Below are 112,589 nucleotides of genomic sequence, written 5' to 3' on the forward strand. Positions count from 1 at the left end.
TTTTCCAGCGAGGCATAGATCGGCAGGATCATGAAGGGCAGGAAGCTGTAGACCAGCCCGATCAGAACGGCTCCGTCCGTGTATAGCATCTCGATCGGCTCACTGATCACGCCCAGCTTCATCAGGGCCAGGTTCACAAAGCCCTCGTCGCGCACGATCAGGAGCATGGAATAGGTGCGGATCAGAAGGTTGGTCCAGAACGGAAGGGTGATGGCGAAAAGCCAGAAGTTGCGCTGCTCCGGCGGTCTGGCGGCGATGAAATAGGCCACCGGAAACCCGAGGAGGAGCGTGCCGCACATGGTGAACAGCGCCAGACCGAAGGATCGCGCAAAGATCTGCAGATAGGCACTGTTGAACACCAGACTGTCATCGAAAATGTCCCTCTCGAACAGGAACTGCACATAGGCATCGGTCGAGAACACCCATTCGACACCGCCATAGGTGCCGGGTTCAAGGAAGGAATAGATCAGCGCAATCGACAGGGGTGCGAGGCCAAAGATCCCGATGATCGTGATCGCCGGAAGCAGAAGAAACAGCCGCCTGCGCCGCTGGGCACTGCTGCGTGCGGCCGCGGCCTGCCTAAGGCTCTCTGCCGCCGATTGGTTATGTCCAACGCCCTGCCCCATCAGTCCACCAACACCTGCAGCATTGAGGTATCCGGGATCAGTCCCACGTCGCGCCCCGCAGGGCTGGGCTGGGCCACCTGGGCCTGCACCTCGGTCCCGTCGCGCAGACGGATCCGCATCTGCGAACCTGCGCCGAAATAGCTGCTGTCCAGAACGGTGCCAAGGAGCAGCGCCGCTTCATCTGCGGCATCGCAGATCGTGATCGTCTCGGGGCGGATCGCCACATGAACCGCCCCGGGGGCCAGCGTGGCGCTGGCCGCATTTGCCAGCACGGCCTGACCGCCCGCAAACCGAATGCGCGCCTTTTCCCCCTCATATCCCAGAAGGTGCGCAGGCACGATGTTGGTGTCCCCGATGAAATCCGCCACAAAGCGGCTTTGCGGGGTGGTGTAGATCTCCTCGGGCGTGCCAATCTGCTGAACGGCGCCCGCGGACATCACCGCAATCTGGTCCGACATCGCAAGGGCTTCGCCCTGATCGTGGGTCACGAAGACAAAAGTGATGCCCGTTTCAGCCTGAAGCCGTTTCAGCTCGCTCTGCATGCCCTTGCGCAACTTCAGATCCAGCGCCGACAGCGGCTCATCCAGCAGCAGCACCTTGGGCCGGGGCGCCAGAGCACGCGCAAGAGCGACCCGCTGCTGCTGACCGCCCGAAAGCTGATCCACCCGGCGCGCGGCAAAGGCGCCAAGCTGCACGAGGTCGAGCATCTCAGCGACCGTCGCCGTGATCTCGGCCTTGGGCCGGTTCAGCATCTCAAGCCCAAAGCCGATATTGCGCGCAACGCTCATGTGCGGAAACAGGGCGTAGTTTTGAAAGACAGTGTTGACCGGGCGCTTGTGCGGCGGCAGGTGGCCAATCAGCTCCCCATCAAGGGCAATCTCGCCCTCGCTTGGCAGTTCGAACCCTGCAATCAGCCGCAGAAGCGTGGTCTTGCCACAACCCGACGGCCCCAGCAGCGTGAAGAAACTGCCTTCGGGCACGTGCAACGAGACCTTCTCCAGCGCCGTCACAGCCGACGCTCCCTCGCCAAACCTTTTTGTCACCTCTTTTGCGTCGATCATTCTGAATTCCGGTCGGCCCCTGTTTGGCAGTAGTCCGGGCAGGTTAGCCCCCCGTGGATGACAGGAAAATACCACCAGGGAAGCAGGCCGCCTCTACCCCCAAGGGGGTATGCAGCTCAGATCGCCACTTTCAGATCACCGATTGCAGAAAGAGCGAAAACAGGTCCGACTGAGAGGAAATCCCCAGTTTTCGGTAAATGTTCTTGCGGTGCACCTTGACGGTCGCGGGGGACAGATCCAGCACCAGGGCAATCGACTGGCTGGAATGCCCGCGCAGCAGATATTGCACGATCTCGATCTCACGGTTTGTGAGGCCGCCGCACAGATCCCGGATCAGCACCTCCAGACTTGCGCTCCCCATAGTCGGCTCTGTGTGGCGCGGGGCTTTGCCATGAAAATGCTGCTCGCACAAAGAGGCGAAGACGGGCTGCGCTTCCAGGAGCCGAGCACGGTCTTTGCGGGAAAATCGCGTCTCGCCGATCAGGCGCCCGAGGGAAAAGAACAAGGTGCTTTCCGGCAGTGTCACAAAGACCGCCAGTTCGTCTTTCAGACGTACAGAGCGATAGTAGATATTGTAGTAATCGGTCTGGGAAAACCGGTCCGGCGCGACTTCTTCCAGAACCATGACCGGATCGAACCGGCCACTGAGATAGCTCACCACAAAGGGATCCAGCAGCCACGCCCGGTCCAGCCAGCGGTCCACCACCACCGAGCGCCGTTCCTGTCGCACATTGTCATAAAGGTGCTCCGGCAGCCGGCTTGGTCTGAGACGACTTACAAAGGCACCGCGAAAAGGGGCCACCGTCCGCATCAGATCCAACAGCGCCGACATGAACCCAGGCGTTCCGATGGCCCGGATCGCCTGGGCAAGGTCCGGAGTGGAGAGTGCAAGCTGGGTCATGGGCTGAGATCTGCGGTCTTGAGAGTTGCGTTCACGCTAGTTTGCACAGTCGCGGCCATTTGACATTCAAATTCTACAATACCTTGCCACAATCCGCGCAGGGAGGCCTGAATGAGACAAGGAGGGTACAGCGTCTCAAAAACCGGGCAGACACGTGCCATCCCCTTGTGTCCGGCCCGAAATCTTTCTACGAACCTAGGTGTTGCAAAGTCGGCTGGGTGCATCTTGCGCGCGTCTTGTGTGCAAGGGATACGGCAACCGCGCAACATGCGGGCGTGATGGAATGGTAGACATATCAGACTTAAAATCTGAAGGGCGTATGCCCGTGTGGGTTCGAGTCCCACCGCCCGCACCACGCGACTGACTTTCGCCGCCAGCACACAGTATGCTCTCGGTCGCAAAAGGTGCAAACCGTCTCCCGATCGGATGAGCGTATCGGTCGTCAGATTTCTTGTCCGACTGTCCGCATGACCTGCGCCAGCAATTGAGCGCCGGTGTCATGGACATGCTTCTCTGCAGTGACCAGATGCTCCTGAAGCGGCGGGACATCAACGGGTGGATCCACAAAAGCCAGTTCGGAAAACCCCGCAAAATGCGGCACAAGCCTTTCGTGAATCGTAGCGATATTCGCAGTCCCGGCCACATAGTGCGGCAACACCAGGAAACTGGGCAATGAGGCCGCCACCCGGATGTCCTGAGCCTGTTCCTCCAACCAGCGTTCGAAATGGCTTTTGCCATTCTCGAGAAAAAAATCGGTGACAACCATGGGGGATCGGAAAAAGTCATCCGCCGTAAAACCATTGAGCAGGACGGGGTTATCCTTCCACAACACACATTTGAACCGGTCCCGGAACAGCGGCTCGGCGGTGTACTGAGGGGTCAGTGCAAAGTCCGGACCGATGAGAAAATCCAGAACCCCCCGCTGAAACTGCCGGACCGCCTCCTGGGTGAAGGGCATGATCGAAAGGGAGACATTAGGAGCAATTGTCGCCAATCGTTTGGTCAGCGCCGAGATATAGACCGCGGCCACATAATCGGACGCGATGATCGTGAAATGGCGATTGAGCGTGGCCAGGTCGTTTGACGGACGCATCCGCGACACCGACCGCAGGAGGGCTACCATGTCCGGTATGCGCCTCTCAAGCTCTGCCCCAAAAGACGTCGGAACCATGCGCTGACCATCATAGTAGAACAGTTCATCCTCAAAATGCAGACGGGCCCGTTTGAGCGCGCTGCTCATGGCCGATTGCGTGATGTGCAGCTCTGCGGCGGCTGCCGTGACGCTGCGCCTGCGCAGCAGAGCGTCGATTGCGACGAGCAGGTTCAGGTCCAGATTTTCCAGATGCATACCCATTAATGGCATCAATGATGCCCACATGAAATATCAATTTTGCTGATCGCCTGTTGCACCATAGGCTTCGGGCAAGCGGACAAGGGAGAAGCGTGTCCGCAATGGGAGGATAAAATGAATAGATTTGCTGTCGGCGCCGCCGCACTCTTGGCCTGCGCCCCTGCCGCATATGCGGAGAATTTCAACGTCACGATTGCTGCCGGACATCCGCCGGTGTTTCGCTGGGTCAAACAGTTTCCCGAAGCCTTTATTCCAAGCGCGCAGGCCGCGCTTGCGGGGCTTGGCCACAGCCTGACGGCCCTTGAACAATACGGCGGATCCATTGCCGGCGTCGGTGAGGAACTCGAGGCAGTCGAGGCCGGACTTGCAGAACTCGGCGTCTGTTCCTCACTCTTTGATCCGGCCAAGCTCGCGGTTCAGAATGTCACCTACTACACTCCCTTTGTCAGCGATGACGTCAGGCTGGTTACGGACGTCGTGCACAAGCTGCACCAGACCGATCCCCGCATGACGCAGGCCTATACCGACAACAACGTGGTCTATGTCGGTTCTCCCACGGCGATTGACGACTACCTCTTGATGACCAATTTCCCGGTCAGCTCTCTGGCGGATCTTGAGGGGCGCAAGATCGCGGCCCCCGGTCCGGCCATCAACTGGCTCTCGGGGACCGGCGCTGTGGGTGTGCAGGGCAACCTGACCACATACTACAATGAACTGCAAACCGGCGTTTACGACGGGGTGATCGTCTTTGCCTCGGCCGCCTTCCCCGGCAAGCTTTACGAGGTTGCGCCGCATATCACGCAATTCGGCCTCGGCGCCCAGTTTGCCGGCGCCATTTGCGCCAACAAGGACTGGTGGGATGGTCTGGACGCGGATGTGCAGGCCGCCTTTACCGGGGCTGCGGACGATGCGATGGAGTGGTATCTTTCGGATCTTGAGGGCTTTGTCGATCTCGCCTACTCCAAGATGCAGGAGGCCGGAGCCACCGTGACCGCCGCATCAGATGAGATGCGCGCCTCCTGGGCCGCAGGTATGGACAATGCCGCTGCCGAATGGGCCGCAGGTCTTGACGCGCAAGGCAAGGGCGGCACCGACATGATGTCTCTTTACATGGATACCATGCGCGCCGCCGGGGCCACCCCCTTGCGCAATTGGGACAAAGAGTAACCCCCGATGACGGCATTCTCCCGCACCCTGCGTCTGCTCGATCGGGCAACGCAGGGTGCCAATATCCTCGGCACGATGCTGATTGTCGGCCTCGTGTTGATTATCTGCGTCGACGTGGTTGGCCGTGAAACAGCTGGAGCGCCCCTCCCGGGCGTACCCGAGATCATCTCTCTGTCCATCGTGGCGATCGTTTTCCTGCAGGTTCCCCAGGCCTTCAAGGCGGGCCGACTGACCCGGTCGGATGGCCTGATCAATGTGCTGCATGCGCGAAAACCCCGGCTGGCCAAGGCAATAGAAACCCTGTTCGAGCTTCTCGGCGCGCTGGTGGTGGGCACGATCCTCTATGCCCATTGGCCAATCCTGACACGGTCGATCGAAAGGGGAGATTTTGTTGGCTCGGTCGGGAATTTCACCTTCCCGACCTGGCCGGTCAAACTGGCGATCTTTGCGGGCGCGCTTCTTTTGCTGTTGCAGTTCCTGGCACGCATTCTGCGCCGATTTTCAGGGGACGACATATGACTCCCTTTGAAATTGGCCTTTTCAGCCTTGCCGCAATGGGCGGGCTGGCAATTGCCGGGCTTTACATTCCCATCGCCCTGATCCTGTGCTCTTTCTTGGGTGTCTGGGCGATCAAGGGCAATGCCATCCTGGCTGCCACGATGCTTGGCCTGGCCGCCAATGATGCCATTTCAAGCTACTTCTTCGGCGTTGTTCCGGTCTTTGTCCTGATGGGCTTTATCGTTTCCGAAAGCGGCATGGGGCGCGATGCCTTTGATGTTGCGAATGCCATGTTCAAACGGATCAAGGGCGGGCTGGGCCTTGGCACCATCGCGGCCAATACCATCTTTGCCGCCATCACCGGGATCTCCATCGCATCTGCTGCCGTCTTTACCAAGATCGCGGTGCCCGAGCTGCGCCGCCACGGCTATGGGACACGGTTCTCCGTCGGAGTGGTGGCGGGCAGCTCTGTTCTCGGCATGCTGATCCCACCCAGCCTTTTGCTGATCCTCTACGGTCTTTTGACCGAGCAATCGATTGGCGATCTCTTTCTGGCCGGCCTTGGTCCGGGACTGATTCTCGCGGTCTTTTTTGGCCTTGGCACCGTGCTGCTTGCGATCTTCTCGCCCGGATTTGTCGGCCACAACCTCAGCGCGGATGGCGATGATCTGAGCGCGGGGGATCTGCTGGCCAAGGGCATGCCCATCGCACTGCTGATCACCCTCGTGCTGGGCGGCATCTACGCAGGCTTCTTTACCCCGGTCGAGGCAGGCGCCATCGGCACCGCCGGGGCCTTTGTGATCGGCGTCGCCAAGGGGCGCCTCTCCCTTGCGGCGCTGTGGCGGGTTCTGGTTGAAACCGGCATGATCACCGCTGCGATCTGTTTCCTGCTGATCGCCGCGCAGATGTATTCGCGCATGCTGGCCTTCTCTGGCCTTCCCGCTGGCTTTGGCCAGTTCGTTGCCACCGCTGATCTGTCACTGCTCGGCATCCTTCTGCTTTATTGCCTGGTGGTGATCCTCATGGGCATGATCCTTGATAGCGGATCGATCATGCTGATCCTGGTGCCGCTGATGCTGCCCGTGGTGACGGCGCTCAACGTAGACCTTGTCTGGTTCGGGATCATCACCGTGATCGCAGTCGAGATCGGGCTTTTGACACCGCCCTTTGGCATCTCGGTCTATGTGATCAAGGCCACGCTGGATGATCCCGCGATCAGCCTCAAGGACATCTTCATCGGAGCCGCGCCCTTTGCGCTGATGATGGTGCTCTGCCTCGCCCTTGTCATTTTCTACCCTCCAATTGCCACAGGCCTTTTGGGCCGTTGAAGGAACATCCCATGAAACTCATCGACCTCGCCCGTCCCCTCGAAAACACAGAATACGCTGACCCGCCGGGTTTGGGGCCCAAGATCGATTATATGAACCACCAGGAAACGGCGCAGCAGCTCCTGAGTTTTTTCCCCGGTGTGACTGCCGATGATCTGCCAGGGCGCGAAGGGTGGGCCGTCGAAAGCGTTTCCCTGTCGACCCACAATGGAACACACCTTGATGCGCCGTATCACTATCACTCGACGATGGATGGCGGCGCCCGCGCGATCACCATTGACGAGGTGCCGCTGGAATGGTGCTGGGGGCGCGGCGTGAAGCTCGATTTCCGTGCCTTTGAAGATGGCTATGTGGCCACCCCTGAGGATGTCGAGGCGGAGCTTTCGCGCATTGATCATGAGCTGAACGAAGGCGATATCGTTCTGGTCAACACCGCAGCAGGAGCCGTCTATGGCAAGCCTGAATATGTCGCCACGGGCTGCGGTATCGGGCGCGCCGCGACCAACTATTTGACCGAACGCGGCGTGCGCATCACCGGCACCGATGCCTGGAGCTGGGATGCCCCCTTCATCCACACCGCCAAACGGGTGGCAGAAACGGGGGACGCCTCTCTGATCTGGGAAGGCCACCGCGCCGGCATGGATCGCGCCTATTGCCATATCGAAAAGCTGGGCAACCTCGAGACGCTGCCAAGCACCGGCTTCGAGGTGATCTGCTTTCCTGTCAGCATCAAGGGCGCAAGCGCCGGCTGGTGCCGTCCCGTGGCCGTCATCCGGGATGCATCATGAAGAAAACGACTGACAGAAAGCAGCAGGGACAGGACTTGTCCTAATCGACGGTCCGAAACCAACGGACAAACCGGGACGACCGATCACCGTCTGCCGCGACGCCTGCATGGCTATTGCGACAGGTGCCTGCGCCGTTCCGACAACTGCGCGTGTCTTTGTGAATGGCACCGAGAATGGAGGAGACGCCTAGATGAAACTTGTAACACTTGCCGATGGCACCCGTGATGGCCGCCTGCATGTGGTCAGCCGTGACGGCACAAGGGTGCTTCCCGTCGCCGGGGCCAAATGCCTGCAGGACGCGATGGAGACCTGGGATGCGCTGCAACCGGAATTGAACCGCCTGGCCCAACAGGTCCAAGACGACGGTGAACCCCTTGAAGCGCAAGCCACCTTGGCCCCCTTTCCCCGGGCGGTTCAGTGGCTTGATGGTTCCGCATTTGAAACCCATATGCTGTTGATGCAACGGGCCTGGGGATTGCCTGTCACTGGCCTTCCGGAGCGACCGCTCATGTATCAGGGCATGTCGGATCGCTTTCTGGCCCCGAGGGAAATGGCCGTTTTCCCCTCTGCCGAGGATGGAATTGATTTCGAGGGCGAATTCGGCGTGATCCTGGGAGATGTCCCCATGGGCACCCCTGCCGAAGACGCTCTGCAATATGTCCGCCTGATTGTTCTGATCAACGACTGGAGCCTGCGTGCCCTTGGCCCCATCGAAATGGCCACCGGCTTTGGCTGGCTGCAATGCAAACCGGCCTGCGGCGTGGCGCCCTTTGCCGTCAGTCCAGATGAACTGGGAGAGGTCTGGCGCGATGGGCGGGTGTGCCTGCCCCTGACAATCCACCGCAATGATACGCTCTTTGGTCGGGCCAATGGCCAGGAGATGAAATTCGGCTTTGGTGAACTGATTGCCCATGCTGCCTATTCCCGTGATCTGCCCGCAGGCACCATTCTGGGCTCGGGCACGGTGGCCAATGAAGACTACGGGAACGTCGGCTCAAGCTGCATTGCTGAACGCCGCGCCATAGAACAGATCGAAAGCGGGGACGCCGCAACGCCCTTTCTGACCGACGGAGATGTCGTGACCATGGAGGCGCATCTTCCGACTGGCGGCAGCGTATTCGGTCAGATCGCCCAGAGGGTCTCGATCCGGACCTGAACGTGACGAATCCGCAGGGGGCTGCTACACTTGCAGCCTCCATGCCGTCTTGCCGGCTGCCCTAGCGCGCCGTCCGGCGGGCGATGTTGAAACGGCTCCGGTATTCGCCCGGACTGGTGCCCGTTATCGACTTGAACAATCGGCAAAAGGCCGGGACATCCTGATAGCCGACCTGCCAGCACACCGAAGCGACCGGGTCTGCGGTCAGTTCCAGCAGGCCTTTGGCCTTTTCGACGCGGAGCTCTTGAACGTATCGGTTAACCGACAACCCTGTAAGGGCCGGGAACTTGCGATGCAGCGAGCGCTCGGAAACTCCGGCCTGCCGCGCCAGCGCTGCCACCGTCAAGTCAGCTCCCAGATTGCCCTCGATCCACATCTGAAGAGAGCGGATCGTCTGGTCCTTGTGGGTGAACTCAGGGCGAAACGAGCGAAAGTTGCGCTGGTCACGGCCCGTCGGATCGATCAGCATCTGACGACACAGACGCGACACCGCAGAAGGCCCCAGCCAGCGCCCAACCAGATGCACACCCAGATCGACCCACGCCATAACTCCGCCTGCGGTCACAATGTCATTGTCATCCAGCAGGGTGCGTTCAGGGTTCAGTTGCACCTTGGGAAAGCGGGATGCGAATTCGGCTTCGAGCGCCCAATGGGTTGTCGCCGGACGGCCATCAAGAACACCCGCCTCTGCCAGCCAGAAACTGCCAGCGCAGGCCGAGCACAGCAGCGCACCGCCCTCATGCTGGCTGATGATCCATTCATGAAGGGCAAGGTCCCCCGCTCCGCGCACGCCGGTCAGATTGGGCGGGAAGATAACCGCATCGAACCGGGACGACCGGTCGATCTTTCCCGGCAGCACAACACAATGGGATATTCCAGCACCCGAGTCCGCTGCCGCGTATCGGCTGGCCACATCGAAGATCTCACCGAGGCCATGCACGGCGGATTGCTGAACCCCGTCATAGGCAACAATTGCAACGCTTGGCGTATTTCGCACAATGTATGTCATACATGCCAATCGTAGTGGCGCGGTGTGCTGGCGTAAAGATCAAACACAGTAGATGACCATGTCCCAAGAGAGGCTCACATGCCAAAGACCGCGCTCCTGTTGATCGATATCCAGAACGACTATTTCCCCAGTTTCAAGGGCAGCCGCATGGCGCTGCCGAACATGGACGCCGCCGCACAAAGGGCAGCCGAGCTGCTGGCGGCGGCGCGCGAGACCGAAACGCCGGTGATCCACGTCCGGCATGTCATGGCCTCGGACGCTGCCCCGTTTTTCAAACCGGGCACCGCTGGGGCCGCACTGCACGAAAGCGTCACGCCACAGCCAGACGAGCCGATCATCGACAAACCCCGGCCCAACAGCTTTGTCGCCACTGGCCTTGAAAAGCACCTGCGCGAGGCGGGCATCGACTATCTGGTGATCTGCGGCGCGATGAGCCAGATGTGCATTGACGCAACCGTTCGGGCAGCTGCCGATCTTAGCTTTACAGTCACCGTGGCAAGCGATGCCTGCGCCGCAGCGAATGTAAGCCACGGGGGCGTGGACGTGCCTGCCGATCTGGTCCATGCCGCGATCATGGCACCCTTGGCATCAAGCTATGGCCAGGTGCGGGCAGCATCGGACTGCATCGAGGTCCTGCGCCAGGGGGGCTAGACGCAAGAAATCGGGAGCGCATCCTCCCCATGCGCTCCCGTTCCGTGAGTCCCCATTCCTGTCGGCCGGATCACGGCCTACCAGGCGTTGTACGCCAGGTATTTACCAGACATCTCGAGCTTGACCCGATCGCCCTTTTCGTGAGGCACGCGGGTGATCTGCATGTCGAAATCGATGGCGGACATGATGCCGGTTCCGAATTTCTCTTCGATCAGCGCCTTGATGGTCGGGCCATAAACCCCGACGATTTCATAAAGGCGGTAGATGCAGGGGTCCGTTGGCACGGATTGCTCCCAGACCTTGGTCGGCGGCTCTTCCAGCACCGATGCGGCCTCTTGTGGCAGGGACAGCGCGGTCACCAGCGCTTCGGCCTTGTCCTTTGGGAAGGCGTTCATGCCCATGCAGGCCGAATGGGTCCAGACCGGTGACATGTCGATCTTGTCGGCGATGCCTTCCCAGGTCAGCCCGGCCTGTTTCTTGGCCGAGAGGATCATCATCGTCACGTCTTCTTTGGTCATCATGGTGGGAACCTCAAACGTATCTTTCATTTGTTTTTCTCCTTCTTGTTCTTGTTTTTTTTCGCGCCAAACTAATCGTTCACGGCATGCAGGCGTGGGGCCGGTTCGGGCTCTGGCTCTGCCGCAGCAGTCTTGTCGATGCGCACGGTGGTCGGGCGCTGATCGGGATCGTCGCTTTTCTGTCCTGCCAGTTCTTTCGAGCGTTGGCCGAGGAACTGCACCAGGTGGTTGCGGATCGCGTAGTAATTGGGATGCTCGACGATCTCGGTGCGGCTGCGTGGGCGCGGTATGGTGATCTCGACTGACTCCGCGACGCGCGCAAAGGGACCATTGGTCATGAGCAGGATCCGGTCGGCCAGAAGGATCGCCTCGTCGATGTCGTGGGTGATCATGAAGACCGTCTGCTCGGTCCCACCCCAGATCTTCAAAAGCTCGTCCTGAATGGTACCCCGCGTCAGCGCATCGAGCGCCCCGAAGGGTTCGTCCAGCAGCAAAAGCTTGGGGTGGTTGGCAAAGGCCCGCGCGATGGACACCCGCTGGCGCATGCCCCCCGACAGCTGACTGGGCTTGCGATGCACCACGTCACCTTCAAGGCCCACCATGGCCAGGTAGTCGCGGGCGTGCTGCTCGACCTTGGCCTTGGACCATTTCGGATATCGCGCCTTCACGCCGAAGGTCACGTTCTTCAGGGTCGAGAGCCAGGGCAGCAGCGAATAGTTCTGAAACACCACCCCGCGATCCAGCGAGGGGCCGGAAACCTCGGTGCCATCCATCTTGACCCCGCCCGAGGTCGGCTCGGCCAGCCCCGCCAGGATGTTCATGATCGTCGACTTGCCGCAGCCGGAGTGGCCGAGGATGCAGACGAACTCTCCCTTGTCGATGCCGAAGGTGGCGTTTTCGAACACGGTCAGGGTGCCCCCCTGACCATCTGGGAATTGCTGCGTCAGACGCTCAATGCTGAGAAAGGGTTTAGGCATGGGTATGCTCCTATTCCGCGTAGGCGACGGCGCGCTGCAGGACACCAAAGGCGGCATCCAGCAACATGCCCACGACGCCGATCATGAGGATCGAGAAGATGACGGAGGTGAGGTCGAGATTGTTCCACTCGTTCCAGACGTAGTAGCCAATGCCGGTCCCCCCAACGAGCATCTCTGCCGCCACGATCACCAGCCAAGCGATTCCGATGGAAATCCGCATGCCGGTGATGATGGTCGGCGCAGCGGCCGGCAGAATCACCGTAAAGGCGGTGCGCAGGGGGCCGAGTTCATGGGTCCGGGCCACATTCACCCAGTCCTCGCGCACGCCGGCCACGCCAAAGGCGGTATTCAGCAACATCGGCCAGATCGAACAGATGAAGATCACGAAGATCGCCGAGGCCTCGCTGTCCTGGATGATGAACAGCGCCAGCGGCATCCAGGCCAGCGGCGAGATCGGGCGCAGCACCTGAATGAAGGGATTGAAGGCCTTGTAGGCCACCTGGCTCATCCCGATGAGGAAGCCCAGCGGGATCGCGATCAGCGCCGCCATCAGATAGCCGGTCAGCACCCGGTAGATGGAATAGCCGATCTGGATGCCGATCCCCTTGTCGTTGGGGCCAGCATCATAGAACGGGTTCGACAGCTGCTCCCAGGCCTTTGCCAGAACCTGGCTTGGCGGCGGCACGCCTGCCTTGGGGGCACCGCCCCCGGTCAGGCGTTCGTATTCGGTCAGCTCTGCGGCCGCCTTCTGGGCTGGTATGGCGGCCTCCCAGATCAGGAGGCCCACCACCAGCATCACCACCGACAGGATCAGCGCGCGCTGGTTTGTTGAAAGGTTGTCCAGCATGGATCAGCCCTTTCCGATCGCAAAGCTGGAGACGTACTCTTCTGGCTTGGCCGGATCGAAGGTCTTGCCCATGATGGTGTGGGATTTGTAGGTGACGTCCGGCGCCTCGTAGCCGAGATCGTTCATCACCTTCTTGGCATCGGCCGCGAGGTAAACCTGCTCGGCCACCGATTTGTAGTCCACATCGCCTTCGATATAGCCCCAGCGCTTCATCTGCGTAAGGATCCAGACCCCCATCGAATGCCAGGGGAAGGGGTCGAAATCGATGCGGTCGGGCACGCGCTGCACTTCGCCCAGACCATCGGCATAGGTGCCTGTCAGCACCTGCTCGATCACCGGAACCGGCTGGTTCAGATAGTTCGTCGGTGCGATGGCTTCGGAGATCTCCTTTCGATTCTCGGGGTTGGAGGCGTATTGCGTGGCATCGATGATGGATTTCAGCAGGGCGCCATAGGTGTTCGGCAGTTCGGTCGCAAAGGACAGCGGCGCAGCAAAGGCGCAGCAGGGGTGGCCCTCCCAGATGTCCTTGGTCAGCATATGGATGAAGCCGATACCTTCCCAGACGGCACGCTGGTTGAAGGGGTCGGGCGACAGATACCCGTCAAGGTTCCCGGCGCGCAGGTTGGCAACCATCTCTGGCGGCGGCACAACGCGGATCTGGATGTCCACATCGGGGTCGAGGCCATGCTCGGCCACGTAGTAGCGCAGCAGGAAGTTGTGCATCGAATATTCGAAGGGCACGCCGAAGGTGAAACCCTTCCACTGTTTCGGATCGCGCTTGTCCAGATGCTCGTTCGACAGGACGATGGCCTGGCCGTTGATGTTCTCGACCGCGGGCATGATGTAGGGTTCCGCGATGGACCCGGCGCCCAGCGTCATCGCCAGCGGCATCGGCGTCAGCATGTGGCTGGCGTCATATTCGCCCGACAGGGACTTGTCCCGCGCCACCGCCCAGCCGGCCGTCTTGATGACCTGTGCGTTAAGGCCATAGCGTTCGTAGAACCCCATGGGCTGGGCCATGATGATGGGCGTTGCGCAGGTGATAGGCACAAAGCCGATGTTGAGATCCGATTTCTCCGGCGGGCCTAGTTCATCAAGGATCGCCGCCTTGGCCTTTTCGATCGGGAAGACAGAGGCAAGGGCCGCTGCAACGGTGCCCCCGCCCAGCATGCCCATGAAAGACCGGCGCCCGATGTCATTCTGACCAAAGACCGAGCGCACGACGGCGCTCTCAACTGCGCGCTCCAGCATCTGTTCCGAGGACATTTGCGCAGGCTCGGCGTGGGTCTTGTCGTGTCCGTGGCTCGACAGGCACCCCTCGCAACCGCAGTCGGCACCGTGCCGCAGGTCTGTCTTTTCGGAGAACGGATTTCCAAGGCTCTTGATCGTCATGGGGGTCCCTTTCGCAGTCAGTGTTTTGTTAACCCTGACAGGCAAAACGACGGGAAAAAAGCTACCGCCCAACATTTGTGCAGCAAACAAAATACATTTAAATCAGATACTTGACTTTATCCTTCAGTATGGCTTATTACGACATTTCGTAATTTACGAGATTTCGTTTTCGACACCCCCAACAGTCCCTTAAGCTGTCACCATGTCTCTTGATCTTCTCGATGCCGATTCCCTGTTGCAGTCCATTCCGGAAGCGACCCTGATCCTCGACACGAGCGCGGACCGCATTGTGGACTGGAACCGTCCAGCAGCGCTTCTGCTGGAAGGGCGAGAGGCCGCAAACCCTGCCCCCTTCTCCCATTATCTTGGCGCGGCCATGCCTCGCTTTGTGGTCTTCATCGAAGAGGTCGACTATCGCGGCGCAGGCTGGACGCGGGATGTGCCGCTGCGCAGCGCGGATGGCAATGTGCTGAAATGCGAAATACGCGCGCAACCGGTGCCGGGACAGGAGGGCTGGCTGATACTTGCCATCACGGACCTGCGCGCACTCGATCAACGCGCCGAATCTGCCGCCCTGGCCGAGACCTTTCGCGCCGGTCTGGCGAACTGGAAGCGGACGGAAGGCTTCTTTGCAGAGCTGGAACGCCAGAACCAGCTGATCCTCAATGCGGCCGGCGAAGGCATCTATGGCGTCAACGCCGAGGGCAAGACCACCTTCGTCAACCGCGCCGCCCGCGAGATGCTGGGGTGGACCGCCGAAGACCTTCTGGGAAAAGACATCCATTCGATGATCCACCACCATCACCTGAGCGGAGAGATCTATCACTCCCATGAGTGCCCGATCTACCGCTCCTTCCGCTTTGAGCAGGTCCACCGGATCGAGGACGAAGTGTTCTGGCGCAAGGATGGCAAGCCGATCCGCGTCGAATATGTCTCCACGCCCATCTACGATCAGCAGGTTCTCGCAGGGGCCGTGGTCATCTTTCGCGATATCACCGAGCGCAAGGAAAGCGAGCGCAAGCTGCGCGACGCCATGGAGGAAGTCGCCGCACTGCGGGACAGGCTGGAACAGGAGAACGCCTACCTTCAGGAGGCGATCACCTCCGAGCGCGCGCACCATGACATCATCGGAACGTCACCCGCAATCCGGCAGATCGTGGCCCGGATCGACCTCGTGGCCCAGACTGCGGCCACCGTGCTGATCACCGGCGAGACCGGCACCGGCAAATCCCTGGTCGCAACCGAGATTCACAAGACCAGCCCGCGCGCAAAACGCCCCCTCATTCACTTCAAGTGCAGCTCGGTCGCCCCGGAAGAGGTCGAGGCAGAACTGTTCGGCCAGATGCGCGGAGCCCCCAATGGCGCGACGCGTGACAAGCCCGGCAAACTGGAACTGGCCCATGGCGGCACGCTCTTCGTGGATGATGTGGAGGAAATGCCGCTGGAGATCCAGGGCAAGCTCTTGCACGCGTTGCAAAAGGGCGCGGTGATCCGGCTAGGCGATACGCGGGAAAAGCCCCTGGACATTCGGGTGATCGCAGCGACGTCCCTATCCGAGGATGCCGTGCGCCGCAGCGGGCGCATTCGCGAAGACCTACATCTTTTTCTCAATGTCTTTCCGATCTCCTGCCCACCCCTGCGCGAAAGGCCAGAGGATATCCCCCTGCTGGCAGCTCATCTCCTGAAGATCGCCTGCCGCAGGTTCAACCGGCAGGCGCCCGTCATTACCGAGCGCGCCGTAGCGCAGATGCAGGCCTATGACTGGCCCGGCAACGTGCGTGAATTGCACAACGTGATGGAGCGCGCCGCAATTGTCTCGCGCGAGAACAAGCTGGTGCTGGAGCTGTACGCAGGCGCGCCCGAAGCGCCTCAGGGGCGCGCCCCCTTTGTAACCGAAGCGCGGATGCAGGACATGATGCGAAGCAATATCGTGGCGGCCCTGCGCGAGACCGAAGGACGGGTATCCGGCGACAACGGGGCAGCTGCGCTGTTGCAGATCAAGCCAACGACGCTTTATTCGCGGATCAAATCCTTCGGGATCACGCAGATGGACTGGGCCTAACCCGCGTCCACCGGCGCGTCACCGGCCAGCTTGCCCAGCACCACTGCCGCCAGCAGCCCATTGCCCGACAGGTAACCGCTATCGGCCTTGCCGGACACACCGCAGGCCGCCCCGCCCCCTGCATATAGATTTTCAAACGGAGTTCCCTCCCGGTGCAGGACCCGCGCCGATGCATCGGTGCGCAGCCCGCCTTGGGTGTGAAACAGCGCGCCGGTGACCCGCACCCCGCAATAGGGCGGTTTCAGGGGCTCGCCGGAAAAGCTGCGCCCAAAGGCATCGGTTCCTCCATTCGGCAATTCAGCCAGGGTTTGCGCCAATTGCCCGGGCGGCAGGCCGAGATCCTGCGCAAGCCCTTCGACGGTATCGCTCTGGCGGATCGCGCCAGCCGCCTCGGCCTGTTTAAAATCCTCGAACTGGCGGGCAATCCCGGCGATGCGGGCATCGAAGATGGTAAAGGCCTCGCCGCCCGGCTGGGACAGCACCGCCTGTGACGCCTCTGAGTAGCCCTGCGCCTCGTTCCAGAAGCGCCGCCCGTCCCGGTTCACCTGGATGCCGCCTTCGGTGATGGTCGCCCAGGTGATCAGGATCCCATGCGGGTGCGCGACGTTGCCATGGCCCTGATAGGCGCCAAGATGCACCAGATCCGCGCCGAGCTCTTTCCCCCAAAGCACCGCTTCGCCCCGGTTGCCGTCATGGCCGAACCACAGCCCGTCCTTGATGCCCGGCAGCAGCTCGGTCACCAGATCGCGATTGCCGCCAAACCCGTTGCAGGCAAGGATCAGCTTTTGACAGCCGATCTCCTCGACCCCGCCATCGGGGCGGGCGACGGCAATGCCCGAGATCCGCTTGCCCTGATGAAAGAGGCGCGTCGCGCGGCGTTCGAAGATGATGTCGATGCCTTCGGCTTCGCAGGCGGCCCGCAGGGCGTTGATCAGCTCGGCGCCCGACCGGCTGGGCAGCCCGTGCATCCGGTGACGGCTGTGTCCGGGGTAGGTGAAATTGTCGATCACGGAAAAAGGCAGCCCGTAGCGGTCGCTCAGCCAATCGATCACCCCGGCAGAAACGGAGGCCAAAAGGCCCACAAGCACCGGGTCATTCTCACCCTTGGCCTTGGCCTGAATGTCGGCGGCAAACAGCGCTGGGTCGTCTTGGATCCCGGCCTCCGCTTGCGCCCGTGTCCCCGCTGCCGGGATCAACCCCGCCGACAGGGCGGTCGATCCGCTGGCCACCGCCTCTGCCTCGACCACCAGCACCGACTGGCCAGTCTCATGCGCGGCCAGGGCCGCGACCAGCCCGCAGGCCCCGGCACCGATGATCAGCGTTTCGCAGTCAAAATCGAATTCGGGCGGCGGCGCGCAGACCTCAATCGTCTTTTCGGTCATAGCTTGCGCCCTTGGCCAGCATGTCTGCAGTACCGATGACCTCGTTGAGACCGGCAAAGTCATACATCCGGTCGGCAAAGGGGCGGTTGCTGCCATTGGCATGCAGGCTTTGGTAGTAGTCGCCCGCCGTCTTGGCCAGGGCACGCACGATGCCACCGGGGAAGATCACGATGGAAAAGCCCTGCTGCTCCAGATCGTCTGCGCCGGTGATCGGGGTGGCACCGCCTTCGACCATATTGGCCAGAAGCGGCACGCGATCCGAAAAGTGCCTTGCGATGCCGGTCAGCTGTTCGCGAGACTGAGGCGCCTCGATGAACAGCACATCCGCGCCTGCCTCCACATAGGTTTCGGCGCGCTCTATGGCTGCATCGAAGCCTTCGACAGCGATGGCATCAGTGCGCGCGATGATCAGCGTCTCCTCCGTGGCACGCGCATCTGCCATCGCGGCGATCTTGCCCGCCATTTCACCTGCCGAGATCAGCGATTTGTCGGTCAGGTGACCGCAGCGTTTCGGGTAGGTCTGGTCCTCCACCTGCAGGGCCGAGGCCCCTGCCCGTTCATAAAGACGCATGGTGCGCTGCGCGTTCAGTGCATTACCGAACCCCGTGTCCGCATCAATGATCACCGGAAGCGGTGTGCGGTCGGCGATCAGGGTCATGGTGTCCGCCATTTCCGACACCGAGGTGAGGCCAATGTCAGGCCGCCCCAACCGCGTGTAGGCCACGGCGGCACCGCTGAGATAGAGCGCCTCGAACCCCGCTGCGGTTGCCAGCGAAGCGGTCAGCCCGTCGTAAACGCCGGGCGCGATCAGGATGTCTTTTTGCGTCAGCCGTGTCTTGAGACTCATGCCGTTCCCTCCAACCAGGTCAGCGCCTCGGCGCAGGTCATCTGATGCGTCACCGTGCCCAGCGACATCAGCGTGGCATCGTGGACTTCGGGTTTGAAGGCTGCGCAGCCGTCGGTCAGCATCACGGTGTCGATATCGCGCAGATGCGCATCGCGCAGGGTCGAGGCAACACCGCCATTGGTGACGATGCCCCCCACGATCAGGCGGTCGACGCCGACCGCGCGCATGATATATTCCAGCCGCGTCTGGTAAAGCGCCGAATAGGCAACCTTCTCGATCACGAAATCCGCGGGAAAAAGCGCATCGACCAGCCGGTTTCCCTGGCTGCCCGGTGCAAAATCCCCCCGCCCCAGGAAGGGGCGCAGCGTCTTCAGATGTGGCGAAATCAGCGGCTCGCCCTTGCCATCGGGGACCAGGGTGAACTGGGCCGAGATATAGTGCCCGCCCCGTGCCCGGAGCGCCGCAACCAGAGGAGCGATCCGGTCAGGCAGGGCGGCAATGGCCTCGCTCGTTTGGCCCGCGCGCCCATAGGCGCCCTCAGGGTGGATGAAATCATTCTGCAGATCGATCGTCAGCAGCGCGGTGCGCGTCAGATCCCAGGTGTTCGGGTCGCTCATGACGGGTCCTTTGCCGGTTCGATGATGGTGTTGCCAAAGTCGTCGACCCGCGCCTGAAGGTTCGGCTCCACCAGCACGGTTGTGTCGGGTTGCTCCAGAATGGCAGGGCCGTTGATAACCGTCCCCACGGGTAGCGCAAGACGATCATAAATCGCAGTGTCAAACCAGTCGGTGCCGAAATGCACCCGGCGCGTCGACTTTGGCGCGACCGTGCCCTGCCCGCGCGGGGCGAGTGTTTTCAGGTCGAACTTGGGCCGTTTGCCGGTCACGGCGCTGCGCAGATTGAGGATCCGCCGCACGCCATTCTTCAAAAGCCGCCCAAAGGTGGCGCCATAGGCGGTATCAAAGGCCGCTTCGATCTCGGCCCTGCTGGGGGCGATGACCTTGCCATCCGTCACCTCAACGCTGAGGGGAACCGAAACCGTGTGGGTCTGTCCTACATAGGCCATGTCGAGTTCGAAGGTGACTTCGCGCGCCTCGAATGTGGTGCGCGCCGCATCAAGCAGGGCCATCCCCTGATCCGCATGATCCTGCATGAAGGCGCCCAACGCGGGTTCGTCCAGAGTGTTCACCAGAGAGTTGATGGTCTGCACGAAATCCTGCCGCATGTCCGCGATCACGCAGCCCATGGCCGAAGTCACGCCGGGATAACGGGGTACGATGGCACGGGCGATGCCCACCTCGCCCAGCATGGCGCCGGTATGCAGCGCGCCGCCGCCGCCAAAGGGCATGAAGGCAAAACGCTTGGGATCAAAGCCGCGCTCGATACTGACCAGACGGATCGCGCCAGCCATGCGGGAGTTCGCGACCCGCAGGATCGCCTCGGCGGCCTCTACCGTGGACAGGCCCAGCGGCTCCCCCACATGAGTATCGATGGCCTTGCTGGCCGCCTCTACATCCAGACGCTCGAGTTTACCGCCGATGGGGTTGTCCGGGTCGATCCGGCCCAGAACAACATTTGCGTCCGTGACCGTCGGGCGCGTGTTGCCCAGGCCATAGGCCACCGGGCCAGGGTTGGATCCCGCGCTTTCGGGGCCAATGTTCAAAAGCCCGCCCTTGTCGACCCAGGCGATAGAACCGCCGCCCGCGCCGATGGTGGTGATCTCGATCATCGGGGTGCGCACCACCATGCCAAAGTCGATCGAGGTCTGCGGCGACAGCATCGACTGCCCCTCGGCGATCAGCGACACATCGAAACTGGTGCCACCCATATCGCCGGTGATGATGTTGTCGAACCCTGCCGAGGACGCGATGTAGCCCGCCGCGATCACACCCGCTGCCGGGCCGGACAGGGCCGTGCGCACCGGCAGGCGGCAGGCGGTATCCACCGCCATCACCCCGCCATTGGACTGTACGATCATGAACTCCCCATCAAAGCCGCCCGACTTCAGCGCATTCTCAAGTCGGCCCAGATAGCCCGAGACCTCGGGCTGCAGATAGGCGTTGAGCGCGGTGGTCGAGAAGCGTTCGAATTCGCGGATTTCCGGCAGGATCTCGGAGGAGGCCGAGACATGCGGATTGGGCCAGACCGCGCGCACGGCGGCAACCGCGGCGGCCTCGTTCTTGGGGTTGGCATAGGCATTGGCAAACAGGATCGCCACTGCCTCGCAGCCGTTCTCGCGCAGCTGGGCGGCGGCGGCGCGCACCGCGTCCAGATCGACGGCGGTGCGGATGGTGCCATCGGCCAGCGTACGCTCGGGCACCTCCAGACGGTTGCGGCGGTCCACCACCGGTTCGAAATCACCGCGCAGGCCCCAGGTCCGGGGGCGATCCCGGCGGCGCATCTCAAGCACATCGCGCAGACCTTCGGTGCAGATGACACCAGTCGTGGCGCCCTTGCGTTCGAGCAGAGCATTGGTGCCCGCGGTGGTGCCATGCACCACCACCGAAATTTCCGACAGATCCTTAACCTGCTGGCCAATCCCGTCAAGGAAGCCGCCCGACTGGTCAGGGCGCGTTGTCGGCACCTTGGCAACGGCGGCGCTGCCGTCCTTTTCGTTCAGAACAAAGACGTCGGTGAAAGTTCCGCCCACGTCCACGCCAATCATGCGGCCGCTCATGCCGTGACCTCCCGCCAGTTGGTTCCATAGAGCGCATCTGCGCGCGCTTCGCTTACAAGGCCGCGCGCCACATCGCGCGCCACCTCTTCGGGCGCTCGGTCGCGGACGTTGCCGTAGCCACCGCCGCCCGGCGTTTCCAGCCGCACAGCCTGGCCCTGACGCAGCTTGATCCCGCGCATCTTCGAGGCCAACGGCGGGGTCTTCCAGCCGTCATCCTGCTCGTAGGTAAAGACGTTGAGTGCCGCGTCCTGCCCTTCGGCAATGCCCTTGGGCGCAAAGCGGCCACGCTCTCCGAACAGGAAGGCCTCGGCGCCGTTTTCCTCAAGAACTTCAATCTCGTAGAGCGCGCCCATGCCGCCGCGATGGGCGCCTGCGCCAGCACTGTCAGGGCGCAAGGCCCATTTGCGGAACATCACGGGGTATGCCGCCTCGAGGATCTCCATCGGCGGGATCGTCGCGGTCGAAATGGGCGCATTGCCGTGGTTCAGACCGTCGCTTTCGGCAGATCCGCCATGGCCACCACCATAGAAACTGAACATGACCCAAGGCTGACCGTTCTTGCGCTTGCCCGCGATCGAGAGCGCGTTGATCGTGCCATAAGCGTTGGCAACCACCCGCTCCGGCGCAGCCCCAGCAAAGGCAGAGAAGATCACGTCAATCATCCGCAGGATCGTCTCGGTATAGCCCCCAGTGGGCGCCGGGAACTCTGCCGACAATAGCGATCCTTCGGGCACCTTCACGTCGATGGGTCGCATCACACCGGCATTGGCGGGCAGGCTGGGGAAGATATGTTTGATCGCCACATAGGCTGTGGCAACGGTTGTTGGCAGGGCAATGTTCACGGGGCCTGCGCATTGCGGGGCGGAGCCTGCAAAATCAAGGGTCATCCGGTCGCCCTTTATCTCCAACGCAACGCGGATCGGCAGCGGTTCATCGGTGATCCCGTCATTGTCGAGGAAATCCTCGGCCTCCCAGCGCCCATCGGGCAGCGCCTCCAGCTCCGAACGCATCAGCGCCTCGGCCCGGTGGCCCAGCGCATCAAGGCCTGCATGCACCGTGCCCGCGCCATATTCATCCAGTAGCTCGTCCATACGTTTGACGCCCAGATCCAGCGCGCCCAGCTGACCATTCAGGTCCCCCATGGCCGACTGCGGCAGGCGCGTGTTGCGCAACAGGATGTCGATGATGTCCTGATTGATGACCCCGGCGCGCGCCAGGCGGACCGGTGGCAGAACGAAAGCCTCCTGGAAAACCTCGGTCGCGGCCGGGTTGTAGTTGCCCGGCACCGCACCGCCGACGTCATGCCAGTGACCGACCGAGGCGAGGTAACAGAACAGTTCGCCATCGCGGAAATAGGGGCGCACAAGACGCATGTCGCTGAGGTGCGTGCCGCCGATATGGGCATCGTTGAAAATAAAGATGTCACCATCCTGAAGGTCGCCATCGGCTGCGGCCTTTTCGATGACAGCCTTCACCGCAAAGGACATCACCCCGACAAAGATAGGCAGGCCCGACTTGCCCTGCACCAACGTGTCGCCGCTCGTCGCGTGATACAGACCGTGGCTGGCGTCATGTGCTTCGGCGATGATCGGGTTGAAGGCTGCACGGAACAGCGTCGCATCCATTTCATCGGCGATCTGCTCCATGCGCCCGGCCAGCACCGAAAGTGTAATGGGGTCGATGTCGCTCATGCTTTTGCCTTTTCCTCTGCCATGTCGTTCCAGACATCCTGTCGTGTGATCTTGCCGCCTTCGAGTTCGAACCGGTCGATGAAACGAATCCCCGAGAACGCGGTCCCGTCCAGCCATTCACCGGACAGCGCACCGAAGCAGTAGACGATGGCCGCCGCCCCTTTGGACTGCATTGCATCGAACCGCTCGTAGGTCTTGGTCACGAACTTGTAGCGTGGCTTTGACCAGACGATCAGCTCGTCCAGAGTTGTCATTTCAGGGGCGCCCGGGAACTGCATGGTAAAGCCGGGCGCCAGCAACTCCTGCGCGGTGGTCAGATCGCGCTGCTCCATCGCCCCAAGGTAGTTTCGCACGATTTCACGCGGGTCCGGAAGGGCAGTGGCGCCGCTGCGCGACCTGCGCCCGCGCATGTACTGATCCGGCGCCATCTCGCGAATCATTACCGTAACCACATCGGGATCGGCAGGCACCACAAGGCGCACGGCATCCGTCAAAGCCTCGCCCAGACGCCGCTTTTCCTCGGCGCCGTAACCTTGCAACAGGTGCAGTTCAACAATAGGCACGCGTCTCTCCCCTGCAAAATCTGTACTATCTGTAATACAGATTGTTATCGATTGTTAATACAGAAATTGAATTACAGAACAAACTGCAAGCTTGATTTTCCCAAAGCCGTCTGTACCATCGTGGAGAATTCTGGAGGGAATCCCTGGTGAACAAACCGGACAAAATCAGCTTGCCTGAAGGCGCCAAGGCGCGCCGCGTTTATCTTTCCCTGCGCGATCAGATTGCCGATGGGCGGCTGCCCGAGGGGGAAACGCTGCCGTCGGAGCAAAAGCTTGCCGAACTGTTCGACGTCTCCCGTGTGACCATTCGCCGGGCTCTTGAATCGCTGACCTCAGCAGGACTGGTAGAACGGCGCGCAGGCAGCGGCTCGCGCGTGCGCACGGGGGCAACTGGCAGTCAGCCCATGGCAATGGACATGACGACCCTGATGCCCCAACTGGTGGAAATGGGCCAAAGCACCACGGCGCGGCTTTTGTCTTTTTCCTATGGCACCGCGCCTGAATTCGTCGCCTCGGCCATGCGCATCGATTCAGACGAACAGGTCCAGATCGCAACCCGCGTGCGCCTTGCAGGCGATACGCCGTTTTCGCATCTGACAACCTATGTTCCGGCTGAAATCGCCAGAAATTATTCCGAAAACGATCTGGCAACGACCCCGCTCTTCAAACTTCTGGAGCGCAGCGGCGTTCAGATCCAGGAAGCACACCAGTCTGTGACCGCCACTCTGGCGGGGCCCGATGTGGCCGAAGCGCTGGACGTCGCCGTAGGCTCGGCCCTGCTGTCGCTGCGCCGTGTGGTGCGTGATGTGGAAGGAAACGGCGTCGAATATCTTGCGGGCCTTTACCGCCCCGACATGTTCCGCCTTGAAATGCCGCTGACCCGCGTCGGAGACGGGGCCGCCCGCCACTGGGAGCCTGCCATCGGCAAGACCGAGGAGGAGGCGCCGTGACCCAGTCGCGCACCCTTCTGGACAAGCTCTGGTCGGCGCATGAGATCCTTCGGCGCGAGGATGGCACGTCGCTCCTTTGGGTGGACCGGCATCTGGTACACGAAGGATCACACCACGCATTCGGCAAGCTGGCCGCGCGCAGGGCCAAGGTCACCGCGCCGGACCTGACTTTTGCCGTGGTGGACCACTACGCGCCCACGCACAACCGCGACCGGATCGCCGATCCCCAGATTTCCCGCATGATCGACACCCTGCGCAAGAATGCAGCGCAGCATGGCCTGCGCCTTTTCGACCTCATGGATCCCGCGCAGGGCATCGTTCATGTGATCGGACCCGAACAGGGCCTCACCCTGCCCGGACTGTTGATCAACTGCGGCGACAGCCATACCTCCACTCACGGGGCCTTTGGCGCGATGGCTTTTGGCATCGGCGCCACCGAAGTCGCACATGTGCTGGCAACGCAGACGATCTGGCAGAAGAAACCGCAATCCATGCGCATCACCGTCGACGGCAGTCTCGGCCCTGGTGTCAGCGCCAAGGATATTGCGCTCAACTGGATCGCGCGGCTCGGCACCGGCGGCGCTCAGGGCTGCGCCATCGAATACGCTGGGAGCGCGGTGCGGGACTTGAGCATGGAAGGGCGTATGACCCTCTGCAACCTGTCGATCGAGGGCGGCGCGCGACTGGGGATGGTCGCGCCGGACGAGGTGACCTTTGCCTACCTGAAAGGCCGCCCCTACGCCCCGACGGGCGACGACTGGGAGGCCGCCCTGGCCGATTGGGCCGAACTGCGCACGGATGGCGGGGCCGCATTTGACCGGGAAGTGAGCCTTGCAGCGGCCGAGATCGCCCCCACCGTGACCTGGGGCACCAGCCCCGAGCAGGCCCTGCCTGTGACCGAGACCATACCGGATCCGGCAACGCTTGGTCCCGGCAAGGTGGATGCAGCGCGGGCCGCGCTTGAGTACATGGACCTGCCCGCAGGACGTCCGCTGGACGGCATTCCGGTGGATCAGGTCTTTGTCGGCTCTTGCACCAATGGCCGTATCGAGGATCTGCGCGCCGCCGCCGCCGTGCTGGCCGGGCGCAAGGCAAAGGTTCCCGGTCTCGTTTCACCGGGATCGGCGCAGGTGAAAGCGCAGGCCGAACAGGAAGGGCTGGATCGCATTTTCATCGAGGCGGGTCTCGACTGGGTCGCATCGGGGTGTTCGATGTGCGTCGGGATGAACGGCGATCTTGTGGCGCCCGGCAAACGCTGCGCCTCTTCGACCAACCGCAATTTCCGTGGTCGCCAGGGCCCCGGTGCACGCACCCATCTGATGTCGCCTGCCATGGTGGCCGCGGCTGCCGTCACCGGCACCATCACCGATGTGCGCCCACTTTTGCACGGAAGGGCGGCGTGATGGCAGGTTGGAGCACACATGCAGGCCGCGCAATCGCACTGCCCCTCGACAATATCGACACAGACCAGCTGATCCCCGCGCGCTTCATGTCTGCCCCGCGCAGCGAAGGCTACGGGAAATACCTGCTGCACGATCTGCGGGTTGACGCTGAGGGGGCAGAGATCGCCGACTTCCCCCTGAACCGTCACCCCGGCGCGAGTGTCCTCGTGGCAGGGCGCAACTTCGGCAGCGGCTCCTCCCGCGAGGCGGCGGTCTATGCGCTGGTGGACGCCGGGATCACCGCCGTCATCGCCCCCAGTTTCGGTGACATCTTTGCCAGCAACGCGGTGAACAACGGTCTGTTGCCCGCGCGACTGCCCGAACACGAAGTCACGCATATGATCCATAGCCTCGGGGATCAATCCGCCGCCGTGCTGATCGACCTTGAGGCCGGAGAACTGCGCATCGGCGATCAGAGCTATGCTTTCGCGCTGGACAACGGCTGGCGCACCAAGCTGATCAACGGATGGGACGATATCGATCTGACCATGACCCACCGGGATCGGATCCAAACCTTTCAAGAACAGAGGTTTCAAACATCGCGGTGGGCCTGGCCCGCAGCGCAAGACCAAGAACCGCCCAAACCAAGGGCGCAATAAAAAACCGGGCGCCAGCCCACATCCAACGCATGGGGACAGACCCAGTCTGCCCCACAACAGGAGGAAGACTATGAAGATGACCTTTTTGGGCGGCCTTGTCGCCAGCTCGACCCTGATCGCCAGTGTGGCCCAGGCCGAAGAAACCATTTCCGCGGTACACGCCTTCCCGGAAACCCTGATCTATACCAAAAGCTTCCTGTCTTTTGTGGACAAGGTGAACGAGGCTGGCAAAGGCGTTATCCAGATCGACGTGCGCGGCGGCCCCGAAGCCATCGGCATGTTCCAGCAGCCCGATGCGGTGCGCGACGGGATTGTTGACATGGTCTATACCCCCGGCTCCTTCTACGGCGGCTCGCTGCCCGAGAAGGACGCCATGGTGGCCTCGAACCTGACTGCGGTGGAAACCCGTGAGAACGGCGGCATCGCCCTGATCGACCAGATCCACCAGGAAAAGATGGGCCTCAAGTACCTTGGCTGGTTCGACAGCGGCGTTTGCTACAACCTGTGGACCCGCGAAGAGCCCAGCTTTGACGATGCGGGCAACCTCGAGGTCGAGGGCCTCAAGCTGCGCGGCAACAACGTCTACAACGCCTTCTTCACCAACTACCTTGGCGCCCAGGTGATCGACCTGCCCACTGGCGAGGTCTACTCGGCCCTGCAGCGCGGCGTCGTGGATGCCACCGGCTGGACCCAGATCGGCCTGATCGACCTCAAGTGGAACGAGTTCCTGAACTACCGGATCGAGCCCTGCTTCTTCTCCACCGACCTGGGCGTGATCGTGAACCAGGAGAAATGGGACTCCCTCAGCGATGAGGCCAAGACCATCCTTCAGGACGTGGCGATCCAGCATGAAAAGGACAGCGTGACCGCCCTGCGCACCAAGCGGGACGAGGATTTCGCAGCCCTTGAGGCGGCCGGCATGAAGGTCGTCTCGCTCGAAGGCGATGCCAAGGCGAACTACCTGGCCGCCGCCCGCGAAAAGACCTGGGAACGCATGAAGGGCCTCATGGCCGAGCAGCCCGGCGGCACCGGCAACTATGACCGCCTGATCGAGCTGTTCTACGATCTGGACGCGGCCAAGTAAGCCTGCCTCCACACCCCTCTGCGGGCCCGGTGTCGGGCCCGCAATCCTGCCGCTTCCCGGAGCCGATAAATGACCTCACTCACAAGGGCCTATGATGCGTTCGTAAACGCCATGGCGATCATATCGGGGGCAACGCTGGTCTGGCTGATGATCTCGGTCGTGACCTCGGTTCTGATGCGCAACCTTGGCCTGCAGCCCTTTGCATGGCTGTTCACCTCCGGCGAATACGGCCTTCTTTACATGACCATGCTGGGCGCGCCCTGGTTGGTGCGCGAACGTGGTCATGTGCATATCGAACTTGTGACCTCCGCCCTTCCCGAAGGCGCGCGCCGTATGGTCAGCCGCCTGGTGGCGCTCTTGTGCGTCCTGGTCTGCGTGCTTCTGGCATGGAAGGGCGTGGAGCTGTTCCTCAAGAACATCGAGCGGGGTGATTACGACACCCGCGCCTACTATTACCCCCGTTGGTTGCTCACCATCGCCTTCCCGGTCAGCTTTGGACTGATGGCGGTGGAATTCTCCCGGTTCCTGTTCGGATCGGAACTCATGCACTCCGGCGAAGCAGGAATTCACGAATAATGGAATGGTATGAAGCGCTTGCCCTCTTGCTGGGCACCATCGTCGGGCTGATGGCCATTGGCATGCCGGTGGCCTTGGCCTTTCTGGCCGCCAATATCGTCGGCGCCTGGGTCTTCATGGGGGGAGACCGTGGCGTCGGGCAGCTTCTGAACAATGGCCTTGGCTCGCTCACCAAATATGCACTGGTGCCGATCCCGCTGTTCCTGTTGATGGGAGAGATCTTCTTTCACACCGGCCTGGGCGGCCGCATGTTCAATGCCATCGACCGGCTTCTGGGCCGCCTGCCGGGCCGCCTGAGCTACGTCACCGTTCTGGGCGGCACTGCGTTTTCCACGCTGTCCGGCTCTTCCATGGGATCGACCGCGCTGCTGGGGTCCCTGATGGTGCCCGAGATGAGCCGCCGGGGTTACAAACCCCACATGAGCATCGGTCCGATCCTGGGCACCGGCGGCCTTGCCATCATCATCCCGCCCTCGGCGCTGGCGGTGCTGCTGGCGACACTGGCACAGATCGACGTGGGCGCGCTTTTGATCGCCGGCGTCATTCCGGGGCTGATCCTTGCGGGGATGTACATCGGCACCATCTGGATCCAGACCCGGATCGACCCGGATGCCGCCCCCGCCTACGAGGTGGAGGAGATGTCCCTTGGAGCCAAGCTGTCCCTTCTGATGCGGGAGGTGGTGCCCATGGTGGGCGTGATGGTGGTGATCATCGTTCTGATGATCAACGGCTTTGTCACCCCATCCGAAGCCGCCGCCTTTGGCGCGCTCGGCGTTCTGTTACTGGCTGCCGCCTTCCGCTGCCTCTCCTGGGAGGTCATGCGCAAATCCATCAATGGTGCACTCAGAGTGACGCTAATGGCCTATCTCATCGTCTTTGGCTCTGCGACCTTCAGCCAGCTTATGGCCTTTTCCGGCGCCTCAAGGGGGCTGGTCAACTGGGCGACCTCCTTCGACCTTGTGCCGCTCGCGATGCTCCTGGTCATGTTCGCGGTTTTGCTGCTTTTGGGCATGTTCATGGAGCAGATCTCGATGATGCTGCTGACCGTGCCGATCTTTTTCCCGCTGGCGCAGACACTGGGGTTCGATCCGATCTGGTTCGGGTTGATCATGCTCCTGGCGCTCGAGATCAGCTTTACCACACCGCCTTTCGGCCTGCTCCTGTTCGTGATGAAAGGCGTTGCGCCCGAAGGCACCACAATGCGTACGATTTACACGGCGGCCTTCCCCTTCATCGGGTGTTCACTGCTGCTTGTGGCCCTGCTGGTCGCCTTTCCAGGGCTTGCACTGGTCTTTTCCGGATAACCCTCGACAGGCCCCCGGTCCCACTTTGGCCGCAGCTGGCGTGCGCCGCACTGCCAACACGCCCCCTGCGCCGCAAAGTTTGATCACACCAGGCAGGAGATATCCTGTCTCATTGCCGATTCTGACCATCGCAGAAGCTGAGTGATCGCCCCTGTTTGGACAAACGGGAGCACGCCGCCGTTCTGCAAGTTGGCGAGGGTGACCGCAGGCTCTTCAAAGCAGCCGTTGACCTCCGCAACGCGCGCGCACGTACCAATGAGAGTCATGTCGGCACAGCAGTAGATCAAAAGAGTTCGATTGAAGATCGCCCGAACCGGCCGTCCTCGCGCTGTGACATAAAACGTGATCCGTTCGCCCACCTCGGCGCCTGATCTTTGTCTGCGTCGGCACGGCATCCAGAGAAGTGGCAGGACTAAGCAGCTATCCGGTCTACGGGATTGTCGCCGAACGTTACGATTCGTCCAAGAGTGTGCCGGTGTGTTCCAAAGAAACGTTCCCCCTCTCCAGTTTCCAGAGGGCAACCGAATTATTCAGCTGGATGAATGGTGCGGTCGAGAAGACTCGAACTTCCACGGGAGTTACCCCACAGCGACCTCAACGCTGCGCGTCTACCAATTCCGCCACGACCGCACTGTCTAGGCTTGGTGTAGGGGCGTATAGACGAGCCGCAAAAGGATGTGAAGAGGCAAAATGCCAAGTTTCGCCTCTTCTCCAATCAAAATCCTCGCCCCCTGCCGAGGGGCCGCGCGATGGTGCCGAAATTGCATTGGCACGCATCAGAACAGCGATCAGAAAAGCCTCAGTCGGTCGAAAAACTCGGCAAAGCCAAAGCGCTGCTGGCGGCAGGAACAGGTTGCAACGGGGCGCTGCCACCGAGGCGTGCAGAGGCGGCCTCGATCAAGGCCACGCGCTCAGGCTGTCCCGGCGAGAAGACTGGCTCTGCACCGTCGGCCAGCGCCGCGACAGCGAGCCCGTACCAATCCTGAGCGGCGGCCACCGATTTGGACACCCCGAACCCCTGGGAGAGATGATGGCCGATCAGTTCTGCATAAGGGCGTTTACCGATAGCCACCATGATCAGCGCAGACCCCATGGCAATATCCAGATTGTCCCGGCGATATCCTGAGAACATGCAAACCGACGCCGTGTTGGCAAGCTGGTCCAGTGACATGTTGGACTGCAGAACGAATTTCTGAACGTCCGCCAGAAGGGTCTGACTGCTATCCGTGCCCAAACGCGCCAGGAACGGCTCAATGGCCGGCCCAAACCCGTCACACTGGCCATCGACTTGTGCCGTGCTCACGTTGGCCAGCGAGGCGACGATCGCCTCACCTGACGACAATGCATAAGAACGTGCGAGGCAAAACTGCTCACCAAGGGCCAGATCCGGATCAGTCATGCTGGACACGGTCATGTAGCCGCCATTCGAACTCGTCAGCAGGCTGACCTTGCTGCAATGACTGGCCAGCGATGCTGTTTGCGCCGGTTTCGCAGGCGCTGCGAACATCGGAATGCCCGCGCCCGCCTGCCCTGCCGCAGAAGCCATGACAGTGGTACCTGGCTGCTTGGTCATGGGTGCCATCGGTGTGGGAACAGGTGCCGACGGGGCGGTCGCTGAAGCCATGGTGGTCTCAGTCATCCGGCATACCCCCTGATGACAGGAGAAGCTGGCAGGGGTGACCCCGCGCGCCATGAAATCGTTGCGCTGATAGCCTTGCGGTGTGGAGGCAAAGACCATCACCGAACAATGGGACGCACCACACCAGAAAGAGCTGCCGGAAACCGAGGTGTCGATCATGTAGTCATTCTTACCGTCCCCGTTCAGATCGGCGAGCTGCATGAATCCAGAGCGTTGCAGAAGTTGCTCGGCACTTGGTTCGGAAGATGCGGCAATTTCATCAACCGCGTCGCTGACCTCGATCGGCAACCCGGGATAGCCACTGCTGGCGCTGCGCACCCCGGCCGCCTCGTCGCGCCAGGTGTGAAGCAATCCCCGCACGCCATTCGGACCCTGCATGGCCTTGATCACCTGCGGACCACCCACCTGGGCCCGGTTGTAGGAGGAAACGAGGAAATCGCGCTCGTATGGCGTCAATTGGCCAGTCGCGGCAAAGCCCATGTGCGCCTGATACTGCATGATCGCCGAACGGGACTTGCGCCCCATGACTCCATCGGGCGTTCCGGCAGGGAAGCCAAAGTAGTTCAGCGAGGCCTGAGTTTCGCGATTCTGAGCGCGGGCTGCGGAGTAATTCGTGCCCGTGCTGCGCCTTTTATTCCTGTTAACCTCATTGATGATGGCCCCCCCGACGATCCCCCCCAAGAGCGCCGCCCCCAGATTGTCAGCAGCCGATGGTCCCGCCACTGGTGTCAAGAACAGGGATGCTGCAAGAACAGCCTTTATCGGATTGCGTACCATGGAAACCGGTCCTTTATTGATGAATGAAAAGAATCACTGCAGATAGAGTAACCCGTATGCGGCGTTGTCTTATCGTTAATCTTCCGTGGTGATGTGCACGTCATTTTCCGAAAGTTCTCCGGAGGTTTCTAAACCATGGTCGAATGGATCACATCAGACAGGCTGGTCGGCTATGACGAGGCGACCGCATTCATGGAAGAGCGCGCCGCCGCAATCGCTGCTGGGACCGCAAAAGAATGCATCTGGCTACTGGAGCACCCGCCGCTCTATACGGCCGGGACCTCGGCCAAGCCCGAGGATTTGACAGACCCGGATCGTTTCCCGGTTTACCCGTCAAAGCGGGGCGGACAGTTCACCTATCACGGACCGGGCCAGCGCGTTGTTTATGTGATGCTGGATGTGGGCAAACGGGGTCATGACGTGCGCCGGTTCGTGCAACAGCTTGAGGACTGGGTGATCCGGGCTTTGGCAGAGTTCAACCTGACCGGCCATATTCGATGCGGACGTGTCGGGGTCTGGGTTGAGCGGCCAGACAAGCCGCTGACCGCCAGCGGGCACATGGCAGAGGACAAGATTGCGGCCATTGGCATCCGTCTGCGCAAGTGGGTCAGTTTTCACGGCATTTCGATCAACGTCGAGCCGGACCTTGAGCATTTTGACGGGATCGTGCCCTGCGGCATAACAGAATATGGCGTTACCAGCCTCGTGGACATGGGGCTGCCCGTCGCCATGGCAGATGTCGATGTGGCGCTCAAGCGCTGCTTTGATCAGGTATTCGGGCCGGAAGCGGCTGACGCCTCCTTTTGCCCGTCGGGCTGAGCCGTCAGGTTTGCCAAATCCTGCAATGCCGCAAGAATAAGCTCAGGACGGGTGTACAGCAGGGTTCCGTCAGAGCCTTCACACAATCGATACTGCACATTTTGCCCTGTTCCAAAGACCGGACGGCCTGCGCCTGCACCAGGTTCCTCTCTGCCGCAAAGATAGACCACGGGATCTGCCCCTGTCCGACCAGCCACCATCGGCCACCAGTCGCGCATGACCAGATCGATATCGGCGATGAAACCCGCACCGCCCTGCTTCATGGCAAAGTCGTGGCTGTGGCGTAGCAGCGGCGCAAGGTTCATATTGGCCACCACGCCCGCATCGAGGCGTCCTGACGTTGATTGTCGGGTCAATAGAACTTCTACCCCCTTTCTGCGCACACTGCGCGACCAGCTGCGCATGAGCAGAGGCAACAGAGGACGCGCAAGAGACGAGCAAAGGGCAAAGGCCCGTTGATACCCCTGTAGCGTTGCAAAATCCCCGATAGTCTTCATCCGCCCCGAGGGAGACACCGCAACAATCCCCCCAACCCGATTGCGCCAGCGCTTGGCCACTGCGTGCGCGAAGACCACACCTCCTCTATGCGCCAAAAGGATCGGACGTTGTATCTCTTCCCGGTCCAAAAGCACACCGATCTGCTCGCTGAACACCTCCAGGTGGCGATCTTGTTTCGGCACCGGCCCGGACGCCCCATACCCGTTGCGCAACGGAACATAGACCCGAAACCCCAAACGCCGAAAATGCGGCTGAAGGCGCATGATACCGGCCACACAATCCAGCAGCCCATGCATGAAAATCACCGACTTGCCAGTTTCCGCCCCCAACCGCAGATACTGAAGCCGCGTGCCGTTCGAACAAAGGATGGTGCTCGAAGTCGGCATCCTGTCGCCGGAAGCAATCGCCATATCCGAAGCCTGCTCTTTGATGAGCAAGGCCGCCAGACGGATCAATTCTGCCCCACCCGGCGCACCCGCCTTGGCAATCGCGCCAGTCGCCGCCTCCCCGAGCGGGCCTTGGAAATACGCTTCGCCACCCTGCAAAAGACCCGCAAGGGCATCTGACTGCTGATCGTCCAGACAAAAGCCCTTTGCCAGATATGGGATCGCTCCATGAAAGAAGGGGATGTCCAGCGCCTCGACCATCACAAGGGCAGGCTCCGCTACGACAGAGCCTCCCGAAATGGGCCTGCACAACAGCATCATCCCCGGCTGCCGCGTCTTCAAAACGAAGAAATCATCCCAAGAGAACCGCCCGGAGCGCAGGCGATCCATGAAACGTTCCCAGGCCCTGCGATTGGGCAGGGTATCGGCATCGAAGGTCTTCAAAACATCCTGCGGCAAAACACCGATGTCTTGCCGCGCCCGACGCGAACACCGCAAGGCGCGCCCCGACGACGTGGTGACAACCCATACGCCCCCGCCGTCCTCATACACATAGGCAGGATCCGGGCATCGGCGTTTCACCCACCGATCTCTTAGGATTTCAAAAGCCTTGGAGAAGTGAAAAGAGAACTGCGGAGAAACCCGCGCTGGATTGCAGCTCCGGGCAGGAGAACCCTCGGTGTCTTTTTGCTCTTCAAGCCGATACTGGGAAAACCGGTCATAACACTGTGGCTGAATAACCGTTTCGTAGATCGCGGAGATGATTTGTACCTGCGACGGGCCTCCTGATACCCCAGCAGAGTTGTCATAGATGTTCGCTTTCACTCGCATCCCCACTACGCGTAACTACTGCTTCACTGCGACAGACTGCCTGCACAGCCAAATGACGCACCTCAATCCGTCTTTCTCGCCCCTTCTGCTCTTGCGGGCAGCTCCGAATGAATCGAATGCAGAGAAATCAGACCAGCGTGCGACCCCGGAAGAACACCACAGATACCTGTCACTTGAAACGAGACGGCCGAACACCGTCCCAAATTGGAAAAAATGCATCATGCCCCAGCGGGCCGAATGCTGAGACTTTTATCAATCTCGTCTCATTTTTCAACTTAATTCAGGCGACCGCGACACAGGTCCGCGCACGCATAGCCTGTGCAGGCTTTCCTGGGTCACGACCAATGGTCGGCAGATGACATTTGCGGCGCGTGCGATGGCCATGAGCGCAGCGGTGGCTGGCTGAGGTCGACCAGCGCATCCGAGGAGTTGCGTCGTTTTCGCGCCCTATGCAACTTGACGGCCCGCAGCGCGCCCCACCACAGTCACTGCCTCACCTGTCGCAGCAGGGTGACCACCGCCTCGCCTCGCGATCCTCCGCGAATCTCGGACATGTCGGCCAAATTCCACCGGCGCGCGGCCCGGACGATTTAGGCAGAGCGGCACGGCAGGGCTTGCCAAAAGGAGGCCGCCTTGCGCATACCGAAAGAGCAGTATCAGCAGGAGAACAGGACGTGACCAAGGACACCATGATTGCCGTGATCGGCGGCTCGGGCATCTACGATATCGACGGGCTGGACGGCGCCGAATGGGTCACGGTCGACACCCCATGGGGTGCTCCCTCGGACCAGATCCTGACAGGCGCGCTGGACGGGGTCAAAATGGCCTTCCTGCCCCGGCATGGACGCGGCCATGTGCACTCGCCGACCGAGGTACCCTATCGCGCCAATATCGATGCCCTGAAACGCCTTGGCGTGACCGATATCTTTTCCGTCTCTGCCTGCGGATCCTTCCGTGAGGAAATGGCTCCCGGCGATTTCGTCATCGTGGACCAGTTCATCGACCGCACCTTTGCCCGCGAAAAGTCCTTCTTTGGTACGGGCTGCGTTGCCCATGTCAGCGTCGCTCATCCCACCTGCGACCGCCTGAGCGACGCGGCAGAGGCTGCTGCACGCGATGCGGGCATCAAGGTGCACCGCGGCGGAACATACCTTTGCATGGAGGGGCCGCAGTTCTCCTCGGTTGCGGAATCCAAGATGTACCGCGAAAGCTGGGGCTGCGATGTGATCGGCATGACCAACATGCCCGAGGCCAAACTCGCCCGCGAGGCAGAGCTGTGCTACGCCTCCATCGCCATGGTGACCGACTATGACAGCTGGCACCCGGATCATGGCGCCGTGGACATCACTGCCATTCTGGCAACTTTGCAGGGCAACTCCAACAATGGGCGCGAGCTTGTGCGTCGCCTGCCCGGCATCCTCGGCACCGACCGCGCGCCCTGCCCGCACGGCTGTGATCGCGCGCTGGAATACGCCATCATGACCGCGCCCGAGAAACGTGATCCCGCGCTTCTGGCGAAACTGGATGCCGTCGCCGGGCGCGTTCTGAACGCCTGATCCCGGGATCCAGATCACACAGCCCGGGTATTTTTCTGGCTCTTGGGACCTGGACGCCCTGTCCGACCGGATCCGGGGGATCGCTTGTCGATCCCTGTCTTGTGGTCCTGCGGGTCACGGGCCAAGCGCGCGCTCCGGGGTCGAAGGATGACCATAGCAATCCCGCTTGACGTTGCTCTTTTGGGGGGCTGCGCCCTGATATCCGGTCCGTGATCCAAGGTTTTTCTTGCATGGGTGGCACGCTTCGGCCAAACCCCGGAGCGGCCCTGATGCCCTTTGTCGGTCCGGGAGCCAAGACCACACGTCAATCGTTCCCGCAAGCAGGAGCCCTCCATGCCCAAGAAGACCGCCGTCAAGGACTACATCCGCACCATCGTCGATTTCCCGCACGAGGGGATCATGTTCCGCGATGTAACCACGCTCTTTGCCGACCCGCGCGGCTTTCGCATGGCGATCGATCAGATGCTCCACCCCTATGCAGGCGAGCGGATCGACAAGGTGGTCGGCCTTGAAGCACGTGGTTTCATCCTGGGCGGCGCAATCGCCCACCAGCTGAGCGTCGGCTTCGTGCCGATCCGCAAGAAGGGCAAACTGCCCGGCACCACCATCAGTGAAGAGTACCAGCTGGAATATGGAGAGGCTATCGTCGAAATCCACGACGACGCCATCCAGCCCGGTGAAAAGGTGCTGGTGGTTGATGATCTTCTGGCGACAGGCGGCACCGCTGGCGCCGGAATCAAGCTGATCGAGCGACTTGGCGGCGAGATCGTCTCCTGCTGTTTCATCGTCGATCTGCCCGATCTGGGCGGGCGCAAGCGGCTCGAGGATATGGGCATGGATGTCCACGTCCTTTGCGAATTCGAGGGCGAATAGCACCCCGGATCAGCCGCTCCGATAACAGGATCATCACACTGTAATCACATAGTGTTTACTGGAAACCCAAAGGTCGCCGAGCTTAGCTCTGGCGGCCTTTTTGTCAAAGCCCGACCAGCTGAAATCCGCCACATCTGCAACAAGACCTCTGCCGTAGTCCAATCGATGCCTTTGAGGGCGTCTTGCAATCGAAACAGAGAGGAAACCCAGATGTTCCGCAAGATGATGACGACAACCGCAGCGACACTCTTCATGGCCGGTGCGGCTTTCGCCGGCGGTCATTCCAAGGATATCGTCGACACCGCCGTCGGCGCCGGAGACTTCACCACGCTGGTCGCAGCCGTTCAGGCGGCAGGCCTCGTGGTCACCCTGAAGGGCGAAGGCCCCTTCACCGTGTTCGCGCCCACTGACGCCGCCTTTGCCGCCCTGCCCGAAGGGACTGTCGAGGAGCTGCTGAAGCCTGAAAACAAGGACCAGCTGATTGCTATCCTCACCTACCACGTCGTACCGGGCAAGGTCATGTCCACCGACCTGAGCGATGACATGAGCGCGACCACCGTTCAGGGCGGCAACATCATGATCGATCTGGACAACGGGGTCATGATCAATGACGCCAGCGTCGTCACCGCCGATATCGAAGCAGACAACGGCGTGATCCATGTGATCGACAAGGTGATCCTGCCCAAGTAAGCCCTGACAAACCTGCGCCGGGCACTGTCCGGCGAATTCTGTTGCAGGCCGTCGGCACGCGCCCTAGCGTGCCGACATGACCACGTCCGATATCCTTGACAGCCGCTATTCCTGGCTCCGCCTGCTGGTAACGCTCGCCATTGCAACGGTGGCCAACGTGGGCATGTGGGCGATCATCGTGATCATGCCCGCGGTTGAGGCGGAGTTTGGCGCCGGACGCGCCGAATCCTCGATGCCCTATACCCTGACCATGGTGGGCTTTGCCCTTGGCAACCTGCTGATCGGGCGGCTCGTTGACCGCTTCGGCATCACGCTTGCCCTCATTGGCGCGGTTGTGGCGACGGTATCGGGCTATGTCCTGTCCACTCTTGCTCCGACCATGGTGGTGCTGTCTCTCACACACCTGCTGCTTGGTCTTGGTACAGCTGCAGGCTTTGGCCCGCTCATTGCAGACATCTCGCACTGGTTCCTGCGGCGACGCGGGATTGCAGTCGCGCTGGTGGCCAGCGGCAATTACCTCTCAGGCGCCATCTGGCCAACTCTACTGGCCGACGTCTTGGAGACCGGCGGCTGGCGTATGGTCTATTACGCCCTGGCCGCAGTCACTGTCATCGTGGTGATTCCTCTCGCACTGATGCTGCGCCGCCGTGTCCCGGCTGAGGCCTATGCCGCTTCAGATGCGGCCTCGGCGCTCAAGGCCCGCAGCGTCGGCCTGTCACCACGCGCGCTGCAATGGCTCCTGGGGCTTGCCGGGATCGGCTGCTGTGTGGCCATGTCGATGCCCCAGGTACATATCGTCGCCTATTGCGTCGGGCTTGGCTACGGCCCGGCGGTGGGAGCCGAAATGCTGTCCCTGATGCTTTTGGGCGGTGTGGTCAGCCGGATCATCTCAGGGCTCGCCGCCGATCGGCTGGGGGGCGTGATGATCCTTCTGATCGGATCGGTTCTGCAGTGCATCGCGCTGTTCTTCTACCTGCCTTTCGACGGCATGGTTCCGCTTTACCTGGTGAGCGCGCTGTTCGGCCTTGCCCAGGGCGGGATCGTGCCAAGCTACGCTCTGGTGGTGCGCGAATACATGCCCCCGAAAGAGGCCGGGGCCCGCGTCGGTTTCGTGATGATGATGACCATCCTTGGCATGGCGCTAGGGGGCTGGATGTCGGGCTGGATCTATGATGTGACCGGCAGCTATCAGATGGCCTTTATCAATGGCATCATCTGGAACGGGCTCAACATCCTGATCATCGGTCTGCTTTTGATGCGCAGCCGCCCACGTCGCCCTTCGGCCGCAGCAAGCGCCATCTGAAACGCCCGCCGCCAAGGCAACCGGCGCACAGCGGGCAAAGCCCGCTGCCGGGCCCAAGGCCGCCAGGGGTCTGGCACAGCCGGATCAAGCGGGCGCGGGAGCGCTTGTTTCCCGGTCGGCCTGTCGCAGAACGGCCCCTGGGTTCATGATGCCATGTGGATCCAGCGCAGTCTTTATGGCGCGCATCGCCGCCAGCTTCACGGGATCACCGTAGCGCTCCAGATCACCAGTCTTGAGACGACCAATACCGTGTTCCGCGCTGACCGATCCTTCAAACGCGTGTACGAGATCATGCACTGTCCGCTTCACCTCATCGCGCAGGTGCTCATGGTCCTTGCGCGACTTTCCCGGCGCGGGGAAGACATTGTAGTGCAGATTTCCATCGCCAAGATGGCCAAAGCAGTTGATCCGCATGTCACCGTCGCCCAGCGATGCAATGGCCTCTCCACCGCGTGCAATGAAGTCTGGGATCGCTGAAATCGGCACCGAGATGTCATGGCTCGAAACAGAGCCGATCAGGCGGTTGGCCTCAGGGATCATTTCGCGCACGGCCCACAACTCGTCACGCTGCGCTTCAGACTGTGCAATCACACCGTCCAGTGTCAGCTCGGCCTCCATCGCGGCCTCGAAAAGATCCGCCAGCGCTGCCTCGGGATCCAGCCCACGCGCAAGGCCCAGCTCAATCAACACGCACCATTCCGGCGCAGTTTCAAACGGCTGGCGCACCTGAGGCAAGGTCTCGGCGAGGAAGTCCAGCCCCTGCCGGTGCATCAGCTCAAAGGCGCTGATCCCCTCGCCCAGCGTGTCCCGCGCCAGCGACAACAGAGCGATCGCCCCCTGCGGTGATGGAACGACAAAAATGGCCGTGCCACGCCCCGCCGGAATCGGCGACAGCTTCAGCGAAGCCGCCGTGATCACCCCCAGCGTCCCCTCGGCGCCGATCAACAGGTTGCGCAGGTCGTAGCCGGTGTTGTCCTTTCGCAGACGCGAAAGTCCGTGCCAGATCTCACCGCTCGGCAGCACCGCCTCAAGGCCGAGGCACAGATCGCGCGCATTGCCATAGCGCAGCACATTCACACCGCCTGCATTGGTCGCAAGGTTCCCGCCGATCCGGGCCGAGCCTTCGGCCGCAAGAGAGAGCGGAAACAGCCTGTCCGCCGCCGCAGCAGCAGCCTGCACATCCGCCAGCACCGCCCCCGCTTCGGCGATCAGGACGTTTTCCTCGGGATGGACAGCGCGGATCGCATTCATCTTCTCCAGCGACAGCAGAAGCGGTGCCGGACCGCCCGGCATGATCTGCCCCCCGACCAGACCGGTGCCGCCACCATATGGCACGACGGGCACACGGGCCTCGTTGGCGGCGCGGATCAGTTTGGCGACCTCTTCTGTAGTGCGCGGCAGCGCCAGAAGCCCGGCCTGCCCCTGATAGCGCCCGCGCGGCTCTTCAAGGTAGCGTGGTTCGGGCTGGCGCAATACGCCCTCGGGCAACTGAGAGGCAAGGCGGGCGGCAAAAGCGGTATCGGCAGGGAAAAGTGTCATGTCTCCCTGCATGTCCAATCGCGGCGCTCAAGGCAAGAGGATCTATTCGTCCTTGCGCAGGTACGAGGGGCGCAGAACGTGAATGGTCGGGCGATCAGGCAAGGTGCGAATCGAGACTGTGATCTCCGCGTCGCCTTGCTGCACCACGTCGAACTCTGATCCAGCCTGACCGCTGATCTGATCCAAGAAGCGCTCCAGCGAATAATCCGTGAACCAGTGCATCGGCAGGATCACCGATGATCGCAGGCGACGCAGAACCTCAACCATTTCCGGCAGGGCCAGCGTCATGCCCCCATCGACCGCCGCCATAACCACGTCCATACGACCAAGAGCCGCAAACTGCTCAGACGTCGGCATGTGGTGGAGATGGCCGAGGTGCCCGATACAAAGGCCCGCAACCTCGAAGACGAAGATCGAGTTCCCCGCGACCTCCACCCCGCCGCTGTGGGGGGACCGGATATCGGTGGAAACATTACGGATCAGCATCTCGCCCAGATCAAGGTGATGATCTATCCCCTCTCCGAAGGCGCCCCAGCCTTCCAGCACGTGGGGGATCGCAGGATCCGGATGCGCCGTCCAATGGGTTTCATGAGCGTGGTTCATGGTCACAACATCGGGTGTGAAATCGGCAGATCCGGTGAAGCCGGTGAAATCGGTCACCACATTGAGGCCGCCTTCCGTCTGGATCAGAAAGCTCGCATGCGCGAGGTAGCGGATGCGCACCGAATGTTCCGGTACAGGCGCCTGCCAGCTCGCCTTGTGCAGGTAGGCAATCCCTGGCGTTGCCTCCGCCAGAGCGATGCAGTGACTCGCCCGTCGCTCTTGCGCGGCAAGGGGCGCCGCGAAGATCACGGTGCATAGAGCTAAGAGAAAATGACGAACCGGGAAGTGCATGCGGTAAGTTTAGCGCAAGAATCCCGCCTGTCAGCGGTCCCTGCGCAAAATCATCGCAATCCCTGCCTGCCCGCTTGCTGGCCCATCAAAACTGTACACAAAAAGCTGCCCACTAAAGCTCTCCCGCCCGGACCGCGGTATTCATGGAATACCCCTGCCCCGTTGGGCCCGGCGCCGCGCGCATCGCGCGGCGCTGCACCGTGCGTAGCACGGTGCCATGCCCAAGGCCGCCAAGGCGCATCGGCGCAGCCAGTGCACCTGCGTTCGCGGGAGGGTATCCCTTGCTGTTCGATAGAGTGTGTTACGCTTGGCCGACCTGCGTCTTACCGCGCCTGTCATGGCGCAGGCTGGCATAAAGAACATGGGTGCGCCAGCGGCCGTTGATCTGCAGGTAAGACTGCGCAACGCCTTCGTATTTGAAACCTGACCGCTCCAGCAGCCCGCGCGAAGCGGCATTTTCCGGGAGGCAGGCGGCCTCGATCCGGCTGAGATCCAGCTTCCCAAAGGCGTGATGCACCACGGCCCCGATCGCCTCGCCCATATACCCCTGGCGTGCAAAGGGCTGACCGGTCCAGTACCCCAGCGTACCAGCCTGCGCCGGACCTCGGCGGATATTGTCGAGCGTGATGGCGCCGACCAGTTCCTGATCTTCGCGGCGGATCAGGAACAGAGGCAGGGCCGTGCCGGATGAAACTGCGCGCTGCGCCCAGTAGACCCGGTTGGTGAAGGCCTTACGGCTGAGGTGATCTGAAGCCCAGACCGGCTCCCACGGCGTCAGGTAGTCCTTGCTTTGCAAGCGCAGCGACGCCCAGGTCTGGAAATCCCCGTGCACCGGCGGCCTGAGGGTCAGGCGTTCGGTTTCAAGCCGGACCTTGCGACGGGACAGTAGCATCAGGCGACGCGCCTCTCCTGCAGATCCCCCAGCCCCGGTGCGCGGCCCACAGGCCCATATAGCGCAAGCGCCGCAGGCGCTGAAACCGCCAGCCGCTCGGCCATGGCGCGCACGTCCTGAACTGTCACAGCATCAATACGGGTAACCGTGTCTTCAAGAGACGGCACCTTGTCCCAGATCTGTACCAGACGCGCCAGACGCTCGGCCCGGTTGGAAGGGCTTTCAAGGCCCATCAGCATGCCGGCCTTCATCTGGGCACGGGCGCGGGCCACCTCCGCCTCGCTCATGTCTTCTGCGGCGCGTTTCATCTCGTCGATGGTGATATGGGCCAGCTCACCCAGCTGATCACCCGAGGTGCCCGCATAGATCGTCGCGCTGCCGGTATCCGCATAGGCACCGGCCTGGGCAAAGATCGTATAGCACAGACCGCGCTTTTCACGTACCTCCTGGAACAGGCGCGAAGACATGCCGCCACCAAGGGCGCTGGCATAGATCTGCGCCGTGTAGATCTCGTCATCCTTGTAGCCGGGGCTTTCGAAGGCGAGCGCGAAATGGGCCTGCTCCAGATCCTTGTCACGCCGGGCCTCACCGCCGGTGAAGCGTGCCACATCCGGCTCCATCACCGGACGGGGCGCCATGTGGCCGAACTGCGCCTCGGCCAGGCGCACCAAAGCGTCGTGATCCACTGCCCCCGCTGCCGAGAGAATCATCTGTCCCGGGCCGTAGTGCTGAGCAACGAACCCCTCAAGATCGGCGCGCGAGAAGGCCCGGATCCGCTCGGACGGGCCAAGGATCGTGCGCCCCAGCGCCTGATCCCGGTAGCTTTCCTCCTGCAGCCAGTCGAATATCACATCATCGGGCGTATCCAGCGCCTGGCCGATCTCCTGCAGGATCACGCCGCGCTCGACCTCGATCTCACGCGGGTCGAACACCGGGTTCAGCAGAATATCGCCGATCACATCCAGCGCCAGCGGCACATCGTCCTTTAATACCCGCGCGTAATAGGCCGTGACCTCGCGGCTGGTGTAGGCGTTGATGTAACCGCCCACATCCTCGACCGCCTCGGCGATCTGCAGCGCCGTGCGCGTTTCTGTGCCCTTGAAGGCCATATGCTCCAGGAAATGGGCAATGCCGTTCTGCTCGGGGCGTTCATGGCGCCCGCCTGCGGTCACCCAGATCCCGATGGAGGCCGATTCCAGCCCCGGCATATGTTCCGAGACGATACGGAAGCCGTTGGCGAGTGTGTGCTGCTGAACTGTCAATTCGCGATGTTCTTTCTGATATGCGCCTCAAGGGCGGCCAGATCATTGTCGATGCGGGTGACGCGCTCGTCCCGCTCATAGAGGTCCGCCATGCGGGGCGGCAGCGGCGGATGGATGCCGCTGGCCTCTTCGACGGCGGCGGGGAATTTTGCCGGGTGCGCGGTGGCAAGCGTCACCATGGGGATATCGGCAACGCGCAACTCGTTTGCAACCTTCACGCCGACCGCGCCATGGGGGCACAGAAGCTCACCCGAGGCGGCGACTTCAGATTTGATCGTTGCCATGGTTTCCTCTTCCGAGGCGCGTCCGGACACATAGGTTTCCTGCAAGGCCTGCATGGCACCCTGGGAGACGTCAAAGCCGCCATTTTTTAGCTCATCCATCAACTGGCCGACGGCAGCGCCGTCCTGGCCGTAGGCATAGAAAAGGGCACGCTCAAAGTTCGAAGACACCTGAATGTCCATCGACGGGCTGATCGACGGGATGGTGTCACCCTTGTAATAGCCCTCTCCCGACAGGCAGCGGTGCAGGATGTCGTTCTGGTTGGTGGCCACCACCAGTTGGTCGATCGGTAGGCCCATCTGCTTGGCGATGTAACCGGCGAAAATGTCCCCAAAATTGCCGGTGGGCACGGTGTAGCTGATCTTGCGGTGCGGCGCGCCAAGCGACACGGCAGAGGAGAAATAATAGACCACCTGCGCCAGCACGCGGGCAAAGTTGATCGAATTCACACCGGCAAGGCGCACGCCGTCGCGAAAATCGAAGTCGTTGAACATGTCCTTCACGCGCGCCTGGCAGTCATCGAAGTCCCCTTCGACCGCCAGCGCATGCACGTTGCTGTCCGCAGGCGTGGTCATCTGGCGGCGCTGGACCTCGCTGACGCGGCCATGGGGATAGAGGATGAAGACATTGACGGCATCAAGACCGCGGAACGCCTCGATCGCGGCAGACCCGGTATCGCCCGAGGTGGCGCCGACGATGGTCACGCTTTCGCCGCGTCGTTTCAGCGCCACCTCGAACAGCTGACCGATCAGCTGCATGGCGAAATCCTTGAACGCCAGCGTAGGACCGTGAAACAGCTCCAAAAGGAAGTGATTGGGCGCCAGCTGTTTCAGGGGCGCGCGGGCGGCATGGCCGAAATCGGCATAGGCTTTGGAGATGATCTCGCGGAACTCTTCATCGGTGAAGCAGTCACCCAGAAAGGGGCGCATGACGCGAAAAGCGGTTTCCTCGTAGGAAAGGCCAGACAGCGCCTCGATTTCGTCATGGCTCATCTGCGGGATCTCGGCAGGCACATAAAGGCCGCCGTCACGGGCGAGGCCCGTCAGCATCGCCTCTTCGAACGTCAGCTCGGGCGCCTGGCCACGGGTGGAGATGTATTTCATCGCTTCAGCCTTCGGATTTGGCGCGGCTGCGCCTCAGGAAATAGGCAGTCATCGCGGCCCAGATGGCGGCCAGCGAAAACCAGGTGATCGCATATTGCAAGTGGTTGTTCGGGATGCCTGCGCTTGTCACCGGCTCGGGCGTTATATCCGCCTGCAAAGAGGATGTGCGGGCGACAATCAGGACAGGGTCCGTGCCCAGACGTTCGGCCATATAGGCGACATCGCGCGCATAGAGAATATTGGTGTCCACCTCGGGCGCGGGCGTCGTCCAGTCGCCGTCATCCGGCCACAGGAGGTTCCCGGTGATGGCGCTGGCTCCGGCGGTGCGCAGTGCATCCTTGGCGGCGGCAGGAATAAAGCCGCGATCCAGCAGGACCCGGCGCCCTTCTTCTGTGACCAGTGGAGAAATGATCCGATAGCCGGTCTCGGCCTCTTTGGTGACCCAGAAGACATGCAGCTCTTCGTCCTCGATTTCTCCGGCAACCGTAACGGCGCGATAGCGGTCCTGTTCTTCGTGCGGGACCGTCGGCAAAGGAACGGGATCAGCGTCGATGCGGGCCTCAATTGTCTTTAGAAGGCCCTCTTTCCAGGTCATGCGCTGCAGCTGCCAGATCCCAAGCGACAAAAGCGCAACAAGGCCCAGACCGCCAACAAGGGATAGAAAGAAAAGCCCGCGCATCGCGTCCTCGCTTCGCCAATGGAAAAGCGCGCGGGAGATACCCCCGCGCGCTGCGTTTCTTACGGGCTGTCTGCGGAATTTGGAACCACAAACATGTACCCGCTACATTCTGCCCTTAAAGGCCGGAAGTACCCCAGACGTAAACCGCCACGAAGAGGAACAGCCAGACCACATCAACGAAGTGCCAGTACCAGGCTGCCGCTTCGAAACCCACGTGCTGCTCGGGGGTGAAGTCCCCCTTCAGAGCGCGGATCAGGCAGACCGTCAGGAAGATGGTGCCGATGATCACGTGGAAGCCGTGGAAACCGGTTGCCATGAAGAAGTTGGAGAAGAACTCGTCCTCGCCAAATGCCCAGCCTTCGTGCAGCAGGTGCGCGTATTCATAGCCCTGCAGGAAGGTGAAGAAGACGCCCAGCACGATACCGATGGACAGGCCCTGAACCAGCGCCTTGCGGTCGTTGTTGTGGACCAGCGCATGGTGCGCCCAGGTGACGGCACAGCCCGAAAGCAGCAGCACCAGAGTGTTGATCAGCGGCAGGTGGAACGCATCCACGGCATAGATCTCGGGCGCGACATAGGAGGTGCCGACATATTCTTCCATCGGGTACATGGCGTGTTTGAAGAACGACCAAAACCAGGCGAAGAAGAACATCACCTCGGACATCACGAACAGGATGAAGCCATAGCGCAGGCCGATGCGGACCACCGGAGTATGATCTCCTTGGCGGCTTTCCGCCACCACCTCGGACCACCAGCCGAACATGGTGTAAAGCACAGCGGCCAGACCGGCCCAGAACAGCCATGCCGTGATGCCGTGCATCCACAGCACCGCGCCGAACAGCATGACAAACCCGCCTACGGAGCCAAGGAACGGCCAGATCGACGGTGGCAGAATGTGATAATCGTGGTTTTTAGCGTGCGCCATTTAAGTGTCCCTCACCTAGCGGCCTAGTTCTTGCCTAGTTCGTGATTGTGCCTGCCCCGGCTTTATCACCGGTGTCGAGAGCCGCATAGCCCTCGGGCAGATCGATTTCATAGAATGTGTAGGAAAGCGTGATCGTATGCACGTATTTTCCGTCCCGGTCCTCGACGATTTCCGGGTCCACAAAGAAGGTCACAGGCATCTGCACCCGTTCCCCCGGTTCAAGCACCTGCTCCTCGAAGCAGAAACAGGCGATCTTTTCGAAGAAAGCGCCGGCAGCATAAGGCGTCACGTTATAGGACGCCTGCCCGGCAACCGGCTTGTCTGTCGGATTATAGGCCTCGTAAAAGGCAAGACCCGTCTCACCGATCTTGATCTCCATCTCGCGTACGACCGGTTTGAACTGCCACGGCATGTCGCGCTCCTTGGAGGCGTCGAACCGGACGGTGATGGTCTGGTCAAGGATCGTGTCGGATCCCTGCTCGGCCACGCCCGTGACGCCGCCAAAGCCGGTCACCCGGCAGAACCAGTCGTAAAACGGCACCGAGGCCCAGGCCAGGCCACCCATCAGGACGACCACGCCAACAGTTTGAAGAACGGTTTTCTGGGGACCTTCAATTGCCATCAGTTCTGCTCCGTCTGCGATTGTGCCTGGGGAAACTTGAACCCCGTGGAGGTCACCTTGACCATGGTCAGGGCCAGAACCAAGACGACAAAACCGCCCAGCAGCAGGCCAACGCCCATGTTGCGTCCCAGACGCCGTTTGTGCAGATCGTGTTCCTTGCGCAGGGCCATGTTACCAGCCTCCCAGACCATAGGGTTTCAACAGGGCTTCGACGAGAATCGCGCCGAAGTGCAGGAACAGGTAGAGCAGCGACAGCTTGAAGAAAGCGCGCTCGACCTTGAAATTGTCGATCTCGCTGTCGTCTTCATCGCGGCGGTAGATCTTCCAGGCGCCATGCAGGAACAGGGCGTTCAGGACTGCAGCGACGGCAAGGTAGATCGGGCCACCGATGCCCGAGAAGGCGGTGCCCACAGCCAGAATCGCCAGCAGGATGGTGTAGACAAGGATGTGAATGCGCGTGGCGCGGCGACCATGGGTCACGGTCAGCATCGGAACGCCAGCATCGTCGTAATCCGAGCGCATGAACAGCGCCAGCGCCCAGAAATGCGGCGGTGTCCACATGAAGGTCAGGGCGAACATCAACCAGGGCTCGATCGACATGGTGCCGGTGGCGGCAATCCAGCCAATGACGGGCGGAAAGGCCCCCGCAGCACCGCCGATGACGATGTTCTGCGGCGTCGCCCGCTTCAGCCACATGGTGTAGATGACGACGTAGAAAAAGATGGTGAAGGCCAGAAAGGCGCCTGCAAAGAGGTTGGTCGCCAGCCCCAACATGATGCACGAAAGACCCGAAAGCGCCAGACCGAGGCTCAGCGCCTCGCCCGCTTCGACCTTGCCGGCGGGGATGGGGCGCGACTTGGTGCGTTTCATCACCTGATCGATATCGGCATCCCACCACATGTTGAGCGCGCCAGAGGCCCCGCCTCCGATGGCGATGAACAGAATCGCCGCAAATCCGATGACAGGGTGAACGCCAACCGGCGCGGCGAGCAGCCCCACAAGGGCCGTGAACACGACCAAAGACATCACGCGCGGCTTCAGCAGGGCGAAATAGTCGCCAAAGCTGGGCTCGTTCTCACGAATGTTGCTGGCATTGATGCTTGCGTCGCTCATGTCAGTCTCTTTGGCCATCGGGGATGCGCAGTGGACCGCACCCGTGTTGCTGTTCAGATAGTGCGATGGGCGCCACCGATGACAGGAGCGCCCATTCTAAGGGGCCGCCGCGCGGCCCCGAACAGGATCAGTTGGAAGCGACCTGATAGGACTGCGGTGCGCCCGCATATTCCTCAATCGCGCCATTCAGCCACTCTTCGTAGGCTTCTTCGCTGACCACTTTGACGGTGATCGGCATGTAGGCGTGGTCCTTGCCGCAGAGTTCAGAGCACTGACCGAAGTAGATGCCTTCCTTGGTCGGCTTGAACCACAGCTCGGCCAGACGACCCGGAACGCCGTCCTGCTTCACGCCGAAAGCGGGGATGGTCCAGGAGTGAATCACGTCCGCTGCAGTCACCTGCATCACGATGGTCTTGCCGACAGGCACGACAACGGCCGTATCGGTGGCCAGCAGATATTCGTCTTCGTTGTAGCCGTAGTTGGCCAGTTCTTCCTTGGGCAGCAGGAAGCTTTCAAAGCCAAACTCGTGATCGACATACTCATAACCCCAGTACCACTGGTAGCCGGTCACCTTGATGGTGACGTCGCCTTCGGGGATCTCCTGCTGGCGGAACAGTTCAGGCAGAGAGAAGGAGCCGATGAAGACGAGGATCAGAATCGGGATCACGGTCCAGGCGATTTCAATCGGAGTGTGGTGGGTGAAAGACGCCGCCTCGGGGTTCCGGCGCCTGTTGAAACGCACGATCGCGTAAAGCAGCAGACCCGCCACGAATACACAGATCACCGTGATGATCACCAGGATCAGGTGATCGAGCATATGGATACCTTCCGCCAGTTCGGTCGCGGCCGGCTGGAAGCCAAGGCCGCCGTCGATCGGCTTACCAATGGTTTCCAGACCTTCTTGCGCTGTGGCTGGAAGGCTCGAGAGGCCAGCAAAAAGGCCCGAAAGCATCAAAGCATTCTTCATGTCATGTCCTGATCGTTTGATCGCGTTGTTGCTGCTGCCCGCCGCACTTTCCGGAAAACTTGATTCCACGAAAACGCACCGAACCCGTTGTCTTTGTCGCAGCTTAAAATCATATTCCTACGTGCAGATAAAGAGGCAGGCGAGCGGCAAAGCGTCGCTTTCTTGATTTAGATCAAAAAAAATCGCGCCATCACAGCCCCGTCACAGAGGATGAATGCCATGGAACCCACCGCCTATCGCCCGTTTGAGACCAGTCTCCCCGAGGATGAAGCGCTGTCGATCCTGCGCCGTGCAACGGATGGCGCCGACGATGGGGAGATTTTCGCCGAACGGCGCAAGTCCGAAGCGCTGGTTTTTGATGACGGGCGTCTGCGCAGCGCCAGCTATGATGCCGCCGAAGGGTTTGGCCTGCGTGCAGTCAACGGCGATGTGGCCGGGTATGCGCACTCCACGGATGTCTCCATCGGGGCGCTGAGACGCGCAGCCGAGACCGCCCGCCTTGCTGTCGGCGACGGCGGCGGCACATATGCGGAGCCGCCAGTGGCCACCAACAAACGCCTCTATACGGACTCGGACCCGATTGGCGCCCTGCCCTTTCCGGTCAAGGTGGAAACCCTGCGCGAGATCGACGCCTTTGCCCGCGATCTGGACCCGCGTGTGGTTCAGGTCTCGGCTTCGCTGGCGGCCTCCTTGCAAGAAGTGGAGATTCTGCGCGCCGACGGCATTCGGGTCCGCGATGTGCGCCCGATGACGCGGATCAATGTCTCGGTCATCGTGGAACAGGATGGGCGTCGCGAAAGCGGATCCGCCGGCGGCGGCGGGCGCGTTGGCCTTGATGGTCTCATCGATCCGGTCAACTGGCAGGCCAAGGCCCGTGAAGCGCTTAGAATCGCACTGGTCAACCTCGACGCCGTTCCCGCACCAGCCGGGGAAATGGAAGTGGTGCTGGGGCCGGGGTGGCCGGGCATCCTGCTTCACGAGGCAATCGGTCACGGTCTCGAGGGGGATTTCAACCGCAAGGGCAGCTCTGCCTTTGCGGGACTGATGGGCCAGCGGATAGCCTCGCCCGGCGTCACCGTGCTGGATGACGGAACGATCCCGGATCGGCGGGGGTCCATCACCGTCGACGATGAAGGCACACCCAGCCAGAAAACCACCCTGATCGAGGACGGCATCCTGGTCGGCTTCATGCAGGACCGCCAGAACGCCCGCCTGATGGGGGTCGAGGCTACCGGAAACGGGCGCAGGCAAAGCTACGCCCATGCGCCGATGCCACGGATGACCAACACCTACATGCTGGGTGGAAATACCGACCCCGCCGATCTTGTCGCGGGAATCAAGGACGGGATCTGGGCCGTGGGCTTTGGCGGCGGCCAGGTCGACATCACCAATGGCAAGTTCGTCTTCTCCTGCACCGAGGCCTACCGCGTTCAGAACGGCAAGGTCGGTGCACCCGTGAAAGGCGCAACCCTGATCGGAGACGGTGCGACAGCTCTGAAACAGATACGTGCGCTTGGAAACGACATGGAACTGGACCCCGGAATGGGGAACTGCGGCAAGGCGGGCCAATGGGTCCCGGTCGGCGTCGGCCAGCCTTCGGTGCTGATGGGCGGGCTGACGGTTGGTGGCGCTTCAATCTAGGTAAAGAGGCGCCCCAAAATAGGTAAAGATTACCGCACGCATTGAGCGGGTTTGGGGGGTGACTGGACACGAAACTCACGCAAATCACGCTATTTTTGCTGTACTGTATCCTGTGCTACAGCAAAAAACGCGAGGAAGCCCAATCAGGAATAATAAAAATTACAGCGAAATCAAATACATAAACACAAACCATCTCATTATGGGAAAAAGATCGAAAAATTTGACTCTATTCATCACCTGTTAACCCACCAAGGTTAATTCTAAGGATGCAAACAGGCGGAGTTACGGATGACTGAAGAAGCACTTTCTTCCACTCACCCCCCACTCCCACCCACCACGGAAGATATGCAACGTTCGTGGCTTCGCCTTTTGCGCTCCAGGCGGGTAGGTCCGGCTACATTCTACCGGCTCCTCTCTGAACATGGTTCAGCGCAGAATGCGCTGACAGCGTTGCCTAAAATGGCACGCTCCGCTGGCATCAAAGGGTATGAAATATGCCCTGCCGAAGCGGTGGACGCCGAAATGGAAGTCGCAAAAGCCGCCAAAGCGCGGCTTTTGTGCTTTGGTACGTCCGACTATCCGGCAGCTCTTGCGCAGATGAAGGATCCCCCGCCTGCCCTTTGGGCGGTTGGTAATGTGAATTTGCTGAAGCACCCGATGGTTGCCCTTGTCGGCGCCCGCAACGCTTCCTCGCTTGGCACGCGTATGGCGCGGGCGCTTGCCCATGATCTCGGTGCCATGGGCTATGTGGTCGTTTCGGGGCTTGCGCGCGGTGTGGACACGGCTGCGCATGAAGCTTCGCTCGCATCAGGCACAGTAGCAGTCCTCGCCGGAGGTGTTGATGTCATCTATCCCGCCGAGAACACGCGCCTGGCAGGTGCCATCCAAGACAAAGGCGTGATGCTTTCGGAGCAGCCCATGGGCCTTCCCCCGCAGGCGCGGCATTTTCCAAAACGCAACCGCATCATTGCGGGCCTTGCCCAGGCCGTCGTGGTGGTCGAGGCCGCTGCCAAATCCGGCAGTCTGATCACCGCCCGCGATGCACTGGATCTGGGACGCGAGGTGCTTGCCGTGCCGGGACACCCCTTCGATGCCCGTGCGTCTGGCTGTAACCTGCTGATCCGCGACGGTGCCCAACTGGTGCGCAACGCCGAAGACGTGATTGCAGCGCTGCCCCCACCGCAGACCGCTGAGCCACACGCCAGTGTTGCGGATCCTCAGCCGGCCGGAACAGCTCGACACCCGAAGGAAGCGTTGGCAAACCTGCCCCCTCCGCCTCCTCAGCGGCGCAGCCTGCGCGAAACCGCAGCCCTTCACCAACAGGTCCTCGCCCGCCTGGGTCCCTCCCCAACCCCGGAGGATCAGTTGCTCCGGGATCTGGCGGTCGCCCCGAAAGATCTCTCGTCGGTGCTGACCGAGATGGAGCTCGATGGCACCGTGGATCGCCTGCCCGGTGGGCTACTCACCCGTCCTGTCGTGCGCAAGGATGACTGATTCCCCGCCCTCACCCCAGAGCACAGACCATTGTCCAATGCTGCGGCATGTCCCCATCAAAAGCGCGGCGATGAAGGCGCAGGCACCGCATTGCAAGCCGCCGCATTGACATTCTCCCCTTGCACGCCACATGTTGCCCCGCCATAGAGCGCGCTGTACCCGCCCCTCAAGAGGTCCCATCATAAATGCCAGTTGTTGTCGTCGAATCCCCAGCCAAAGCAAAAACAATCAACAAGTATCTGGGCTCCGACTACACCGTTCTGGCGTCTTACGGTCACGTGCGTGATCTGCCTCCCAAGGACGGGTCCGTGGATACCGACCACGACTTTGAGATGAAATGGGAGGTCGGAAACGACAGCCGCAAGCACGTCAAGGCGATCGCCGATGCCCTGAAGGACGACAACGCACTGATTCTCGCGACCGACCCCGATCGCGAAGGGGAGGCCATCAGCTGGCATCTGCAGGAGGCGCTGACCAAGCGCCGGTCGATCAGGAAGGACACGCCCGTCAGCCGCGTAACCTTCAACGCGATCACCAAGGAAGCCGTCGCCGAGGCCATGAAGAACCCGCGACAGGTGGATATGCCGCTGGTGGAGGCCTACCTCGCCCGCCGTGCGCTGGACTACCTCGTGGGTTTCAACCTCTCCCCCGTCCTGTGGCGCAAACTGCCGGGAGCGCGCTCGGCCGGCCGGGTGCAATCGGTCTGCCTGCGCCTGATCGTTGAGCGCGAGATGGAGATCGAAGCATTCAAGCCGCGCGAATACTGGTCTGTGAAGGCGCAGCTTTCCACACCGCGCGGGCAGGAGTTCGAGGCCCGCCTGACGGTTCTGGGCGGCGACAAGCTCGACAAATACGATCTGGCCAATTTCACCGCAGCCGAACTGGCGGTGCAGGCCGTGGCCAGCCGCGACCTGCTGGTGAAATCAGTGGAGGCGAAACCCGCCTCCCGCAACCCGTCGGCCCCGTTCATGACCTCCACCCTGCAGCAGGAGGCCAGCCGCAAGTTCGGCATGGGTGCGCGCCAGTGCATGAACGCGGCGCAGCGGCTCTATGAGGCCGGCTACATCACCTATATGCGGACCGATGGCATCGACATGGCGCCCGAGGCGGTCCAGGCCGCCCGCGCCGAGATCGAGACCCGCTATGGCGCCGACTACGTGCCCGCATCACCGCGCATCTACAAGAACAAGGCCAAGAACGCTCAGGAAGCGCACGAATGTATCCGCCCCACGGAAATGAGCCGCGACGCCAATAGCCTGAAGCTGACCGAAGACGATCAGCGCAAGCTCTATGATCTGATCTGGAAGCGCACCCTCTCCTGCCAGATGGAAGGCGCCCGGATGGAGCGCACCACCGTGGATATCGGATCAAACGATGGGCAGGTGGTGCTGCGCGCCACCGGTCAGGTGGTTCTGTTCGACGGCTTCATGCGCGTCTACGAAGAGGGGCGCGATGATGTGGTGGACGAGGACGACAAGCGCCTGCCGCAGATCATGAACGGCGAGAAAGTGAGCTTTGCCTCCTCTCTTGCGGCGCAGGCAGAAAAGGCGGGCAAGGACGCCGCGATCCTGTCGGAGAATGCCGCCGTTCTGGGCCTGCAGCACCACACGCAGCCGCCCCCGCGCTACACCGAGGCCACCCTGGTCAAGAAGATGGAAGAGCTGGGCATCGGCCGCCCTTCCACCTATGCCAGCGTGATCACCACGATCCAGGACCGTGAATATGTCCGCAAGGACAAGAACCGCCTCTTCCCCGAAGACAAAGGCCGGATCGTCACGATCTTCCTTCTGAACTTCTTCAAGCGCTACGTGGAATACGATTTCACCGCCGCGCTGGAGGAACAACTGGATGACGTGAGCGCCGGTGAGGCGGACTACAAGGAGCTTCTGGGCAACTTCTGGCGCGACTTTTCGGCCGCGATTGCCGAGACCTCGGACCTCAGGATCACCGAAGTGCTGGACGTGCTGGACGATGCGCTGGCACCGCAGCTGTACCCGCCGCGAGAGGATGGCACGGATCCGCGTATCTGCCCCAAATGCGGCGCGGGCCAGCTACACCTGAAAACCTCGCGCACGGGCGGCTTTGTCGGCTGCGGCAACTACCCGGAATGCAATTACACCCGCCCGATTTCAGGCGAAGGCGCCGAAGGCTATGAGCGGATCCTGGGCGAGGATGACGGCGATGAGATCCACCTGAAGTCCGGCCGCTTTGGCCCTTACGTGCAGCGCGGCGAGGCGACGCCCGAGAACAAGAAACCCCCGCGCTCTTCGCTGCCGAAACAGGGCAAGGACTTCCTGCCCGGCTGGGGACCGAACGAGATCGGTCTGGAGCAGGCGGTTACCCTTCTGACCCTGCCCCGCGAGATCGGCCAGCACCCGGATGGCGGCGTAATCCAGTCGAACCTTGGCCGCTTTGGCCCCTATATTGCACACCAGCGCCCGGATGAGGAAAAGCCGGTCTATGTGAACCTCAAGGAAACGCTGGACGTTTTTGAAATCGGCATGAACCGCGCGGTGGAAATGCTCGCGGAAAAGCGGGCCAATCCGGGACGCGGTCGCCGCGCGGCGGCAAAGGCGCTGAAGGAACTGGGCGAACACCCCGAAAGCGGCGGCGCCGTGAGCATCATGGACGGGCGCTATGGGCCTTATGTGAAATGGGAGAAGGTGAACGCCACCCTTCCCAAGGATGTTGAGCCCAAGGATGTCACGATGGAGATGGCGGTTCAGCTGATCACCGAGAAGGCCGGAAAGTCCAAGAAGAAGGCCCCTGCCAAGAAGGCTGCCGGGAAAAAGACGGCCACCAAGAAGGCCGCTCCGAAGAAATCCGCGAAAAAGGCCCCTGACGCCAGCTAAGAGGCGCGGCGCGCAAGGGGCAAGGGCCCAGCAGACCAAAAAACGGGCGGCTCCCGCCGGTTCGGTGCACATTCACGGAATGAACCCTCTCCGTTGGGCCTGGCGCCGCTGGCGCGGCGCGGTTACAATCTTGGCAGGCCCCATGCCCCAGATCCACGTCGCGCCAGCGGCGCCGGCCCCAAGCCCGCGGCGGGCGTTGGCGCAGCCAATGGAGGCCAAGGGCGCGGGAGCGCCACCATTCCCGTGTGAGCGGCAACAGGGCGCCAAGGCACTCCGTAGAAATACGCCTTTCTCTCCGTATTCTTGACTCTGCCCCGCCCGAGGCGCAGAACCCTGCCAATTGGCAGTTTAGGGAGAACTCCGTGAAAAAAGTCTATTCCAACGCCGCCGAAGCGCTTGACGGGCTGCTTCATGATGGCATGTTCATCGCGGCAGGCGGCTTCGGCCTCTGCGGCATTCCAGAGCTTCTGCTGGACGCAATCAAGGACGCTGGCACCAAGGATCTGACCTTTGCCTCCAACAATGCGGGCGTTGATGATTTCGGCATCGGCATCCTGCTTCAGACCCGCCAGGTGAAGAAGATGATCTCCTCCTACGTTGGGGAGAACGCAGAATTCATGCGCCAGTACCTCTCGGGTGAGCTGGAATTGGAATTCAACCCGCAAGGCACCCTGGCCGAGCGCATGCGCGCTGGCGGCGCCGGCATCCCCGGCTTCTACACCAAGACCGGCGTGGGCACCGTGATCGCCGAAGGCAAGGAGCACAAGGATTTCCCCACCGGCCCCGATGGCGCCATGGAAACCTACATCATGGAAAACGGCATCTTTGCGGATCTGGCCATCGTGAAGGCCTGGAAAGCGGATGAGACCGGCAACCTTGTGTTCCGCAAGACAGCGCGCAACTTCAACGTGCCCGCCGCCACCTGCGGCAAGGTCTGCGTGGTTGAGGTCGAGGAAATCGTGCCGACCGGCAGCCTGGACCCCGACAACATCCACCTGCCCGGCATCTACGTGCACCGCATCATCAAAGGCGAGCACGAAAAACGCATCGAGCAGCGCACCGTTCGTCAGAAGGAGACCGCATAATGCCTTGGGACCGCAATCAGATGGCCGCCCGCGCGGCACAGGAGCTGCAGGACGGCTGGTATGTGAACCTCGGCATCGGTATCCCGACGCTGGTCAGCAACTACATCCCCGAAGGCGTCGAGGTGACGCTGCAGTCGGAGAACGGCATGCTGGGCATGGGCCCCTTCCCCTATGAGGGCGAAGAGGATCCCGACCTGATCAACGCCGGCAAGCAGACCATTACCGAGCTGCCCCAGACCGCCTATTTCGACAGCGCGCAGTCCTTTGCGATGATCCGCGGCGGCAAGATCGCCATGGCGATCCTGGGCGCGATGGAAGTGGCCGAGAATGGCGATCTGGCGAACTGGATGATCCCCGGCAAGCTGGTCAAAGGCATGGGCGGCGCCATGGACCTGGTCGCAGGTGTCGGCCGCGTGGTTGTCGTGATGGACCACACCAACAAGCACGGCGACAGCAAGGTTCTGAAGGCCTGCACCCTGCCGCTGACCGGCAAGGGCGTTGTGGACCGGATCATCACCGGCCTTGGCGTTCTCGACGTGGTCGAAGGCGGCCTCAAAATCGTTGAGCTGGCCGAGGGTGTCACCGAGGAAGAGCTGCGCGCCGCAACCGAAGCGACCATCGTCGACTGATCTCAGCCACGCAGCAGAATATGAAAAGGCCCGCCCGGGAATAGAGGCGGGCCTTTTTGCGTCGAATGTTCAGTCCCCGGCGGGGTCCTCGCCCTCTTGCGCATGCCGCCTTGGACGGGTCAGGACAAGAGCGCACAGCATGCCGGATACCGCAAAGAACCCTGCGAGATATGGCGAATATGGCGCCCAGGCCCAGACAACGAGCGTGACATAGAGCAGACCAGCCGCCGCGCCCAAACGCAGCAGCGACCAAATGACTGTTGTCGCGCTCCAACACTCCGGCAGGCGTGTGCGCCAGAATGTAAGTGTCAGCAGCGAGGCAATCGCGGTCCACCAGAGCAGGGCCAAACTCGCCGCGATTGGATACGATGTGATTATGCTTGCTTCACACCGCAGGATCTCTGCCCAGGTGGCGGATCTTACAAGGAAACCAAAGATCTTCCCCATATCCTCTGGGTAGGCCGTGTGCAGGGGTTTTCCGGCCTGTTCAAGGATCTGCTACTTTGCCCAGGTCTGGGGCAGGTTCAGTTCGTAGACTGCGCCGTCCGGGGCCGCGATGCGCTGCACCTCGGTGTAACAAGGGGCATGTGCCGACAACGGCGCGGCGGCAATAAACAGCAGAGCAATGAAGTAGAGGCACCTGAGCATTTCCGTCTCAGGCAGCACCAAACGGACGCGCCAACGCAAGACTGTTTTCCTAAGGACGTGACCGCGCCCGTGTCCGTGGCTCTCAGGCTTTGTATAGCCAAACGCTCTGATCCAAGACCCTTTTGAAGAAAAGGGGGCCTGTCAGCAGGCGCCCCGGATCGCCACAAAATGATGCCTCGGGGTATCCGCCCGGGGTGCCGCCTCACAAAAAGAAAAATCCGCCATGATGTCCCGGGGATGTGATGCTGGCACTGAACTTTCCAGTACTTGGCAGGGCAGAAAGCGAAATCGCACCCGAAATCAGAGTGACATTCAGCAGTTGGATCAAGTGAGAATACATGTCGATCTCCTGTATCATGGATTTGCAGGGCCAGTCGCAGTCTCAGGCGGGCTGGCCTGCCTTGAGGCGATCGTTCTCGGCCTTGAGGTCGGCCAGCTGTTTGCGCAGCGGGGCCAGGTGGGGTTCCAGTTCCTCCAGCGTCAGGCGCTCGGGGATGTGGCGGGGGCAGTTCCAGTCAAAGGCCTCGATACGGATCAGAATGGCCCGTTCGGGGATCGCATCCGCGCCTGATGGGAACAGGTTGTCGGTGGCCTCGGCGCCTTCGATCACCTCGACGGTGCCCCAGATCTTGAGCCGCCGCCGATTAGGATAATCCATCAGGATCAGCGAGACACGGGCGGTCTCGGTGAGGTTCCCGAGCGAGACATACTGCCGGTTGCCGCTGAAATCGGCATAGGCGATGGTCTTTTCATCCACCACCTTGAGGAAGCCGCGCGGGCCGCCACGGAACTGCACATAGGGCCAGCCGGTTTCGGATACAGTCGCCTGGTAGAACCCGTCGCGGTCGGCAATGAAGGCCGCCTCGTTGACGCCGATCCGGTCGCCGGAACGTTCCGGGATCTCAAGGAAACGCCCGTAAGAGCGGGCCGATCCCATCCGCTCCTGATGGGCGCGCACGGCGGGGGTGAATGCAATTTCTGCAAAGGCACGGGGCATGGTGGGGCTCGCTTTCGTATTGGAGAGTGTCACAGGCCGAGGTCGGTCAGGCCCGGATGATCGTCGGGGCGGCGGCCCAGCGGCCAATGAAACAGGCGGTCCTCTGCCCGGATCGGCAGATCGTTGATCGACGCGATGCGCCGCTGCATGCGCCCATCGGCGGCGAATTCCCAGTTCTCGTTGCCGTAGGAGCGGTACCACTGGCCGCTGTCGTCCAGCCATTCATAGGCAAAGCGCACGGCAATGCGGTTCTCGGTATGGGCCCACAGCTCCTTGATCAGCCGGTAGTTCATCTCGCGCCCCCATTTGCGGGTCAAAAGCGCGCGGATCTCGTCGTGGCCGGTCACGAACTCTGCGCGGTTCCGCCAGGGGCAGTCATCGGTATAGGCCGGTGCCACGATCTGTGGATCGCGCGTGTTCCATGCATCTTCAGCCAGACGCACCTTTTGGGCGGCGCTGTCTGCGTCAAACGGCGGCAGGGGAGGACGGGGCATGGAGGAGATCCTTTCTTTCAAGACCAGGAGGAGGAAAAGGGCCACCCCGGCCCGGGCGATGTAGGGGAGACCTCTGGAGGTCAGGCCGGGGTGGATGGGGTGGCCGCCGGTCAGGTGGCGGCCACCTGCATGGGGGCACCCTCGGGCAAGGTGCCGACCATATGCGCAACTTCGGCAGGGCGTTCACGCCCCTGAACGGCAGCCCCCCTTCCGTCGGACGGAGCGAACTGGGCCACGGCAATGGCCGCAGTCAGCACGAAAGGACCAAGGGGAGAGCGGATGGGTTGGAACGATCGTCTCATTCAAGGTCTCCTTTTCCGGAAGTATGTACCGATCAGTAATCTCTCACCCAAAACTGTACAGATCGGTACTCTTTCGCAAGTCACGATTTGTTGTGTGATGATCCTGAGTTGCTGATCCGTGATCCAATCCATTGAAACCGTTCACTTTACTGTGTCGCAGTTGTCTTTCCGATCGCTGCAATTTATTTACAGATCGGTACAGAAAGAGACGAATCATGCGCCCCAACAAAAGAGATGAACTGGTCCGAAAGGCCCTGGATGTGTTCTATCGCAACGGGTTTCATGCCACTGGCATGGACATGCTGGTTGCGGAAACCGGGGTGTCCAAGACCTCGATGTACAAGCACTTCCGCACCAAGGAAGAGCTGATCCTTGCGGTGCTGCGTCTTCGGGACGAGAACTTCCGCCATTGGCTGTACCGGCGCATCGAAGAGCTGTCGGATACGCCCGAGGGGCAATTGCTGGCCCTGTTTGATGCTCTGTCCGAGTGGTTCAGCAAGCCGGAATTCCGCGGCTGCATGTTCATCAAGGCCAGTGCCGAGTTTCAGGAGGTCAGCCACCCGATCCACGCACAGTCCGCTGCGCACAAGCAGATCCTCCATGATCACTTTGCCAAGCTCGCCACCGAGGCAGGGGCGGATCAACCGCTCGATCTGGCCCGCCAGCTGCTTTTGCTCAAGGAAGGTGCCATCGTTTCAGCGGTGATGGCGCGCGGGGGCGGTCTGGCCGGGGATCCGGCCGCCGACGCCAAAGAGGCCGCGCGGGCGCTGATTGCGGTTCACATCCGGAAATCGTGATGTCGGGACCCTGGCCTGACTAGTTCACCTGTCGAAAGACGCAGCCATCGGTGATGAGTTCTGGCGGCGTCATGCACAGGCCCCGCGCAACGCGGTATGCCGCGAGCACCTTTGGCACATAATCCCGCGTTTCGGCAAAGGGTGGCACCCCCTTATGCTCGCGCACGGCACCCTCCCCCGCGTTGTAGCCCGCCAGCGCCAGAACCGCATCACCGTCAAACTCCTGCAGGAGCCAGTCGAGGTACTTTACCCCGCCCCTGATGTTCTGCTCGGCGACGAAGGAGTCCGCGACGCCGAAACGGCTGGCGGTGTCCGGCATCAGCTGCATAAGCCCCTGGGCCCCTGCTGAACTCACCGCATCCACCCTGCCTGCGCTTTCCACTGCGATCACCGCCAAGGTCAAGGCAGGAGAAACCTGTGCCTCTAGACTGGCCATGAGCATCGTCCCCCCATGCGCCGCTACAATGTCCTGCAAGGTCTGCAGACGGGGTGCGGCCACCCCGGCCCCTTTCGGGGAACTCAACGCAGAAAGAGCGCGTTCCAGGCGAACCGCTCCGGTCATGCCCCCCATTTCTCCGGTGACCTCGTTCCAGAACCAGACATATCGCTGGTCCAAGCCTTCGGAGTCAGGCGCCGGCGCTGCGGTCGTTGCCTCTGGCGCCTCAGGCGGCGGTGCAATCTGCACAATTATACGTTTGGAGGCCCCTTCTTTTGGCGGTTTGACCCGTTTGGCTTCGAAGTCAGGGAATGGCTTCGGTAACTGCTGCGCCTGCGCAGGCAGGAGCAGCAACATACCAAAGAAAGCCGCAAGAGCGGTGCATGAAACAAATGGGGACATGACGTGGCCTGCTAGCCCGAGTGCGAGTCTGCTCTTTTGCCCGAAAGACTCGGCCAAATCGGATTTCGAATCCAGACCAACCGGCCAGAATCTGGCATATTCGCCATATTTCACTGGCCATGCCGCCCAAATGCCACGCCAATTTACGAACCGTAAATGTTTTTTCACATCTAATTCAGTACTTTATGGATTTTCTTTAAAAACCGTTAAAATTGGACCGCCTTTCCGGTTTTCGGCCCAAATGCTGCCACGCTCACCCGGCTATATGTATTCATCCAAGCCGGACAGGGTCGGTGAGAGAGAGAGACAGACCCACTCAAAGGACGGTTGGACAACGCAAATTCAGAGATCCTTTGGAGGGACTACACCATGATCAAGTTCATCAAAAACTTCCGCAAAGACGACTCCGGCGCCGTGACCGTTGACTGGGTTGTTCTGACCGCAGCCGTGGCCGTTCTGGCCGGCGCAGTCTACACCTCGATCCAGTCCGGCGCGAGCAGCCTGACCGCATCGACCGGCGAATACCTGACCGGCAAAACTCCGACCGACGGCTAATAGCCTGATCCAGGCACAAGCTTTTTGGGCCGCGCCTTTCGTGACAAGGGCGCGGCCTTTTTTCCCCTAACCCGTTTGAGAGAGCTGCCCGAGATGAAAAAGATCTGGACCTTTCTAGCCAGGGACGAGGGCGCGGTGACGGTTGATTGGGTGGTCCTGACCGCAGCGATCATCGGTCTTTGCGTGCTGATCGCTTCGGCGATGCAGGACGGTGCCATGGGGCTGGCAGACGCGCTGATGGCCTATATGGCCAACTGGACGTTCGGCTAGGGCCCGCTGCGCTCACTTGACCTACGACAGAGCGCAGCACCGCCCGGCCGCAACCGACACCGTCCCCAAAATGCGGGTCGGCAACATGATGAATGAGAGGTACCACAATGCGTGCGGTTTTCGGACTCGTGCTGATTGTCGGTGTCGCCTTGGCCGGTGGCGCCGTTATGATGGCGAAGAACTATATCTCGGCCTATCAAAATGAACTGGCCCGCGAGCGGGCGAACCGTGCGGACGTTGTTCCGACCACGGATATCTTTGTTGCCACGAAACAGCTCAAATACGGCGAGCGGCTGACAGAAGACGCAGTTCGCAAGGTGCGCTGGCCGGAAGAGTCGGTGCCCGAAGGAGCCTTTACCAGCCTCGAGGCGCTGTTTCCGCCCGAGCGCGCGGACGAGCCACGCGTGGTGCTGCGCACAATGGAAAAGGATGAGCCGCTCATGGCCATCAAGGTGACCGCCCCGGGTGAGGATGCCGGTATCACCTCGCGCCTTGCACGCGGCATGCGCGCCTTTGCGATCAAGGTCGATGTCGCCTCCGGCGTCTCGGGCTTCCTGCGGCCCGGTGACCGGGTGGACGTCTACTGGACCGGCGCTGTGCGCGGGGCGACTGCGGGTGTTCAGGGCGACGTGACGCGCCTGATCGAAACGAATGTGGAACTGATCGCCGTTGACCAAAGCGCCGGCGGCGACATCAATGGCGCAGTCATCGCCCGCACCGTCACCGTCGCGGCCCGTCCTGAACAGGTCGCCGCGCTGGCTCAGGCCCAGAGCACAGGCAAGCTGTCCCTCGCTCTTGTCGGCGCCGAAGATGATACAGTGGCCGCCATGGTCGAAGTCGACCAGCGCAAACTGCTTGGCCTGAGCGAAGTGGAAGCGCCGGTCATCGCCCAGGAAGAACGGGTTTGCACCATCCGCACCCGCCGCGGCGCGGAAGTGGTGGAAATTCCGATCCCCTGCTCAAACTGATCTGCCCAGCCAGGAGGGGCGTTCCAGCACCAGACCCTGGCCACCCACCGCCGCCCGTCACCGGGTGGCGGTTTTTTTGTGATGTTGCCCCTACCCCACACCAGCCAGACCGCTCCGCCCCGCACGCGGCCTTTGTTTCTTGCAATATTGAGGGAATTGCCGCAGACTGCACAAAATTATCGGGCAAAAAGACCCGAAGTTGAGGCGTGATCGGAAAGGCAGGTCACATGGCATTTCGAAGGTTTCTTGCTGCGGCCCTGACCGGGCTTGCGTTGGTATGCGTGGCGGCCCCCGATGGGGCTCAGGCCAATGGTGTGCGCGTTGTAAAAAAGGGGGCGTCCGCGTCTCTGGACGTGCCGATGAACCGCGCCGTGGTGGTCGAAAGCGACGTTCCTTTCGCGGAACTCAGCATCGCCAATCCCAGCATCGCCGATATTTCCTCGCTGTCTGACCGCACCATTTACGTGCTCGGCAAATCGCCGGGTCTGACCACGCTGACGCTGCTGGATGCATCCGGTCGCCTGATCACGAACGTCGATGTGCGCGTTGCAGCCGATGTGACCGAGTTCAAGGAACGCCTGCGCCAGATCCTGCCCGGCGAAAAGATCGAGGTCCGCACCGCCAATGACGGCATCGTCCTGTCCGGCACGGTCTCAAGCTCGGCGCGGCTCCAGCGCGCTCTGGATCTGGCCGAACGGTATGCGCCGGATCGGGTCAGCAACCTGATGTCGGTGGGCGGTGTCCAGCAGGTCATGCTGAAAGTCCGCTTTGCCGAGATGCAGCGCTCGGTCTCCAAATCGCTCAGCTCGTCTCTGGGTGTGAACGGCGGGAACAGCTTCGGCGTCAATGGCGGCGTCAATACGCTGAACAACCAGGGCGCGCTGACCAATGCTCTCTCGGGGAATATCCCTGCCGCCAACAGCAACACCGGCGCGATCCTGTTCGGCTTCAACGTCGGCTCGGTGCAGGTCGGCCTGCTTCTGGAAGCGCTGGAACAGAAAGGCGTCGTGCGCACGCTCGCCGAGCCGAACCTCTCGGCGCTGTCCGGCCAGGAGGCGAAGTTTCTGGCAGGCGGCGAGTACCCGGTTCCGGTCGCTCAGGAAGACGGGCTGATCACCGTTGATTTCAAGCCCTTCGGGATCGAGCTGAACTTCATCCCCCGCGTGGTGGACGAGGATATCGTGAACCTCGAGCTGAAGGCTGCTGTCTCTGCCATCGATCCGACCAATACGCTTGAACTGAACGGGTTGTCGATCAACGCCTTCTCGCGCCGGGAAACCTCGACAACGGTTGAAATGCGCGACGGCGAAAGCTTTGCAATCGCCGGGCTGATCAAGGACGAATTCCTTGATAATGCATCACAATTGCCTTGGATCAGCGATGTTCCGGTGCTGGGCGCCCTGTTCCGCAGCGCTGACTACCAGCGGTCGCAGACAGAATTGGTCATCATCGTCAGCGCTCATCTTGTCACCCCCACGCGGGGCGAAGCGCTGGCGCTACCCACCGACCGCATCAAACCACCCAGCGAAGCGGACCTGTTCCTGTTCGGACGCACCGCGCGCAGCCGGTCCGGCCCCGCAAGCGAGGTTGCAAAACAGGACTTCAACGGCTCCTATGGCTATGTAATGGACTGACCTGAAGAAAGATGGGGCCGATGATCAAGAAATCCGCTGCCTTGGCGCTCATGCTGACCACCGCCGCCTGCGCGACCCGCGAAGCCGGAGAGCCATTGTCGAGCAGTGTTTTCGGCCATTCCACGCTGAACAACGCCGCCGTCATGAGCGGCGAGCGCGACTATGCCATCCAACTGGCGGGTCGCTTTGCCGAAGAAGTTCCGACCACCATCACATTCGATTTCGACAGCGCACAGCTGGATGGAGAGGCGCGCGCGACGCTGGATCAGCAGGCCCAATGGATCAAGCAGTTCCCCGAGGTGCGTTTCCGCGTCTATGGCCACACCGATGCCGTAGGCAGCGCGGCCTATAACAAACGTCTTGGCAAACGGCGCGCCCAAGCGGCCGTGAATTATCTGGTATCCAGGGGAATCAGCCGTGCGCGGCTCGAAGCTCTGGTCTCCTATGGAGAAACCCAACCCCTGATCGTCACGCAACAGCGCGAGCGGCGCAACAGGCGCACCGTGACCGAGGTCAGCGGCTTCCTCAAGCGCCACCCCACTGTTCTGGATGGGAAATACGCTCAGATCGTCTATCGCGAATACATCGCCAGCGCGGTTCCGGCCACCACCCTGACAGCCGAGCAGACCCTGCAATCCACCTTGGAATAAAATTCCCTCCTAAAACCCCTTAACTTTTCCCTACAATTGGATGCTTTTGGCCCAATTGTGGTCAAGATCTTAACAGACATTCTCTACAAGAGGTGAAATACGCCCCGGCTGAAGGAGGCGATACGCCTTGAGACTAAGAGGATGTTGGCGATGAGCAGCGAACTGCCGCAAACTGATACACCTGCCATTGTTGCCTGTACCATCAGCCGCGATGTGCAGAATTTCGACCTCTTGATCGAAGACATGGAAACGGCACTGGGCGAGGCATGGGGTGATCTCGGGTTTTCCGAGGCGCTGGCCTTTTTCAACCAGCCCGAAGCCGAATCGCTTCAATTCGTGGCCATGGCCATGGACAGCGAGGATGAAGAAAACCTGCCCCTGATGGGCAACATCATCACCGAGGCCCATGCCAAGGGCATCAAGGTGATCCTGATCGCTGAAGATGTGACTCCCGCCGCCCTTCATTCTTTGCTGCGCCTCGGCGCTGATGAGTTCATCCCCTATCCGCTTCCCGAGCAGGAACTGCAGGCCGCAATCGACCGGCTGAGCGCACCCGCGCCCCAGCCCGCCGCCGCGGCGGAAAATCCGCACCAGCTGAAAAGTGGCAGCCGCCGCGAAGGTGCATTGATCGTGTGTCACGGGCTGGCCGGGGGCACCGGATCGACGACACTGGCCGTGAACCTTGCCTGGGAGCTGGCGGAACTCAGCAAAAGCAAGGAGCCGCGCGTTTGCTTGCTCGATTTCGACATGCAGTACGGGTCGGTCTCGACCTATCTCGACTTGCCGCGCCGCGAAGCCGTGATGGAGATGCTGAGCGAGACGGACAGTCTGGACGAAGAGGTCTTTGGGCAGGCCCTGCTGCCGTTCCAGGAAAAATTGCAGGTCCTCACGGCACCATCGGATATGATCCCGCTTGAGATCATCACGCCAGAGGACGTGGAACGGGTGATCGAGATGGCCCGCAGCCATTTCGATTTTGTGGTGGTGGATCTGCCGCACACGCTGGTGCAATGGTCCGAAACCATCCTGCAGCTGGCTCATGTCTATTTTGCAGTGATTGAGCTCGACATGCGCTCGGCCCAGAACACGGTGCGGATGAAACGCGCCCTGCAATCCGAAGGGCTGCCCTTTGACAAGCTGCGGTTCGTGCTGAACCGGGCGCCCAAGTTCACCGACCTCAGCGGCAAATCCCGTGTCAAACGCATGGGGGACAGCCTCGGCATTTCGATCGACCTGCAACTGCCGGACGGTGGCAAACCGGTCCTGCAAAGCTGCGATCACGGCCTGCCCTTGGCCCTGTCCAATGCCAAGAACCCGCTGCGCAAGGAAATCGCGAAACTCGCCCAGTCGCTTCATGAACTGGGCCAGAGCGAAGCGGACGCAGCCGCCTAACCTGCAGGAACTCCGGGGGAAAAAGAGTTGTTTTCGAAATACAAGAAGCAAGCACCCAGCGCGCGCCCGGCTCCGGCCGCAGCGCCCGCGCCGACCGCTGGACCCGCCGAGACACCGGCTGCGGCTGCGTCGCTGCGCCGTCCGGTTACCCGCAACATGGCCGAGGCTGCACCCGCTGACAAAGACCGCAAGCGCAAGGAACGTCTGGGCGAAATCAAGGTTCAGCTCCACCGCGAACTGCTGGACAACCTGAACCTTTCCGCGCTGGAAAAGGCCAGCGAGAAGGAGTTGCGGGCCGAGATCGCGCAGATTGCCGGTGAGATCCTCGAAGAGAAAGGCATCGTTCTCAACCGCGAAGACCGCATGACGCTCAACAAGGAGCTTTATGACGAAGTCACCGGCCTTGGTCCGCTGGAGTCGCTGCTGCAGGATGAAACGGTCAGCGATATCCTGGTGAACGGCCCCCAGCAGATCTTTGTGGAGCGCGAAGGCAAGCTGCAGCTGTCGGACGTCACCTTCAAGGATGAAAAGCATCTGATGCGGATCATCGACAAGATCGTCTCGGCCGTGGGGCGGCGCGTCGATGAATCCAACCCCTACGTGGACGCCCGCCTGGCGGACGGTTCGCGTTTCAACGCAATGGTGCCGCCCATTGCGGTGGATGGATCGCTGGTGTCGATCCGGAAATTCAAGAAAGACAAGCTGGGCATTGATGATCTCGTCAGCTTCGGCGCCTTTACGGAAGAAATGGCTGCATATCTGCAAGCCGCCGTTTCCACGCGCCTGAACATTATCGTCTCGGGCGGTACGGGGTCTGGTAAGACCACGACGCTCAACGCGCTTTCGAGCTTTATCGACGATGCCGAGCGGATCCTCACCATTGAGGACACCGCCGAATTGCAGCTGCAACAGACCCATGTGGGCCGGATGGAAAGCCGCCCGCCCAACGTCGAGGGCAAGGGCGAGGTTTCCCCGCGCGACTGTCTGAAGAACGCCCTGCGGATGCGCCCGGACCGGATCATCGTGGGCGAGACCCGCGGCGAAGAGGTCATCGACATGTTGCAGGCCATGAACACCGGCCATGACGGGTCGATGACCACGATCCACGCGAACTCGGCCCGTGATGGCGTGTCGCGCCTTGAGAACATGATCGCAATGGCAGGCATCGAAATGCCGATCAAGGCAGTACGCAGCCAGATTTCATCGGCTGTGAATGTCATCGTGCAGGCCTCGCGTCTGCAGGACGGCTCGCGCCGGATGACCTCGATCACCGAGATCACCGGAATGGAAGGCGATGTGATCTCGATGCAGGAGATCTTCCGCTTTCAGCGTGTGGGCCTGACACCCGACAACAAGATCATCGGCCATTTCACCGCCACCGGCGTGCGCAGCCACTACTCCGAGCGGTTCCGCCTTTGGGGCTACGATCTGCCGCCCTCGATCTATGAACCCACGCGGATGGAGTAACAGAGATGCAAGTGCCCATCGAACCGCTGATTTACGGTCTGATCTTCGTCGGCGTCATCGTGCTGGTCGAGGGAATCTATCTGGTCGTCTTTGGCAAATCGATCCGCCTGAACAGCAAGGTCAGCCGTCGGCTTGAGATGCTGGAGAAGGGCAATACCCGCGAAGAAGTACTGGAGCAGCTCCGCAAAGAACTGAAACAGCACGGGAAATCACAGTCCATCCCGCTGTACTCCCTGTTGGCCGAGCGCGCCCAAAAGGCCGCGATCGCGTTCACGCCGCAGCAGCTGATGATGATCATGGCCGGGGTGGCCGTCATCGCCTTTATCGCGCTCAGTGTCGGAACCGCCGCCCCGATGCCGGTGCGGGCCCTCGGTTCGATAATCATCGGCGTGGGCGGGGTCTTTTTCTGGGTGAACAAGAAAGCCAGCAAACGCATGGCGCTGATCGAAGAGCAACTGCCGGACGCGGTCGAACTGATGGTGCGGTCCCTGCGGGTCGGGCACCCCTTTTCATCAGCCATTCAGATCGTCTCCAACGAAATCGAAGATCCTCTGGCCTCGGAATTCGGCATGATCGCGGATGAATCGGCCTATGGGCGCGACATCGGTGAGGCGCTCAAGGAAATGGCAGAGCGGCTGGATCTGCAGGACATGCGGTTTTTGGCGGTTGCGGTCACGATCCAGCAGCAGTCGGGCGGTAACCTGGCCGAGGTTCTGGCTGGCCTTGCCAAGGTGATCCGCGCCCGCTTCCGCCTGTTCCGCAAGGTGAAGGCCATCACCGCCGAAGCGCAATGGTCGGGCAAATTCCTGTCCGGTTTTCCCTTGTTCGCCCTGGGCGTTCTGTTGGTCAGAGACCCCAACTACTATGACAACGTCCTTGACCACCCCTGGTTCATTCCCGCCTGTTTCGTGGTCGGGATCATGCTGACGATCAATCTGTTCGTCATGAAGATGCTCACCAACATTGAGGTCTGAGGAGAAGTTCCATGTCCATCCTATCCGACTTGAACGGTTTCCTGACTGATCAGTTTGGTGCCTTCGGGCCGCTCCTTGCCATTGGCATTCTGGGCCTTCTGATGATCGTTCTGGCGATTCCCCTGCTGCTCAATCAGCCCGAAGATCCGCTCAAGAAGCTGCAGAAGGACATGTCGCCCGAGACACAGCCCAAACAGCAGAAAGAGCGCCTGCGCCAGGGCAACCGCAACGAGCAGCTGCAAAAATTTGCTTCGTTCCTGGAGCCGCAGAACGCCGAAGAGCTGTCTGCGATGGAACTGAAACTGCGCCAGGCGGGCTATGCCTCCAAAGATTCGGTGCGCCTGTTTCACTTTGCCCAGTTTGCCTTGGGCCTCTTGGGGCTGGGCGCCGGGCTGTTCTACGTCTTTGTGATGAAAGCCGGGACCGAATTTGACAGCCAGCAGCTGGCCCTTCGCATTCTTGGTCCCGGCGGTGCAGGCTACATGCTCCCCAGATACTGGATCACCCGCCGCATCGAAGAGCGCAAGAAACAGATCACCCAAGGCTTTCCCGACGCGCTGGACATGATGCTGGTCTGCGTGGAGGCGGGGCAGTCTCTTGACCAGTCCATCGTGCGCGTCGCAAAGGAGCTGCACGCCTCCTACCCCGCGCTGGCCGAAGAATTCGAAATCGTTGCCTATGAGATGAAGGCGGGCAAGGAAAAGGAAAAGGTGATGCGCGATATGGGCACCCGCTGCGGGGTGCAGGACATATCCTCCTTTGTCACCGTGATGATCCAGTCCCAGGCCTTTGGTACATCCATCGCTGATGCGCTGCGGGTTTATGCGGACGAGATGCGCGACAAGCGCGTGATGCGCGCCGAAGAGGCGGCAAACAAGTTGCCTGTGAAAATGACTCTTGCCACAATGGGCCTGACGGTGCCTCCGCTTCTGATCATTCTGGTCGGACCTTCGGTGGAAGGCATCTCGAATATGGGCAATATGGGTAACTGATCATGACCAGGCTGCGCAGGGCGGCGGAACTCCGCCCCTGCCCCTCACACTCCGCCGCCCGCGCCGCCGCGCTGGTGGCGTTTCTCGTCGCATCCTCCTGTGCACCGCAGTTCGCACGGGAAGAGCCTGACAGCCCCTGGGCGCCCGGCGTGGATCTGCGCAAGCAGGCCGAAGACGGTCTGGTGGTCGGCCATCGCCTGATGGATGCGGGCGAATACGAGCTGGCACTCGATGCCTTCAACCGGGCCGCATTGGACCAGGGGCTGACACCCGAGGTGCTGTCCGGCATGGGATCGGCGAACCTCGGCCTTGGGCGCCTGGGTCAGGCCGAAGCGCTGCTGCGCCGCGCCACCAAGGCGGCTCCCGACTGGCCAGAGGCTATGAACAACCTTGGTGTTGTCCTGATGGAGCGGGGTAAAACGCCCGAAGCCGCGCAGATCCTGCGCCGGGCCTATGCGCTCGACAATGGCGAAAGTGACGCAATCCGGGATAATTTGCGCCGGGCACTCGAAAAACTTGAAAATTCCGCGCATAGTGATCCGCAAAACGAAAGTCGAAGCGACTTCACATTGATGCGGCAAGGCGGCGGCAGCTATCGGATCGGAAAGAATCCCTAGGCCAGCCATCAGATCCGCAAGGGCAGAGCAGCAAAAGGACGCATAAAATGCGCCAGTTTATTCTTGTGACGACAGGGCTTGTGGGCGTTCTTGCCCTTTCGGCCTGTGCGGAACCCGATGGCAAAGAAACCGTTGAACGCGCCTTTGAAGAGGTCAATGTCGTGGATGCGCACAACCTCAACGAGGTGATGCTCTCCGTGGCCGACCCGAACGAGGCCGTGAGCTATTTCCAGAAATCCCTTAAATCCTCGCCTGATCGCATCGATTTCCAGCGTGGTCTTGCCACCTCGCTGATCCGGGCCAAGCGCAACACCGAAGCCGCAGGCGCCTGGAAGAAGGTCGCGGCCCATGCAGAGGCCACTGTCGAGGACCGCATCTCGCTGGCGGACGCCCTGATCCGTGTCGGTGACTGGAAAGGTGCAGAAGACGCGCTGGACTCTGTCCCTCCCACCCATGAAACCTATCGCCGCTACCGTCTGGAAGCGATGGTCGCGGATGCCAACAAGGAATGGAAACGCGCCGACAGTTTCTATGAAATCGCGACGGGCCTGACGACACAGCCCGCAAAGGTGATGAACAACTGGGGTTATTCCAAGCTTTCGCGCGGCCAATTCGCCGAGGCCGAGCGCCTGTTCAGCGATGCGATCCGCCAGGACCCGACACTTTTCACTGCCAAGAACAACCTGGTTCTGGCCCGCGGCGCCCAGCGCAACTACACGCTGCCGGTGATCCCGCTGGATCAGACCGAACGCGCACAGCTGTTGCACACAATGGCCCTGTCCGCGGTCAAGCAGGGCGACGTCAAAACCGGTGAGAACCTTCTGCGCGAAGCCCTTGCGACCCATCCGCAGCATTTCGAGGCCGCCGCCCGCTCCCTTGCGGCGCTTGAAAACGGCTGATCCATGATGCACCTGGCCATCCCGGCCCATGTCGCCCTGTGGTTTCTGCCCTTCGTGCTGCCGCTCTGCTATGCGGCGGCGCTGACAGACCTGCGCGGCATGCGCATTCCCAACTGGATCAATGATTGCCTCGGGCTGGTTTACATCATTGTTGGGATCTTCGTGATGCCGACCTGGGCCGATTATGGCTGGCAGCTTTTGCACCTGCCCGTCGGCATTGCGCTGGGGTTCCTGTTTTACTCCGCCGGCATGATCGGCGCGGGGGATGCCAAGTTTGCAGGTGCGGCCGCGCCTCTGGTGGCCCTGTCAGACCTCCCCGCACTGATGATGATCTTCTCTGCAAACCTTCTGGCTGGGTTTGTGACACACAGGCTCGTGAAACACACCCCGCTGCGCAGACTCGCCCCCGACTGGCTCAGCTGGAACGTGGGCAGCAAGTTTCCAATGGGTCTCTGTCTTGGGGCAACGCTTGCCATCTACCTTATCCTGGGCGCGCTTTTGGGAAGCCCGGCTGCGGGCTGAACCGGGCTCTTTAATAAAATACCGCAGAAAACGGCGCCTGCACGGCGCGCGTTTTCCCGGAAATGCACCAGCATTGCCGTTCTCTTGCCACAGTGACGCGTAGACTGATCTTCAGGAGTGGATCCCCTGATGGCGGGGCTGAGTGGGCCCTCCCCCACAAGGCCGCCTTCAGGGGAGCAGGTTGAACAGACAGGCCGTGACATGAATATGCAGACTAGCGCCGTGGTGGCGCCGCCCGCGCCGCGCGGGCTTGCCCAGATGCAGCTTCCCATCGTGATGATGCGGGATATCCTGCTCAAAACGATGTTCCGCAAGAATGCTGACCTGGTCAGCGATATTGCTGCGGCCATCTGCCTTCCGATCCCCGTCACGCAGGAACTGGTCGACATGGCCCGCGAGCAAAAGCTGTTGGAGGCGACGGGCACGCTCAACGCCAACAGCGGCAACGAGATGGGCTATCAACTGACAGATGCCGGCCGCGCGCGCGCGCTGGATGCACTCAGCCAATCGGAATACTACGGCGCCATGCCGGTGCCACTCGATGTCTACCGCGAACAGGTCGAGCGCCAGTCGATCCGCAACATCATGGTGACCCGTCAGCAACTGACCCAGGCCATGGGCCACCTGATCCTGCCCGATAGCCTGCTGGATCACCTCGGCCCCGCCGTCAGCGCGGGCCGGTCGATCCTGATGTATGGCCCACCCGGCAACGGTAAATCCTCGATCTCCAACGGCATTCGCGATGCCCTGGGCGATTGCGTCTATGTTCCACGCGCCATCGAATACGCCGGTCAGGTGATCACCGTCTATGACCCCATCGTGCACACGGCAGCCCCCGAAGAGGCCGAGGATCCCAATGCCCTGCGCCGGGCCCGCCGGTTTGACACCCGCTACGTCAAATGCGAGCGCCCCACCGTTGTCACCGGCGGTGAACTGTCCCTGTCGATGCTCGATCTGGTCTACAACCCCACAGCACGCACCTATCAGGCACCTCTGCAGTTGAAATCCACCGGCGGCATCTTCATCGTCGATGACCTTGGCCGCCAGGCAGAGCCGCCCCAGGCGCTGGTCAACCGCTGGATCGTGCCGCTGGAAGAGGGCCGCGATATCCTTGCCCTGCAATCGGGGGAAAAGTTCGAGGTCCCGTTCGATACGCTGGTGATCTTCTCCACCAACTTTCACCCGAACGAGATCTTCGACCAGGCGGCGCTGCGCCGGATCTTTTTCAAAATCAAGATCGACGGGCCGGATCAGGAGAACTTCCTCAAGATCTTTGCGCTGGTGGCACGCAAGAAAGGCGTGCCCCTGGATGAGGCGACCTTGGTGCACCTCCTAAAGACCAAATACCCAACTATCGGCAATGTCTACGCCAACTATCAGCCAGTCTTCCTGATCGATCAGATGATGGCAATCTGCGATTTCGAGGGCATCCCCTATCAAATGAGCCCCGACCTGATCGACCGCGCCTGGGCCAACATGTTCGTCAAGGACGAAACCATCGTGAAATAGGCAGGCCGGGCACTCCCGCCCGTCGTCGGCCTTTTGGACAAAAGACCTCCTCCCGTTGGGCCCGGCGCCGCGCCTGCGCGGCGCCGGGCCCAAGGCCGCCAAGGGGTATCGGCGCAGCCGATGCACCTGCGGGCGCGGGAGCCTTCGCCCCTTTTGGGATTTGCGCAGACCGCCACGCGGACTAAATAGGGAACATGGATCACCTGCCCCCTCAGATCTCTGACTGGTTCAAAACCCGCGCATGGAGCCTGCACCCGCACCAAGCAGAGATGCTGGCCCGTTCAGGGGATCCCGCGACGCTCTTGATTGCCCCAACCGGCGGTGGCAAGACCATGGCCGGTTTCCTGCCAACGCTGGCGGACCTCGCGGGCAACACACATGATGGCCTTCACACGCTCTATGTCTCGCCCCTAAAGGCGTTGGCTGCGGACATAAAGCGTAACCTCACCGGCCCTGTGGCAGAGATGGGTCTGCCCATCCGCATCGACGAAAGGACCGGCGACACGCCCCAGTCACGTCGCAAACGCCAGCGCACAGACCCGCCGCATATCCTGCTAACCACACCGGAAAGCCTTGCGCTGATGGTCTCTTACGAAGACGCCGAGCGCACGTTCAAGGGCCTCAAACGCATCGTCATCGACGAAATCCACGCCCTCGCGGAAAGCAAACGGGGCGATCAGTTGATGCTGGCCCTGTCGCGCCTGCAAAGCCTCTGTCCCAACTTACGCCGTGTAGGCCTGTCCGCTACGGTGGACGATCCTGCCTCCATTGCGCGTTACCTGGCCCGCCACCCCGATCCCTGCACGATTGTCGAGGCAGACCCCGGCCCCGCGCCCGACATCGCCATGCTGGAGACTGCCGAGGCGCCCCCCTGGGCCGGGGGCGGTGCGGCCTATGCGATCCCTGCCGTTCTGGAGCAAATCCGTACCCATCAGACCACGCTCATCTTTCACAACACCCGTGCCCAGGCTGAGATCTTTTTTCACAATCTCTGGCTTGCCAATGAGGACGCGCTGCCCATCGCCATCCATCACGGCTCACTCGACCGGGTGCAGCGCGAGCGGGTCGAGGCAGCGATGGTCGCGAATGACTTGCGGGCGGTGGTCTGCACAGGCTCGCTCGACCTTGGCATCGACTGGGGCAACGTAGACCTGGTGATCCAGATCGGTGCGCCCAAGAACGTCAAACGCCTTGTGCAGCGGATCGGGCGGGCCAATCACCGCTACAACGCTCCGTCAAAGGCGCTGCTAGTGCCCGCCAACCGGTTCGAGGTGGTGGAGTGTCAGGCCGCGCTTGAGGCTGTCAAAGAGGGCAAGCTGGACGGCGATCCACGCCAACCGGGGCCGCGCGATGTGCTGTGCCAGCATATCCTGATCCGCGCCTGCGCGGGGCCGTTTGAGGCCGATGCGCTCTTTGCCGAAGTCACCGGCACCGGCGCCTATTCCTCTCTCACCCGAGACGCCTTCGACGCTTGCCTCGACTTTTGTGCCACCGGCGGCTATGCCCTGCGCGCCTATGACCAATGGCAGCGCCTGCTGCAGCGCCCGGATGGGCTATGGCAACTGCGCGATCCCCGCTCTGCCGCGCGTATCCGCATGAACATCGGCACCATTCAGGACGCCGACCTTCTGAAAGTGCGCATGAAGCGCAGCCGCGGCGGCAAGCCTCTGGGCGAGATCGAAGAGGCCTTTGCTGCCACGCTCACCCCCGGTGACACCTTCCTGATCGGCGGGCAGATCGTGCGCTACGAGAGTTTGCGCGAAATGACCGTCGAGGTCAGCCGCGACCGGGGGCGCAAACCCAAGATCGCGGTCTTCTCGGGCACAAAATTCGCCACCTCCACACAGCTGAGCCAGGGCATTCTTGACCTTCTGGCGCAGGACGCATGGCCCGACCTGCCCGCACATACATCCGACTGGCTGGCTCTGCAGCGCGAGGTATCCGAACTGCCGCGTGTAGGCGAGATGCTGATCGAAACATTCCCGCATCAAGGCCGTGAACACGCCTGTCTGTACGGCTTTGCAGGACGCAATGCGCAACAGACGCTGGGACTTCTGGCCACGAAACGGATGGAGGAGCTGGGCCTTGATCCCCTCGGATTTGTCGCAACCGATTACGCCACGCTGATCTGGGGGCTGTCTGAACTGACTGATCCTGCCCCCCTGCTGGACGGGCAGGCCTTGCGCGATGGGCTGGAGCGCTGGCTGGCCGGGAACGCCGTGATGAAACGCGCCTTTCGCGCCTCCGCTACCATTGCAGGCCTCATTGAACGCAACACCCCCGGCAGCCGCAAGTCCGGGCGGCAGGCGACCTTCTCGTCCGACATTCTCTATGACACGCTGCGCAAATACGACCCCAATCACCTGCTTCTGGACATCACTCGCGACGAGGCGCTGAGCGGCCTTGTGGATTTTGCCCGTATCGAGGAAATGACGGATCGCATCCGGGGCCGCATCAGCCTGCGGCGCCTGAGCCGGATCAGCCCGCTGGCAGCGCCGCTCTTGCTGGAGGCCGGCAGGGTGCCCGTGCAGGGCGCGGGCGCCGAAAAGCTGATGCAGCAGGAAGCGGCGGAACTGATGCGCGCTTCGCGCCTTGAAACCCTCGCACAATGAGGCTTGCGGGCAGACCAGAAACCGGCGATCAGACGCTCATGAGTGGCTATGACTTCACCCTTGCGGGCACCCGGCTTATCGCCCTTGGCAGCGGCGCCCTCTGGTGGGCCGACCACCGGCTCTTGTGCGTGTCGGACCTGCACCTAGGCAAATCCGAACGTCACCTCAGGCGCGGTGGCGCGGCCCTGCCGCCTTATGAGGTGCGCGATACGCTGAACAGGCTGTCCGCCCTGATCGAGCAGTTTTCGCCAGATACGGTCCTGTGCCTTGGCGACAGTTTCGACGACCTAGCCGCCGCCGAGGTTCTGCCCGCGCCGGAAGCCGAAGACTTGCGCCAGATGGTAGTGGCGCGGGAGTGGATCTGGATCGAGGGCAACCATGACCCCGGCGCGACGCGCTTTGGCGGACAAAGCTGCGATGAGATCACTATCGGGCCCCTCACTTTTCGCCATATCGCACGCGCGGATGCAAAGCCCGGAGAGGTCTCAGGCCACTATCACCCAAAGGCGCGCCTCAGCCGGGGAAGCGCGCGTCCTGCTTTTCTGCTGGATCATACCCGGCTGATCCTGCCCGCGTTCGGCACCTACACAGGGGGCTTGCGCACCAGCGATCCGGCTCTCGCAGGACTTATGGCACCGCAAGCGGTCGCCATCCTGACTGGGCCGACGCCCCTGCCCTGCCCGATGCCACGCTGACGCAACGTCTTGTTCCCTCGGGCAGATCCCGCGTCTAAACTCGGGCCATGAGCACAACACGCATCCAAGACAGTTTCGCCCGCCAAAGCATGATGACCACCCTTGGCGCCACTCTCGACAGTGTGGAGCCGGGCAAGGTGGTGATCTCCGCGCCCATCCTGCCAACCAGCCGTCAGCAACATGGCGCCGCACATGCCGCGCTGACCTTTGCCATCGGCGACAGCGCTGCGGGCTATGCCGCGCTCAGTCTTCTGCCCGAAGACCAGGAAGTGATGACAGCAGAGATCAAGATCAACCTTCTGGCGCCGGGCATCGGGGATCGGTTGCGCGCCACGGGCACCGTGATCAAACCGGGTCGACGCCTGGTGGTGGTAACATCTGAAGTGCATGCCATCACCGGGGGCGAGGAAAAACTGATTGCCATCCTCCAGGGCACCATGGTGCCGGTCACGCCCTAGATGACACGAAAACACCCGCCGAGAACCTTGGGCGGGTGCTTGTCGTTTCACCAAAACGGCAAAAGGCTCAGGCTGTCAGCCCTTCGGGTTCTTCCAGCCCATGCGCGCGGCAGCAGGCGGTCAGGGTATTTGCCAGCAGACAGGCGATGGTCATCGGGCCAACGCCGCCCGGCACCGGGGTGATGGCGCCTGCAACCTCTGACACCGGGGCAAAGTTCACGTCCCCGAGCAGCTTGGTCTTGCCGGGTTTCTCCGGGTGCGGCACGCGGGTGATGCCGACGTCGATCACCGTGGCACCGGGTTTGACCCAATCGGCCTGCACCATTTCCGAGCGCCCGACCGCAGCCACAAGGATATCGGCGCGGCGGCAGACCTCGGGCAGATCGCGGGTGCGCGAATGGGCAATCGTCACGGTGCAGTTTTCCTGCAGGAGGAGCTGCGCCATCGGCTTGCCAAACAGGTTCGAGCGGCCAATCACCACCGCATTGAGGCCCGTCATATCGCCGAGCTGATCGCGCAGCAGCATCAGACAGCCCAGCGGCGTACAGGAGACCAGCCCCTTTTCGCCGCTTGCCAAAAGGCCCGCATTGACAACGCTCAAGCCATCCACGTCCTTGGACGGGTCAATGCGCGCCACGACGGCGCGCTCATCGAGGTGATCCGGCACCGGGAACTGGCACAGGATCCCATGCACGGCGGGGTCGGCATTGAGCTGGTCGATCAGCGCAAAAAGATCCGCCTCGGACACGTCGGCGGGCAATCTATGCTCAAAGGAGGCCATGCCGACCTCGACCGTCTGCCGGTGTTTGGCGGCCACATAGACCTCGCTTGCCGGATCTTCGCCGACCAGAATCACCGCAAGGCCGGGCGTGATGCCGTGGTCCTCTTTCAGGCGCGCCACATGGTCCGCCACTTTTGCGCGCACCGTGGCCGCAAAAGCCTTGCCGTCGATGAGTGTCGCTGCCATCTGCCAAAATCCTCTTTTTGCGGGTCTCGTGTCGGGGTGCGCCGAAACGCGATACGGCCCGGAACCCCTTCCGGGCCGCAGATTGCGCAAATTTCGCCTCAGAACAAGCCTTCGATCTGTCCTTCGGCGTTCAGATGGATGTTTTCCGCCGCAGGAACCCGCGGCAGGCCCGGCATGGTCATGATCTCGCCGCAGACCACCACCACGAACCCGGCCCCTGCCGACAGGCGCACCTCACGCACCGGCACAGAATGGCCCGTGGGCGCACCGCGCAGGTTTGGATCCGTCGAAAAGCTGTACTGGGTTTTCGCCATGCAAACCGGCAGATGGCCGTAGCCCTGATCCTCCCAGAGTTTCAGCTGATCGCGGATCTTCTTGTCGGCCAGCACTTCGTCGGCGCGATAGATACCCTTGGCGATACGCTCGATCTTCTCGAACAGGCTCAGCTCGTCGCGGTAGAGCGGCGCGAACTGGCTGACGCCGCTGTCGGCGATCTCGGCCACGCGGCGGGCCAGCGCTTCGGACCCTTCCGAACCCAGCTCCCAGTGGCGCGACAGGATCGCTTCGGAACCTTGGGTTTCAACGTAGTCCTTGACCGCCTGGATCTCGGCCTCGGTGTCGGTCACGAAGTGGTTGATGGCTACCACAACCGGCACGCCAAAGGATTTGAGGTTGCCGATGTGGCGGCCGAGGTTGGCGCAGCCCTCCATCACTGCCTCGACGTTCTCGGCGCCAAGATCGGCCTTGGCAACGCCGCCGTTCATCTTCATCGCGCGCACGGTGGCCACCAGCACCACGCAATCAGGGGCCAGCCCCGCCTTGCGGCATTTGATGTTCATGAACTTCTCGGCGCCAAGATCCGCACCAAACCCGGCTTCGGTCACCACGTAGTCGGCCACTTTCAATGCGGTTTGCGTCGCGATGACCGAGTTGCAGCCGTGGGCGATATTGGCGAAAGGACCGCCGTGAACGAAGGCCGGGTTATTCTCCAGCGTCTGCACCAGGTTCGGCTGCATCGCATCCTTGAGCAGAACCGCCATGGCGCCTTGAGCCTTGATGTCACGGCAGAAAACCGGGCTGCGGTCGCGGCGGTAGGCCACGATCATATCGCCCAGACGCTGCTCGAGATCCTTGAGGTCCTTGGCCAGGCAGAGGATCGCCATCACTTCGGAGGCCACGGTGATGTCAAATCCACCCTCGCGCGGGAAGCCATTGGCAACGCCGCCAAGCGAGACGTTGATCTGGCGCAGGGCGCGGTCGTTCATGTCGACGACCCGGCGCCACTGGACGCGGCGGATGTCGATATCCTGCTCGTTGCCCCAATAGATGTGGTTGTCCAGCATGGCCGACAGCAGCGAGTGGGCCGAAGTGATCGCGTGGAAATCGCCGGTGAAGTGGAGGTTCATGTCCTCCATCGGCACCACCTGCGCGTAACCGCCCCCGGCGGCGCCTCCCTTCATGCCGAAGTTGGGGCCAAGCGAGGCCTCGCGAATGCAGATCATCGCGTTCTTGCCGATCCGGTTCAGCCCGTCGCCCAGACCCACGGTGGTGGTGGTCTTGCCCTCACCCGCCGGGGTCGGGTTGATCGCGGTCACCAGGATCAGCTTGCCGTTTTCCTTGCCCTGAACGGAGTCGATAAAGGGCTGACTCACCTTTGCCTTGTCATGGCCATAGGGCAGAAGATCGTCATGGGACATGCCCAGTTTGGCGCCGATCTCCTGAATCGGGAGCTTCTTTGCCTCGCGCGCGATTTCGATATCACTCTTGTAGCTCATGGCCTCGTTCCTGACCTGTTTCATCGGTTGACCGGCAGCGCAGCCGGGGTTGATCAAGACTTATCCAGACTGCGGCAATTCGCGCGCGTGTTTTCCGACGTTATCACGCTTCGAAGCGGCGTCCGCAGCTTTGGATCGGAACCCTTGGGGGTCGAAAGGAACGCAATGTGCCCCTTTGAAGACCTGTTCAGGGTGCCCAGGCGCGCTGGTCAGGGACAAAAACCGCCAGCTGATCGCCAAGAGACAGGCGACCGGGACGCTCGACCCAGGCGGTGATTCCCCGCCGGTTCTTGGCGGCCGGTTTAAACTTGGCGCCATAGCCGGTGTGATCCTTCTCGATCTCGCGGCCAGGCAGAACGCAGGGGCGGTTTTCCATATCGACGGTCAGAGTCGTGCCATCCGGGCCCTGCAGGCGCGTATTTGGCGGGATAAATGTGAAATCAGGGATTCCGCGCAGAACCAGCGTAGCGCCAAGGCGCGCCGGATCGAGCCGCTCAAGCCCCATGTCCGCGGCAATCAGCGCCAATTCTTCTTCGGAGAGGATCGTCAGCTGCCGGACATTGCGGATCTCGGTCCCCTGCGGGTAAAGGTTCTTGACCCGAACGCATGAGGCGCGCGCCTCGCCCTCGTGTCGTTCTCCGTTTATGCCGTGAAAGCCGAGATCCAGAGCATCCCGCTTCATCGCCGAAAGATCGTTTCCTGCCGGAACCGCACCCATCCAGGTGATTTCCCCTACATAATCGGTTTTGCGCAATACGGGCATTCTGAGGCTCCTGAAAAATGAACTTAGTATCGGTACGGCTGCCAGACCACAGCTGATCGTGCGGCGACCATACAGGCAAAAGGCGGAACTTCCAGACGTTTGAGAACGGATCTCGAAAGAGAACGGTCGGATCGCAAAGCGATCCGACCCGGGCGCTGGGGCGCCGGGCAGCAAAGCTGCCCGGCGCCCCAGCGCCATCCCCTGACGACAGCATTGGTCTTCAGTTGGAATGAAAAGGCCCGGTCGATGACCCGGCCTCACTATCTCATTCGATTCAGGCTGAAGGCTCAGGCTCCATGCCCCCTTCCGGCGGGGACTTTTTCGGCTTGGCCTTCGGTACCGAGGTGATCGACGCACTACCTTTGTCGGCATCGTCCCCTTCATCCTGACCAGAATGCGGCGGCTCACCTTTCATGACGCGCTTGATCTCGTCGCCGGTCAGCGTCTCATATTCCAGAAGCCCCTGGGCCAGACGCTCCCACTCATCCTTGTGGTCGGTGAGGATCTTGAAAGCCCGCTCATAGCCGTTCTGGATAAAGGAACGCACCTCGTCCTCGATCATCTCCTTGGTATGCGCCGAAACCGAGAAGCCCGCTGTGTTGCCGCTGTATCCTTCATGCGCCTCGGCATAATCGATGTTGCCGACCTTATCCGACATGCCCCAGCGCATCACCATGGCGCGCGCCAGCTGGCTTGCCTGCTGGATATCGCCGGCAGGGCCGTTGGAGACGTGGTTTTCGCCATACTTGATGATCTCGGCGGCCTTACCGGCCATGGTCATCGCCAGCTTCTGTTCACACTCGTCCTTGTGCCAGTTGAGGCGGTCCATTTCAGGCAGGCTGACCACCATGCCAAGGGCGCCACCACGCGGGATGATCGTAGCCTTGTAGACAGGATCGCACTCGGGCAGCTTGAGGCCCACGACGGCATGACCGGCCTCGTGATAGGCGGTCTTTTCCTTCTGGTCCGCCGTCAGCACCATCGAGCGACGCTCAGCGCCCATCATCACCTTGTCCTTGGCGTTCTCGAAGTCTTCCATTGTGACAAAGCGGCGGCCAACGCGGGCGGCCATCAGGGCGGCCTCGTTCACCAGGTTCGCCAGATCCGCACCCGAGAAACCCGGGGTGCCCCGCGCGATGATGCGCAGGTCCACATCGGGGCCAAGCGATGTCTTGCGTGCATGAACGCCCAGAATCTTTTCGCGGCCCTTGATGTCAGGGTTGCCGACGGTGACGTTGCGGTCAAAGCGGCCCGGACGCAGCAGCGCAGGGTCCAAAACATCGCGGCGGTTGGTTGCGGCGAGGATGATCACGCCCTCGTTCGCCTCGAACCCGTCCATTTCCACCAAGAGCTGGTTCAGCGTCTGCTCGCGCTCGTCATTGCCGCCGCCATACCCGGCGCCACGATGGCGACCCACGGCGTCGATTTCGTCGATGAAGACGATACAGGGCGCGTTCTTCTTGGCCTGTTCGAACATGTCGCGCACGCGGGAGGCACCCACGCCGACGAACATTTCGACAAAGTCCGAACCCGAAATGGTGAAGAAGGGCACGCCCGCCTCACCCGCAATGGCACGGGCCAGCAGCGTCTTACCGGTGCCCGGAGGGCCCACCAGCAGCGCGCCTTTCGGGATCTTGCCACCGAGGCGCGAGAACTTCTGCGGGTTGCGCAGGAATTCCACGATCTCTTCCAGCTCTTCCTTGGCTTCGTCGATCCCGGCCACATCGTCAAAGGTCACCCGGCCATGTTTCTCGGTCAGCATCTTGGCCTTGGACTTGCCAAAGCCCATGGCGCCGCCCTTGCCGCCGCCCTGCATGCGGTTCATGAAGTAGACCCAGACGCCGATCAGCAGAAGGAACGGCAGCAGGGTAATCAGGAAGGACTGGAAGCCCGACTGCTCCTGCTTTTCCGCTCGAACCGGAATGTTGTTCTCGATCAGCATCGAGGTGACTTCGGCGTCGCCCGGCCTGATGGTGACATAGCTCTGCCCGTCAGAGGTCGTGAAACGAACTTGCTCGCCGTCGAGCGTCACGGTGCTGACCTGACCTGCCTCTACGGCGGACACAAAGTCGGAATAGGTGCGCTCACGGCTCTGCATGGTGCTGCCGGATCCGCTGAACAGGTTGAACAGCGCGAGGATCAGCAGGAACAGAACAACCCAGAAGGCGATATTGCGTGCATTTCCCAAGGAAAGTCTCCCAATGTTCCAGGCGACACGCGGCCGCCTGCGTTGAGCATAAAATAGGGAACATTCAGTCAGGTTCAATGCGATAAAAAGGATGCATGGAACTCTTCTTCTCCGCGGACCAGCTCTGCCCTGCATCCATCGGCATGGCCCGCCAATGGCGCGGCAATCAGTTCAGCGCCTTTCCAAAGGGCCGGTGTGACCACAAGAACCGGTGCAGGAAGTCCGGTTGCGCGCCAGTCCGTGCAGTGGCGAAGCCCATCCTCGCCCAGGGTACGAACCTCGCAATCCCTTGTTTCTTTGGCAAGAATGCGCCAGCGACCATCCCAAATCTCGTCCGGTGCCGCATGGCAATCCACAACGGCGCGGCTTTCACGGCAAATCCAGATCCGGCCCTGATGACACAAGAGGCGGGCCCCGCCCAAGGTTGACCCCACTCCCGTGCGAAGCCCTGCAATCGCCGCAAGCATGGGGGCGCGGCGCGGCGGATATCCCTTTGACGTGGTCCATTTTATCGCAGCAACGAGCAATCTGTAGGCAATCTCATCCGGTAGAGCGGCAAAACCGGCCCGGTCAAGTGAGATGGCGCCCGCGCGCACCTCGGCCAGATCCACGGCCGCAGCTTTCGTCGCCTGTTCAAGAGCTTGGCGCGCCTGTGCCATATTCGCGGCCACCGTGGTCAAGGCATCGACGGTCAGGCCAAGATGCTGCAACTGCGCCAGTGTCTGGCGCACGCGCACGCGCTCGAATCGCACATCTTCATTTGAGGGATCCTCGATCCACGTCCCCCCTGCGCTGCTCAGATAGGCCCGCAGATCTGCCCGGCGCACCCAAAGCAGCGGACGCCAAAGCGTCACGCCATTGAAATCCCGCTGGGCAGACATCGCCGACAGGCCATCAACACCAGAGGCGCGCATCAGCCGCATGAGGACGGTTTCCGCCTGATCATCCGCCGTGTGCCCAAGGGCCAGCCATGCAATGTCCTTTGCACGCGCCCAATCTGCCATCAGGGCATAGCGCGCCTGCCGCGCCGCGTCCTGCAGACTGCCGCCCCCTGGCCCCTCTTGCCAGGGCAGGATGTCATGCGACAGGCCCAAGCCTTTGGCCAGGTCTGTCACCTGCCGCGCCTCGGCCGCAGAGGCCGCGCGCAGCCCATGGTCAACCGTCACCACGCATATCTCGACCCGATTTTGGGACAGGCGTTGATGCAGAAGGTGGAGCAGCGCAACCGAGTCGCTGCCCCCGGACACGGCCACCCCGATCCGTTTGGGAAGGGGCGTCGGCAGTTCGGCGTCCAGCCGTTTCAGAATATCGTCGGGGCTTCTCGTCAAGAACAGCTCAGCCGCGCCATCTCGGCCTGGGCCTTGGCAACGGTGTCATTACCCGCAAAGCGCGCACCGACTTCCGACAGGGTGATGCAGGCCTGATCCACCTGCCCCAGCCGCCCGAGAGCCGCGCCCAGCTCAAACAGCGCATCCGGCGCCATCGGACCAACCGCATCGCCGGTAAAGGACGCCAGATAGGCCCGCGCTGCCTCACGGGTGTCGCCCAGCCCCTCCATCGCCTTGCCGCGATGAAAGTCGGCCTTGGCCGCAAGCGGACTGCCCGGATAGGCCGCATTGAAGGCCGCGAATTTATCAGCGGCCTCCTGATAACTGCCATTCTCAAGCGCAGCCTTGGCAGCATCGAAATCCGCGCGCTCACCCACGGCCAGCTCTTCGGTGGGGCCGGTCTGAACCGCAGGCGTTTCGGCATTGCCCCCTTCAGTATCCCCGCCAAGCGTCGTGGTCTTACCCAGCGCCGCGATATCGCCGCCTTCCAGTTCCACCAGGCGGAACTCAAGATCACCGATCCGGTTGGTGCCATCCGCGACGATCCGGTTGATGCGGTACTCCAGCTGCTCGGTCTGCGCCGTCAGCCGCTGCAGCTCCATCTCGATTGCTTCGACCCGGTCCAGAACCGACGTCCCGGCGAGGTTGGTCGAAGGCGCACCGGTGGTCGACAACTCTCGGTTGAGGCGCTGGATCTCAACATGCAGCACCGTCAGCTCCTGCCGGATATCGGCAAGGGTCTGCTGGTCCTGTGCCAGCACGGGCAGCGGCGCGCACAGCACGGAGACGGTGATCGAGGCGGTCAGGAAGGCACGGATGGATCGCATCGGATTACCCCGTCAGACCGCTCGCCAGGACGGTCACGGCACGGCGGTTCTTGGCATAACAGCTTTCGTCCGAGCAGATCTCGATCGGGCGTTCCTTACCAAAGCTCACGACCTGGATGCGGTTCCCTGCCACCCCTTGCGAGATCAGGAATTCCCGCGCCGCATTGGCACGGCGCGCCCCAAGGGCCAGGTTGTATTCGCGCGTGCCCTGCTCGTCGGCGTGGCCCTGGATGGTGACGTTGTAATCGGTATTCGCCAAAAGCCAGCCCGCCTGACCGCGCAGGGTTGCCTCTGCCTCGGGCGAAAGAGTGGACTGATCCACCGCGAAGAGAACGCGATCACCGATCGCCTCCTGGAAATAGGCGGGGCTGGTGGGGTCAGAGACCGATCCGGCTGCACCGGCGCCCGCGCCACTGCCGCCAAAACGCGTGTCATCCCATGCCGCGTTACTACATCCCGCCAGCCCGAGGGCTGCGGCCACCACAAGTGCAATCTTAAATCCGCTCATATTCAATCCCTACCCCTTCGCGTTTCTTGACGGCAACCTACCATATGTTGAGTCAGGCGGCCATGCTGGTTTTAATGCCCCAGTTGCGTTGTCGTTACTCATACAGACCTAGTTCTGCAACGGCGACCAGGCCGGATCGGAGGCGCCATCGGGCGTGCGCACCGGTTTGAGGTTCCGCCCCGAGATGTCCACCGAGTAAAGCAGCGCCCGGCCGCTCGCCCCTTGGGTTTCGCGGGTGAACATGATCACCCGCCCGTTCGGCGACCAGGTCGGCCCTTCATCCAGGAAAGATGCGGTCAGAAGGCGTTCCTCGCTGCCATCGGTGCGCATGACACCGATGTGGAAGCGGCCCTTGTTCTGCTTGGTAAAGGCGATGAGATCCCCGCGCGGCGACCATACAGGGGTGCCATAGCGGCCCGCGCCAAAACTGATCCGTTTGGCCGCGCCGCCCGCCGCGGGCATCACGTAAAGCTGCGGCGCGCCCGATCGGTCACTTTCAAAGACGATCTGGCTGCCATCGGGAGAAAAGGAGGGCGCGGTCTCGATCGAAGGCGCCGTGGTCAGGCGCGTGCGCTGGCCGGTGGCAATGTCCATGGTGAAAAGATCGGTATTGCCCCCTTGCGACTGGGAATAGACCACAGTGCGCCCATCGGGCGAAAACCGCGGGGCAAAGCTCATGATGCCGTCATCCGTCGACAGGATCCGGCGCTGGACTTTTCCCACATCCAGCACGTGGATCTGCGGGAATCCGGTCTCGTAACTGGTGTACAGCACCCGGTCGCCGGTAGGCGAAAACCGCGGCGCCAGCACGATGGCATCGCTGTTGGTCAGATACTGCACATTGGCGCCATCAAAATCCATGATCGCCAGCCGTTTGCGGCGGTCGTTCTTTGGGCCGGTTTCCGAGACAAAGACCACCCGGCTGTCGAAATAGCCGCCCTCGCCGGTGATCCTGCTGTAGACCGCATCGGCCACCTTGTGCGCCATGCGCCGCCAGCCATCCGTGGTGCCGGAGAATTGCAGACCTCCCCCCAGTTCGTTTTCGGCAAAGACGTCATAAGCGCGGAAGCGGACGGTCAACTGCCGCCCATTGACACTGACAGCCCCGGCGATCAGCGCCTGGGCATTCACCGCCTTCCAATCTGCGAATTTTACCGGATCGTCAAAACTGGTGATTTTCGAGATATGCGCCGAGGCGGGCACCTCGCGGAACAGACCCGTACCGCTGAGGTCGGCCGCAACCACCCGTGCGATCAAAGAGGCGTATTCGGTCGCCGCCGCATCATCGGAGATGAAGTCGGGCACTGCATAGGGCAAGGGCTCGATCACACCCTGGTCGATCTCGATCCTGAGCGGCCCTCCGCTTTGTGCCGCAACGCTGCCCGCCGTTATCAGGGCCGCAACGCACAAGGTCAGGCCGTAAAGAGCCAGGCGTGCCGGGTAGGTCCTCATTTGATCCGCATCCTTTCGGGATTGAATGTCATCTCAATATCACGCCAGTGGGCGTATTTATCAGGGGGAAGTTGAAATCCTCGTGAACCGCAGCGGATTATTGCCCGCCGTGCGGCCTCGTAGGCCTGTTTTGCAGCCGCCGCCGACCCGCCGGTGCTCGACAGCATCCGGATGGAACCCGCATCGGGCTTACCATCCTGTGCGAGGCTGACACCGACCACAACGGTCGTGCGCAGGGCGTCCGAAGAGAGCGATCCGACGTTCCAGCATTGCGAGACGGCAACGCGCAAGGCGTCCTTTTCCCCGCTGGTCAAAGGCGGTCCGGCAGGCTCGGGAGCCTCCACATCAGCGCCACCCGCAAGCGCAGCCGCCAAAGCGTCTTCGACCGCCGAGCGTTCGACCGGGGTTTCGGCCTGCGGCTGTTGCGGGGCGGTCTCGACCGTCCGCCGCTCGGGGCGGCTTTTGGGTCGCACCGACTGGGTCGGCGCGGTGACCACCTGCTCCTCGGCCTGATTTTCTTCCGTCACGATGCGGTCTGTTGCCGCCTCGGGGGCAGTGGCTTCCTGCACCTCCTGCGGGGCTTCGGCGCCCTCCTGCGGGGCGACCTCAGGCTGGACGACGTCACCCACCGCCACATCGGGTTCCGGTGGCGCCACAGGCACGGGGGCGACCCGATCCACCGGGGGCAGCTGCGGCGCTTCCGGTTGCGGCGGCAGGATCACCGCCGTCTCGGGGGGCGTTTCGACCTCTGGCGGGGCATCCGGCACAGTGGGATCGGGCTGCCCCTCGGGCACATCCTCAACCACCGGATCCGGGGTCGGCTCCGGCAGTGGCTCGGGGCGCTTCGGGGGCACCTCCGGTTCGGGGCGAGGCACAGGCGGGACAGAGACCTCGGGCGCGGCGCTTTCCTCTGGCGGTGCCAGCACGGTTGCATCCGGCGCCACCTCTGGTGCCTGTCGCTGCTGGCTGAGGCGGGTGAATTCCTCGGCGGAAATCAATGAGACCTCCTGCACCTCGAAGGGCGCAGGGTCAGGCTGGAACCAGCCGCCAAGCGCGGCCCAACCCAGCAGGAGCCCGTGCCCCGCAAGAGAGATCTTGGTTCCGGTCTGCACGTGCCGTGCCCCCGCCTATTGATCCGCGCCGCCGCCGGATGCGCCAGAGGCTGTACCATCCAGCGCCGGGCCGCCCGTATCTGTGACCAGGCCCACATTGGCAAAACCGCCCGCATTGAGCGCGCCCATCACCTGCATGACCTCGCTGTAGGCAATCGCCCCATCAGCCCGCAGGAAAATCCGGTCGGAGGTGCGTTCGGCCGCAATCGCGCGCAGTTTGGCAACCAGTTCGGCGCGCGGCACCGATGTGGTCTGGATCTGGATGTCACCACCCGCCGTCATGGTCACCGTCAGCGGCTCTTCTTCATCGCCCGGCAGCGCGCCCGCCGCCGTTTTCGGCAGCTCGACCGGCACACCGACGGTCATCAGAGGCGCGGCCACCATGAAGATGATCAGCAAGACCAGCATCACGTCCACGAAGGGCGTGACGTTGATCTCGGCCATCGGCTGCGCGCGGCCGCGGCGACGTCCACGGCGGCGCCCGCCGCCGCCCGATGCTTTTTGCTGAACCGCAGCGCCCATGGCTCAGGAATCCAGCTGGCGGCTGAGGATGGTTGCGAACTCATCCGCAAAGGCTTCGTAGCTGCCGAGGATCCGGTCGCTGTCCGCGCTCAGCTTGTTGTAGAAGATCACCGCCGGGATCGCCGCAAGCAGGCCGAGCCCCGTCGCCAGAAGCGCCTCGGCAATGCCCGGGGCGACGACGGCGAGATTTGTGTTCTGCTGCTCGGCAATCTCGATGAAGGCATGCATGATACCCCACACGGTGCCAAACAGGCCGATGAAGGGCGCGGTGGAGCCGATCGAGGCCAGCACCGGCAGACCCGCTTGCAGGCTCTCGGCCTCCTTGGCGATGGCCACGTCCATCGACCGGTCGATCCGCGCCTGTGCACCGGGGATCAAGCCGCCGTCGCTGCGGTGGCTGCGGCGCCATTCGGCCATGCCGGCGGCAAAGATGCGTTCGGACTGCCCTGCCGGGTCCGGGCCCAGCTGGTCGAACAGTTCGTCCAGCGGATTGCCGGACCAGAAGGCCGCCTCAAACGCCGCCGCGTCGGCCCGCGCTTTGCGATAGTTGATCAGTTTCTGAAATATGATGCCCCACGACCATACCGAGGCGGCAATCAGCATCAGCATGACCAGTTTCACGGTGATGGTGGCCCGCGCGAAAAGGCCCCACATGGAGAAATCAATCTCCTGCGCCAGCGCCAGAGTTTCTGCTTCCATTAGCCTGCTCTATCGTTTCCGGCCGTCTGTTCGCGGCCTTGTTTGATGCAACGCTAGCTCAAATCAAACCGAAAAGCCAATGAAACAGGCGTGACAGCGCCCACAGCCTAGAGCAATGCGCGAATCTCTGCCGGCAGACGCGTCGGACGACCATCCGCCGCGCTCACGCAGACCGCCGTGACAACCGCCTTGAACAGGGGCGCGTCGCCGCGGCGCACCAGCTGACGCATGGTCAGGCGTGCGCCGGTCAGCTTTTCCACCTCGGTTTCCACCATCAGTTCATCCTCGAACTTGGCAGGCAACAGGTAGTCCGCCTCGATCCGCTGAACCACCCAGATGATACCCGCATCGCGCATAGCATTCTGATCGTTGCCAAGCTTTCGCACCCAGTCGCTGCGCGCCCGTTCGATGTAGCGCAGGTAATTCGCGTGATAGACGATCCCGCCCATGTCGGTGTCCTCGTAATAGACCCGTACCGGGAATTCATGCGTCATGTCCTGCCCTTTCTCTGCTGCGGGCACCCTAGGGCCAGGTGTTTGGGGCAGCAAGCCCTGTGGGCCTAGTCTGTGTCAGCGCCCGTGAAGGGATAGTCCGCAAGGATTTCGTAGCGCGCACCGTCAGCATCGAGGGTCGACCGATAAAGCGCCATCCGGTCGATCGGCAGCTCGGGCATGGCGTAGTCCCCGTGCGCCTGGAGGAAGGCCCCCAATCGGCGTGCCTGGTGTTCCGGCATGTCCCGGCCAAAGCGGGCCAGGGTGATATGCGGACGGAAACGTTCGCGGGGAAGGTCGATCTCCGCCCGCTCCGCCGCCCGCCGCACCTGATCGCGCAGCCGGGCCAGGGCCGGCTCGGGCTGAACGGCCGCAAAGAGAATGCGCGGCCTGCCTCCGCCAAAAAGATCGAGCCCCTTGATGCACAGGCTCAGGGGCATGGCCTCGATCTGTTGCAGCTCCTGATGCAAGCGATGCAGCACGCGTTCGGGCTGTTCATCCAAAAAAGCCAGCGTCAGATGCAGGTTCCCCGCCGGAACAATTCGTCCCACAGGGATGCCCTGCTGAAGCCGATCCAGACCATCGAGGGCATCCTCCGGCAGGGGCAGACCGACAAAGGCACGCATCGCCCCGCCCTACTGGATCCCGGCGCCGGGCGCCGACGCCTGCAGCCGCGCATAAAGGCGCAAGGCATGAGAGGCATCACCCGCCGCCACCGGCATCATCCGATCATAGGCGGCCGCGATCACCCCGGCGATCTCGGGGCGCAGGATGGTGGCACCGGTCTCAGGCAGCACCGCCAGCGGAGATTGTTGGGAAAAGGCGTGATCCCCCCACATCAGCATGACCTGCACCGCCTGGGTGAGGGCAAGCGTTTCAGCAGGCATCTTTGCCAGATCCCCCGACATGCGCAGAAACACAAAGGCCGCGCGGATACCGCCCTGCTCGTCAAACCGGAAGGCGCGGTACTGACTGGCATTCGCGTCCTTGAGCCGTGCAGTCAAAGGGGCAAGATCCGGGATCAGACGGTCCAGATCGGGCACGGCAAGCAGCTCATCCCACTCGCGAAAGAAGAAGACCATGAGGTTCGTGCCAAGCTCGGGGTCGGTTTCCGCCATCTGGTGCCCGGCAAGGGTCACCACCGCCTCAAGCGCCCCTTTCAGGATCCTGAGCGTCTCATCCTCAACCCCAAAGACGATGGGCGCAATGGGACGCCCCCAGCGCGCGAAGGCGTAGGATCCATCCTTGCGTGTGAACAGCGTTTCGATCTGATCCGGCGTCAGGTTCAGTGTCATGAGAGCGGCTCCATCGCAAGTGTGTCGACTGTTGAGCGCGTCTATGCCGCTCTCGAAACCAAACGGCAAGGGGGCACTCCCGCGCCCTCAGGTGCATCGGCTGCGCCGAAACCCCTTGGCGGCCTTGGGTCCGGCGCCGCTGACGCGGCGCGGCCGCATCAAGACCCATCTGCCCTTTTCCGGGTCAAGGGCCGCGCATGCGGCCACGCGGCACGCGTGGTTTACCCTTGAGGCGGCAAAGGGCTAAATACCCTTGCAATGGTGCCTCAAGGTGCAGACCTGCCCCTTGAGGCACCTCTCAGCAAATTCCCCCCGCCGCACCGGCGGCGCCTGGCCCAACGGAAGCGCGGCATCTTCGATGCCGCCGCGACGGGCGGGAGACTATCCTCATTTGGAGAACAGGTCGCTTTGCGATTTGGGCGGCGCCAGGCCCAGATGCGTCCAGGCCTTCTGCGCCAGCATCCGCCCGCGCGGGGTGCGCTGGATCAGCCCCTGTTGCAACAAGTAGGGCTCGATCACCTCCTCCAGCGCATCGCGGCTTTCGCTGAGCGCAGCCGACATGGTCTCGATCCCCACCGGGCCACCCGCATAGTTTTCGGCAATCAGTCGCAGATACCGCCGGTCCGCCCCATCAAGACCCAGGTTGTCCACCCCAAGCCGGGTCAGCGCCCCGTCGGCCAACTGCCGGGTGATCGTTCCATCGCCCTCGACAACCGCAAAGTCCACCACGCGGCGCAAGAGCCGCCCGGCGATCCTTGGGGTTCCCCTTGCGCGCCGCGCGATCTCTCGTGCGCCAGCATCATCCGCCGGGGCACCCAGCTTGCGGGCATTGCGGCTGACGATCTCGTGCAGCTCATCCACCGTGTAAAACTGCAGCCGGGTCGGAATACCGAAGCGATCCCGCAGCGGCGTGGTCAAAAGACCCATGCGCGTGGTCGCACCGACCAGCGTGAAAGGCTGCAACTCGATCCTGACCGTACGGGCGGCGGGGCCTTCACCGATCACCAGGTCAAGCTCGAAATCCTCCATTGCCGGATACAGCACCTCTTCCACCGCCGGATTCAGCCGGTGGATCTCGTCGATGAACAGCACATCGCGGGCCTCGAGGTTGGTGAGGATCGCCGCCAGATCGCCGGCCTTGGCCAGAACCGGCCCCGAGGTCATACGGAAATTCACGCCAAGCTCGCGCGCCACGATCTGTGCAAGCGTTGTCTTGCCAAGGCCCGGGGGCCCGTGAAACAGCGTGTGGTCCATCGCTTCGCCCCGGCGACGGGCGCTTTCGATGAAGACGCGCAGGTTGGCGCGCGCCTCGGCCTGACCGATGAATTCGGATAGACCCTGCGGTCGCAGGGCGCGGTTATTTTCCTGTTCGCTGTCTTCCGGCAGCGGCGCGGGGCGCAGGGTTGGGTCCGAGTCGATCATCCAATCGTCACCCCTTCGGCGCCAGCAGACGCAGGGCGGCACGGATCAATTCCGCCTCGCCGGCCTCGGGATTGCCGCCTGCGGCCTCGGCAACGGCGGCTGCGGCCTCCGAGGGGCCATAGCCAAGATTTCCAAGCGCCGAAAGCGCCCCTGCAGAGGCCGCTGCGGCCCCGGTCGGCGCCTTGGGCCTGGACGGTCTTGCCTTCTTGGGTGCGGGTGCCGTCTCGGCTGGCTCCACAACATCCGCAAGGGACGGCCCGTCCATCGCCTCGGATACCGTACCGCCCATGGCCATGACGCCGGGCGCCTTGTCCTTGAGGTCCAGTACAATGCGCTGCGCGGTCTTGGGGCCGACGCCCTTGGCCGCCTTGACGGCCGCCCAATCGCCAAGCGCAATGGCACGGCTCACCCCATCCGGCCCCAAAGCGCCCAAGATGGCGAGCGACACCTTGGCCCCGACGCCCTGCACCGAGGTCAGCAAGCGGTGCCATTCCTTCTCCACGAGCGAGGGAAAGCCATAAAGCTGCATCAGGTCTTCGCGCACCAACAGTTCGGTATAGAGCGCCACGGGCTCCCCCACGCCGGGCAGCGCCGCAAGTGTGCGATCCGAACAATAGACGATGTAGCCAACCCCGCGCACATCGATCAGAACGTGATCCGGCGCGCGGTATTCCAGCCGTCCGGTCAGCTTGCCGATCATGCGCCCACCTCTTTCAAGACCCGTTGGTTCGAGCCCCCGTAATAGGCGTGGCAGATGGCGATGGCCAGAGCATCGGCGGCATCCGCGCCCTTGGGGTTACACCCGGGCAGCTGCAGCTTGACCATGTGCAGGATCTGACCCTTGTCCGCGTGCCCCACACCAACCACCGTCTTCTTTACCCGGTTGGGCGCGTATTCCCCCACAGGCAGCCCGGCCTTGGCCAAAGTCAAGAGCGCAACACCCCGCGCCTGGCCCAGCTTCAGAGTCCCGGCACCATCCTTGTTCACAAAGGTCTGTTCGATGGCTGCCTCGTCGGGGCAGTACTCGGCGATCACCTCGCTCACCTGGTTGTGGAGCGACAAGAGCCGTTCGCCCAGATCGTCCCCATCCGAATGGCACAGCCCGTTGGCCACATGAGACAGGCGCGTTCCGTGCGATTCGATCATCCCCCAACCCAGGGTTCGCAGCCCCGGATCGATACCCAAAATTCGCATATCCGATCCATCCCTGCTCGTTTGTTAGAATTGTTTTGAAAAGGGCTAGCACAAAAGGCGAACATGTCCAAACGCTTTTGAGAGGCAGTCCGGCTGCAAGAGCGGTATGGCAGTCGCAGATGCGGCTCAAAAACGCCGCCTTGACGTCCGGACGCGACAGATTTGCCAAACCTTTGCCACGAAGGCGCGATCTCCCTTGTTTGCAAGGGGATAAGCTATGCATTTTCGGCACAGAGCCATGCAAAAATCGATCTTGCTGCGCGGATTTTTCATCTCTACCTGCCGAATACCGCGCTGGTCCTTTTGGCCAGCACAGATACGGAAACATACACCAAAGAGGACACGGATATGGCTGCACTCGACACCACCCGCACCACCTATGGCTCTGTCGGCCTGTTTGGCCGTATCGGAAGCCGTTTCAACACTGTTCTGGCAGCCGCCGTTGCCTGGAACGACGCCCGCGTTACCCGCAATGCCCTTGAGGCGCTCAGCGACCGCGAGCTGGCCGACATCGGCATGTGCCGCGGCGATATCGACGACATTGCAAACGGCAAGTCCCGTTTCTAACGCCCCCCCACTCACAGACGGTCTGACTGCTGCCCACTTCCCTCGGGGTTGCAGAAAACAACGCCGCAGCCCTATTTCAGGCTGCGGCGTTTTGTGTTCTGACGGTGGTGTCCAGCGTCCGGCCGGTTCAGGCTGCGTCGACCTGTTTTTGTGATAGCGCCTGCGGCCTTGGACGCTTCAATGAATTTCAGTGAATATAGGGACGAAGCTTGTGGCCTATGAAAACCGAGATCGGCTCCGGCTGCATCACGATGGCCCCTGCGCGCTCTATGGCAATCCCCTGCGACAGCTCAGTCAATCGCGCCTCGTAGCTGGCAAAGCCCAAAGCCGCCATCACGAATCCCTTGAACAGGAAGAAGAAGCCCAGGAAATACACTACAGCGCGCGGCGTCACCCACACGCGCGCCTTAACCGGTTTACGTGGCTCTACCACGATAAGACCATCCGCCCCCACATGCGCAGAGTACCCGGATGTCATGGCGCTGTGCTTGTCCTCAAGACGTCGCAGGCGCGCACTGAATTCTCGATGCTGTTTGCTCATACCATGAGCCCCCCGAACTGGCCCCCACCAGCGGATATCTCATCATGCGACCGAATTGTGGCAAGTTTAGGGCAGTTCCCTAAAATTCGTACCAAAATTGGCTAAATCAGCCGTCTTTCCGAAGCAGCAGCGTGGTCCATTCGCCAATCTCGTCGCGACGCTGCAGTGCAAGACCGTTTTCGGCGTAGACATCGATCACCGAGTCGGCCTGCTCGTTGAGGATGCCCGACAGGATCGCATAGCCCCCGGCGCGCAGATTGGCTGCAATTTCGGGCGAAAGCGCCACCAACGGTCCTTTGAGAATATTTGCAAATATCAGATCGTAGGGCGCGGCCGCCTTGAGATCCGCATGATCGAACCCGGCCGCCTCCAGACAGGTCACCTGCCCCGCCATGTCATTGGCCTTGAGGTTGGCCTCGGCCACCTCGACGGCGACCTCATCAATGTCGCTGGCCATGAACTGCCCGTCCCAGACACGCGCGGCCGCCATCGCCAGAACCGCAGTGCCGCAGCCGATGTCGGCCACCTTGGTGCCAGTGAAGCCGGTATCAATCAGGTGATCCAGCGCCTTCAGGCAGCCCAGGGTGGTGCCGTGGTGGCCGGTGCCGAATGCCATGGCCGCCTCGATCAGCAGCGGGATCTTACCCTCGGGCACCTTGTCCGCGTCATGGCTGCCGTAGACAAAGAACCGCCCGGCCTCCACCGGGGCCAGTTCCCGGCGCACATGAGCAACCCAGTCGGTTTCCGGTAATTCGGAGACGGCAAAGGGTTTGGACTCGTGCATCGTCGCCAAGAGGGCGAGCCCCGCCTCGTCCGGGGCCTCGGTGAAGTAACCACCGACCTCCCACAGGCCCGATCCGTCCTCGACCTCGAAAACGCCAACGCCGGTGGGTTCGGGCGTCAGACGCTCCATCGCCGCGCCCAGCGCCTCGGCTTTGGCTTTTCCGGTGAGGGTGGTCAGGGCGGTGAAGGTGGGCATGGCGTCTCTCCAGGGATTACTGACATGCGCCTAGGCCGCGCGGGGCGCGGCGTCAAGCATTAGCGCGGATGATGGCCCTACTCTGCCGGGGCGGCGGGCAGATACTTGGAGAACACCGTCTCATTGCCCGGCTCCGGATGGCGCGGGATCAGACAGGCCAGCGCCAGCGACACCAGCGCCATGCCCGCCGCCAGACCAAAGACCGCACCGGGCGAGATCACCCAGAGCATCCCCAGAAGAACCGGCAGGAAAACTGCGGCGATATGGTTGATGGTAAAGGCGACGGCAGCGGTGGGCGCGATATCACCAGGATCCGCGATCTTCTGGAAATAGGTCTTCAGCGCCAGCGCCAGCGCGAACAACACATGATCCACAACGTACAGCGTCGCCGCCAGCAAAACGCCCCAGCCAAACCAGTAGATCCCACCGTAAAGGGCAAAGACGATGGCAAGCCCCGCATATTCGAAGATCAGTGTGCGCCGCTCGCCAAAGACAGCGACGAACCGCCCCAGCAGGGGCGCAGCAGCCATGTTGATCACCAGGTTGATCAGGAACAGCGCCGTCACCTCGTGGACGTCAAAGCCGAACTTCTCGACCATCATGAAGCCGGCGAAGACCACGAAGATCTGCCGCCGCGCGCCTGCCATGAACTGCAACGCGTAGTATAGCCAGTAGCGGCGGCGCAGGATCAGCTTCTTGACCTGCGGATGCGGCGCCTCGAACTGCGGGTAGACCATGAGGCAAACAAAGGCGAGCAGCGTCGTTACCCCGCCTGCGGTCATGAAGACCACATTGTAGCTGAGGTTCAGCGGCTCCCACAGAAGCACGATCAGCCCGTAGACCACCAGCGTTGCGGCCGATCCCGCCGCCAGAAGCCAGCCCAGGATCTGCGGTGCGCGCGCCTTTGGCAGCCACTGCAGTTGCAGCGACTGGTTCACCGTCTCGTAGTAGTGAAAGCCGATCGAGGACAGCATGGTGATGGTCAGGATCCCGCCGAGCGACGGGAACCAGGCCGTGAACGCCGTCGCCGCGCCCAGCAGCATCAAGGACACCAGCCCCAAGACCTGCTCACGCACCAGCATGATCACCGCGATCACCCCGATGGCAAGGAAGCCGGGAATCTCGCGCACAGTATGCAAAAGGCCGATGTCGGCGCCGTCGAAATCCGCAACCTCGATCACGAAGTTGTTGAGCAGCGCATTCCACGCGTTGAAGGCAATCGGCATGCACAGCGCCATGACAAACAGCAGCGTGGTCGGGCGGCGCCAGCGCGGCAGATCGCGCGCAGTCTCTATCGGGATCGGCTTGAACATAAGACCAGCCTTTAAGCCCCTTTCTGCCGTCTGGCGAGGGCAAAACAGCCCGCGCACAACTGATCTGCATCAATGCGCGCCCCATCAAACGCACATATCAGGATGCTTGCATGGATCAGGAGACGCGCAATGGATCTGGTATCACTCGTCGAACGCATCGGAGAGGCCCCGACGGCGGCCCTGTTCGGTCTGGCCACAGGGCTGACCTTTGGCATTGCCGCCCAGCGCTCGCGGTTCTGCCTGCGCGCAGCCACCGTGGAATTTGCCCGCGGGCGGATGGAGGACAAGGTCGCTGTCTGGCTTCTGACCTTTTCCACCGCCGTGGTCTGGGTGCAGGCGGCGCAGCTTCTGGGACTGATGAATGCCGCCGATGCGCGCATGATGGCGGTCCCCGGCAGCTGGTCCGGCGCGGTGATTGGCGGCCTTCTGTTCGGCGCAGGCATGGTGCTGGCGCGGGGATGTTCAGGGCGCTTGCTGGTCTTGGCGGCCACCGGAAACCTGCGCTCCGTCGTCTCAGGACTGATCTTTGCCGTTGTCGCGCAGATGAGCCTTGCGGGCGTCCTCTCGCCGTTGCGCGACAAGCTGGCGGCGCTTTGGGTGACCTCGGGCGGGCGCAACATGGATCTGCTCGCAACGCTCGGCCTGCCCGAATGGGGCGGTTTGGCAATGGGGCTGGCGATTGCCGTTCTGGCGCTCTGGCTGTCGCGCAGGAACCGCATTGGTGCGGCGCGGCTGATCTTTGCCTCGGGCGTGGGTTTTGCCGTCGCCATGGGCTGGGTGCTGACCTACGGGCTCAGCCTTGTGGCCTTTGACCCGGTGCAGATCGAAAGCGCCACCTTCACCGGCCCCTCGGCCCATACGCTGATGTTCTTCCTCGACCGCAACGCCATCCTGGAATTCGATGTCGGCCTTGTCCCCGGCGTTTTTATCGGCGCGATGATCGCCGCCGCCTTTGCCGGAGAGATGAAGATCCAGGCCTTTGACGGTCCCGTTACCATGCGCAAGGCCATGATCGGAGCCGCGCTGATGGGCTTTGGCGGCATGCTGGCGGGTGGCTGCGCCATCGGCGCGGGCGTCACCGGCGGGTCGATCTTCGCCGGAACCGCCTGGCTGGCGCTGTTCTGCATGTGGATCGGAGCCATGGTCACCGATCTGCTGGTTGATCAACGCGCCGAACGCGCCCTTGCGTAAGGCTGCCTTCAGAAAAAACTCTGCGGGTCGATATCGACGCTGAGCCGCAAATCGCCTTTCAGCCGTAGCGGCGCGATCCAGCGGGCGATCGCCTCCTGCAGGGGCGCGCCCTTGGCAGCTTTGACCAGCATCCGCACCCGGTGGCGCCCCCTTATGCGGGCGATGGGCGCGGGCGCGGGCCCGAACAGCTGCGCCCCGATCTGGCGCAAGGCGCCGTCGTTGCGCGCCAGTGTTTCGCCCAGTTCAAAGACCTGCGCCAGATCCGGCCCCGACAGGATGATCCCAGCCATCCGGCCAAAGGGCGGCACCCCGGCGGCCTGCCGCTCGGCGGCCTCAGCCTTCCAGAAGGCTTCCTCGTCCCCGGACAGGATCGCGCGGATCACCGGATGCTCGGGCTGAAAGGTCTGGAGCAGAGCCTCACCGGGCTTTTCCGCACGCCCCGCACGCCCGGCGACTTGCCGCATCAACTGGAATGTCCGCTCAGCCGCGCGCAGGTCCGAGCCTTGCAGGCCCAGATCCGCGTCGATCACACCCACAAGGGTCAGATGCGGGAAGTTGTGCCCCTTGGCCACCAACTGCGTACCAAGGATGATATCGGCCTCTCCCGCCGCGATCTCCTCGATGCGCTGTTTCAGCGCGCGGGCGGAGCCGAACAGATCCGAACTCAGCACTGCGATACGTGCCTCGGGAAACAGCGCGGCGGCTTCCTCACCCAGCCGCTCAATCCCCGGACCAACCGGAGCCATCTTGCCCTCGACCTGGCACGACGGGCAGACCTCGGGAACCGGTTTCGTCTCGCCGCACTGGTGGCACATCAGCCGCTTCAGAAAGCGATGCTCCACCATGCGGCTGTCGCAGTGATCGCAGGCCACCTGCGCCCCGCAGGCCCGGCAGATCGTGACCGGCGCAAATCCCCGGCGATTGAGGAACAACAGCGACTGCTCGCCGCGTTCAAGCCGCGCCTTCATGGCGAATTTCAGCGTCGGAGAGATCCAGGTCGCGGGCAACAGATCCTCACTGCGCATGTCCACCGCGCGCATTTCGGGCAGAACCGAGGCGCCAAAGCGCGAGGTCAGATCCAGCCGTTTATACTTCCCGGCCTCCGCATTGGCCCAGGTCTCAAGGCTGGGCGTGGCCGAGGCCAGCACCACCTGCGCCGAGCACATGGCCGCGCGCAGCACCGCCATGTCACGCGCGTTGTAAAGAACGCCATCCTCCTGCTTGTAGGAGGTGTCGTGTTCCTCATCGACGATGATCAGCCCCAGATCGCGAAACGGCAGGAACAAGGCCGAGCGCGCCCCGATCACCAGCTGCGCCTTGCCCTGCCCCACCATGCGCCAGACCCGGCGCCGTTCGGTCATGGTGGCGCCGGAATGCCACTCCGCCGGGGTGGCCCCGAACCGCGCCTCGACCCGTTTCAGGAACTCCGCCGTCAGCGCGATTTCCGGCAAGAGGACCAGCGCCTGACGCCCCGCGCGCAGGGCTGCCGCCACAGCCTCCAGATAGACCTCGGTCTTGCCCGACCCGGTGACGCCTTTCAGCAGCGTGGTGCCATAAGCGCCGCCTTTGACGCCCTCCTCCAGCGCGGCCGCCGCCGCCGCCTGATCCTCGGTCAGTTCCTTGCCGGGCAGATCGGGATCGAGATGCGGATAGGGCAGATCGCGCGGCGTCTCTTCCTCGCGCAGGGCGCCCTGTTTGACGAGCCCCTTCACAACCGATGGGGTGACGCCCGCCATATCGGCCAGCTCTTTCGGCGTGAAGGAGAGGCCGCCGTATTCCTCGATCGCCTCCAGCACACGGGCGCGGGCATCCGTCATCCGGTCGGGGTCGCAATCCCCCCGTCGCAGGATCTTGCGCATCGAGGGCGGATCGGACAGCCCCGGCGCGCGGCTCGCCAGCCGCAGCATCGCAGGCATCGGTGTCAGCGTGTAATCGGCAGCCTTGCCAAGGAAGGCGCGCATCTCGCCGCGCATCGGCGCCACGTCCAGCACGCGGGTCACGCTGCGCAGTTTCGACGAATCAAAATCCCCCGCACCCGGCCCCCAGACAACGCCCAGAACCTTGCGTGGCCCCAGCGGCACCTCCACATAGGCGCCAAGGAAACAACCGCCTTCGGGCGCGCGGTAATCCAGAAGCCGGTCAAGGGGTTGCGTGGTCAGCACCGCCACCCGCTCTCCTGCCTCGAAATACTCCTGTCCGCTCACCGCCGCCTACCTTCCGCCCCGGCACCGCACCGGGGCTTTTTAATGCCTCCCCCATGAGGTAAACGCTAGCGGGAACAAGGCCAACCCACGCCAAAGGATTACCGCAAATGAAATTCTTCGTAGATACCGCCGAAATCGACGCCATTGCCGAACTCAACGACCTTGGCATGGTGGATGGCGTCACCACCAACCCCTCGCTGATCAAGAAATCCGGCCGCGACATCATCGAAGTCACCAAGGAGATCTGCGATCTGGTCGATGGTCCCGTCTCCGCCGAAGTCACCGCCACCGATGCCGAAACCATGATCGCCGAAGGGCGCAAGCTGGTCGAGATCGCCGAGAATATCGCCGTCAAGGTGCCGCTGACCTGGGATGGCCTCAAGGCCTGCAAGGCGCTGTCGGACGATGGGCACATGGTCAACGTGACGCTGTGCTTTTCGGCAAATCAGGCGCTTTTGGCGGCCAAGGCGGGCGCGACCTTCATCTCTCCCTTCATCGGGCGGCTCGATGACATCAACCTTGATGGCATGGAGCTGATCGAGGACATCCGCACCATCTACGACAACTACGGGTTCGAGACCGAGATCCTCGCCGCCTCGATCCGCACGGTGAACCATGTGCTGGACAGCGCCCGTATCGGCGCTGACGTGATCACCGCGCCCCCTGCCGTGATCAAATCCATGGTGAACCACCCGCTGACCGACAAGGGCCTTGATGCCTTCCTCGCCGACATCAAGGCGGCAGACATCAAGATCCTGTAACCTCTCCGGACAGCACATCCGGCTTCGAAAGGCGCTCTTATTCGGGGCGCCTTTTTCATGGCACAAGGCCCGCCCTGCCGGGTCAAGGGCCGCGCAAGCGGTCGCGCATCGCGCGATCCACCCTTGACGCGGCCTCTTCAAACACAATGGGTATGGCGCTTTGAGGGGGCATATCTCCCCCTCAAACGCTTCTCAGCACTCTTCAGAAGGTCCGCAAGGACCGCCCCGCCGGGCCTCGGCCCGGCGCCCGGCCCAACCGGCGAGGAGGCAGGCCATGGCTGCCCCGCAGCGGGCGGGAGAGCCGCCTGCCCCAGCCGGGACGTTCCGCCAATGCTCCAGCGCGGGACCGGGCGTTTCATCGGGCAAAAACCGCCTCACCCAGCCTCAACCCTTTCCCGACGGCCGAGTACACCGGGAAGGGCCTGCGTGTGGTGAGGTCGATCTCTCGCAGGATCCAGCCTTGGTCTTCGGCATCCAACAAGGAGGTGGACAAAGCGCGATCCGTAACCGGCGCAAGCCCTGTCCGCAAATCGGAGAAACGTACCGGTTGGGTTGCCTGCGCCAATACCGGCAAGGTCCAGCGTTTGCGCAGCAAGGCGCGTGCGGGATCTTCCCGAACCTGATCCAGAACCTGCGCCGCCATCCCGGCCGCGACCTCCCCTTTGGCGGTCAACTTGAATTCGGGGCGCAGCGGATGCCCGTGGCCGGGGTTGCGCATCAACAGCCCAAGCTCGATCAGATGGGCAAGACTGGCCCCAAAGGCCGTCCGCCCGGCCCCGCAGGCCGCAAGCAAGGGCGCCTGTCGTGCAGGAACTCCGCGATGCATCGCCGCCAGAATGTCGAGCGCCCAGGCCCGCGATGTCAGCTTGACAAGATCATTTATGTCCATAAAGTATAGTTACATTATTTTTAGAAAAGGAATAGTCTCAATGGCACTGGTTGATCTGACAAACGCCCTCACGATCGCGCTTTCCGTCACGGACCGGCATGCAAGCGCAAAATGGTACTCCGAAAAACTGGGGTTTGAGCTGCGCTTTCACATGGATGAGGCAGGCTGGAGTGAATTGCAGACCAAGACCGACAATGTGGTTCTGGGATTGGGCGAACAGTCCACCCCCACCCCCGGCAATGCGATCCCGGTGTTTGGCGTTACGGACCTCGACAGCGCCCGAACCGCCCTTGAGCAGGCCGGGGTGGCCTTTGATGGCCCGACCGAAACCATCGAGGGCATGGTCAAGCTCGCGACCTGCTATGACCCTGACAATAATGCGATCATGCTGGCGCAAGACCTGTCCCCGGCTGCCTGACGCCGAGGCGGACTTGGCAAGGAACTGCACGTATCGCTGCAGACGCGAAGGAAAAGCTAGAGACTGAACCCCCACCTGTGTTAGAAAACCTCAAAACCCGCACAGAGGTTCCAAAACACGATGAGCAGCATTCCCGCAGAAACACCTGACACCCTTCGCCAGAAGATCATCGAAAAGCCGGACATGGTTCTGGACGATCCGGCCGTCATGAACGCCCTGGTCGCCGCGAATGAGCGCGCGATGGGCTCCAACATCGTGGATCTGCGTGGCATCGCCATGGAGCGGCTCGAAGCGCGGCTGGACCGTCTTGAGGACACCCACCGCTCGGTTATCGCCGCAGCCTATGAAAACCTGGCCGGAACCAACCAGATTCACCGCGCCATCCTGCGCCTCCTGGATCCGGATGATTTTGCCGGTTTCCTGGCAAGCCTCGACAGTGAAATGGCCGCGATCCTGCGTGTCGATGCACTGGCGCTTGTCCTGGAAACCCGCCAGGACGACGGCTCTACCGCCGCAGAACGCATCGGTGATGTGCTGAAACCCGTCGCACCGGGCTTTGTTGCAGAATTCGCCGCCGCAGGCAGCCGGGGCGGATCCGACCATCAGGTCAGTCTGCGCCAGGTGCAGAGCGGCAGCGCCCGCATCTACGGCACCAAGGCCGAGTGGATCCGCTCAGAGGCCTGCCTGCGCCTTGATCTGGGCGACGGGCGCCTGCCAGGGATGCTGGTGCTTGGCTCCGAGGACCCCCACCAGTTCTCGCCCCAGCATGGCACCGATCTTCTGGCCTTCTTTGCCGGCGTCTTCGAACGGACGATGCGCCGCTGGCTGGCATGAGCCCGGCCCCTCAGGCGATGATCTCGGCGGCCTGCCGGGACGCGCTGCAGACCTGGCTGGAGAGCCTCAGCGCGCTTGGCGGCGCGGCCGACAACACCATCAACGCCTATCGCACCGATGTGAGCGGCTTTCTCGCCTTCATGACCACCCATCAGGGCGCGCCGCAGGGCCTTGGCGCGCTGGCGCAGATCTCCACCGCCGACATGCGCGCCTGGATGGCCTGCGAGCGCAGCACCGGAACTGGCGCGCGCTCGCTTGCGCGCAAGCTGAGTTCGGTCAAAAGCTTCTACCGCTGGCTGGCCGCCCGTGAAGGGTTCGAGCCAACCGCCGTTCTGGCCGTGCGGTCTCCGAAATTCCAGAAGAAACTGCCCCGCCCCCTGGCCGAAGACGCCGCCCGCGCGGTGATCGACACGGTTGAATTACAGTCGACAACGGATTGGATCGCGGCCCGGGATGTGGCGGTTGTCACGCTGCTTTATGGCTGCGGTTTGCGCATCTCCGAAGCGCTTGGTCTGACCGGCTCCGTTGCGCCCCTGCCGCCCGTGCTGCGCATTACCGGCAAGGGCGGCAAAGAGCGCGTGGTGCCGGTGATCGCTGCCGCGCGCGATGCTGTGGATCGCTACCTGCGCCTCAGCCCGCACCCGCAAGAGGCCACATTGCCCCTGTTTCGCGGGGCACGTGGCGGAGCCCTGAACCCACGGCTGGTGCAAAAGGCGATGGCGCAGGCGCGGGCGCAACTGGGCCTGCCTGCCTCGGCCACGCCCCATGCCCTGCGACATAGTTTTGCGACGCACCTGCTGGAGGCCGGCGGCGACCTGCGAGCCATCCAGGAGCTGTTGGGACATGCCTCCCTGTCGACGACCCAGGCCTATACCGCTGTGGACACCGCGCATTTGATGGATGTCTACAACCGGGCGCACCCAAAGGCCTGATCCGCTGCCCATTCCACGGCAAGATCCATAAAATCCAAAATATTTCAGAGGGCTGACGCAACCCCTTCTTAACCACGACTAGGGCATCACAGAGCAAACCGCTCCAGAAAGGATGCCCCATGTTCCACGATCCATCGCTCTTCCTTGATCAGGCCCCCGCGGCACCCGCGCACCCGGTTTCGCGCATCCGCTGCCCCCGTTCCGCTCCGAAATCGTCCTGGCCCACGCCGGGCGTCATGGGGGAACAGATGCAGCTGATCTTTGGCCCGTCTCCTTCGGATATCATGGGGTCGAACACCCCTGAGGGGAATAAAACCCTCCACTGAACCCTTGCGGGTTCTGCCCAAATTCGCCATCACGGGCGGATGACACCTCAGATCCGCGCCATTCTTGTCCACCTTTTGACCGCAACCGGAGCCGTCTTTGCCATGCTGGCAATGCTGGCCGCCGCGAATGCCGAGTGGAGCCTGATGTTCCTGTGGCTGGTCGTGGCCTTTGCGGTGGATGGTATCGATGGCCCGCTGGCGCGCCACTATCATGTGAAACGCTATGCGCCACAGTTCGATGGCGTCCTGCTGGACCTGATCATCGACTATCTGACCTATGTTTTCATTCCCGCTTTTGCGCTGTTCCAGTCGGGGCTGATGGCAGGCTGGACCGGCTGGTTCGCGATCATCGTCATCACCTTTGCCAGCGCGATGTATTTTGCTGACACACGAATGAAGACGAAGGACAACTCCTTTTCCGGCTTTCCGGGGTGCTGGAACATGCTGGTTCTGGTGATCTTTGCCCTCGAACCAAGCCACTGGACCAGCCTTGCCCTGGTGACGCTCCTGGCCGTGGCCATGTTCCTGCCGCTCAAGTTCATTCACCCGGTGCGCACCCAGCGCTGGCGGAAAGTTTCCTTGCCCGTTGCCCTGATCTGGACGGCCCTTGCAGGGTATGCCGCATGGATCGATTTTCACCCCGAAAGCTGGGCGCATTGGGGGCTAGTCGTGACCTCGCTCTATCTCCTGTTCGTGGGAATCCTGCAGCAGATCTTCCCGCCAAAGCGAGCGTGAACATCCGTCCCGCAGGCCTGCCACCTCCAAAACCCCTGATAGGACGGTAGGTTGAAAATGCGAAGCAAAGCCGTCTCAAATGGTGCACAGTTTGTCTTCCGCAAGGTAAGCACCCCTTAAAGCGGTGCTGCAAGGATGTCTGCATCTTTCGAGTATCCCCGTCGCGCGGCGACCGAGCAGGAGACATCGACATGCCTTCGATTTCCACCATTGGCGGCTTTTCACCAAGTCTGGCCCCGGGCCTTGCTGCAAAGCAGCCCCGACCACCCGAGCACAGCGGCCAAGTGGGGCCACCCGACCATGCCAAGGCCTGGGGCTGGCGCGCAAAACAGGCTGCGGCGGCAGAGACGGCACAACCGCCTGTGGAGCCCCCCTCAGAGGTGGCAGAACCGGCGAAAGTGGACGCTCTTCTCAGCGGCAGCTTCGGAGAGATCTCGTTGAAGATCGAGAATGCCGAAGGGGAATTCAAGATCGAGGTGTCACGCGATGAAGACGGGCTCAGCGTCGAGATAAAGGCCGAGACTGACCGCGGCGAAATCAAGATCGAATTCGAAAGCGGCGAACACGGCGGCATTGAGGTCGAGTTTGAAATGGGTGAGTTTGGGGAGATCTCGCTTTCCGTGTCCAATCTGGATGACAGCGATGGCGAAACGGCCATTGAACTCCTGGAGGGTACGGACGACCAGGAGAGTGGTTCAGCCCTGACGGAAACCGGCAGCGCCATCATGGAGACGATGGTCCTGAACACCACCCTGACTGCAGCCGCCCCGTCTGCAGCCGGTGCCATGTCCGAATACGAAAAGATTCAAGCGCTCTTCTCGTGAGTTCCCCCCACCCGAATTTCAGATAAGCAGCCCTGCTGCGCCTTCATGGCGAAGCAGGGCAACCTTGGTTTCGACACCACCCTGCCCCGAAAACCCGCCCAGACCCGAGCTGCCCAGCACCCGGTGGCAGGGAATGAGGATCGGAATTGGGTTGGCGCCACACGCATTGCCCACAGCCTGCGCCGAACTGCCAATCCGCCGGGCCAGATCTCCGTAGGTGCGCGTCTCCCCAAAGGGAATGGCGGCGATTTCCGCGCAGACCAACTGCTGATAGGCGGATCCCGTCACATTGAGCGGCAGGTCAAAAGTCTGCAAGCGCCTGGAGAAATAGGCCGTGATCTGCTCCACGGCCTCAACCAGAACCCCGTCCGATCCGGCACAAGATGCCTGTCCTGGCCCGGACCGCCGCCAGCTCAGACGTGAAATTGCGCCCTTTGTGGCAGTAACCGTCACCAGCCCCACCGGCGTCTGCAAGTCAGCGTGCTGCACCATTTCCATCCGATCCGTCTGTTTCCTCTGTTCCCTGCCTCTGCCTCTGCCTCTGGTCGGCAGACAGGAGCACAGCATTCGCCCTATTCTTTCCGCCTGGACGGCATCCTTTGGTATAGGTTTGGTAACCATCTGTCACACCCCCCTGCCCATGGGTGCGTGCCACGGCAGCACCAGCATTTGCTATCAATAAGTGACCGGCATCCGGAACTGACGCACTGTCGCTGAAGAGCCGGACCTGAACTTCACAGGATAGGTGAGCAAAGCTGGGATTAATAGGATCGGGATTGAGATATGCTGACACTGGATACGAACAAAACTGTCTGGAAGAACCCATTCAAGGGGCACAGCCCTATCCACGTGGATCCAATCCTGCGCAACGAAACGATCTATCATCTGACTGCGGTGCAGGAAAAAGAGAAGCTTCCCACACCCACCGAGCGCAAACTTGGCAGCGACGAGGGTATGGCGTTTCGTATCCAACGTGAGCTGGGCCTGAAGCCGGAAGAGAAGCAAACCGGAACCGCCCCGCAGGAGCCCCCCGCCAAACCATACAACCAGCAACTGAAGGAGATCGGGCTTGCTCCGGAATGGGGCAGCAAGGCGGACTCGTCAGACGAGGTCGGCGGTGGTGGCGCTTCACATGCGCAGGCCGAAATTTCCTCGGCAGCAAAGGCGCTCTGGCAGCAATATGTGGCGCTTCTGTCGGGGCGCGCGATCGGCCCTCTGCCAATGAGCGTCATCAATGCCGTCGCGAGCTATTCGTCCTCCAAGCAGGCCGTGGCCGCTTAAGACCAGCACTTACCCAAACACCACTCACCAGAACAGAACGCGCCGCCGAGACCCATCGAGGGTCCCGGCGGCGCGTCGGCCCTTGAAGGGCCTCCAATTGCCGTTCCGCTCAGGCGTCAGCCAAGCGCGCTGTTGCAGCGCCCGCAGACACCGGCATGGGCGTGATTGCCCACATCCGGCAGGATTTTCCAGCAACGCTGGCACTTTGCTCCCTCGGCCTTTTCAAAGACCACCGAGATACCCTCCACTTCGGGCATGCGGAAGGCTTCTGCCGGGGCGGGATCGCCGGTCAGCACCACGTCAGACGTGATACAGATATCGGCAAAGTTCACCGACTTCAGCGCCGCCAGAACCTCCGCATCGCGCAGATGCACCACGGGCGCGGCCTCAAGCGAGGCGCCGATCACCTTGTCGGTGCGCTGGATTTCCAGTGCCGAAGTCACGACCCGGCGGGCCTGACGAATCGACGCCCATTTCGCCGCAAGCGGCTCGTTCAGCCAGTCGGCGGGGGTCTCGGGGATATCCACAAGGTGGACCGAGCTGTCCTCGCCCGGATAGCGCTCCAGCCAGACCTCTTCCATGGTGAAGACCAGGATCGGCGCGAGCCAGGTGGTCAGCCGGTGGAACAGGATATCGAGCACCGTGCGCGCGGCGCGGGCATTCAGCGTGTCGCCATCGCAGTAGAGCGCATCCTTGCGAATGTCGAAGTAGAAGGCCGACAGGTCCACCGTGGCAAAGTTGAAGATCGCCTGCCACACGCCATTGAAATCAAAGGCCTTGTAGCCTTGGCGCACGGTGTGATCCAGCTCGGCCAGACGGTGCAGCACCCATTGCTCCAGCTCGGGCATATCGGCGGGGGCGACGCGCTGATCCTCGGTGAAATCGCCAAGGCTGCCGAGCATGAAACGCATGGTGTTGCGCAACCGGCGATAGCTGTCGGCGGTGCCCTTCAGGATCTCCGGGCCGATCCGCTGGTCGGCGGTGTAGTCGGTCTGAGCCACCCAGAGACGCAGGATATCGGCGCCGTACTGCTGCACGACCTTTTCCGGCACGATGGTGTTGCCCAGGGATTTGGACATCTTCATGCCCTTCTCATCCAGCGTAAAGCCGTGGGTCACCACATTACGGTAAGGCGCGCGGCCAAGGGTGCCGCAGGCCTCCAAGAGGGACGAGTGGAACCAGCCGCGGTGCTGGTCGGTCCCCTCCATATAGACATCGGCGATACCGTCCTCGGTGCCGTCTTCGCGGTCGCGCAGCACAAAGGCATGGGTGGAGCCGGAATCGAACCACACATCCAGCACGTCAAAGACCTGATCGTAGGCCTCCGGGTCGACGATGCCGCCCAGAACCTGTTCCTTGAAGCCGTCCTCATACCAGACATCCGCGCCTTTTTCGTCAAAGGCAGCGACGATGCGGGCGTTCACCTCATCATTGCGCAAGAGGAAGTCCGCATCGGTCGGCAGGGCGCCTTTCTTGGTAAAGCAGGTCAGCGGCACACCCCAGGCGCGCTGACGCGACAGGACCCAGTCGGGGCGGGCTTCGATCATCGAATAAAGCCGGTTGCGACCGGTCTGCGGCGTCCATTTCACCAGCTGATCGATAGAGGTCAGGGCGCGCTCACGGATGGTCTTGCCGTAATTGTCGAGCCCATCGCCCAGCTCGCGATCCACAGCCACGAACCACTGCGGCGTGTTGCGATAGATGATCGGCGCCTTGGAACGCCAGGAATGCGGGTAGCTGTGCTTGATCTTGCCACGCGCCATCAGCCCGCCGACCTCGACCAGCTTGTCGATCACCGCCTTGTTGGCATCGCCCTCGCCGCCCTTGCGGTTGAGGATATATTTGCCGCCAAAGAAGGGCAGATCGGCCCGGAAGGAGCCATCGTCCATCACATTGTAGGTGATGACCTGCTCCAGCATGCCAAGGTCACGATAGAGTTCGAATTCCTCCATCCCGTGGCTGGGCGCGCAGTGGACAAAGCCGGTGCCTTCGGTGTCGGTCACAAAATCGGCTGCGCGGAAATCGCGGATGTCGTCCCATTCGCCATTGCCGCCGTCGGCGCCTGCCAGCGGGTGGGTAAGGCCGATGCCAGCAAGATCCGCGACCGGCACATCGGCCACGCGGGTGTACTGGTCTTCCTCAAGCCGCGCGCGTTTGAACACATCTGCCGCCAGGTTGTCGGCCAGCACGTATTTATCGCCCACCTTGACCCAGGATTCCTCGGGCGTGCCGGTGACCTCGTAAAGGCCGTAGGCAATGTCTTCGCCGTAAACCACGGCCTTGTTCGAGGGCATGGTCCACGGGGTGGTGGTCCAGATCACCACATAGGCACCGGCCAGTTTGTGATCGGCAGGCTCTGCCACCTTGAACTTCACCCAGATGGTGAAGCTTTCCTTGTCGTGGTATTCCACCTCGGCCTCGGCCAGGGCGGTTTTCTCGACCGGGGACCACATCACGGGTTTTGAGCCCTGATAGAGGCTGCCGTTCATCAGGAACTTCTGGAATTCGCCCGCGATCACCGCCTCGGCGTGGTAATCCATGGTGAGATAGGGATCGGCCCAGTTGCCGGTGATGCCCAGACGCTTGAACTCCTCGCGCTGGATGTCGACCCATTCATCGGCAAAGGCGCGGCATTCCTGGCGGAACTCGACGACCGGCACGGCGTCCTTGTTCTTGCCCTTCTTGCGGTACTGTTCCTCGATCTTCCATTCGATCGGCAGACCGTGGCAATCCCAGCCCGGCACATAGCGCGCATCAAAGCCCATCATCTGGTGCGAACGCACGATGATGTCCTTGATGGTCTTGTTCAGCGCATGCCCGATGTGCAGATGCCCGTTCGCATAAGGAGGGCCGTCATGCAGCGTAAAGGGCTGGCGGCCCGTCGCGTTTTCCCGCAGGCGGTCATAGACGCCGATCCTGGCCCAACGCTCCAGCCATGCGGGCTCGCGGTTCGGCAGGCCCGCGCGCATGGGGAAATCGGTCTTGGGCAGGTTCAGCGTGTCTTTATAGTCGGGGGTCTGGGGCGTGTCGGCGCACATCGGTGGCGTCCTTTGAATAGCTGTTCGGTCTTGGGATATTCGGTTCGGTGCGATGGCTCAAGCACCTTTGCCCGGCGGCTCATGCGTTCCCGCAAAGGGGATCAGAGCGCCGGGTACGTAATTCGAATAATGATGGCCGCGCGGTGGGACATGAGCGCCTTATAGGGCGGCTTTGGACAAGGGTAAAGCGATAGAGCGATGCGACAGGCTTCCCTTTGGCGCATCATTCAGCACAGCACTGTTGTCCAATGCACCTCAGAAGTGTAATCACGATGGCACAATCAATTAAACAACCACTACAGGGTCTTTTCGTGAAATCTTACATGCTTCCCGTGCTGATTGCAGTCAGCGCTACACTTTCGGCGTGCTCTTCTGAGCAAACACCCAGTCAAACCTATGCCGAAACGTTGCAAACAACGGAACAACTGCCCGTATCGACGAGCATCACCCTGACCGAAGCCGGCAAAAAGCTTCCGCTGGAAACCGGTACAAAAACATGGATTAGCCTGAGCCAACCCGAGTTGAATGAAGCCAACCCGATCATGTCCGAAGCGGATTGCACCCTAAAAAGTGCTGCTTTTACTGGCACTGTCAAAGCCCCGGCCAAGCTGAACCTGCCCAGTTTTGGCCGTGCGACGCCCCCGATGACCATCACCTGCACGGATGGAAACGATACGGTTACGAAGACCGTTGAGGTTGCCAACCTGACCCAGCTCAAGGCGCAGGAACAGGCCGCGGGGCAAATGATCTGGGGTGGCGGTCTGCTGGGGGCAGCCGTCTTGGCCGGGATGTCGAGTGAACGTGACAAATCCAAGGACTTCTACGGCTACCCTCCGAAAATCCAGCTCCAGTAGATCGGCCTGGCGGAACGCCCCACAATACAGCCTCAGAGGTCCGTTGCAGGGCCTCGGGGCGCAAAATTAACGTAGTTTCAGGACAGTTTGACAGGTCATTAAACCGTTTCGCGCGCGAAACATTTGTGGCCGCCTTCAGGCGTGGAACAACAACCCAACCCCATAGGCCATCGCCGCTGCAGCACCGCCGATGAGCAGGGTCTCCCCCCCCGAACGCCACCAGGGCGCAAGGGACCAACGGCTTTTGAAGGCACCGATGGCAAAGAAGCAGGCCATGGTCATCCAGGACGAGATCGCAAAGGCATTGGCAAGCCCGAACAGGAAGGGCAGCAGCGGCACCATCCCCGCCACCATAAAGGCGGCAAAGGTGGCCAAGGCCGCCTTCATCGGGCGCGGATCGACGCCGGCCAGCCCGTATTCCCCCTCGATCATCAGATCGACCCAGGTGTCGCGGCTCTTGCAGATCTCGTCCGTCGCCTCCTCCAGCACACGGCCGCTCAGTCCCTTGAGACGCAGGATCTCGCGCACCTCGCCCCGCTCGCCGTCCGGGTAGGTATCGATATGGTGGTTCTCGATGCGGCGCAGGCGGCGGATGTCATCGAGTTCGGCCTTGGTGCCGGAATAGTTCCCGGCGGCCATGGAAAACCCGTCTGCCAGCACATTGGCCAGCCCCAGCGCAACGATGACAAAAGGCGACAGCCCGGCCCCCGCGACACCGGCCACGATGGCAAAAGTGGTGACCGAACCGTCGATGCCGCCATAGACGATATCCCGCAACAGACCCCGACCTGGCGGCGATCCAATACGCTTGCGGATCTCCTCCGGGCTGTGGCCGTGCTCTCCTACCATGTCGAAAATTCCCCTGTTCGCTGCTGCCCACCCTATAGCATGAGGCCAGGCGGACCTTGCGACAGATCAACATGTCCCCCTCCCCTTTTGCCGCGAATAGTCGTATCAGGCTGGACGCGACCCTCTTACAGGTGATCCATGTCCGAATACGCCCCTGACGACGCCCCCTTGCGCCGCTTCGATGTGACCCGCACAGAGATCGACCGGGTGGTGGGCGTCTTTTACGCCCGCATCCGCAGCCATCCCGCCCTTGGCCCGGTCTTTGCCGCCCATGTGAGCAACTGGCCCGAGCACGAAGACAAGATCGCCCGGTTCTGGCGCAACGCAATCCTGCGCGACAAGTGCTACAGCGGCAATCCGATGCGTGTGCATGTGACGCGCCCTGACGTCAGGGCCGAACATTTTCCCCAATGGCTCGCCCT

Annotated in this window: 110 protein-coding genes and 2 tRNA genes (2 of these 112 only partly in view); 53 read left to right on the plus strand and 59 right to left on the minus strand. The window is 62.0% G+C overall.

Features of this window, described 5'->3' with window-relative positions; all coding sequences use genetic code 11:
* From AADA15_RS08235 to AADA15_RS08245, 3 genes are all read right to left on the minus strand, one after another.
* A protein-coding gene (locus AADA15_RS08235; protein ID WP_341641078.1) for an ABC transporter permease crosses the window boundary here: on the minus strand, window positions 1-626 show its 5' portion. The gene continues 328 nt to the left of window position 1, outside the view; 626 of the gene's 954 nt are visible here — the first part of the coding sequence; it begins with the start codon at window positions 624-626; the stop codon falls past the left edge of the window.
* Complete coding sequence (locus AADA15_RS08240) at window positions 626-1,687, minus strand: ABC transporter ATP-binding protein (protein ID WP_341641079.1); 1,062 nt, start codon at window positions 1,685-1,687, stop codon at window positions 626-628. Before AADA15_RS08240 ends, AADA15_RS08235 begins: the two co-directional genes overlap by 1 nt.
* A 130-nt stretch (window positions 1,688-1,817) precedes the next feature.
* Window positions 1,818-2,588 (minus strand): helix-turn-helix transcriptional regulator, encoded by a 771-nt coding sequence (locus tag AADA15_RS08245; RefSeq protein ID WP_341641080.1) that lies wholly within the window; start codon window positions 2,586-2,588, stop codon window positions 1,818-1,820.
* 269 nt (window positions 2,589-2,857) lie between these two features.
* Here AADA15_RS08245 and AADA15_RS08250 point away from each other — a divergent pair.
* Window positions 2,858-2,943: transfer RNA gene (locus AADA15_RS08250), tRNA-Leu, on the plus strand.
* An 87-nt stretch (window positions 2,944-3,030) separates the two neighbouring features.
* On the opposite strand, the gene AADA15_RS08255 is transcribed toward AADA15_RS08250, so the two are convergent.
* On the minus strand, window positions 3,031-3,942 hold the full coding sequence (locus AADA15_RS08255; RefSeq protein WP_341641081.1) for a LysR family transcriptional regulator: 912 nt from the start codon (window positions 3,940-3,942) through the stop codon (window positions 3,031-3,033).
* Window positions 3,943-4,053: 111 nt separating this feature from the next.
* Between AADA15_RS08255 and AADA15_RS08260 the strand changes: the two genes are divergently transcribed.
* The 5 genes from AADA15_RS08260 to AADA15_RS08280 all read left to right on the plus strand — a co-directional run bounded on the left by AADA15_RS08260 (window position 4,054) and on the right by AADA15_RS08280 (window position 8,876).
* Window positions 4,054-5,106 (plus strand): C4-dicarboxylate TRAP transporter substrate-binding protein, encoded by a 1,053-nt coding sequence (locus AADA15_RS08260; RefSeq protein ID WP_341641082.1) that lies wholly within the window; start codon window positions 4,054-4,056, stop codon window positions 5,104-5,106.
* A gap of 6 nt (window positions 5,107-5,112) precedes the next feature.
* Window positions 5,113-5,625 carry a TRAP transporter small permease subunit gene (locus tag AADA15_RS08265; protein ID WP_341641083.1) on the plus strand — a complete coding sequence of 171 codons (513 nt, stop codon included), beginning with the start codon at window positions 5,113-5,115 and terminating at the stop codon, window positions 5,623-5,625.
* The gene (locus tag AADA15_RS08270; RefSeq protein ID WP_341641084.1) at window positions 5,622-6,932 is read left to right on the plus strand and encodes a TRAP transporter large permease; all 1,311 of its coding nucleotides are present in this window, start codon (window positions 5,622-5,624) and stop codon (window positions 6,930-6,932) included. Before AADA15_RS08265 ends, AADA15_RS08270 begins: the two co-directional genes overlap by 4 nt.
* 11 nt (window positions 6,933-6,943) lie before the next feature.
* Entirely contained in the window at window positions 6,944-7,720 is a 777-nt protein-coding gene (locus AADA15_RS08275; protein WP_341641085.1) for a cyclase family protein, read from the plus strand.
* A 190-nt stretch (window positions 7,721-7,910) separates the two neighbouring features.
* Window positions 7,911-8,876 (plus strand): fumarylacetoacetate hydrolase family protein, encoded by a 966-nt coding sequence (locus tag AADA15_RS08280; RefSeq protein WP_341641086.1) that lies wholly within the window; start codon window positions 7,911-7,913, stop codon window positions 8,874-8,876.
* Window positions 8,877-8,937: 61 nt separating this feature from the next.
* On the opposite strand, the gene AADA15_RS08285 is transcribed toward AADA15_RS08280, so the two are convergent.
* Complete coding sequence (locus AADA15_RS08285; protein WP_341641087.1) at window positions 8,938-9,885, minus strand: GlxA family transcriptional regulator; 948 nt, start codon at window positions 9,883-9,885, stop codon at window positions 8,938-8,940.
* Between the two features lie 78 nt (window positions 9,886-9,963).
* Between AADA15_RS08285 and AADA15_RS08290 the strand changes: the two genes are divergently transcribed.
* Window positions 9,964-10,536 (plus strand): cysteine hydrolase family protein, encoded by a 573-nt coding sequence (locus AADA15_RS08290; protein WP_341641088.1) that lies wholly within the window; start codon window positions 9,964-9,966, stop codon window positions 10,534-10,536.
* A 77-nt stretch (window positions 10,537-10,613) separates the two neighbouring features.
* On the opposite strand, the gene cynS is transcribed toward AADA15_RS08290, so the two are convergent.
* From cynS to AADA15_RS08310, 4 genes are read right to left on the minus strand one after another with little or no spacing between them, the layout of a single operon-like run.
* On the minus strand, window positions 10,614-11,084 hold the full coding sequence (gene cynS, locus AADA15_RS08295) for a cyanase (protein ID WP_341641089.1): 471 nt from the start codon (window positions 11,082-11,084) through the stop codon (window positions 10,614-10,616).
* A gap of 41 nt (window positions 11,085-11,125) precedes the next feature.
* Window positions 11,126-12,031 carry an ABC transporter ATP-binding protein gene (locus AADA15_RS08300; protein WP_341641090.1) on the minus strand — a complete coding sequence of 302 codons (906 nt, stop codon included), beginning with the start codon at window positions 12,029-12,031 and terminating at the stop codon, window positions 11,126-11,128.
* A gap of 10 nt (window positions 12,032-12,041) precedes the next feature.
* A complete protein-coding gene (gene ntrB / locus AADA15_RS08305) occupies window positions 12,042-12,878 on the minus strand; it encodes a nitrate ABC transporter permease (protein WP_341641091.1) in 837 nt (278 codons plus the stop codon).
* 3 nt (window positions 12,879-12,881) lie between these two features.
* Window positions 12,882-14,270, minus strand: coding sequence for a CmpA/NrtA family ABC transporter substrate-binding protein (locus AADA15_RS08310; RefSeq protein WP_341641092.1), 1,389 nt, complete (start codon window positions 14,268-14,270; stop codon window positions 12,882-12,884).
* A 202-nt stretch (window positions 14,271-14,472) separates the two neighbouring features.
* On the opposite strand from AADA15_RS08310, the gene AADA15_RS08315 reads away from it, so the two are divergent.
* On the plus strand, window positions 14,473-16,332 hold the full coding sequence (locus AADA15_RS08315; RefSeq protein ID WP_341641093.1) for a sigma 54-interacting transcriptional regulator: 1,860 nt from the start codon (window positions 14,473-14,475) through the stop codon (window positions 16,330-16,332).
* Here AADA15_RS08315 and AADA15_RS08320 read toward each other — a convergent pair.
* From AADA15_RS08320 to AADA15_RS08345, 6 genes are read right to left on the minus strand one after another with little or no spacing between them, the layout of a single operon-like run.
* On the minus strand, window positions 16,329-17,714 hold the full coding sequence (locus AADA15_RS08320) for an FAD-dependent oxidoreductase (RefSeq protein WP_341641094.1): 1,386 nt from the start codon (window positions 17,712-17,714) through the stop codon (window positions 16,329-16,331). The genes AADA15_RS08315 and AADA15_RS08320 overlap by 4 nt on opposite strands.
* Window positions 17,695-18,561 carry an isocitrate lyase/PEP mutase family protein gene (locus AADA15_RS08325; RefSeq protein ID WP_341641095.1) on the minus strand — a complete coding sequence of 289 codons (867 nt, stop codon included), beginning with the start codon at window positions 18,559-18,561 and terminating at the stop codon, window positions 17,695-17,697. The genes AADA15_RS08320 and AADA15_RS08325 overlap by 20 nt, the downstream gene beginning before the upstream one ends.
* Window positions 18,558-19,178: a cysteine hydrolase family protein gene (locus AADA15_RS08330; protein WP_341641096.1), complete on the minus strand. Its 621-nt coding sequence runs from the start codon at window positions 19,176-19,178 to the stop codon at window positions 18,558-18,560. Before AADA15_RS08330 ends, AADA15_RS08325 begins: the two co-directional genes overlap by 4 nt.
* Entirely contained in the window at window positions 19,175-21,238 is a 2,064-nt protein-coding gene (locus AADA15_RS08335) for a hydantoinase/oxoprolinase family protein (RefSeq protein WP_341641097.1), read from the minus strand. Before AADA15_RS08335 ends, AADA15_RS08330 begins: the two co-directional genes overlap by 4 nt.
* Complete coding sequence (locus AADA15_RS08340; protein ID WP_341641098.1) at window positions 21,235-22,929, minus strand: hydantoinase B/oxoprolinase family protein; 1,695 nt, start codon at window positions 22,927-22,929, stop codon at window positions 21,235-21,237. Before AADA15_RS08340 ends, AADA15_RS08335 begins: the two co-directional genes overlap by 4 nt.
* The gene (locus AADA15_RS08345; RefSeq protein WP_341641099.1) at window positions 22,926-23,492 is read right to left on the minus strand and encodes a tautomerase family protein; all 567 of its coding nucleotides are present in this window, start codon (window positions 23,490-23,492) and stop codon (window positions 22,926-22,928) included. Before AADA15_RS08345 ends, AADA15_RS08340 begins: the two co-directional genes overlap by 4 nt.
* A 146-nt stretch (window positions 23,493-23,638) precedes the next feature.
* On the opposite strand from AADA15_RS08345, the gene AADA15_RS08350 reads away from it, so the two are divergent.
* From AADA15_RS08350 to AADA15_RS08375, 6 genes are all read left to right on the plus strand, one after another.
* On the plus strand, window positions 23,639-24,442 hold the full coding sequence (locus AADA15_RS08350; RefSeq protein ID WP_341641100.1) for a GntR family transcriptional regulator: 804 nt from the start codon (window positions 23,639-23,641) through the stop codon (window positions 24,440-24,442).
* Window positions 24,439-25,845, plus strand: coding sequence for a 3-isopropylmalate dehydratase large subunit (gene leuC, locus AADA15_RS08355; RefSeq protein ID WP_341641101.1), 1,407 nt, complete (start codon window positions 24,439-24,441; stop codon window positions 25,843-25,845). Before AADA15_RS08350 ends, leuC begins: the two co-directional genes overlap by 4 nt.
* On the plus strand, window positions 25,845-26,483 hold the full coding sequence (leuD, locus tag AADA15_RS08360) for a 3-isopropylmalate dehydratase small subunit (RefSeq protein ID WP_341641102.1): 639 nt from the start codon (window positions 25,845-25,847) through the stop codon (window positions 26,481-26,483). The genes leuC and leuD overlap by 1 nt, the downstream gene beginning before the upstream one ends.
* A 70-nt stretch (window positions 26,484-26,553) precedes the next feature.
* Complete coding sequence (gene dctP / locus AADA15_RS08365) at window positions 26,554-27,567, plus strand: TRAP transporter substrate-binding protein DctP (protein WP_341641103.1); 1,014 nt, start codon at window positions 26,554-26,556, stop codon at window positions 27,565-27,567.
* 69 nt (window positions 27,568-27,636) lie between these two features.
* Window positions 27,637-28,143 (plus strand): TRAP transporter small permease, encoded by a 507-nt coding sequence (locus AADA15_RS08370; protein WP_341641104.1) that lies wholly within the window; start codon window positions 27,637-27,639, stop codon window positions 28,141-28,143.
* Window positions 28,143-29,447 carry a TRAP transporter large permease gene (locus tag AADA15_RS08375; protein ID WP_341641105.1) on the plus strand — a complete coding sequence of 435 codons (1,305 nt, stop codon included), beginning with the start codon at window positions 28,143-28,145 and terminating at the stop codon, window positions 29,445-29,447. The genes AADA15_RS08370 and AADA15_RS08375 overlap by 1 nt, the downstream gene beginning before the upstream one ends.
* 543 nt (window positions 29,448-29,990) lie before the next feature.
* On the opposite strand, the gene AADA15_RS08380 is transcribed toward AADA15_RS08375, so the two are convergent.
* Window positions 29,991-30,077: transfer RNA gene (locus tag AADA15_RS08380), tRNA-Leu, on the minus strand.
* A gap of 169 nt (window positions 30,078-30,246) precedes the next feature.
* A complete protein-coding gene (locus tag AADA15_RS08385; protein ID WP_341641106.1) occupies window positions 30,247-31,863 on the minus strand; it encodes a peptidoglycan-binding domain-containing protein in 1,617 nt (538 codons plus the stop codon).
* A 135-nt stretch (window positions 31,864-31,998) separates the two neighbouring features.
* On the opposite strand from AADA15_RS08385, the gene lipB reads away from it, so the two are divergent.
* Window positions 31,999-32,682: a lipoyl(octanoyl) transferase LipB gene (gene lipB / locus AADA15_RS08390; RefSeq protein ID WP_341641107.1), complete on the plus strand. Its 684-nt coding sequence runs from the start codon at window positions 31,999-32,001 to the stop codon at window positions 32,680-32,682.
* Here lipB and AADA15_RS08395 read toward each other — a convergent pair.
* Window positions 32,631-34,148 carry an alpha/beta hydrolase gene (locus AADA15_RS08395; RefSeq protein WP_341641108.1) on the minus strand — a complete coding sequence of 506 codons (1,518 nt, stop codon included), beginning with the start codon at window positions 34,146-34,148 and terminating at the stop codon, window positions 32,631-32,633. The genes lipB and AADA15_RS08395 overlap by 52 nt on opposite strands.
* 938 nt (window positions 34,149-35,086) lie before the next feature.
* On the opposite strand from AADA15_RS08395, the gene AADA15_RS08400 reads away from it, so the two are divergent.
* The 4 genes from AADA15_RS08400 (at window position 35,087) to AADA15_RS08415 (ending at window position 38,819) form a co-directional block, all read left to right on the plus strand.
* Window positions 35,087-35,953 carry an S-methyl-5'-thioadenosine phosphorylase gene (locus AADA15_RS08400; protein ID WP_341641373.1) on the plus strand — a complete coding sequence of 289 codons (867 nt, stop codon included), beginning with the start codon at window positions 35,087-35,089 and terminating at the stop codon, window positions 35,951-35,953.
* A gap of 333 nt (window positions 35,954-36,286) precedes the next feature.
* Window positions 36,287-36,826 (plus strand): adenine phosphoribosyltransferase, encoded by a 540-nt coding sequence (locus tag AADA15_RS08405; RefSeq protein WP_192965779.1) that lies wholly within the window; start codon window positions 36,287-36,289, stop codon window positions 36,824-36,826.
* Between the two features lie 210 nt (window positions 36,827-37,036).
* Complete coding sequence (locus AADA15_RS08410; protein WP_341641109.1) at window positions 37,037-37,516, plus strand: fasciclin domain-containing protein; 480 nt, start codon at window positions 37,037-37,039, stop codon at window positions 37,514-37,516.
* Between the two features lie 76 nt (window positions 37,517-37,592).
* Window positions 37,593-38,819, plus strand: a complete 1,227-nt coding sequence (locus tag AADA15_RS08415; RefSeq protein ID WP_341641110.1) for an MFS transporter — start codon at window positions 37,593-37,595, stop codon at window positions 38,817-38,819.
* A gap of 84 nt (window positions 38,820-38,903) precedes the next feature.
* Here the strand turns inward: AADA15_RS08415 and AADA15_RS08420 are convergent, their stop codons facing one another.
* The 11 genes from AADA15_RS08420 to coxB all read right to left on the minus strand — a co-directional run bounded on the left by AADA15_RS08420 (window position 38,904) and on the right by coxB (window position 49,097).
* A complete protein-coding gene (locus tag AADA15_RS08420) occupies window positions 38,904-40,358 on the minus strand; it encodes an FAD-binding oxidoreductase (RefSeq protein WP_341641111.1) in 1,455 nt (484 codons plus the stop codon).
* A 42-nt stretch (window positions 40,359-40,400) separates the two neighbouring features.
* A complete protein-coding gene (locus AADA15_RS08425) occupies window positions 40,401-41,252 on the minus strand; it encodes an MBL fold metallo-hydrolase (protein ID WP_341641112.1) in 852 nt (283 codons plus the stop codon).
* A gap of 301 nt (window positions 41,253-41,553) precedes the next feature.
* Window positions 41,554-42,144 (minus strand): GNAT family N-acetyltransferase, encoded by a 591-nt coding sequence (locus tag AADA15_RS08430; RefSeq protein WP_341641113.1) that lies wholly within the window; start codon window positions 42,142-42,144, stop codon window positions 41,554-41,556.
* The gene (locus AADA15_RS08435) at window positions 42,144-43,406 is read right to left on the minus strand and encodes a M16 family metallopeptidase (protein ID WP_341641114.1); all 1,263 of its coding nucleotides are present in this window, start codon (window positions 43,404-43,406) and stop codon (window positions 42,144-42,146) included. Before AADA15_RS08435 ends, AADA15_RS08430 begins: the two co-directional genes overlap by 1 nt.
* Window positions 43,403-44,791, minus strand: a complete 1,389-nt coding sequence (thrC, locus tag AADA15_RS08440; RefSeq protein WP_341641115.1) for a threonine synthase — start codon at window positions 44,789-44,791, stop codon at window positions 43,403-43,405. The genes AADA15_RS08435 and thrC overlap by 4 nt, the downstream gene beginning before the upstream one ends.
* 4 nt (window positions 44,792-44,795) lie before the next feature.
* Window positions 44,796-45,470, minus strand: a complete 675-nt coding sequence (locus AADA15_RS08445) for an SURF1 family protein (protein ID WP_341641116.1) — start codon at window positions 45,468-45,470, stop codon at window positions 44,796-44,798.
* A gap of 115 nt (window positions 45,471-45,585) precedes the next feature.
* On the minus strand, window positions 45,586-46,395 hold the full coding sequence (locus AADA15_RS08450; RefSeq protein WP_341641117.1) for a cytochrome c oxidase subunit 3: 810 nt from the start codon (window positions 46,393-46,395) through the stop codon (window positions 45,586-45,588).
* Between the two features lie 34 nt (window positions 46,396-46,429).
* Entirely contained in the window at window positions 46,430-47,017 is a 588-nt protein-coding gene (locus AADA15_RS08455; protein ID WP_341641118.1) for a cytochrome c oxidase assembly protein, read from the minus strand.
* A complete protein-coding gene (locus AADA15_RS08460) occupies window positions 47,017-47,187 on the minus strand; it encodes a cytochrome c oxidase system small membrane protein (RefSeq protein WP_341641119.1) in 171 nt (56 codons plus the stop codon). The genes AADA15_RS08455 and AADA15_RS08460 overlap by 1 nt, the downstream gene beginning before the upstream one ends.
* 1 nt (window position 47,188) lies before the next feature.
* Window positions 47,189-48,130 carry a heme o synthase gene (gene cyoE / locus AADA15_RS08465; RefSeq protein ID WP_341641120.1) on the minus strand — a complete coding sequence of 314 codons (942 nt, stop codon included), beginning with the start codon at window positions 48,128-48,130 and terminating at the stop codon, window positions 47,189-47,191.
* Window positions 48,131-48,257: 127 nt separating this feature from the next.
* Entirely contained in the window at window positions 48,258-49,097 is an 840-nt protein-coding gene (coxB, locus tag AADA15_RS08470; RefSeq protein ID WP_341641121.1) for a cytochrome c oxidase subunit II, read from the minus strand.
* A 219-nt stretch (window positions 49,098-49,316) separates the two neighbouring features.
* Between coxB and tldD the strand changes: the two genes are divergently transcribed.
* The 5 genes from tldD to AADA15_RS08495 all read left to right on the plus strand — a co-directional run bounded on the left by tldD (window position 49,317) and on the right by AADA15_RS08495 (window position 56,798).
* Window positions 49,317-50,738: a metalloprotease TldD gene (gene tldD, locus AADA15_RS08475; protein WP_341641122.1), complete on the plus strand. Its 1,422-nt coding sequence runs from the start codon at window positions 49,317-49,319 to the stop codon at window positions 50,736-50,738.
* Between the two features lie 288 nt (window positions 50,739-51,026).
* Window positions 51,027-52,232 carry a DNA-processing protein DprA gene (gene dprA / locus AADA15_RS08480; protein ID WP_341641123.1) on the plus strand — a complete coding sequence of 402 codons (1,206 nt, stop codon included), beginning with the start codon at window positions 51,027-51,029 and terminating at the stop codon, window positions 52,230-52,232.
* Between the two features lie 185 nt (window positions 52,233-52,417).
* Entirely contained in the window at window positions 52,418-55,084 is a 2,667-nt protein-coding gene (gene topA / locus AADA15_RS08485) for a type I DNA topoisomerase (RefSeq protein ID WP_341641124.1), read from the plus strand.
* Window positions 55,085-55,446: 362 nt separating this feature from the next.
* Window positions 55,447-56,169, plus strand: coding sequence for a CoA transferase subunit A (locus AADA15_RS08490; protein ID WP_341641125.1), 723 nt, complete (start codon window positions 55,447-55,449; stop codon window positions 56,167-56,169).
* A complete protein-coding gene (locus AADA15_RS08495; RefSeq protein ID WP_341641126.1) occupies window positions 56,169-56,798 on the plus strand; it encodes a 3-oxoacid CoA-transferase subunit B in 630 nt (209 codons plus the stop codon). Before AADA15_RS08490 ends, AADA15_RS08495 begins: the two co-directional genes overlap by 1 nt.
* A 498-nt stretch (window positions 56,799-57,296) precedes the next feature.
* Here the strand turns inward: AADA15_RS08495 and AADA15_RS08500 are convergent, their stop codons facing one another.
* The 4 genes from AADA15_RS08500 to AADA15_RS08515 all read right to left on the minus strand — a co-directional run bounded on the left by AADA15_RS08500 (window position 57,297) and on the right by AADA15_RS08515 (window position 59,239).
* On the minus strand, window positions 57,297-57,485 hold the full coding sequence (locus AADA15_RS08500) for a hypothetical protein (RefSeq protein ID WP_341641127.1): 189 nt from the start codon (window positions 57,483-57,485) through the stop codon (window positions 57,297-57,299).
* A gap of 343 nt (window positions 57,486-57,828) precedes the next feature.
* Window positions 57,829-58,443: a pyridoxamine 5'-phosphate oxidase family protein gene (locus tag AADA15_RS08505; protein ID WP_341641128.1), complete on the minus strand. Its 615-nt coding sequence runs from the start codon at window positions 58,441-58,443 to the stop codon at window positions 57,829-57,831.
* A 29-nt stretch (window positions 58,444-58,472) separates the two neighbouring features.
* Window positions 58,473-58,937, minus strand: a complete 465-nt coding sequence (locus AADA15_RS08510; RefSeq protein ID WP_341641129.1) for a nuclear transport factor 2 family protein — start codon at window positions 58,935-58,937, stop codon at window positions 58,473-58,475.
* A gap of 110 nt (window positions 58,938-59,047) precedes the next feature.
* The gene (locus AADA15_RS08515; RefSeq protein ID WP_341641130.1) at window positions 59,048-59,239 is read right to left on the minus strand and encodes a hypothetical protein; all 192 of its coding nucleotides are present in this window, start codon (window positions 59,237-59,239) and stop codon (window positions 59,048-59,050) included.
* Window positions 59,240-59,454: 215 nt separating this feature from the next.
* Between AADA15_RS08515 and AADA15_RS08520 the strand changes: the two genes are divergently transcribed.
* Window positions 59,455-60,036: a TetR/AcrR family transcriptional regulator gene (locus AADA15_RS08520; RefSeq protein WP_341641131.1), complete on the plus strand. Its 582-nt coding sequence runs from the start codon at window positions 59,455-59,457 to the stop codon at window positions 60,034-60,036.
* Between the two features lie 19 nt (window positions 60,037-60,055).
* Here the strand turns inward: AADA15_RS08520 and AADA15_RS08525 are convergent, their stop codons facing one another.
* A complete protein-coding gene (locus AADA15_RS08525) occupies window positions 60,056-60,829 on the minus strand; it encodes a lytic transglycosylase domain-containing protein (protein WP_341641374.1) in 774 nt (257 codons plus the stop codon).
* 414 nt (window positions 60,830-61,243) lie between these two features.
* Here AADA15_RS08525 and AADA15_RS08530 point away from each other — a divergent pair, with 414 nt between their 5' ends.
* The 16 genes from AADA15_RS08530 (at window position 61,244) to AADA15_RS08605 (ending at window position 77,088) form a co-directional block, all read left to right on the plus strand.
* Window positions 61,244-61,429 (plus strand): hypothetical protein, encoded by a 186-nt coding sequence (locus AADA15_RS08530; protein WP_341641132.1) that lies wholly within the window; start codon window positions 61,244-61,246, stop codon window positions 61,427-61,429.
* Window positions 61,430-61,522: 93 nt separating this feature from the next.
* Window positions 61,523-61,699, plus strand: a complete 177-nt coding sequence (locus AADA15_RS08535) for a hypothetical protein (protein WP_341641133.1) — start codon at window positions 61,523-61,525, stop codon at window positions 61,697-61,699.
* 107 nt (window positions 61,700-61,806) lie between these two features.
* Window positions 61,807-62,667 (plus strand): Flp pilus assembly protein CpaB, encoded by an 861-nt coding sequence (cpaB, locus tag AADA15_RS08540; RefSeq protein ID WP_341641134.1) that lies wholly within the window; start codon window positions 61,807-61,809, stop codon window positions 62,665-62,667.
* Window positions 62,668-62,894: 227 nt separating this feature from the next.
* The gene (locus tag AADA15_RS08545; protein ID WP_341641135.1) at window positions 62,895-64,301 is read left to right on the plus strand and encodes a type II and III secretion system protein family protein; all 1,407 of its coding nucleotides are present in this window, start codon (window positions 62,895-62,897) and stop codon (window positions 64,299-64,301) included.
* Between the two features lie 20 nt (window positions 64,302-64,321).
* Window positions 64,322-64,951, plus strand: coding sequence for an OmpA family protein (locus tag AADA15_RS08550; RefSeq protein ID WP_341641136.1), 630 nt, complete (start codon window positions 64,322-64,324; stop codon window positions 64,949-64,951).
* A gap of 150 nt (window positions 64,952-65,101) precedes the next feature.
* Complete coding sequence (locus AADA15_RS08555; protein ID WP_341641137.1) at window positions 65,102-66,343, plus strand: CpaE/TadZ family protein; 1,242 nt, start codon at window positions 65,102-65,104, stop codon at window positions 66,341-66,343.
* A 27-nt stretch (window positions 66,344-66,370) separates the two neighbouring features.
* Window positions 66,371-67,810: a TadA family conjugal transfer-associated ATPase gene (locus AADA15_RS08560; protein WP_341641138.1), complete on the plus strand. Its 1,440-nt coding sequence runs from the start codon at window positions 66,371-66,373 to the stop codon at window positions 67,808-67,810.
* Between the two features lie 5 nt (window positions 67,811-67,815).
* Window positions 67,816-68,784 (plus strand): type II secretion system F family protein, encoded by a 969-nt coding sequence (locus AADA15_RS08565; RefSeq protein WP_341641139.1) that lies wholly within the window; start codon window positions 67,816-67,818, stop codon window positions 68,782-68,784.
* Between the two features lie 11 nt (window positions 68,785-68,795).
* Window positions 68,796-69,776, plus strand: a complete 981-nt coding sequence (locus AADA15_RS08570; protein ID WP_341641140.1) for a type II secretion system F family protein — start codon at window positions 68,796-68,798, stop codon at window positions 69,774-69,776.
* 2 nt (window positions 69,777-69,778) lie between these two features.
* Window positions 69,779-70,393 carry a tetratricopeptide repeat protein gene (locus AADA15_RS08575; RefSeq protein ID WP_341641141.1) on the plus strand — a complete coding sequence of 205 codons (615 nt, stop codon included), beginning with the start codon at window positions 69,779-69,781 and terminating at the stop codon, window positions 70,391-70,393.
* 47 nt (window positions 70,394-70,440) lie between these two features.
* Window positions 70,441-71,292: a tetratricopeptide repeat protein gene (locus AADA15_RS08580; protein ID WP_341641142.1), complete on the plus strand. Its 852-nt coding sequence runs from the start codon at window positions 70,441-70,443 to the stop codon at window positions 71,290-71,292.
* 3 nt (window positions 71,293-71,295) lie between these two features.
* Window positions 71,296-71,814, plus strand: a complete 519-nt coding sequence (locus tag AADA15_RS08585; RefSeq protein ID WP_341641143.1) for a prepilin peptidase — start codon at window positions 71,296-71,298, stop codon at window positions 71,812-71,814.
* Window positions 71,815-72,015: 201 nt separating this feature from the next.
* A complete protein-coding gene (locus AADA15_RS08590) occupies window positions 72,016-73,323 on the plus strand; it encodes a DUF8689 domain-containing protein (RefSeq protein ID WP_341641144.1) in 1,308 nt (435 codons plus the stop codon).
* Window positions 73,324-73,517: 194 nt separating this feature from the next.
* Window positions 73,518-75,935 (plus strand): ligase-associated DNA damage response DEXH box helicase, encoded by a 2,418-nt coding sequence (locus AADA15_RS08595; RefSeq protein WP_341641145.1) that lies wholly within the window; start codon window positions 73,518-73,520, stop codon window positions 75,933-75,935.
* A 38-nt stretch (window positions 75,936-75,973) separates the two neighbouring features.
* Window positions 75,974-76,630 carry a ligase-associated DNA damage response endonuclease PdeM gene (gene pdeM / locus AADA15_RS08600; protein ID WP_341641146.1) on the plus strand — a complete coding sequence of 219 codons (657 nt, stop codon included), beginning with the start codon at window positions 75,974-75,976 and terminating at the stop codon, window positions 76,628-76,630.
* A gap of 47 nt (window positions 76,631-76,677) precedes the next feature.
* Window positions 76,678-77,088, plus strand: coding sequence for a PaaI family thioesterase (locus AADA15_RS08605; RefSeq protein ID WP_341641147.1), 411 nt, complete (start codon window positions 76,678-76,680; stop codon window positions 77,086-77,088).
* 67 nt (window positions 77,089-77,155) lie between these two features.
* On the opposite strand, the gene folD is transcribed toward AADA15_RS08605, so the two are convergent.
* The 17 genes from folD to ruvC form a co-directional block, all read right to left on the minus strand.
* Window positions 77,156-78,055, minus strand: coding sequence for a bifunctional methylenetetrahydrofolate dehydrogenase/methenyltetrahydrofolate cyclohydrolase FolD (gene folD / locus AADA15_RS08610; RefSeq protein WP_341641148.1), 900 nt, complete (start codon window positions 78,053-78,055; stop codon window positions 77,156-77,158).
* 98 nt (window positions 78,056-78,153) lie between these two features.
* Entirely contained in the window at window positions 78,154-79,830 is a 1,677-nt protein-coding gene (locus AADA15_RS08615; protein ID WP_341641149.1) for a formate--tetrahydrofolate ligase, read from the minus strand.
* 187 nt (window positions 79,831-80,017) lie between these two features.
* A complete protein-coding gene (locus tag AADA15_RS08620; protein WP_341641150.1) occupies window positions 80,018-80,593 on the minus strand; it encodes an MOSC domain-containing protein in 576 nt (191 codons plus the stop codon).
* 274 nt (window positions 80,594-80,867) lie between these two features.
* Window positions 80,868-82,781 (minus strand): ATP-dependent zinc metalloprotease FtsH, encoded by a 1,914-nt coding sequence (ftsH, locus tag AADA15_RS08625; protein WP_341641151.1) that lies wholly within the window; start codon window positions 82,779-82,781, stop codon window positions 80,868-80,870.
* A gap of 74 nt (window positions 82,782-82,855) precedes the next feature.
* On the minus strand, window positions 82,856-84,109 hold the full coding sequence (tilS, locus tag AADA15_RS08630) for a tRNA lysidine(34) synthetase TilS (protein ID WP_341641152.1): 1,254 nt from the start codon (window positions 84,107-84,109) through the stop codon (window positions 82,856-82,858).
* Entirely contained in the window at window positions 84,106-84,936 is an 831-nt protein-coding gene (gene ybgF, locus AADA15_RS08635; protein ID WP_341641153.1) for a tol-pal system protein YbgF, read from the minus strand. The genes tilS and ybgF overlap by 4 nt, the downstream gene beginning before the upstream one ends.
* A 4-nt stretch (window positions 84,937-84,940) precedes the next feature.
* Window positions 84,941-85,444 carry a peptidoglycan-associated lipoprotein Pal gene (pal, locus tag AADA15_RS08640; protein ID WP_341641154.1) on the minus strand — a complete coding sequence of 168 codons (504 nt, stop codon included), beginning with the start codon at window positions 85,442-85,444 and terminating at the stop codon, window positions 84,941-84,943.
* 108 nt (window positions 85,445-85,552) lie between these two features.
* Window positions 85,553-86,896, minus strand: coding sequence for a Tol-Pal system beta propeller repeat protein TolB (gene tolB / locus AADA15_RS08645; protein WP_341641155.1), 1,344 nt, complete (start codon window positions 86,894-86,896; stop codon window positions 85,553-85,555).
* Window positions 86,893-88,008 carry a cell envelope integrity protein TolA gene (tolA, locus tag AADA15_RS08650; RefSeq protein WP_341641156.1) on the minus strand — a complete coding sequence of 372 codons (1,116 nt, stop codon included), beginning with the start codon at window positions 88,006-88,008 and terminating at the stop codon, window positions 86,893-86,895. Before tolA ends, tolB begins: the two co-directional genes overlap by 4 nt.
* 15 nt (window positions 88,009-88,023) lie before the next feature.
* On the minus strand, window positions 88,024-88,530 hold the full coding sequence (gene tolR / locus AADA15_RS08655; protein WP_341641157.1) for a protein TolR: 507 nt from the start codon (window positions 88,528-88,530) through the stop codon (window positions 88,024-88,026).
* A 3-nt stretch (window positions 88,531-88,533) separates the two neighbouring features.
* A complete protein-coding gene (gene tolQ, locus AADA15_RS08660; RefSeq protein ID WP_341641158.1) occupies window positions 88,534-89,229 on the minus strand; it encodes a protein TolQ in 696 nt (231 codons plus the stop codon).
* A 107-nt stretch (window positions 89,230-89,336) separates the two neighbouring features.
* Window positions 89,337-89,723, minus strand: coding sequence for a tol-pal system-associated acyl-CoA thioesterase (gene ybgC, locus AADA15_RS08665; protein ID WP_341641159.1), 387 nt, complete (start codon window positions 89,721-89,723; stop codon window positions 89,337-89,339).
* 65 nt (window positions 89,724-89,788) lie between these two features.
* Entirely contained in the window at window positions 89,789-90,346 is a 558-nt protein-coding gene (thpR, locus tag AADA15_RS08670; RefSeq protein WP_341641160.1) for an RNA 2',3'-cyclic phosphodiesterase, read from the minus strand.
* 9 nt (window positions 90,347-90,355) lie between these two features.
* Complete coding sequence (locus AADA15_RS08675; protein WP_341641161.1) at window positions 90,356-91,015, minus strand: hypothetical protein; 660 nt, start codon at window positions 91,013-91,015, stop codon at window positions 90,356-90,358.
* A 387-nt stretch (window positions 91,016-91,402) separates the two neighbouring features.
* Window positions 91,403-92,437 carry a Holliday junction branch migration DNA helicase RuvB gene (ruvB, locus tag AADA15_RS08680; RefSeq protein ID WP_341641162.1) on the minus strand — a complete coding sequence of 345 codons (1,035 nt, stop codon included), beginning with the start codon at window positions 92,435-92,437 and terminating at the stop codon, window positions 91,403-91,405.
* A 7-nt stretch (window positions 92,438-92,444) separates the two neighbouring features.
* Window positions 92,445-93,137 carry a Holliday junction branch migration protein RuvA gene (gene ruvA / locus AADA15_RS08685; RefSeq protein WP_341641163.1) on the minus strand — a complete coding sequence of 231 codons (693 nt, stop codon included), beginning with the start codon at window positions 93,135-93,137 and terminating at the stop codon, window positions 92,445-92,447.
* Window positions 93,134-93,631: a crossover junction endodeoxyribonuclease RuvC gene (gene ruvC / locus AADA15_RS08690; protein WP_341641164.1), complete on the minus strand. Its 498-nt coding sequence runs from the start codon at window positions 93,629-93,631 to the stop codon at window positions 93,134-93,136. The genes ruvA and ruvC overlap by 4 nt, the downstream gene beginning before the upstream one ends.
* A 348-nt stretch (window positions 93,632-93,979) precedes the next feature.
* On the opposite strand from ruvC, the gene AADA15_RS08695 reads away from it, so the two are divergent.
* On the plus strand, window positions 93,980-94,198 hold the full coding sequence (locus tag AADA15_RS08695; protein ID WP_341641165.1) for a DUF1127 domain-containing protein: 219 nt from the start codon (window positions 93,980-93,982) through the stop codon (window positions 94,196-94,198).
* Between the two features lie 187 nt (window positions 94,199-94,385).
* Here AADA15_RS08695 and AADA15_RS08700 read toward each other — a convergent pair whose 3' ends face one another.
* The 3 genes from AADA15_RS08700 to AADA15_RS08710 all read right to left on the minus strand — a co-directional run bounded on the left by AADA15_RS08700 (window position 94,386) and on the right by AADA15_RS08710 (window position 97,031).
* A complete protein-coding gene (locus AADA15_RS08700) occupies window positions 94,386-94,739 on the minus strand; it encodes a hypothetical protein (RefSeq protein WP_341641166.1) in 354 nt (117 codons plus the stop codon).
* A gap of 106 nt (window positions 94,740-94,845) precedes the next feature.
* The gene (locus AADA15_RS08705; RefSeq protein ID WP_341641167.1) at window positions 94,846-95,718 is read right to left on the minus strand and encodes a 50S ribosomal protein L11 methyltransferase; all 873 of its coding nucleotides are present in this window, start codon (window positions 95,716-95,718) and stop codon (window positions 94,846-94,848) included.
* 77 nt (window positions 95,719-95,795) lie between these two features.
* Window positions 95,796-97,031, minus strand: a complete 1,236-nt coding sequence (locus tag AADA15_RS08710; protein ID WP_341641168.1) for an MFS transporter — start codon at window positions 97,029-97,031, stop codon at window positions 95,796-95,798.
* A 129-nt stretch (window positions 97,032-97,160) separates the two neighbouring features.
* On the opposite strand from AADA15_RS08710, the gene AADA15_RS08715 reads away from it, so the two are divergent.
* Window positions 97,161-98,222, plus strand: a complete 1,062-nt coding sequence (locus AADA15_RS08715) for a YeeE/YedE family protein (protein WP_341641169.1) — start codon at window positions 97,161-97,163, stop codon at window positions 98,220-98,222.
* A gap of 8 nt (window positions 98,223-98,230) precedes the next feature.
* Here the strand turns inward: AADA15_RS08715 and AADA15_RS08720 are convergent, their stop codons facing one another.
* A complete protein-coding gene (locus AADA15_RS08720) occupies window positions 98,231-100,426 on the minus strand; it encodes a primosomal protein N' (protein ID WP_341641170.1) in 2,196 nt (731 codons plus the stop codon).
* A gap of 107 nt (window positions 100,427-100,533) precedes the next feature.
* On the opposite strand from AADA15_RS08720, the gene fsa reads away from it, so the two are divergent.
* Window positions 100,534-101,187 (plus strand): fructose-6-phosphate aldolase, encoded by a 654-nt coding sequence (gene fsa, locus AADA15_RS08725; protein ID WP_341641171.1) that lies wholly within the window; start codon window positions 100,534-100,536, stop codon window positions 101,185-101,187.
* Window positions 101,188-101,542: 355 nt separating this feature from the next.
* On the opposite strand, the gene AADA15_RS08730 is transcribed toward fsa, so the two are convergent.
* The gene (locus AADA15_RS08730) at window positions 101,543-102,076 is read right to left on the minus strand and encodes a transcriptional regulator (RefSeq protein ID WP_341641172.1); all 534 of its coding nucleotides are present in this window, start codon (window positions 102,074-102,076) and stop codon (window positions 101,543-101,545) included.
* Window positions 102,077-102,116: 40 nt separating this feature from the next.
* On the opposite strand from AADA15_RS08730, the gene AADA15_RS08735 reads away from it, so the two are divergent.
* From AADA15_RS08735 to AADA15_RS08760, 6 genes are all read left to right on the plus strand, one after another.
* Window positions 102,117-102,494 carry a VOC family protein gene (locus AADA15_RS08735; protein ID WP_341641173.1) on the plus strand — a complete coding sequence of 126 codons (378 nt, stop codon included), beginning with the start codon at window positions 102,117-102,119 and terminating at the stop codon, window positions 102,492-102,494.
* Between the two features lie 120 nt (window positions 102,495-102,614).
* Window positions 102,615-103,328: a DUF484 family protein gene (locus AADA15_RS08740; protein WP_341641174.1), complete on the plus strand. Its 714-nt coding sequence runs from the start codon at window positions 102,615-102,617 to the stop codon at window positions 103,326-103,328.
* Window positions 103,325-104,260, plus strand: a complete 936-nt coding sequence (locus AADA15_RS08745; protein WP_341641175.1) for a tyrosine recombinase XerC — start codon at window positions 103,325-103,327, stop codon at window positions 104,258-104,260. Before AADA15_RS08740 ends, AADA15_RS08745 begins: the two co-directional genes overlap by 4 nt.
* A gap of 119 nt (window positions 104,261-104,379) precedes the next feature.
* On the plus strand, window positions 104,380-104,586 hold the full coding sequence (locus AADA15_RS08750) for a hypothetical protein (RefSeq protein WP_341641176.1): 207 nt from the start codon (window positions 104,380-104,382) through the stop codon (window positions 104,584-104,586).
* Between the two features lie 39 nt (window positions 104,587-104,625).
* Entirely contained in the window at window positions 104,626-105,321 is a 696-nt protein-coding gene (locus AADA15_RS08755) for a CDP-alcohol phosphatidyltransferase family protein (protein WP_341641177.1), read from the plus strand.
* A 191-nt stretch (window positions 105,322-105,512) separates the two neighbouring features.
* Window positions 105,513-106,145 (plus strand): hypothetical protein, encoded by a 633-nt coding sequence (locus tag AADA15_RS08760; protein WP_341641178.1) that lies wholly within the window; start codon window positions 105,513-105,515, stop codon window positions 106,143-106,145.
* Window positions 106,146-106,163: 18 nt separating this feature from the next.
* Here the strand turns inward: AADA15_RS08760 and AADA15_RS08765 are convergent, their stop codons facing one another.
* Window positions 106,164-106,643, minus strand: a complete 480-nt coding sequence (locus AADA15_RS08765; RefSeq protein ID WP_341641179.1) for a methylated-DNA--[protein]-cysteine S-methyltransferase — start codon at window positions 106,641-106,643, stop codon at window positions 106,164-106,166.
* Between the two features lie 285 nt (window positions 106,644-106,928).
* On the opposite strand from AADA15_RS08765, the gene AADA15_RS08770 reads away from it, so the two are divergent.
* Window positions 106,929-107,426, plus strand: a complete 498-nt coding sequence (locus AADA15_RS08770) for a hypothetical protein (RefSeq protein WP_341641180.1) — start codon at window positions 106,929-106,931, stop codon at window positions 107,424-107,426.
* Window positions 107,427-107,542: 116 nt separating this feature from the next.
* Here AADA15_RS08770 and ileS read toward each other — a convergent pair whose 3' ends face one another.
* On the minus strand, window positions 107,543-110,464 hold the full coding sequence (ileS, locus tag AADA15_RS08775) for an isoleucine--tRNA ligase (RefSeq protein WP_341641181.1): 2,922 nt from the start codon (window positions 110,462-110,464) through the stop codon (window positions 107,543-107,545).
* Between the two features lie 272 nt (window positions 110,465-110,736).
* Here ileS and AADA15_RS08780 point away from each other — a divergent pair, with 272 nt between their 5' ends.
* Window positions 110,737-111,318 carry a hypothetical protein gene (locus AADA15_RS08780; RefSeq protein WP_341641182.1) on the plus strand — a complete coding sequence of 194 codons (582 nt, stop codon included), beginning with the start codon at window positions 110,737-110,739 and terminating at the stop codon, window positions 111,316-111,318.
* A gap of 135 nt (window positions 111,319-111,453) precedes the next feature.
* Here AADA15_RS08780 and AADA15_RS08785 read toward each other — a convergent pair whose 3' ends face one another.
* On the minus strand, window positions 111,454-112,167 hold the full coding sequence (locus tag AADA15_RS08785; protein WP_341641183.1) for a VIT1/CCC1 transporter family protein: 714 nt from the start codon (window positions 112,165-112,167) through the stop codon (window positions 111,454-111,456).
* Between the two features lie 138 nt (window positions 112,168-112,305).
* Here AADA15_RS08785 and AADA15_RS08790 point away from each other — a divergent pair, with 138 nt between their 5' ends.
* Window positions 112,306-112,589 carry the 5' portion of a group III truncated hemoglobin gene (locus AADA15_RS08790; protein ID WP_341641184.1) on the plus strand. 142 nt of this gene lie beyond the right edge of the window, so only the first 284 of its 426 coding nucleotides appear in the window; its start codon is at window positions 112,306-112,308; its stop codon lies beyond the right edge, outside the window.

The organism is Phycobacter sedimenti, from assembly GCF_038148855.1.
GTDB classification, from domain to species: Bacteria; Pseudomonadota; Alphaproteobacteria; order Rhodobacterales; family Rhodobacteraceae; genus Phycobacter; species Phycobacter sedimenti.

Bases quoted from the DNA above. Each gene is read 5' to 3' on its own strand.
- AADA15_RS08240 (WP_341641079.1), bottom strand. From the start codon at position 1,687: ATGATCGACGCAAAAGAGGTGACAAAAAGGTTTGGCGAGGGAGCGTCG.
- AADA15_RS08245 (WP_341641080.1), bottom strand. From the start codon at position 2,588: ATGACCCAGCTTGCACTCTCCACTCCGGACCTTGCCCAGGCGATCCGG.
- AADA15_RS08255 (WP_341641081.1), bottom strand. From the start codon at position 3,942: ATGGGTATGCATCTGGAAAATCTGGACCTGAACCTGCTCGTCGCAATC.
- AADA15_RS08260 (WP_341641082.1), top strand. From the start codon at position 4,054: ATGAATAGATTTGCTGTCGGCGCCGCCGCACTCTTGGCCTGCGCCCCT.
- AADA15_RS08265 (WP_341641083.1), top strand. From the start codon at position 5,113: ATGACGGCATTCTCCCGCACCCTGCGTCTGCTCGATCGGGCAACGCAG.
- AADA15_RS08270 (WP_341641084.1), top strand. From the start codon at position 5,622: ATGACTCCCTTTGAAATTGGCCTTTTCAGCCTTGCCGCAATGGGCGGG.
- AADA15_RS08275 (WP_341641085.1), top strand. From the start codon at position 6,944: ATGAAACTCATCGACCTCGCCCGTCCCCTCGAAAACACAGAATACGCT.
- AADA15_RS08280 (WP_341641086.1), top strand. From the start codon at position 7,911: ATGAAACTTGTAACACTTGCCGATGGCACCCGTGATGGCCGCCTGCAT.
- AADA15_RS08285 (WP_341641087.1), bottom strand. From the start codon at position 9,885: ATGACATACATTGTGCGAAATACGCCAAGCGTTGCAATTGTTGCCTAT.
- AADA15_RS08290 (WP_341641088.1), top strand. From the start codon at position 9,964: ATGCCAAAGACCGCGCTCCTGTTGATCGATATCCAGAACGACTATTTC.
- cynS (WP_341641089.1), bottom strand. From the start codon at position 11,084: ATGAAAGATACGTTTGAGGTTCCCACCATGATGACCAAAGAAGACGTG.
- AADA15_RS08300 (WP_341641090.1), bottom strand. From the start codon at position 12,031: ATGCCTAAACCCTTTCTCAGCATTGAGCGTCTGACGCAGCAATTCCCA.
- ntrB (WP_341641091.1), bottom strand. From the start codon at position 12,878: ATGCTGGACAACCTTTCAACAAACCAGCGCGCGCTGATCCTGTCGGTG.
- AADA15_RS08310 (WP_341641092.1), bottom strand. From the start codon at position 14,270: ATGACGATCAAGAGCCTTGGAAATCCGTTCTCCGAAAAGACAGACCTG.
- AADA15_RS08315 (WP_341641093.1), top strand. From the start codon at position 14,473: ATGTCTCTTGATCTTCTCGATGCCGATTCCCTGTTGCAGTCCATTCCG.
- AADA15_RS08320 (WP_341641094.1), bottom strand. From the start codon at position 17,714: ATGACCGAAAAGACGATTGAGGTCTGCGCGCCGCCGCCCGAATTCGAT.
- AADA15_RS08325 (WP_341641095.1), bottom strand. From the start codon at position 18,561: ATGAGTCTCAAGACACGGCTGACGCAAAAAGACATCCTGATCGCGCCC.
- AADA15_RS08330 (WP_341641096.1), bottom strand. From the start codon at position 19,178: ATGAGCGACCCGAACACCTGGGATCTGACGCGCACCGCGCTGCTGACG.
- AADA15_RS08335 (WP_341641097.1), bottom strand. From the start codon at position 21,238: ATGAGCGGCCGCATGATTGGCGTGGACGTGGGCGGAACTTTCACCGAC.
- AADA15_RS08340 (WP_341641098.1), bottom strand. From the start codon at position 22,929: ATGAGCGACATCGACCCCATTACACTTTCGGTGCTGGCCGGGCGCATG.
- leuD (WP_341641102.1), top strand. From the start codon at position 25,845: ATGGCAGGTTGGAGCACACATGCAGGCCGCGCAATCGCACTGCCCCTC.
- dctP (WP_341641103.1), top strand. From the start codon at position 26,554: ATGAAGATGACCTTTTTGGGCGGCCTTGTCGCCAGCTCGACCCTGATC.
- AADA15_RS08370 (WP_341641104.1), top strand. From the start codon at position 27,637: ATGACCTCACTCACAAGGGCCTATGATGCGTTCGTAAACGCCATGGCG.
- AADA15_RS08375 (WP_341641105.1), top strand. From the start codon at position 28,143: ATGGAATGGTATGAAGCGCTTGCCCTCTTGCTGGGCACCATCGTCGGG.
- AADA15_RS08385 (WP_341641106.1), bottom strand. From the start codon at position 31,863: ATGGTACGCAATCCGATAAAGGCTGTTCTTGCAGCATCCCTGTTCTTG.
- lipB (WP_341641107.1), top strand. From the start codon at position 31,999: ATGGTCGAATGGATCACATCAGACAGGCTGGTCGGCTATGACGAGGCG.
- AADA15_RS08400 (WP_341641373.1), top strand. From the start codon at position 35,087: ATGATTGCCGTGATCGGCGGCTCGGGCATCTACGATATCGACGGGCTG.
- AADA15_RS08405 (WP_192965779.1), top strand. From the start codon at position 36,287: ATGCCCAAGAAGACCGCCGTCAAGGACTACATCCGCACCATCGTCGAT.
- AADA15_RS08410 (WP_341641109.1), top strand. From the start codon at position 37,037: ATGTTCCGCAAGATGATGACGACAACCGCAGCGACACTCTTCATGGCC.
- AADA15_RS08415 (WP_341641110.1), top strand. From the start codon at position 37,593: ATGACCACGTCCGATATCCTTGACAGCCGCTATTCCTGGCTCCGCCTG.
- AADA15_RS08420 (WP_341641111.1), bottom strand. From the start codon at position 40,358: ATGACACTTTTCCCTGCCGATACCGCTTTTGCCGCCCGCCTTGCCTCT.
- AADA15_RS08425 (WP_341641112.1), bottom strand. From the start codon at position 41,252: ATGCACTTCCCGGTTCGTCATTTTCTCTTAGCTCTATGCACCGTGATC.
- AADA15_RS08430 (WP_341641113.1), bottom strand. From the start codon at position 42,144: ATGCTACTGTCCCGTCGCAAGGTCCGGCTTGAAACCGAACGCCTGACC.
- thrC (WP_341641115.1), bottom strand. From the start codon at position 44,791: ATGAAATACATCTCCACCCGTGGCCAGGCGCCCGAGCTGACGTTCGAA.
- AADA15_RS08445 (WP_341641116.1), bottom strand. From the start codon at position 45,470: ATGCGCGGGCTTTTCTTTCTATCCCTTGTTGGCGGTCTGGGCCTTGTT.
- AADA15_RS08450 (WP_341641117.1), bottom strand. From the start codon at position 46,395: ATGGCGCACGCTAAAAACCACGATTATCACATTCTGCCACCGTCGATC.
- AADA15_RS08455 (WP_341641118.1), bottom strand. From the start codon at position 47,017: ATGGCAATTGAAGGTCCCCAGAAAACCGTTCTTCAAACTGTTGGCGTG.
- AADA15_RS08460 (WP_341641119.1), bottom strand. From the start codon at position 47,187: ATGGCCCTGCGCAAGGAACACGATCTGCACAAACGGCGTCTGGGACGC.
- cyoE (WP_341641120.1), bottom strand. From the start codon at position 48,130: ATGAGCGACGCAAGCATCAATGCCAGCAACATTCGTGAGAACGAGCCC.
- coxB (WP_341641121.1), bottom strand. From the start codon at position 49,097: ATGAAGAATGCTTTGATGCTTTCGGGCCTTTTTGCTGGCCTCTCGAGC.
- tldD (WP_341641122.1), top strand. From the start codon at position 49,317: ATGGAACCCACCGCCTATCGCCCGTTTGAGACCAGTCTCCCCGAGGAT.
- dprA (WP_341641123.1), top strand. From the start codon at position 51,027: ATGACTGAAGAAGCACTTTCTTCCACTCACCCCCCACTCCCACCCACC.
- topA (WP_341641124.1), top strand. From the start codon at position 52,418: ATGCCAGTTGTTGTCGTCGAATCCCCAGCCAAAGCAAAAACAATCAAC.
- AADA15_RS08495 (WP_341641126.1), top strand. From the start codon at position 56,169: ATGCCTTGGGACCGCAATCAGATGGCCGCCCGCGCGGCACAGGAGCTG.
- AADA15_RS08505 (WP_341641128.1), bottom strand. From the start codon at position 58,443: ATGCCCCGTGCCTTTGCAGAAATTGCATTCACCCCCGCCGTGCGCGCC.
- AADA15_RS08510 (WP_341641129.1), bottom strand. From the start codon at position 58,937: ATGCCCCGTCCTCCCCTGCCGCCGTTTGACGCAGACAGCGCCGCCCAA.
- AADA15_RS08515 (WP_341641130.1), bottom strand. From the start codon at position 59,239: ATGAGACGATCGTTCCAACCCATCCGCTCTCCCCTTGGTCCTTTCGTG.
- AADA15_RS08520 (WP_341641131.1), top strand. From the start codon at position 59,455: ATGCGCCCCAACAAAAGAGATGAACTGGTCCGAAAGGCCCTGGATGTG.
- AADA15_RS08525 (WP_341641374.1), bottom strand. From the start codon at position 60,829: ATGTTGCTGCTCCTGCCTGCGCAGGCGCAGCAGTTACCGAAGCCATTC.
- AADA15_RS08530 (WP_341641132.1), top strand. From the start codon at position 61,244: ATGATCAAGTTCATCAAAAACTTCCGCAAAGACGACTCCGGCGCCGTG.
- AADA15_RS08535 (WP_341641133.1), top strand. From the start codon at position 61,523: ATGAAAAAGATCTGGACCTTTCTAGCCAGGGACGAGGGCGCGGTGACG.
- cpaB (WP_341641134.1), top strand. From the start codon at position 61,807: ATGCGTGCGGTTTTCGGACTCGTGCTGATTGTCGGTGTCGCCTTGGCC.
- AADA15_RS08545 (WP_341641135.1), top strand. From the start codon at position 62,895: ATGGCATTTCGAAGGTTTCTTGCTGCGGCCCTGACCGGGCTTGCGTTG.
- AADA15_RS08550 (WP_341641136.1), top strand. From the start codon at position 64,322: ATGATCAAGAAATCCGCTGCCTTGGCGCTCATGCTGACCACCGCCGCC.
- AADA15_RS08555 (WP_341641137.1), top strand. From the start codon at position 65,102: ATGAGCAGCGAACTGCCGCAAACTGATACACCTGCCATTGTTGCCTGT.
- AADA15_RS08565 (WP_341641139.1), top strand. From the start codon at position 67,816: ATGCAAGTGCCCATCGAACCGCTGATTTACGGTCTGATCTTCGTCGGC.
- AADA15_RS08570 (WP_341641140.1), top strand. From the start codon at position 68,796: ATGTCCATCCTATCCGACTTGAACGGTTTCCTGACTGATCAGTTTGGT.
- AADA15_RS08575 (WP_341641141.1), top strand. From the start codon at position 69,779: ATGACCAGGCTGCGCAGGGCGGCGGAACTCCGCCCCTGCCCCTCACAC.
- AADA15_RS08580 (WP_341641142.1), top strand. From the start codon at position 70,441: ATGCGCCAGTTTATTCTTGTGACGACAGGGCTTGTGGGCGTTCTTGCC.
- AADA15_RS08585 (WP_341641143.1), top strand. From the start codon at position 71,296: ATGATGCACCTGGCCATCCCGGCCCATGTCGCCCTGTGGTTTCTGCCC.
- AADA15_RS08590 (WP_341641144.1), top strand. From the start codon at position 72,016: ATGAATATGCAGACTAGCGCCGTGGTGGCGCCGCCCGCGCCGCGCGGG.
- AADA15_RS08595 (WP_341641145.1), top strand. From the start codon at position 73,518: ATGGATCACCTGCCCCCTCAGATCTCTGACTGGTTCAAAACCCGCGCA.
- pdeM (WP_341641146.1), top strand. From the start codon at position 75,974: ATGAGTGGCTATGACTTCACCCTTGCGGGCACCCGGCTTATCGCCCTT.
- AADA15_RS08605 (WP_341641147.1), top strand. From the start codon at position 76,678: ATGAGCACAACACGCATCCAAGACAGTTTCGCCCGCCAAAGCATGATG.
- folD (WP_341641148.1), bottom strand. From the start codon at position 78,055: ATGGCAGCGACACTCATCGACGGCAAGGCTTTTGCGGCCACGGTGCGC.
- AADA15_RS08615 (WP_341641149.1), bottom strand. From the start codon at position 79,830: ATGAGCTACAAGAGTGATATCGAAATCGCGCGCGAGGCAAAGAAGCTC.
- AADA15_RS08620 (WP_341641150.1), bottom strand. From the start codon at position 80,593: ATGCCCGTATTGCGCAAAACCGATTATGTAGGGGAAATCACCTGGATG.
- ybgF (WP_341641153.1), bottom strand. From the start codon at position 84,936: ATGCGATCCATCCGTGCCTTCCTGACCGCCTCGATCACCGTCTCCGTG.
- pal (WP_341641154.1), bottom strand. From the start codon at position 85,444: ATGAGCGGATTTAAGATTGCACTTGTGGTGGCCGCAGCCCTCGGGCTG.
- tolB (WP_341641155.1), bottom strand. From the start codon at position 86,896: ATGAGGACCTACCCGGCACGCCTGGCTCTTTACGGCCTGACCTTGTGC.
- tolR (WP_341641157.1), bottom strand. From the start codon at position 88,530: ATGGGCGCTGCGGTTCAGCAAAAAGCATCGGGCGGCGGCGGGCGCCGC.
- tolQ (WP_341641158.1), bottom strand. From the start codon at position 89,229: ATGGAAGCAGAAACTCTGGCGCTGGCGCAGGAGATTGATTTCTCCATG.
- ybgC (WP_341641159.1), bottom strand. From the start codon at position 89,723: ATGACGCATGAATTCCCGGTACGGGTCTATTACGAGGACACCGACATG.
- thpR (WP_341641160.1), bottom strand. From the start codon at position 90,346: ATGCGTGCCTTTGTCGGTCTGCCCCTGCCGGAGGATGCCCTCGATGGT.
- AADA15_RS08675 (WP_341641161.1), bottom strand. From the start codon at position 91,015: ATGACACTGAACCTGACGCCGGATCAGATCGAAACGCTGTTCACACGC.
- ruvB (WP_341641162.1), bottom strand. From the start codon at position 92,437: ATGATCGACTCGGACCCAACCCTGCGCCCCGCGCCGCTGCCGGAAGAC.
- ruvA (WP_341641163.1), bottom strand. From the start codon at position 93,137: ATGATCGGCAAGCTGACCGGACGGCTGGAATACCGCGCGCCGGATCAC.
- ruvC (WP_341641164.1), bottom strand. From the start codon at position 93,631: ATGCGAATTTTGGGTATCGATCCGGGGCTGCGAACCCTGGGTTGGGGG.
- AADA15_RS08695 (WP_341641165.1), top strand. From the start codon at position 93,980: ATGGCTGCACTCGACACCACCCGCACCACCTATGGCTCTGTCGGCCTG.
- AADA15_RS08700 (WP_341641166.1), bottom strand. From the start codon at position 94,739: ATGAGCAAACAGCATCGAGAATTCAGTGCGCGCCTGCGACGTCTTGAG.
- AADA15_RS08705 (WP_341641167.1), bottom strand. From the start codon at position 95,718: ATGCCCACCTTCACCGCCCTGACCACCCTCACCGGAAAAGCCAAAGCC.
- AADA15_RS08710 (WP_341641168.1), bottom strand. From the start codon at position 97,031: ATGTTCAAGCCGATCCCGATAGAGACTGCGCGCGATCTGCCGCGCTGG.
- AADA15_RS08715 (WP_341641169.1), top strand. From the start codon at position 97,161: ATGGATCTGGTATCACTCGTCGAACGCATCGGAGAGGCCCCGACGGCG.
- fsa (WP_341641171.1), top strand. From the start codon at position 100,534: ATGAAATTCTTCGTAGATACCGCCGAAATCGACGCCATTGCCGAACTC.
- AADA15_RS08730 (WP_341641172.1), bottom strand. From the start codon at position 102,076: ATGGACATAAATGATCTTGTCAAGCTGACATCGCGGGCCTGGGCGCTC.
- AADA15_RS08735 (WP_341641173.1), top strand. From the start codon at position 102,117: ATGGCACTGGTTGATCTGACAAACGCCCTCACGATCGCGCTTTCCGTC.
- AADA15_RS08740 (WP_341641174.1), top strand. From the start codon at position 102,615: ATGAGCAGCATTCCCGCAGAAACACCTGACACCCTTCGCCAGAAGATC.
- AADA15_RS08745 (WP_341641175.1), top strand. From the start codon at position 103,325: ATGAGCCCGGCCCCTCAGGCGATGATCTCGGCGGCCTGCCGGGACGCG.
- AADA15_RS08750 (WP_341641176.1), top strand. From the start codon at position 104,380: ATGTTCCACGATCCATCGCTCTTCCTTGATCAGGCCCCCGCGGCACCC.
- AADA15_RS08755 (WP_341641177.1), top strand. From the start codon at position 104,626: ATGACACCTCAGATCCGCGCCATTCTTGTCCACCTTTTGACCGCAACC.
- AADA15_RS08760 (WP_341641178.1), top strand. From the start codon at position 105,513: ATGCCTTCGATTTCCACCATTGGCGGCTTTTCACCAAGTCTGGCCCCG.
- AADA15_RS08765 (WP_341641179.1), bottom strand. From the start codon at position 106,643: ATGGAAATGGTGCAGCACGCTGACTTGCAGACGCCGGTGGGGCTGGTG.
- AADA15_RS08770 (WP_341641180.1), top strand. From the start codon at position 106,929: ATGCTGACACTGGATACGAACAAAACTGTCTGGAAGAACCCATTCAAG.
- ileS (WP_341641181.1), bottom strand. From the start codon at position 110,464: ATGTGCGCCGACACGCCCCAGACCCCCGACTATAAAGACACGCTGAAC.
- AADA15_RS08780 (WP_341641182.1), top strand. From the start codon at position 110,737: ATGGCACAATCAATTAAACAACCACTACAGGGTCTTTTCGTGAAATCT.
- AADA15_RS08785 (WP_341641183.1), bottom strand. From the start codon at position 112,167: ATGGTAGGAGAGCACGGCCACAGCCCGGAGGAGATCCGCAAGCGTATT.